Below are 115343 nucleotides of genomic sequence, written 5' to 3'. Positions count from 1 at the left end.
TATAGCAACATCTCTAATTCCTGAAGCAAAATCTGCATGTATATGTGTTTCAGCTGCATGAGTAATGGTTAAACCTTCTTCATCAGCAACTCGAATATATGAAGATAAGTCACGAATAGGATCAATAATCATGGCTTCTCCAGTTTTTTGACAACCGATTAAATAAGATGCTTGAGATAAATGTTTATCATAAAATTGTTTAAAAAACATAATATCATTCCTTTCTAATTATATAAATAAATTGTGATTAGCTTGTTCTGTATATCCAATATATGCACCTACGCCACCGTATTCTACATCATCGCGTAGTTCTTCTTTTGTAATGCTCATCACATCCATACTCATTGTACAAGCGATAAGTTTAACACCTTGCTCAACTGCTTGATCAATAAGAGAAGGTAAATCATCGACATTTTTCTTTTTCATGACATAACGCATCATTAGATTGCCTAAACCAAACATATTCATTTTAGAAATAGGCATGTTAATTGGTGAATTTGGAAGCATGAAGTCAAAAAGTTTTGCAATACCTTTTTTCTTAATGCGTTGACTTTGAATCTTTTTAAGTGCATTTAAGCCCCAAAATGTGCAAAAAATGGTTACATCTCTACCTGCGGCTTTAGCACCATTAGCAATAATCATTGCTGCAACTGCTTTATCTAGCTCGCCGCTAAATAAAACAATCGTTGTTCCACTTTTCGTGTGATTCACTTCTATATTTTTATTTTCTTCTTTTTGAATAATAGCGCGAATTTCATTACCAGAATCATTGAGTCTAACAAGTGTATGTCCAGTTTGTTTGATCCAACTTTTAATATCATTTAAAAATCCGTGATCAGTCACAACAACTTCTATTTGATCACCAATAGCGATGTTTTTGATTTCTTTACTAATATTAACAATAGGTCCTGGACATTGTAGATTACTATAATTGAACATCTTACGATTATCTTTAATTTCTCTATCTTCTTTTACTTTAGATAAATTATCATTATGATGTTGTTGTTCGTATGCGGTATAACCTCCGTCTAAATTCACCACATCGTATCCGCGTTGTGCAAGAAATTGACTGGCTTTTCTACTTCGATTACCACTTTTACAATAGATATAGTAAGTTTTATTTTTGCTTTGTTTAAAAGTCTCTATATTTTCAACTGAATGTAATAAAGCATTTTTAATGTGTCCTAATTCAAATTCTTCAGGCTGTCGAACGTCAATTAATTGACCCTTAGAACCCAATTCTTCTAATTCCTTTTTAGTGAAATCATTAATGTGTTTTGTTTCATATTGTGACATAATTACCTCCTTTTAAATACCTATGGGGGTATATTATAACGAATTAGATAGTTTGTCAAATACCCATGGGGGTATTTGACAAAATAAAATTTAATCAATATGATGTAATTATTAAAAATGAATGTGGAGTGAAATATATTGGAATATAATAAAAAGATGATTAATCGTATTCATCGCATACAAGGACAGCTTAATGGAGTCATTAAAATGATGGAGGAAGAAAAAAATTGTAAAAACGTCATTAGTCAATTAAGTGCCTCTAAAAGTTCTATTCAACGGTTAATGGGTATTATCATTAGTGAAAACTTAGTAGAATGCGTCAAAATGTCTGAAGAAAATAGTGAAGATTCTCAGGCACTAATTAATGAAGCAGTTGAATTATTGATAAAAAGTAAATGATAAGTATAACCACCATTATAGTAATGTTAGTTATTGGTATCTTAGGAGGATTTATTTCTGGATTAGTCGGTATAGGGGAAGCCATTGTTATTTACCCGGCTCTCTTATTATTACCACCATTATTTGGTTTACCTACTTATAGTGCTTATATTGCTTCAGGATTAACTTCAAGTCAGGTGTTTTTTAGTACATTGAGTGGATCTTTAAACGCATATAAAAATAAAAATTTTTCTAGAACGCTTATACTTAATATGGGAAGTGGAATGGTAATAGGTAGTATGCTAGGTGCAATCTTAGCGAATTTAATAAATGTTCAGTTTGTTAATACGGTTTATATTATTATTGCATTACTAGCTCTTATTCTAATGTTTATAAAAGTTACACCATCTACTAGTCATATTAAGTTTAATCGTCTACTTTTAATTACAATAGGTGGTATCATCGGTTTGGTATCTGGTATTGTAGGAGCTGGTGGCGCATTTATTATTATTCCAGTACTACTTGTTATATTTAAATTACCAATGAACATGGTTGTTACAAATAGTATTGTAATTGCATTCATTTCTTCTATTGGAGCATTTATGATTAAATTATTACAGGGGTATATTCCTATCAATAGTGCAATACCGTTAATTTTAGGTAGTATACTATTTACACCTCTAGGTATGAAAATGGGCCAGAAAATACCTGACTATATTCAAAAAACGATAATATGTATTTTAATCGTCGTTGCAATTATTAAGTTGATATTTTAAAAACATGGGAGTGGGACAACATTCATTTTGAATTTGTAGTCTCGCTCCCTAAATTAATTCATACTATATTTAATTTAAAAGTTATTTTACATGTTTAAGATTTATGATAAAACAATATTAAAAAAACCGTATCATTAACTGATGTGCAGACTCATACTATGAATAAAACTAAAAATGAGGTTATATATAACTCACTCTGAAATTGATTGAATATATAATATCTTTAATAAAATGCAGCTATTGTGGCGTAGAATTTGAGAATCAAAAAATGATTAATATAGTTTGAAAAGACTGAATATAAATACTAGAAAAATAGCCAGTAAATGAGTTTATTATGAATTCATTTACTGGCTTCTTTAAATCATGATCTAGACAATTTGCTTTTCTAGACCTACTTTGAAATGCGTTATTTTCTTTAAGAATAGTAATATATGATTTGTGTTGATAATACTAACCTTGGTCAGAGTGTATTGTCATGCGATAGTTCAGATGAGATTTTTTAATTAAAACCTTGTTTTAAACATCGATGACAAGGTCTAATGTAGGACGTGTAGACATCATTTTCAGAATGATATAAATAAATCCATAAATGGAGATAAATCGAAACTATTTATACCCCGTGGGGGTATATGTTATAGTATAAGTAATCTTACTATAACATTTTTATTAGGAGGGGTTAATTTGAATAATAATAGTGAAGCGCATAATCATCAAAATCACATGAATCATTCTAATCACATGCATCATGATAACCATGAATCACATAATCATCATAGTGGCCATGCACATCATCATGGAAATTTTAAAGTTAAGTTTTTTGTTTCATTAATTTTTGGAATACCTATCATTCTTTTATCGCCACTGATGGGTGTTAACTTACCTTTTCAATTCACATTTCCAGGTTCTGAATGGGTAGTGTTAATATTAAGTACAATTTTATTCTTTTATGGTGGTAAACCGTTCTTGTCTGGTGGTAAAGATGAAATTGCTGAAAAAAAACCAGGCATGATGACCTTAGTTGCCCTAGGTATCTCAGTAGCTTATATTTATAGCTTGTATGCTTTTTATATGAATAACTTTAGTAGTGCAACTGGTCATACAATGGACTTTTTTTGGGAATTAGCAACCTTAATTTTAATTATGCTATTAGGACATTGGATAGAAATGAATGCTGTCGGAAATGCTGGAGATGCTTTAAAGAAAATGGCAGAACTGTTACCTAATAGTGCTATTAAAGTTATGGATAATGGCCAACGCGAAGAAGTTAAAATATCAGACATCATGACTGATGATATCGTCGAAGTAAAAGCCGGAGAAAGCATTCCAACAGATGGTATTATCGTTCAAGGACAAACATCTATAGATGAATCCCTAGTCACTGGAGAATCTAAAAAAGTCCAAAAAAATCAAAATGACAACGTCATCGGGGGTTCTATTAATGGGTCTGGAACAATACAAGTCAAGGTTACAGCTGTGGGAGAAGATGGATATCTTTCTCAAGTTATGGGACTTGTTAATCAAGCACAAAATGATAAATCTAGTGCTGAATTGTTATCTGATAAAGTAGCGGGTTATTTATTCTACTTTGCTGTAATTGTTGGCGTGATTTCTTTTATTGTCTGGATGCTCATTCAAAATGATGTTGATTTTGCATTAGAACGTCTTGTAACTGTGTTAGTCATTGCTTGTCCACATGCTTTAGGCTTGGCAATACCTTTAGTCACTGCACGTTCTACTTCAATTGGTGCACATAATGGTTTAATTATTAAAAATAGAGAGTCTGTAGAAATAGCTCAACATATCGATTATGTAATGATGGACAAAACTGGTACTTTAACTGAGGGTAACTTTTCTGTGAATCATTATGAGAGCTTTAAAAATGATTTGAGTAATGATACAATATTAAGCCTTTTCGCCTCATTAGAAAGTCAATCTAATCACCCATTAGCTATAAGTATTGTTGATTTTGCGAAAAGTAAAAATGTTTCATTTACTAATCCACAAGACGTTAATAACATTCCAGGTGTCGGATTAGAAGGTCTAATTGATAATAAAACATATAAAATAACAAATGTCTCTTATCTTGATAAACATAAACTTAATTATGACGATGACTTATTTACTAAATTAGCTCAACAAGGTAATTCAATCAGCTATTTAATTGAGGATCAACAAGTCATTGGCATGATTGCTCAAGGAGATCAAATTAAAGAAAGCTCAAAACAAATGGTAGCTGATTTACTATCAAGAAATATTACACCAGTCATGCTTACAGGTGACAATAATGAAGTGGCACACGCTGTCGCAAAAGAATTAGGTATTAGTGATGTCCACGCACAACTCATGCCAGAAGATAAGGAAAGCATTATAAAAGATTATCAAAGTGACGGTAATAAAGTCATGATGGTCGGAGACGGTATCAATGATGCGCCGAGTCTTATAAGAGCAGATATTGGTATAGCAATTGGTGCAGGCACAGATGTTGCAGTAGATTCAGGTGATATCATACTTGTTAAAAGTAATCCATCAGATATTATTCATTTCTTGACCCTTTCAAATAATACTATGAGAAAAATGGTGCAAAACTTATGGTGGGGTGCAGGTTATAATATTGTTGCTGTACCTTTAGCAGCCGGTGTTTTAGCATTTATTGGCTTGATTTTATCACCAGCTGTAGGAGCAATATTAATGTCTTTAAGTACAGTTATAGTAGCGATTAATGCTTTTACATTAAAATTAAAATAAAAGAGGTAAACCTTATGTATAATAAAGTTTTTGCAATTTTAATTATAATTTTTTCCATAATAATTATTGCGTCTAATGATACTTTCGCAGAAAGTAAGAATGATATGATGAATATGAAAGAAGATAAGAAAAATACAATGGATATGACAAATATGAAACATCATGACGAAAGAAAGAAATTAAATTCTTCACAAGGAAAAAATGAAATAATATTTCCTAAAGTTGCAGAGTCAAAAAAAGATAACAATGGTTATAAAAATTATACATTAAAAGCTCAGGAAGGAAAGACAGAGTTTTACAAAAATAATTTTTCTAATACTCTAGGCTACAATGGAAATTTACTTGGACCAACTTTAAAATTAAAAAAAGGAGATAAAGTTAAAATTAAGTTAATAAATAACTTAGATGAAAATACAACATTTCATTGGCATGGATTAGAAGTAAATGGAAAAGTGGATGGAGGGCCTTCTCAGGTTATAAAACCAGGAAAAGAAAAAACTATAAAATTTGAGGTTAATCAAGATTCTGCTACGTTATGGTATCACCCCCACCCCTCTCCAAATACAGCTAAACAAGTTTATAATGGCTTATCAGGATTATTATATATAGAAGATAGTAAAAAGAATAATTATCCTAGTGATTATGGAAAAAATGATTTGCCTATAATAATCCAAGATAAAACATTTGTATCTAAAAAATTAAATTATTCAAAAACGAAAGACGAAGATGGCACTCAAGGTGATACTGTTCTTGTGAACGGAATAGTAAACCCCAAACTGACAACAAAAGAAGAGAAAATACGTTTGAGACTTTTAAATGGTTCTAATGCTCGAGATTTAAATCTTAAGCTAAGTAATAATCAAAGTTTTGAGTATATTGCTTCAGATGGCGGTCAATTAAAAAACGCTAAAAAATTAAAAGAAATTAATTTAGCTCCTTCAGAAAGAAAAAAAATAGTAATAGATTTATCTAAAATGAAAGGCGAGAAAATCAGTCTGGTTGATAATGATAAAACTGTAATTTTACCGATTAGTAACAAAGAGAAAAGTTCTAACAAAGGTAATACACCAAAAGTAAGTAAAAAAATAAAATTAGAAGGTATGAATGATAATGTTACCATTAATGGTAATAAATTCGATCCTAACAGAATAGATTTTACACAAAAGTTAAACCAGAAAGAAGTATGGGAAATTGAAAACGTCAAAGATAAAATGGGTGGTATGAAACATCCTTTCCACATCCATGGAACGCAATTTAAAGTTTTATCTGTGGATGGGGAGAAACCTCCAAAAGATATGAGGGGTAAAAAAGATGTTATATCTTTGGAACCTGGACAAAAAGCTAAAATAGAGGTTGTATTTAAAAATACTGGAACATACATGTTTCACTGTCATATACTTGAGCATGAAGATAATGGAATGATGGGTCAAATAAAAGTAACAAACTAATCAATAGGGAGATTTTAATATGATGAAAAAAGATAAAGACACTAATGACCAAAAAAGTGAGAGCCATATGAAGCATAATGATGAAAGTAAAGTTCCTGAAGATATGACATCGACTAATGAGGGTGAATTTAAAATAGGAGATAAAGTAACGATTACAGCAGGACATATGCCAGGTATGAAAGGTGCAGAAGCTACTGTAAAAGGTGCGTATAAAACATATGCCTATGTTGTAAGTTATAAACCCACAAATGGAAATGAAAAAGTAAACAATCATAAATGGGTCGTAAACGAAGAGATCAAAGATGCACCTAAAGATGGATTTAGTAAAGGCGATACTGTTAAATTAGAAGCAAGTCATATGTCTGGTATGAAAGGTGCTACAGCCAATATAGATAACGTGAAAAAGACGACTGTTTACGTAGTTGATTACAAATCCAAAGATAATGGTAAAATCATTAAAAATCATAAATGGATGACAGGAAATGAGCTGAAAGCACGATAAAAATCTAGTTCTAGATTGAGAAATAAATAGATATAAAAATATCCCCCTTAATCAATAATTTAAATAACTTATTATTGTTAAGGAGGATATTTTTTAGTGTGTAAATTAAATAGATAAGAAAAATGACTAATCCTGAAGATAAATCAAAAAGTATAAAATAATTAATAATAAAAAAGCGTCCCAATTATATTGAGACGCTTAAAGTTTATCTATCTTTAAATGATTCAATGGCGGTTTTGATTTCATCTCTAACACGTTGGAATTCTGACCAAGGTTTGCCTGCTGGATCATCAAATCCCCAATGTTCCTTCTTTACATTAGGCGGCAATATAGGACAGTTTTGATCAGCATCACTACATAGAGTTACTACTAAATCGGATTGGTTTAGTATATTGTTGTCAATTAAATTAGAAGTATGGTTTGATATATCAATTCCAACTTCTTTCATAGCTTCGATTGCTTTCGGATTGACACCGTGTGCCTCAATACCGCCAGAATATACTTGCCATTCATCACCTAAGATTTTTTTACCCCAGCCTTCAGCCATTTGGCTACGGCATGAATTACCTGTACATATAAAATAAATTATTTTCTTTGTCATCATTGACACCTCTTTTTTAAAATATAATAAGTGTAACGTACAAACCAACTAATGTAATAAACAGAACAGGAATCGTAATAACAATACCCGTTTTAAAATATGTGCCCCACGAAATTTTTACTCCTTTTTGTGTTAAAACATGTAGCCATAGTAATGTTGCTAAGGAGCCGATAGGTGTGATTTTAGGTCCTAAATCTGCGCCAATGATATTAGCATAAATCATGCCTTCTTTGATTAGGCCAGTTGTTGTAGATTGTCCAATAGCAATTGCATCGATTAGTACAGTCGGCATATTATTCATAATCGCTGAAAGAAATGCAGATATGAAGCCCATCCCTATAATACTACTGAACAGTCCATAGTCTGATATAGTTGATAACATATTAGCTAATAATGCAGTAATACCCACATTTTTCAGACCAAATACAACTAAATACATTCCTATAGAAAAGAGCACAATATTCCATGGTGCACCTTTGATAACTTGTTTTGTATTTACTACTCTCGATTTATAGGCCAATACAGTAAATATAAACGCAATCAAACAAGCAATTAACGATACTGGAATTTGAATAAATTCACTAACTATATAACCAATGAGTAAGATTGATAAAACAATCCATGAAAACTTGAATAATTTTGGATCTTTAATGGCTTGATTAGGTGTTTTAAGATTGTTAATTTCAAAATGGTTAGGAATAACTTTTCTGAAATATAGCCATAATACAATAATACTTGCAAGTAAAGAGAATAGATTGGGAATGATCATGCGGCTTACATATTCAATAAATCCAATATGGAAGTAGTCAGCAGAAACGATATTAACCAAATTACTTACAATTAGTGGAAGAGACGTAGTATCTGCAATGAATCCACTTGCAATGATAAAAGGAAAAATGACTTTTTGATTAAACCCTAAATTTCTTACCATAGCTAGCACGATTGGAGTGAGAATTAATGCAGCTCCATCGTTCGCAAAGAAAGCTGCTACAATAGCGCCTAACAACATAATGTAAACAAACATTTTAAACCCATGACCATTTGAAGCTCTGACCATATGTATAGCTGCCCATTCGAAAAATCCAATTTCATCTAAAATTAATGAAATGAGTATAACAGCGACAAAGGTTAACGTCGCATTCCAAACAATCCCCGTAACTTCTAGTACGTCTGAAAAGCTAACAACACCTGTAATGATAGCAATAACAGCACCGATTAAAGCTGTAACTCCAATATCCAAACCTTTAGGTTGCCATATGATAAAAATTAACGTTAATATAAAAATAGTGATTGCTAATATCGTCATTGTTAACACTCACCTTTCTCTACTGTTTCACATATACATGGGACAGTACAGGAACTCAATAGAGTGAGTCGTGATGTAACGTTATCCAATACGTCATGATTCAATTTGTAGAAAATTTTATTACCATCTTTTCTGGATGTAATTAAATTATTGTCTTTTAATACTTTCATATGATGACTTAATGTGGGTTGAGAAAAAGAAAAATGCTCTAATAAATCACAAGCGCATAATTCACCACAAGATAACAAATCTAATATTTCAAGACGGCTACTATCAGCCATCACTTTCAAGTATTGCGATATTTCACTATAATTCAATTTTTTCTCCCTTTCTACTTGAAATCTTTTATTTCGTTAATAATTTTTATTGTCACTTGATAAATTATATACTTGCTTAACTCCTAAATTATTAACTGGTTTAAAGTAGACTCTAGGTCTTATTATAATCAATAACATTAATATTCTGATATTCGATAAGGTATGACAAAGTAATTATCAAAACTTTCATTTTTAATTTTGTTTATCCAAAATGATTCATCTTCTTTTTTGTTACTAAAAAGGTCATCACGTTGATTTAGCGTAACTAACGATTGATTAACGACCCACCAATTATGGCCTATATTAGCTCTATTTAAATCTTCTACTAAACGTTTAGATTCTAAATAAGGTGTTTTTTCTGCTAGTGTTACGATTATCATCTGTGTTAAATTTTTATTTTGAATCTTAGGTAATAATGTTTCAACATTACTGGTAGTTTGAGTTGATTTTTTCTTTAATTCTCTATGATGATTTTCACTAGAATCAAGTAACAGCAAGGTATGGCCTGTAGGAGCTGTATCTACAATGACGTAATCCATGTCGTCTTGATTCTCCATAATGTCACTAAAGGCTTTGAAAAATGCTATTTCTTCTGTACAAGGTGATTTTAAATCTTCCATAATATAATCAATATCGTCTTGTGGTGTATCATCATTCACTGTGGCTAGTACTTCTTTTTTATACTTTTCTAATGCTTGTTCTTCATCAATATAAGCAGTATTTAAATTACTTGTAGTTTCAACATTAATTTCTTTAGTAGGGTCAGTAGTTGCTAAAAGAACACGATATCCTTTATTAGATAACGTTGTAGCTAATTGCGTTGCTACTGTCGTTTTACCAACGCCACCTTTTCCCATTGTAAATAAATATTGAACTTTACTATTTTCAATTTCATCGATTAATTTATTGAATTGCGGATGATCTTCAACAATAAAGTCATCATTTTCAATTAAGTTATCATCATTTAATAGATTAGTTAAACTTTCTATACCTTCTTCTTTCTGATTTTTATATGGAACGTAATAAGCAAGATTGTTATTTAACCATTCAGTAAAATGATTAATGTTTTTATCTTGTTCTGATTTCATCTGACTCGAAATTAAACCGTGACTTTCTTCTATATAGTTGTTAATGATTACTTTGAATTTAGAAATTGACAGTTGTTGTAATTCTTGTTGCGCTCTTTGAATTTCATATATAGAAGAGTGAGTAGGTCTCGCAACTAACATCATGGTCGTATCATCTTGGTTACGTAGTTTTTCAAGTGCTGAATTATATTTAACTCTATTATCATTTAAACCTGATAATTGACCTAAGCAAGAAGCGTCATTACTCGTTGTATTTAAATAATCTGTCCATGCAGAAGGTAATTCAAGCATTCTCAAGGTGTGACCTGTGGGAGCTGTATCAAATATAATGAAATCAAATTCTTGTTCTAAAGTTTTATCGGATAAAAAATTTGTAAATTCATTAAATGCTGCTACTTCAACTGTACATGAACCACTTAACTGTTCTTTCATTTCAGAAAGCACATCTTCTGGTAGAATACCCTCATAAGGTTCTATAGATTGTGCTTTATAATCGTCTGCAGCAGCAATCGGGTCAAAATTGGCTATAGAGAGATTAGGTATAGGTTGATATTTAGTTAATTTATTAGATAATTCCATTTGAAATACATCTTGTAAATTACTAGCTGGATCAGTACTTACTAAAGCTACTTTCTTTCCATTCTCTGCTAAGTTTAAAGCAATAAAACTTGATATCGTTGTTTTGCCTACGCCACCTTTACCAGTAAAAAACAAATATTTTGTTAACTCAATGTTATCTAGATTCAATTTATTTAAGTATTTAACAGCATCCATCTCCACCACAGCATCCTCCATTTCTCATTTGATTAACTGTAATAATTTCATCGGCTTCTTCTTGGGTAATATAAGCGCCCGTTTTAGCTATACCGCCTTCTATAAAAGTGATTGGTAAAACTTCATCACCTTTTTCTTGAATTAAACGAATAACTTCTTGATTTTTAATGAATTCATTCGGATTATTATTCATATTATAACGTTGAACTTCTATTTGATTTTGCTTTAAATATTCATTGATTTGGTTCGCTTTTATTAGTGTTTCATCCGGTTCTGGACCACATACTCCAGTAGAACAGCACATAGCTTCTTCGTATATTTCAATATTTAACATTATACTCACCTCATTAATTAATTTGCGATTATAGATTAACATCTATATAGATTGGTGTCTATGTTATTGTTTGAGTTTTAAAAATTTTACTAAATTTAATTCTTAATAATACAATTTATAAAAAAATTATTTTAATATTTCTGTGAGAAATACCTAAGTTTATGTAAAATCATAGTTTTTTTCTTGCGATAATATAGATATTGATTTATATTTAATACATCAAAAAAAATTGATGTATTAAATGATATAAAACTACGTTGACAATAAGGAGGCGTGCTTGATTGCGAGTAAACCATGCAAGTACTTTAACTGTGGGTTATTTTGTAAGTTATTTAAATCTTGTTATGCTATCAAGAGAAATCAATTTAAAAGAAGCTACAATATATATGGAAAAGGAGTTCTTTAAAGGGAACATTAATCAGTATGGCGAATCAACAAAAAATAACTATAAACAAGCAATTCAAGAATTGAAGTAAAGATAATATAAACTCAATGAAATATTATAAAAAGGATGGTCTTTTATGGAAGTTATCAAAGCAAAGACTGATATGAGTGAAGATCAACAATTTGACTTTTATGAAAATATGTTTAATGCACTTGCCGATAAAATCAGATTAAAAATACTAAATCAAATTAGCCAAAGCTTCAATAAATCATTATGTGTATGTGATTTAGAAGAGTTATTAGATATAAAACAATCTAAACTTTCTTATCATTTAAAAAAATTAGTAGATGCAAATGTTCTTATTGCTGAAAAGCATGGGACATGGAATTATTATAAAATTAATGAGCAGCAAATACAGGTTGTTTTAAATGAAGATACTTGTTGTAAGATACTTTAAGTATCTTTTTTAATATAGTATTAATCAATTTTTTTTGATTAATACATCAAGAAATATTGATTAATTAAATTTGGAGGCATTATACTAATGTTAGATTCAATTATGGAATTTATAAAAACATTTGTGATGTTGTTTTTTGAATTATTAATACTATTCATCATCGTGAGCTTTATTGTAAGTATAATCCAGCAGATAGTTTCAGAAGAAAAAATAAAACACTTTTTAAGTAAACCTAATCAAGCTATTAATTATATTTTGGGAATGGCTTTTGGTGCGATGACACCATTTTGTTCTTGTTCTACAATTCCTATACTTGCAGGTTTATTAAATTCTAAAGTTCCATTTGGCCCTGCAATGAGTTTTTTAATTGCGTCACCTTTAATGAATCCATTAATGATATTTATGTTATGGGCCTTATTAGGTTGGAAAGTTGCAATAGTTTATTTTATTGTACTAGCAATCTTTAGTATCTTAACAGGTTTTGTATTTTCAAAAATGAATTTAGCTGAAACTTATAAAGGTGTAAATGTTAAAGGCGATGGGTTTTTCGCTAATAAAAATGGATCTCGTTTTAAACAAGCATTAAATGATGCGTGGGCATTTTTATATCCAATGCTTCCTTACCTATTTATTGGTGTATTTATTGGAGCGTTCATATATGGATTTGTACCCGAAACATTTATTACTAAATATGCGAGTGGAGGTGGCATTATATCCGTATTTATTGCTTCTATTATAGGTATTCCTATGTATATTAGACCTGAAACAATGTTACCTATAGCTGAAGCATTAGCTTCAAAAAGAATGTCGCTTGGGACAGTTGTTGCTTTGATCATTGGTGGTGCTGGTGCAAGTATTCCAGAAGTTGTATTATTATCGAAACTATTCAAGAAAAAATTTGTAATCTCATTCGTTATCGCCATTTTAGTTGTAGCTATTTCTACAGGTTTGATAGTGAACATCGTTATTTAAAGGAGGTGAGATAATGGGAGTCAAAGACGTATTAAAAAAATTAAAACCTCAGGAACAATCTTGTTGTTCTGTAGAAATTGAAGAAAAAAAAGAGAAAAATGAAAAAGAGCAACAGGATAATAATTGTTGTTGTAACAATTAATTTAGAAGTCTGTAAAATATATGCTTCTAATAAATGAACGACAAATTCCAATGTAATAGTATGGAATTTGTCGTTCTTTCGTTTCAATTAAGGAAAATGATGTTGTTTATTTAATATTCTTTAAGACTTATAACAAAAAGACGTTAATTAAAAACCGCATCATTAACCGATACGCAGAAGCATACCATAAGTGAAGAGAGGTTTTTCAATCACTTTGAAAAAATTTTTTCGTGATTTAGGATTCTGATAAGAATAACAATCATTTTTCGGGAACTATACCATAAATAAAACAAAAATTAAGTTATTAACTATTTGATAATGGATTCTTAACAAATTGAAAAGGGAGTATAAAAATGATAAAAAAAATTGCACTTCAAAATATAGCTACATATCACAATCACGTAGAAATTTGTCCTAAAAAATAAATTTTATATATGGAAACAATGGTAGTGGTAAAACTACTATCTCAAATTTAATTGGAAATTATAATAGTTCTGAAGAATGTGTTGTTGAGACGGAGGATTCTAATAATGCAAATATATTAGTCTATAATAAAAAGTTTGTTGAACAAAACTTTAGCCAATCTGAAGAAGGGCTAAAGGGAATTTTCACTTTAGGAGAAGACTCAATACACTCACTAAGTGAATTAAAAGATTTGAGAGAGAAATTGCAAAAAAGTAGAGAATCGATACTTACTAAGCAAAATACTATTGAGAGTTTTGAAAATGAAATTTTAAAGGAAACAGGCAAAATAAAAAATAGGGTTTGGAATGTTAAAAAAAGGAGTGGTAAGGATTTTTCAAAAGCTTTAGTTGGCTATAAGAATAGTAAAATAAAATTCTTAGATCGATGTATTCAAACTTATAACAAATATAGTTTTGAAAACTTGGAAGCAAAATCAGAAGATAGTTTAGAAAAATTGAAAAAAAAGTATGATATAAGTTTTTCTGAGGATATTCAACTATATGCAAATTTTAATCTCAATGATATGTCAAATATTACTGAAATAGAAAAAACAAATTTATTTGAAAAAGTGATTACTGGAAGTCATGAAAGTCCAATAAGTCAGGTTATTCAAGCACTAAAAAACAGTGATTGGATTAAACAAGGATTACATTACCTAGAGAAATCAAATCAAAAATGTCCATTTTGTAATCAAAGTATTTCTAAAGAAATTGAACAAGAAATTAAAGATTATTTTGATGAAGAATATGAAAAAGATATAGAAAAATTAAATAAAATTTATCAAAGATATAACGCTTCTTTTAAAGATATTGAAAGCAATATATTGTTTATATTAGAAACACCAATTCCCTATCTTAATATAACGAATCTTAGTAGAGAGTTCGAAGTATTTAAGAAACAATATGAAGTTAATAAAAAGCAAATTGAAGAAAAATTAAGGAATCCCTCACAGAAAAAATATATAAAAAGCCTCACTCCTATTATTCAAAATATGAATAAAATGATTAACTCTTTTAATGAATCAATTGAAAAAAATAATATTGTTATTAGAAATAAAAAAAGAGAACAAAACAAATTTGTAGAAATGCTATGGATTTATTTTGTTAATGAAACTAAGGAAGAATTAAAAGAGTATATTAAATTTAAAGATGGTAGAAGTAAAGCTATTGATAATATTAATAAAAAAATTACAAGTTTAAATAATGAAATAAAACAAATTAATAATAAAATAGACGAAATAGAAATAAATATTACTAGTGTGACGCCTACCGTTAAAAATATTAATGAAATTTTAAAAAAGTTTGATTTTAAAGGGTTTAAACTTGAAGAGAATACTAAACAAAAAGGGACATATCTCATTTTAAGAGAAGATGGAACAATTGCTAATGAAACAATGAGTGAAGGTGAGTACAACTTTATTACATTTTTATATTTTTACTATTTAGTTTATGGTAGTCATGAAAGTACAGGTGTTACTTCAAATAAAATTATTGTTATAGATGATCCGATCTCCAGTTTGGATAGCAATGTATTATTTATTGTTAGTACTTTAGTAAAAAATTTAATAAGTGATTGTAGAGATAATAAAAACGGAATTCAGCAAATAATTAATCTTACACACAATATCTACTTTCACAAAGAAATCACTTTTTTAGGAAGTAGAGATAAATTTTCACCAAGTGAAGTGATGTTTGGAATTATTCGAAAAAAAGATAATATTAGTTATTTTGATGTTTATGAGAATAATCCTATAGAATCTTCCTACCAACTAATGTGGAAAGAATTAAGCTCTGATAATATATCAACGGTAACGTCGTTTAATACTATGAGAAGAATATTAGAGTATTACTTTAATATTATTGGAGACATGGATTACGAAAAATGTATTAATAAATTTGATGGAATAGATAAAATTTTATGTAAATCTCTTATATCAGGAATAAATGATGGATCTCATTTTATAAGTGATGATTTTGTTCTAGTACATGATGAAGATAATATAAAAAATTATAAAAGAGTTTTTAAGTCAGTATTTGAGAAGCTTGGACATATCCAACATTTTAATATGATGACGAGGAATATATAATAAGTGAAAGAAATTAATATATGATTGATAGAGATTAAAAAACATAATTAATCCTGAAAAATTAGGATAGGAACTATGAAATTTGCAGCAATATTTTAACAAACAATAAGAGATTAACATATTTTATAATTATTAAATTTAAAAATTAATATATATTATGGAATAATTTTTTTAGATGCTTGTATTTATTTTTAATTTGATAATCGTTTGTTAACGTTAATTTAATATACTTTTCTAAAACTGACACTCACCAATTAAACGAGCTATATCTATAGGTACTGTTAAGAATCTTATTACGTATTAATTAGATATTCATTATTAAAGCATCATTATATGTTTTTGAAATTGTTTTCAATGTTATAATAATACTAATAATATTAAAGTTTGGAGTAAGATATGAAGCCAATAATTAAATATCGTGGTGGTAAATCGAAAGAGATACCTAATTTTAAAAATTATATTCCCGTTAAATTTAATACTTATTATGAACCTTTCTTTGGAGGTGGAGCTACATTTTTTGATTTAGAACCTGATAGAGCTTATATTTCTGATATTAATAAAAATTTAATAAAATTTTATGAAGATTTAACTAATAATTACTACATAGTTAAAGAAGAATTAAAAGAATTAGAAATAAAATATATAGAAAATAGAGAAATTTTTTTAAAGAATAAAAGAAAAAACCCTGAATTGAAAGTTAACGACCCTAATGAAGAACTTTATTATTGGATTAGAGATCAATATAACCAAAAATTGCTCCCTGTTTATAGTTATGCTACATTATATTATTTTATTAACAAAACATCTTATTCTGGAATGATTCGATATAATTCTAGAGGGGAGTTTAATGTGCCATATGGAAGATATGCTAATTTTAATACAGATTTGTTGAATGAAAATCATCTCAAGTTGTTAAGAAAATCCAAGATAAAAAATGAATCTTATGAAAAAAGTTTTGATTTAGCAAATGAAAAAGATTTCATCTTCCTAGACCCTCCTTATGATACGGTATTTTCTGAGTATGGGAATGAAGTGTTTAGTGGAGATTTTAAAGAAAAAGATCATCATCAATTAGCACAAAATTTTAAAAATTTAAGTTCACCTGCACTCATGATTATTTCTGAAACTAAGCTAATTAAGAATATATATAAAGGTTATATAAAAGCTAGTTATCCAAAAAACTATTCAGTGAATATTAGAAACAGATTTAAATCTGAAGCTAATCATTTAATAATTACTAATTTTAATTAGAAGGAGAGTAAATGTGAAATATGGGTAGATTTGAAAGTAGAACTATATTTTTTTCCACATCTCCAAGAAATCCAGAATTAATTCCTAAATATCTAAGACTAATAAGAGAAAAAGATTTAGAAAATAAATTATACAATGAAACTTTACAAATAAAATTTTACGATATGTTGTCTCAAGCTAATTTAGCAGGAGTTAGTAATGGTGGTAAATCAAAAGATAAAGCATTTGCCGGGCGAGATAAATTGACTAGAGCTCCTCAAGCATTAGGCTTTTTAATTCCTAAAAGAAATAAACCTTTAAAGATAACTGAAGCTGGAAATTTATTAATGAAAGAGGCTCTATTTGAAGATGTTATGATTCATCAACTTTTAAAATTTCAACTACCGAGTGCACTTCATAAAGAAACTAAAAATAAAAATGAAGGTAGATTTAATATTAAGCCGTTTTTAGAAATAATCAGGCTAGTTTATGAACTTGAATATTTGACTTATCAAGAGCTTTCAATATTTGGTATAACGATGACAGACTACCGTAAATTTAATGAAACTAAACAAGATGTTTTAGAATACCGAGCTAAACGAAAAAATAGTAGAGGAAATAAAAGCTTAAAAAAATTTTATGAAGAAAAAAGAAATGAAATATTTAAAGAGCTATATATAGATATATTAGATAATAAAAATTACAAAGTTAGAGAGAATACTGAAAATTCTCAAGAAAAATTTTTGAAAACTAAACTATCGAATTCTTTAGATTACACTGATTCAATATTTAGATTTTTAAGAGCCACTGGTTTATTTGTTTTAACTAAGGGCAAGTCAATTTCTATTTCAAACGAAAGAATAAAAGAAGTACAATATATCTTAAAAAATGTTGAGAGAGATATTGTAAGTCCAGATATCTCTATAGATAAATATTTTAAATATTTATCTAACCCTAATATACCTAAATTAAAAAATGATGACTTACGAGAAATACAATTTGAAATTGAATCTAAAGGGATAAAGGTTGATTCTGATGATTTATATAGTCTTAAGGAAGAATTAAATAGACAGAGAGTACTAAAAAGGGAACAAAAGTTACTTGAAATAACAAAAAAATTAAAAAGAAAAGACAAAGAAGACGTTGAAGATATTATTGAAACATATTCACAAATTATAAAAAATGAAATTCCTGACCGGTCAGCAGTTATGGAATGGAATACTTGGAGAGCAGCAGTTATGATAAATAATGGAGATATAACTGGTAACTTTATACCTGATGATAATGGATATCCTATTTCTACAGCTGGCGGATCTAAAGGAGATATAGTAGGAGATTATGGTTCTTTTAATATCCTATATGAAGTTACTTTATCTCAAGGAAAAAAACAATATGATATGGAAGGTGAGCCTGTCCCACGACATGTAGGAGAATTAAAGAAGAAATCTGGTAAGGATACTTTTGGCTTTTTTATAGCTGAAAAGATAAATCCAGAATCAGTATATCATTTTTATTTAACCACCGGAACGAATTCAAAAATATATAATGGAAATATTAGCGTCATACCTATTAATTTATCTGATTTTATTCATATCTTTAAGTTAAGTATTGAAAAAAATATACAACCATCGGACTTCCTAGATTTACATAATTATTCAATTAATATGTCGCGAGAGAGTATTATTAATGGTGAAAATGAAGAATATTGGTATGATAAAGTCATGAAATATATTCTAAATAAAGTTTCGTAGCATTTAGTATTTTTTTAATTCAAATTATGTAGAATCTTGAAAAGTTTTAATTTAAGATACATCAAGTTATGTATAAAACGAAAGTTTTATAGTGTGAAAAAGGTACGTGTATCTAACTGTATCAATAAAAGGTTTTATATTAAATAAAGGTTCTTAAATGAAGTTAAAGGCTAAGAAGATAATGACTATTACGACTTTTATAATAGTAGGGATATTGTTGGTAGTGGAAGGACGTACTTTTAAATAGTGATTTTGCTAGTATTTCACGTCAGTTAAATGAAATTGTTGATGATGTATTCTACTAGTAAAAAGCATTGATTTCACTCTATAGAACTAATAATTTATGCGAGGTAGTTTAATTAAATTGAGACTTCTCAAATGAGACTACATCTAAAATTTTAAATAAACTAGAAGAATTAATGAATTTTAAAAGACTAAGACATACGCTTAGGTACTGATAAACTGTATCTAAGCGTATTTCTATTGCGTGAAACTTATTCTAAGCTCCCCGTTATGGTGTGAATATTCTAAAGTTTGAGTGGGCACATCATAAACATAAAACCTTCCTCTTTTTCACTAAGAGAGATTAAGGGTAATATTCTGCTTTTTAGTAAAAATGAGTTTTAAAATTAATATCTTATATAATATAAGATTTTGAACAAATATTTTATTTCCCGAAAATGAAACAAGAAGAGGTTTTATTTTAAAAATACTAACATTTCAGAATAGTGTTAAAAAAAGAAGAAAGTATATTTTCACCAAACTAAAAATGTTGTATAATTCATTTTAATATTAGTTTTAAATATTAGAATTATAATTAGGTGGATTTATGGAAAATATAAGAATTAGTGATTTAAACTTATCAAAGAGCGCCCGTAACATTCTATTTAAACAAAATATAAAACATGTAAAAGCACTTATTACTCTAACTAACGATGATATTAATAATTTAGAAACCTTTAGCGAAAATATGCGAGAAGAAATATTTAATTATAGAAACAAATTAATTAATATTAATAATTCTAATTATAGTAATCTTGAAGAATTATTTGGGAGCAATTTTTTAGCGCTTTTAAGAGCAGAGAACATAAAAAATATAAAAGAGCTAAATAAAATAGATGTTAATGAAGTGATTTATAAAAAAGCAGATAATCAATTCATAATGTACTCGCCTTTGTCTAATCGTTCAAAAAATCAATTAATTAAACATGGCTATGTTTATAATTACCAGATTGAAGATTTAACAGATGATCGCTTGGAAAAAATTAGAAATTTAGGAACAAAATCAATCAAAGAAATTCAAGAATTTAGAAATCACCTTATTTCTAAAATTGAAGAAGAACATTCAATTATTCAAACGTTGTCAATTGAAGAAGTACGGTTGCTTAAAATTGAGGAAGTACTTAAAGATAGAGAAATTTTAAAAATATTAAAAATGAATAATATCCATTTAATAGGAACTTTAATTGAATTGAATTATGAAGATATTCATAAGTTAAGAGATATAAATAATAAAACTAGCTTAATTATTAAAAAAATAATTAACCAATTAAGAGAAGAATTAAAATTATCTAAGAAGGATTTATATACTTTAGTTATTCAAAATCCAGAGTTATCTATTGAAGACATCATTAAAATTAATACACCTAAATCAAAGTTTAATATAGCTATAAGATATCTGAGCGGAAGCAAATATCTAAATGAAATTTCAACCAATCATCAAGGATTTAGTAATAAGGAGAAAGCTATAATTACTAGGTATAATTTAAATAATCTAAATAATTTGTTATCAAGCTCTTATTCAAGGCTATTATCTTATTCTTATGTTGGCAAGAAAAATTTAATCTCTATTCTTAAGAAATTGCTTCAACAAGTTGTGGTTTATAATAAGCATGAAATTTTTATGGGGGATACTTCTAGACTTTATTTTAAATTTTCAAGACAAAAATTTTTATTAAATTTGAAAGAAGTTTTGCTAAATGACTTAATTGAAAAATTTAATGTAATTAAGGAGAAAGAATTATTAGATGAGAAGATGTCATTAACTCAAGAATTAGATTTATTAGTAAATAATAATATTGTTACGGAAAAATTAATGAATTTAGATGTATCAAAACTAGCAGAAGATATAGCTTATATATTTATAAAACAAAGTGAATTTTTATACGATATAGATGAATTAACTAATAAACTAAGTAATGAATTTAAACGGATTGATTGGGACATTACTATAAAACAACTACTAGAACAAGATTTAATAGGTAAGAATAAATTCGGAAAAATATTTTCAAAAAAGCCTTCGATTTTGCTTTATGCAGCTGAAAACTTCGATGCTACTAAATTTGAAATGATAAGACTTAGATTAAAAGGAAAGACTTTAGAAGAAATTGGAAAAACTTTAGGTGTAACTAGGGAACGTGTTAGACAAATAGTAAAAAAGATTTTAGATAGTACTGATGAGGTGTTTAGAGAAGATGATAATTCATATTGGTTCAAAACATATAATTTAGACGCAAAACAATATGCGTTATTTTTTAGAGATGATTTTTATAATTATTTATCCATCCGTTACAAAAAAGGGAACCATTCATGGGAAGATATCATTTATGATGATAAAGCCTCTGTTGAATTAAAAAAGAGCGTTAGAAATGAGTTGCTTAAAGGTAAAATCGAATTAGGTAATAAAGTAATAAATAGAAATCGAACAGGGATTATCGATTATATATTAGAAGAATTCTGTCAAGATGCAGTGCATATTTCCGATGTTTTACAACTTTATAATTTATTTATTGAAGAACAAGGTCTAAATAATCAAGAATTCAATATAGATATTAGATACTTAGAAAATAGATTAAGTGATACTTCAAGTTCTGTAAGTCAAGGTAAGAAGATATATAGATATTATAACTATAATCAATATGACTGGGATAGTTTTTATAAAAATATAAATTTTGAAGAATGGAAAGATTTAGAAATTTCTTCATTGATAATTTTTAAACAATATCCAATACTCATGAAAAGTTATGATATTAGACATGCTAATGAATTACACAATATTATTAAGTGAACTTTGAGCGTAGTAGAAGATTTACGCATAGACTTGTCACGTATGCCAAATATTAAAGTTGGAAATGTAAATAGAGAACAATAGGTAAAAGACTTGATGTTCGAGTATGCACCAATTCATATTAATAATTTTGTAGATTTATACTATGAAAATTATGGAATAAAAAAACAAACAATTAAAGCTAATTATTTACAATTCATAGATAACTATATATCTGGTGAAATTATTAATGTAAGTTATGATTCATTAAGTAAGAAAGATATTGATTATGTTCAGAGAATTATTAAAGATCAAGATTTCATATTTATTGAAGACATCAAAGCTGAGTTAAAATATGAAATTAAAGAAATACAACTTATATTAAAATATTTAGGCTATAAAATATTTAGTTCTTACATATTAAAAAATCATTATGAAACTAGTGTAAGTTATTTTAATAAGAATTTTTACGATCAAAAAAATATACTAGATTTTACTAATATAGATAAAAGACTATGGAGATTAAGCACATTTACCTCTTGGTTATTTTATAAATTTAAGGAAATGAAAATATTTGAGTTTTTTCCAAAAAAATTTATAACCATCAAAAAACTTGATGAGATTGGTTTAACTTATAAAGTTTTGAATGATTTTAGAGAGGAAGCAATTATAAAACTAAGTGACCATAGAGTGTGGTCTATTAACACACTAATTGATTTAATTGACAGTGAGGATATAGATCAATATGGTTTTGAACCATTATTTTATCGTTCAATTTTACGAGGCGTAGACAATATATATAGTAATAAGATGGGAGGTAATTATCTTTTGAAATTAGATGAAGACTTTAGCTTAACAAGTTTAATTGAAGAAGAAATAATTGGAGAAAAAGTAATTGACATCTTTGATTTAACTCAAATAATTAATGATAAATATGATGTTCAATTTAATTATTCTAAATTGATTGAATCAATCAAACATACAAACATGTATTATGATGAAATAATGGAAAAAGTTTATTTGGATTTAGATTACTATTATGAGGAGTTTGAAGCTTGATGAATGAAATAAATGAAGATAATTTAATTAAAACAGGATTAACAAACAAATTAACAGTTGATGGCATTACTAAAGCATATGATGTTTATAAAATTAAACTAAATGAATTATATTATAATGATCAAAACGACAGAATAGCGACATGGATTAGTAAATACAAAGCGGAAAATGAATTAGAAAATTTTGATTTAAATGATATTGAGTATTATAACGATATAATTCACGAATTTATCAAGAAAAGCGATGAAAAAGCTTTTAAAAAAACTAAAAATAATATAAAAGCATTAGAACAAACTGAACCTGCCATCATATTAAAAGATGGTCGAATTATTGATGGAAATAGAAGGTTTACATGTTTACGCGAATTATCGAAAGAGAATCCTAAGTTCAATTATATAGAAGCTATGATAATTGGCAAGGACATTCATGAAAGTAAAAAGGAAATAAAATTATTAGAATTATATTTACAGCATGGGCGGGAAGAGAGAGTTGGATATAATCCGATAGATAAGTTAGTGGGCGTTTATAATGATATTGTGAAACATCAACTAATTACTAAAGAAGAATATGCCAAAAATACTGAACAAAGTTTAACAGAAGTTAATAAAATGGTTAATCGAGCAGAATTAATGGTTGAGTTTTTAGAATTTATTGAGATGCCAGAACACTATTACTTGGCACGTGAGTGGGATTTAGACGGTCCTTTGGGCGAAATAACTGCAGTACTTAATAAAATAAAAACTGAAGAAGACCGTATAGATATGAAAAATATTATTTTTACTAGTTTGTTAAATAAACCTGACACTGATATGACAAGATATGTTCGTAAAATGAAAGATTTAGTTAATACACCTCAGTTCAAACCATTTGTCGAAGAAAACCGTGAATTGAGTGAAGAAGTTCTTGAAAAGTTTGAGGATGAGGAAGATGTAACGCTTGATTTTATTAATAAAGAGATACGTGGGAATGATGACTTAAAAGAAAGTTTTAAATCAATTTATACTAAATATCAAGAAAAAATTAAAAAAAGAGTGACACTTGATGCACCTAAAAAACAGATTGAAAAAGCTATAGATGTATTACAAAATATTGATTTTAATATTGTTCTTAGATTAGATGATGAATCGGATTACCCTCAATTTTTAAATTCTTTGGAAGAATTAGAACAAGAAGTAAATAGAATAAAAAAAGAGGTTTATGGTAATGATACAAGTTCTTATCAATAAAGATAATCAATTGATTATTCGTTCAACATCTGATGTTTTAAATCAATTTAAGAAAAAAACAGGATTTAAACTTTATTTAAGAAGCTATGTTGAAATAAATTCAGAAGAATTGATTATTTTTAGGGCGGATATCTACTATAAAAACCTAAAAGAAATAATTAAGAGAATTAAAAAAATTGGAAGTAAAATCAATGAAAAAGTGTTAGTTGATTCAAATGTTACTAATTATTTAGCTAATATTGATTCATACATTAACTATAAGTATACAGTAGGTAATGATATTAAAAATGATGATATAAGATTTGATGACCGATATGAAGAATTTCAAAGTGTAGTAAATAATCAGTTAGAAAGAAAGTTAAGAAGCAAGCAAATGAAAGATGCGTTTTATTTGTCTATGATGCAAAAAGCTGGCAATTTTTCTGTACCAGGATCAGGTAAAACATCTACAGTATATGGTATGTATGCATATTTAAATGTGAAGAAAAATGTAAACAGAATCGTAATGATAGGGCCATTAAACTCATTCGGGTCATGGATAAGTGAGTATCAATCTTGTTTTGGAAAAAAAAGAAAATTAAACTACCTAAATATTAAGGATCTTAATACATCTAATGAAAAGAAAATGGTACTTAAATATGAGAGTGGCAACAAAGAATTGATTCTTCTTAATTATGAAATTTTAACTAGATTAGAAGATGAAATTAAAAATTTAATTAATAATGAAACTTTAGTAGTGTTTGATGAGGTACATCGCATTAAGAATCCCAAAGGGGAAAACGCGGGAGCAGCATTAAGAATAACTGAAAATGCCAAATACATGGTTACTTTAACTGGAACACCTATACCAAATGGATATAAAGATATTTATAATTTATTAAATTTGATGTATCCAGCTGATTATAATCACTTTTTCAATTTTGAAATATCCTTATTAGCAAACCCAACAAATTCAGAAGTAAAAGTAATTAATGATAAAATTCAACCATTTTTTACTAGAACCACTAAAAATGAATTAGGAGTTCCTCCTACTAATAACGATAAAATTATAAAAGTATCATCAAGTTCAGAAGAGTTGCAACTTTTTAATATATTATTTTCTAGATATAAGACTAATCAGTTAGCCTTGTTTGCTAAGATTATGCAATTGGAAAGTTCGCCTTCAATGTTATTAGAGAAATTAGATTTAAAAGAGTTTGAAGAACTATTAGATTTGAGTGGAAACCATGAAGATTTAGTTGAATATATAGATTACTCTCAAGATATCGAAGATTTAGTAAATCAAATAGAAATCACTTCAAAGATGCAAGCGCTTTTATCTCTTATAAAAGATATTGTCAGTCAATCTAAAACAGCAATCACATGGTGTATTTTTGTAAAAACAATGTATGATTTAAAACATTATTTAAATTCTATGGGTATTAGAGCTGAAGTTATTTCAGGATCTGTTCATCAAGAAGAACGTAACGAGATAATTAGTAGATTTAAAAATAAAGAAATCGATATTTTGATTACAAATCCCCACACTCTGGCAGAATCGGTTGCTTTACATCAGACTTGTCACGATGCTATTTACTTTGAATATAGTTACAATTTAGTTCATTTATTGCAATCGAAAGATAGAATTCATAGATTAGGATTAAAAGATGATGATTATACACAATATTATTATTTCCAACAAAATTACTCGTTAGAAAATGGCAATTATTCGTTAGGTGAAAGAATTTATAATAGACTATCTGAAAAAGAGCAATTGATGTTGGATGCTATTGATAAGCATGAATTAGAAATATTACCTACGGAGGATGAAGATCTAGTATTCTTCTTTAAAAACGTTATAGATTAATCGATTAATATATGGTGTAAACAACTAAGAAATTAATGAATAAATTCAAGTTTAATTACTATAGATATAAGTACTAAAAAATAAAATTATATTACTATCTATACATAGTAGTGCTTTATAAGATATGTGTTTATCAAAAAGTTATCCTGTATTCAATTTTAATCACTACATTCCTATGTTATTGAAATTATACTCAACTTTACAACAGACCTTTATTTTTTTAATTATTTATTAAAATTTTATTTAATTATAGTAATTTTTAAAAATAACAAAATTTCTTTTGTTATACTCATTTCATCAAACGAAATGAGGTGTATGAATGAGGTATTTGAACTGGCCACGCAAATGTTTAACCACTACATTCCTAATTGTAAGCAGTTTATTATTAGCATTTTCCACAATTACACATGCTAATGAAAGTAAGTCTGAAGACAGTCTTAAAATTACAACACATAACGTTTATTTCTTGCCTACAGCATTGTATCCCAATTGGGGACAATCGCAGCGCGCTGATTTAATTTCAAAAGCTGATTATATACAAGGTCAAGACGTCGTTATTTTTAATGAATTATTCGATAAAAAAGCATCCAATCGTCTTTTAACAAATTTACAATCTCAATATCCTTATCAAACGCCTATTGTTGGTAAAGGTACAGACGGTTGGCAACAGACTTCAGGTACTTATAGAGAAGTAAAACCAGTGAGCGGTGGCGTTGGTATTGTAAGTAAATGGCCAATCGTCGAACAAGAACAACATATTTACAAAAAGGGGTGCGGCGCTGATAAAGCTGGCAATAAAGGTTTCGCATACATTAAAATTAATAAAAATGGTAAATACCAACATATAATTGGAACACACCTTCAAGCTGAAGATCCAATTTGTATTAAAGGAAAAGACCAAAAAATCAGACAGAGTCAAATGGATGAAATTAAACAATTTATCAAAGATAAACATATTCCTAAAAATGAACCCGTATATATCGGCGGTGATTTAAATGTCATTAAAGGTTCAGAGGAATATCAACAAATGCCTGAGAACTTGAACGTTTCATTACCTACACAATTTGATGGCAACGCCTATAGTTGGGATACACAAAGCAATGGCATTGCGAAATATAACTATCCTAAATTAGAACCACAGCATTTAGACTATATTTTACTAGATCGCGACCATGCTCAACCAAGCTCATGGCATAATAATGTACACAAAGTGAAGTCACCAGAATGGTCTGTGAAATCTTGGGGCAAGACATATAAATATAATGACTATTCAGACCATTATCCACTTTCTGCATATGCATCAAATTAGTATTGCTATGTATTTGAATATTAATACTTAAAATAGGAGCTATATGGAAATCACAATTCAAAATTGATTTCTCATATAGCTTTTTTTTAAATTACCAATTCATCAGTATGGGCCCTCTTTGAGTAACTTTACAAAGGAATTATAAACCAAACATGCTAATATGTATGAAGTAAATAATAAATGTAATTGTATGATGTGAGGACGCTCAAATTTAGACTGAGCTACTTATATATATAAGGGGGAATTTTATATGGCAAAAGAGGTATGTGCTTATCTAGCTGTTTCAGTAGATGGTTTTATAGCAGATAAAGATGAATCAGTTCAGTTTCTAGAGGAGGTTAAAGGCGAAGGAGATAATGGCTATTCTGACTTTTATAATAGCGTAGATATTGTTGTAATGGGAGGCCGTACCTTTAGATGGTTAATTGATAATGGTGTAGAAGAGAATCCATATCAAGGTAAGAAGGTAGTAGTAATCTCATCAAAAGTCACAGATATTGATTGGGATATTGAATTCTATAGTGGTGACTTAGACGAACTTTTTAATAGATTTAATGATAATGAAAAAATATGGATTGTTGGTGGAGGTAAGTTGATTTCAACTTTAATTAATTTGAAGATCATAACATCGTTAAAGTTGACCATAGCACCAACAATACTTACCCAAGGTGTTGAGTTATTCAATTCAATAGATGAGAAAGTAAAACTCCACTTACGTGAGGTTACACAATATAATCAGTTTGTCGAATTAGATTATGAAATCATTTAATCAAATAAGGTGGTAGATTATTATACCTGCTCAATTATAATAGTTATGATTTACAAAAGGGGAAGTGTGACGGTTGTCTGAAGTAAGACAAACAGTAATGTTAAATTATCTTTTTGATATCAATTGGTTACTTTTACTTCGATTAAACAACTTAGTAAAATTCTTCCTTCACATATCTACTAAACATGTTAAAAGCCTATAATTACGGATGAGTACGTTACATTTAAACGCGTTATTCATTTCCGTGATTACAAGCTTTTCATTTTACATATTCATTAATTTTTCTTCTTGTTTAATACGCACAAATAGGAAATATGCATAAGGTATTAGTAATACCGTTGTATAAGTTGCGTGAGTTAATAATAACACCCCAATTAACTCTGGAATGATATTTAAGAAGTAATTTGGGTGCTTCGTCACTTTATATAATCCTGATTTAATAATAGGATGATTTGGTAAAATGAATAATTTCAAAGTCCAAATACCACCTAAAGTTTTGATTACTATAAATAACATGATATAAGCAAAAACTAATATCATTAAACCGATGCTATTCACTAAACTAAAAGTATCTTTGTTTATAAGTGCTTCTACACCTGCACAAACGTAGATTAAAACATGAGTGATTGCTAGAAATTTTGAATTTTTAACGCCATACTCGATAGCGCCATTTGTTATTAATTGTTGTGAATGATTAATAGATATCTTTAAACTAATTAATCTGATGCAGAAAAAGATAAGTAAAATAGTTAAAATCATGGTGTCCTCCGTCTTTTTATTATATGTATAAACCTCAAATTGATAACATACAGTATTTTATAAAGGAAACGCATGAAATACTATTAACTATTTATTAATTTTAGAACAATGACATTATTTATTTTTTAGTTTAATCATTAGGAGTCAATCATTCCAAAAGCGAACATTATCAAAATATCCCCTGATAATCACATGGTTAACAGGGGGGATTAGTATATTTTAAACTTCTGTATTATTTCTTTTAGCTTCAAATTCATCAAGCAGTTCACGTGCTTCGTCTATCGTTTCTGTACTCATCAACTTATGGCGCAATTGACTCGCGCCTTTAATGCCACGAATGTAGATTTTAAAGAATCTGCGTAAAGCTTTAAATTGTTGTGTCTCCTCATTTGAATACTTTTCATACAATGATAAATGTAATCTAAACAAGTCTAATAGTTCTTCACTTGTATGTTCACGTGGCTCTTTCTCAAATGCAAAGGGATTATGGAAGATGCCGCGACCGATCATTACACCATCAACACCATATTTATTAGCAAGTTCAAGACCTTTCTGTCTATCTGGAATATCACCATTAATCGTTAATAAAGTATGTGGTGCAATCTCGTCACGCATTGTTTTAATAGCTTCAATCAATTCCCAATGTGCATCTACCTTACTCATTTCTCTACGTGTACGGAGGTGGATGGATAAGTTTGCGATGTCTTGTTCAAAGACGTGTTTGAGCCAATCTTTCCACTCATCTATTTCATAATAACCAAGGCGTGTTTTAACACTTACGGGTAGTCCACCTTCTTTAGTGGCTTGAATAATTTCAGCCGCTCTTTCAGGACGTAAAATTAGGCCAGATCCTTTACCTTTTTTAGCAACATTTGCAACAGGGCAGCCCATATTTAAATCAATCCCTTTGAAGCCCATCTCCTTTAAACCAATACTCATTTTACGGAATTGCTCAGGCTTATCTCCCCATATATGAGCGACCATAGGTTGTTCATCTTCACTAAACGTTAGACGACCACGAACACTGTGTATACCTTCGGGATGACAATAACTCTCAGTATTTGTAAATTCAGTGAAAAACACATCCGGTCTAGCAGCTTCACTCACAACATGACGAAAGACAATATCCGTCACGTCTTCCATTGGCGCCAAAATAAAAAATGGACGTGGTAATTCACTCCAAAAATTTTCTTTCATAATATATTTAAACCTTCTTAATTATTAGTATCTCGCACATTTATGCATGATGATATTACCATAAAATGTGAACATACACAAAATGAATTTTAATAGCTATCATTTTTGGAAAGGGAGTCTACGAGTAGTCTAAAAAAGAATGAAAGGATAATGATTTTTTTCTAAAATAGTTACAAACGTTATGGCGCTTAACTTTCTAGATTTAGTTGTATGATTTCTGACCATAAATTTTCAGAAGTACATTTATTATCTTCCATAGTTTAATAACTGCTATACTAGATTAATAATACAGACAAAGGAGGTATTATATGTTTCTTGCATGGAATGAAATTAAACGCAATAAGCTAAAGTTTGGCCTGATTATCGGTATTTTAGTTCTTATAAGTTATTTACTCTTCTTACTTTCAGGTTTAGCTAATGGTTTAATTAACATGAATACAGAAGGAATTAAAAAGTGGAAAGCGGATGCTATCGTTTTAAATAAAGATGCGAATCAAACCGTGCAACAATCCATTTTCGAAACATCTAAATCGAACGATAAATTTAAAGAGACCTCCTCATTAAAACAAATGGGCGTTATCGCCTCTAATGGTGATAGTGAAGAGAATGCACTACTCTTTGGGATTAAAGCAGATTCATTTTTAATGCCGAAAATAGTTAAAGGTAAAAAATTTGCTAAAGACAATGAAGTCGTTATTGATCAGACACTCAAAGATAAAGGGTTTAAAGTAGGAGATAAGATTAAATTATCTCAATCCGATGAAAAATTACGCATCGTAGGTGTCTCAGAAAGTGCAAAATATAATGCTTCACCTGTTATTTTCACTAATAATAAAACGATGCAAAAAATCAATCCAACATTAACTACAGATAAAACCAATGCAATAGTTGTGCGAGATAAACACTGGAAAGATAAAAAAGTAGACAAAGATCTTGAAGTGGTAGGTATTAATAAATTTATTGAAGATTTACCTGGATATAAACCACAAAATCTAACAATGAACTTTATGATTACATTCTTATTTATCATTTCAGCAACAGTGATTGGCGTATTCTTGTATGTTATAACATTGCAGAAGAAAAACTTATTCGGTGTTTTGAAAGCACAGGGCTTTACTAATGGCTACTTAATGAAGATGGTTTTATCACAAACATTTATCCTAGCATTGATTGGTACATTGATAGGTCTTGTACTTACTATCCTCACAGGATTTGTCCTACCAGAAGCGGTACCGGTTGAATTTAATATTGTGACGCTCATAGTGTTTGGGGTTGTTTTAATATTAACGTCCTTGATTGGCAGCTTATTCTCGGTATTATCTATTAGAAAAATTGACCCACTCAAAGCAATCGAATAAGGAGGTGCTACAATGTTGAAGTTTGATCAAGTATCGAAAGAATTTAAAGATGGTAACCAAATGATTGAAGCTGTTAAATCCACATCTTTGACCTTTGATAAAGGCGAATTAATAGCTATTGTAGGGCCTTCTGGTTCCGGGAAAAGTACATTCCTAACAATGGCTGGCGCACTACAAACGCCTACACACGGGGAAATATACATTAATGATAATAAAATTTCACAATTGAGTCAGAAACAACTTGCTAAGATGAGAATGAAAGAAATTGGTTTTATTTTACAATCTACAAATCTAGTGCCATTTCTAACTATCAGACAGCAATTTCGTTTATTGAAAAATTATAAAAAAGAAGTTTTAAGCACTGGCGAATTTGAAAAATTATTAAATGATTTAGGTTTGAAAGAAATTGAAAATAAATTACCATCTGAAGTCTCAGGGGGACAAAAGCAGCGTGTGGCAATCGCTAAAGCAATCTATACCCAACCGTCTATTATTTTAGCGGATGAACCAACAGCTTCGTTGGATACAGAAAATGCGATGGCAGTAATGAGAATTCTTAAAGAACAATCTAAACAACGTCATAAAACATGTATCATTGTGACGCACGATGAACGTTTAACAAAATTCTGTGATAAAATGTATCATATGGAAGATGGCTATTTAAAAGAAAAGTAGTAGAATAGCGAAATATAAAAATTATAATGATAACGAGTAAAAATTATCGGTTTATTACACACCTCATCATTTAGAACAAACTCTAGATGATGAGGTTTTCTGTTTTAGTTCTCTGGATCAGTGGTGATTATAAATATCATTGCTGATATAACACTATTTTATAATTATTTTCAATTCCATTTTAAACTGTAAAAAACTTTATTGATAATCAATTGTTTATATTGTGCAAAACTCACTCATGCATTATAGTTAAAATACATATAAAAAATATACTTATTTCGATAAGAAAGTGGGGACATGCACAGTGTATAGAGGGGAATTATTGGGAAAATTCATTTACACTTCAATTGTGATGCTAGTTATTTTTAGTCTCTCTGCGTTATTACATTTCAACAAGGCAGATGCTGCTACTAAAGGTAATACTGTGATCGTAAAAGAGACACCTAAACACCAAGTAGCTAAACAGTATACAAATCAAACACCTAAAACTAAAAATGGCATTCAACCAACACAAATAACTCATAAAAGTAATCAGCCTACTAGAACGAAAAAATATACAAAGCCAACAAGACAAACAACAACACAGTATGTTAAACGTACGAAACCATCTTCGACTCATGTAGTAACAAACAATCTTCACAAACAAAGTACTACTAAACATGTGGGAAAGTCTTATTCAAAGCAAACGACTCAACCAAAACAACGTAAAACACTTAAACACACAATTATTCATCACAAAGTTTCACCAACTAAAGTTAAACCTCAAAAGACAACGAAAGCTATCAAACCGGGTAACAAGAAACCTCATTGGTTATCAACAGCAACTAAAACGAAAAAGACACCATCAACTTCAAAAGTTACTAAAACGACACCGAAGCGCACTTCCTCAACTGTAACAAAAAAGAAATCCACAAAACCGAGTGTCAAAACTTCAATCAAAACAACGACTAAGTCAAAAGCAAAACCAACCTCAACAGTAAAAGTAAAATCAAAATCAACATATTCGCAACCTAAAAAGAATTACTACAATAAACCACCTAAACGTTGGCCATCCAATGTACCAGGTGGGGATAACGTGCGTGATTTCGGTCAAACGACAAAAGAATCAGGTATTGATGATGCTTTAAAAATTATGAAGAAATCGGGTAATAAGGGCGTTACAATCGAGCATACTAAAGCGAAAGATGCTAATATCGCAACTGTATTTAATTGGAATCCGACAGCTAAACAATTAACTTACGGCACGGGTACAGCAATTGGCAGACATACGATTTTAACTGCGAATCATGTAGTGAATGATCAACGTGCACATAAACCACTAACACCTGCACAACCTGAGAACATGAGAATCAACTTATTACAAGAAGGTTCCAAAGTAGTTCGTTCGCTCCAAGTATTTGGCGTTCAAATGTTGCAATACGGAGATGTCGCATTGGTTTATACATATGAAGACATTTCTAAATATATGAAAATACGTAAGATTGCATCAGAAAGTACCATTAAATCAATGAAAGCTAATACGCCAATTCATATGTATCACTATGGTACGCCATATGGAAAATATAAAAATGATCCAGCTGATACGATGTATCATTCTAAAGGTAAATATTCTATGACTGCACGAAATGTAAATCCTATCGGCTACTATCAAATGATGGCTGAACCCGGTTCATCTGGTGGAGCTGTTTTAAATAGTAAAAATGAAATTATCGGCGTACACGCGTTTAGAGTGGATGCTGGAGATTATAAGAAATATCATTTAAACACAATGGCAGAAATTAGAGGTAAATTACGTAAGGAAATTATAGATAATATCGTGTAATATTAAGAGGTTAGGGAAATTTTTCACAACTCACACTAATCAATAAGTCTTTAGTAGATAATTAATCACTTAAAACAAACTAGATAAATATAAAGAGCGTTCTCAGAAATTTTTTGAGAACGCTCTATTATTTATAAAAATGTATTTTAGTCTCTACTTACTGATTGAGGTTTTTCAACACTATTTTGTTGGTCGTTATTTTGGTTGTTATCAGCATCTTGAGAAGCGTTGTCAGTTTGTTGTTGCTCCGCTTGTGTATCATTATCCTGATTTTCTTCTACCGATTGATTTTGTTCTTGTTCACTATTTTGAGCAGCTTCGGTTTCTGATGTGCCTTCCTTACTTTGACTACTATCATCATTATTCGATTCTTGTTGTGATTGATCTTCGTTATTTTGTTTCTGTTGGTTATTTTCATTTTGCGATTGTTGCGCATTTTGATCATTGTAATTTGGATGGCTTAAATCTTTACCGAATAATTTTCTATTTTGACTATTCGGCCCTTTATATAACGAACTTTCATTAGCATGTTGAACATGTCTTTCTTTCTCTGCTTTAGTTCTTCTATCTATATAACCATTAACATGACCTGTCTGCTTATTAACAGTAGTAGCCGCACTCATTGGAAAGCCTGTGGCATCACGTGCTGTAAAGGTAATGTAGTATTCTTTACTATTAGATTGGTTTGAATCAACTTTGTAATCATCATTTGTGGCTGAATTTTTAAAGTGCTCTTTAGCATTTTGAATCGCTTCATCTTCTGAAATCGTCCCATTATTTGATTGGTTTTCAGAATTTGTCTCGTTATTGTTTCCTTCATTGCCTGGATTTGAAGCATCATTATTTTCGGAACCATTTGCTTGTCTTTGATTAGCTTGATTTGTTTGGTTATCTACCTTGGTATCTTTATTACTCTGCTTGTCTTTAGACTGATTTGAACTATGTTCACTACTTTCTTCATTATTCTTTTTACCTTCACCTTGATTATCGTCTGTACCGATATTGAGTGAACATGCCCCTAGTAAGAACGTACTTAATAATACAGTCCCTAATAATTGCTTTTTCATAATCATCCTTCCATTTATACATCGTACAATATTTTTAAATTATTGTTAATATTACGCTGTTTTATATATTTATTATCTTTTTTATATTTTGAATGATTTGAGGTCCTTCTAACGTAGCAGTCTTGAATTTTTGAAAATTGTTTCACGATAAACTTACTTAATTTTTATTAAACATTAATATTATCTTTATACTAGTGACAATTTTATTATTTTATTTATTAAGATATTAATAATTTTAATGTAAATTTACATATAAAAATTGAATTTACTCTTTTTCGGAATTATAATGAAAGCGGTTGCTACCCTATAACATCAGGAGGAATCGATATGGAAAATATTTTAATCAACGGATATAGTCACTATACATCATCAAATAATATTCAACGAAGTGCAATTGAAGAAAGAGATTTAGGTGATGGTCGTACATCATCAATTTCTGCATCCGTTTCTTATACAGTTACTTGGAGTGCAGCTTAACGCAGTTAATCATCAATAATGTTAAATTAAATGACTAAGATTATAGGGTAGTAACTTTTTAATATAAATAAAGAAATGGCTATGTGAGATATTAATATCTAATTCATAACGCCAAACATTACATAAATCATACCTTACACATTTTAAAAATAAAAAATGTAATTTACATGAAAGGAGCTTAGAACATTTAATGCAAAAAGTTAAAGAAGGTCGTAATATCATCAGTCTTGAAGAAGATGGAACAACTCAATATTTACATAAAGTAATTAAAGGACCTAAAGTTGACGCGCTCAGAAGATACAATAATTGCTTGAAATGGGAAGACATACGCACAGATACTATTCGATTGAAGTCTCCAAAGTTGATTGACCATGATGAAGACAGTTTATCGCTTAAATATCAATGGATTGAACATGCTACATCGTTAGAAGAAGAATTAGAACAACCATCCCCAAATTTTAAACACAAAATCGCAAAAGCTGCAGATATGTTAGTGACATTACATTTATCTGATATCAATGATGTGGATATAGATTCAGAAGACCAGTTACCGCAGCGTGAATCGTTGTTATATACATTAAATAAATATGAATATGCCGGCTGTACGGGCGCAGAACTAGAGTTGTTTAGTTTATTGCAACAAGACTCAGAACTCGTAGAAACGATAATGCAGCAATCTCATGATAATGACGTCTGTATTTGTCATGGTGATATTCGTTTGGATCAGTTTATATTTACAGATGATGATATTTGGATTATAGATTTTGAAGAATTACGTAAAGGGGATCCAAGTAGAGATTTAGCGGGACTAATTGGTTCTATTTATTTTGATTGCTTATTAAAAACTTTTACCGAAACGACTCAAGAAACTTCAGATGCTAAGGAGATAGAAGATCAGTTTATGGAACGAGGTCTTAATTACATTGAACAAATGAGACCTTTAATTCAATTAGCTTATCAAACATATGTATCTAAGAAAATGATTAATAACATACATCTTGCTCGAAATATTGGATGGTTTCTCGTGGAAAGAATCATGAGCAGAGCTAAATTTTCATTTCGTTTAACTGCCATAGATAGAGCGATTCTTGGGATAGGTAGAGAAGTAATAGTGTTTCCAAAAAATCTAATAGAACTATTTGAATAAATTGGAGGACGTACTATGACAGAAAAAGTGAATACGTTAGAAGATTTAGCACAAAAAATAGAATTAGAAACGGATTTAAACAAAGTTAAAATCGATAATGAAACATATGATGACGTCCTTGAAAATCAAAAAAGTAAGTTAAAACAGTGGTTATATTCGATGTTACATACTGGAAATTTGAACAATCAAGTCAAACAATCATCAAAAACATTTAATGATTTAAACGAACAAATTGCCAGTAGCATTAAAGATCCTGGGATTCGAGTAGAGACGAGTACACAAAACTTTAACGGTCAAATCTACCATGTTATTCAAGGGATTCGAATCAAAGAAGAAGTAAATGAAGATAATAGTATTGTTGTGCCTTGTTCTAGACCTAATTTGACGCCTGGATTTTTCATGTTCGTACATACAAATAATGGTTTACATATTAATAAGGTTACACGTCATTATATTTATGCAGACACGCCTCAATATGCTATAGAGTTATGGAGTAAATGTGTAAATGAGTTAGTTGAAAAGAACGTGAGTTTTTCTGCTAAAATTTTATCCTCCTCTGATAGTTATCCAAGAAATGACGCACTCGTGTTTTACAGTAGTGAAGATAAAGACAAAGTTGAAAAAGTATTAATTGAACATGTTAAAAAGGCTCCTATAAAGATTAAAAAAGCCTCTCAACTAGCGAGTCAATTAACATACAACCTCTTTACAGCTGAAGAGCCTATTCAAACTAATGGTATTCAACAGAGCTTTGGTGAACATCGTTGTAGTGCTATAGCCGACGCCATTCAAGACTACTTTATTACAGGTGCTTCCTTCAAATTATTACTAAAGCAAAGATTCATTGCGAATCAGATAGATATTAATGATTTGTCTAAAAATAAAGTGAAGTGAACAGAGATTTATGGTGTGTGCGCTACATTATGAAAATGCTCTATCCAAAAGTTTTAAAAGTGTGTGACTTATACTGATAGGAGTGACTCAGCTTATGAAAGTTTTAGCTTTAATTAATACAAATTTAGTATTAGAAGAAGATGTAACGATGTTACCTGATGTAAGTATTGCAGGAACACCCATTCATTGTGGTTTGATTGAATTAGAACGACCAAGTTTTAACGAAGATGCATCAGAGAACGAACATTTCGTGTTAGTAAAAGTTGATGCGTTTTCTTGCAATTATAGAGATAAAGCCATTATTCTAAAAGCCGCTTTAAAAATGCAAGAAGATGTAAATTCTCAAGCTCCACCATTCGATTATTTTGGTTCTGACTTTGTAGGGAGAATTGTAGCTAAAGGATATTCAGTTGATGAATTTGAAATTGGACAACGTGTGATACCCAACTGTGCGTATCCCGACCCTCCTTTTCCAGGGGTGGCACCTGGAGCAGTCACAAACGAAGCTTCAAAAGGATGGCTCAGATTGCATAAATCAAAGCTTATCAAAATACCAGAACATATGAATAACGCAGTTGCAGCAGGCTTCTCAATAGGTAGCCAAACTTCAACAAGCATGGTAAGGCGTGTAAATCTTAAGCAGAATGAACGTGCACTAGTACTGAGCGGTCGCTCTAATACGTCTATGTTTATTATTAATAACTTAATCAGTAAAGGAATCGATACGACAATATTAACTACATCGGAATGGACGCCTGAAGAACAAGCACTCATTCGGCCAGCTAAATTACATAAAGTAGATAGGAACATGCAGAAGTGGGAAGAAGACTTAGGTGAATTTGACGTCGTATTTGATCCTTATTTTGATTTGCATTTAGAAAAAGCAGTGAATCAAATGAAAGTAGGCGGACGCTATATTACATGCGGTTATAAAAACCAACATCCCGCCTTTTCTGAAAATGAAGATGAAAAAACACCTAACCATCTGAAAAATATTATGTTAAAAGTTATGCTCAATAATCTATCATTAATAGGTAATTGTATCGGAACTTGGGGAGACTTAGAAAAAGGTATTTCAGATTATAATGAAAATGAGTTTATTGTTCCAATCGATAGAAGCTACTCTATAGAGGAAGGTAGTGCATTTGTTGACCGTACCTATAACACACGAGGACGTCTAGGCAAAGCAATCATGTTATATGATTAAAAGTTAAAAAGATGTTAGAAGGTTATTCATACTACTACTTAATTAAAACTTCATAAATATAAAAGCTATATATAAAACGCCACAATCCTCTTCAACAAAGAATGTGGCGTTTACATTATTATTAATATATACAAAGCTTTAATATCACTCCAAATGTTGCATTTGATAACCAATTCTTGGATGGGTGATAATGAGTTTTTTCATACTACTTTCATACGTTGTATCACTGTTATTAAGCTTCTTCCGCAGTGAGGCCATATGTACTCGTAATGATGACATGTCACACTTATTGACGTATCCAAATAGTGCTTTTAATAAAACCTGATATGTTAATACCTTACCAACGTGCTGACTTAAAATTTCTAATAATTGGAATTCATAAGGTGTTAGGTGAATAGCCTGTCCCATCATATAAACAGAATTACCGCTGAAATCAATGATTAACGGGCCGTTCTCAAAGTTATTTTGCATCGTGTCAGGCCGTTTCGAAACGCGAAGTGCAACCCTGATACGTGCTTGTAATTCATCAATATTAAAGGGTTTAGTCATATAATCATTCGCCCCGTAGTCTAACGCTTTTACAATAGTTTCCTCTTCTGTTCGCGCACTGATAACGATAATAGGGGTGTCCACACATTCTCTTAATCGTTTAATTAAAGAAAGCCCATCAATATCTGGCAAACCTAGATCAAGTAATATAATATCTGGATGTTCTGTTCTAATGCGGAAGTCCGCTTCTCTACCTGTTTTCGCTTTAATAACTTTATAGTAACTCATAGTTAATGCTACATCGATTAAATGTAAAATTGCTTCATCATCTTCAACAACTAAAAGTGTAGATTTCATCATCTCACCCTTCCATTTTGATTTGTTCTTTATCTAAATAAAAATAAAATATACTGCCACTTGGTTCATTGGATTGATATTCTAATTTACTGTGATGCTGTTTTAATATAAGTTGGACTAAATACAAACCGAGTCCTAGGCTATCCTTTTTATTATCTTTAAAGTAATCCCCCGAATAATATGGATTGAAAATTAAATCTCGCTCTTCTTTAGGTATACCTTTACCATTATCAATGATTTCAAATAATATCTTTGAGTCTTGTTCATGCACGCGTAAGGTGATAACAGAATGCGATTCAGAGTGCTTTAATGCATTTTCTACCAAATTAAATAAAACTTGTAGCATTAATTTGCTGTCGATATATACCAGTGCGAATGTTCCATTATCTTCAATAGTGACTTTATGATTTTGATGACGACGCACGAGTCCATCTTCAAATTCTTCGAGTAGCTCCTCTACAAGGTATGAGGTGCGCTTAATTTGAATATCTGAACGCTCTAATTTCGTTAGAGAAAGTATATTTGTGACTAACGTATATAAATATTGTGCCTCTTCGTATGAAGCGGTTAACAGTTGCGCGCGTTCATTTTTATCCAAGCCATCATTATGATATTTCACTACATCTAAATTACCGATAATAGATGTTAATGGCGTTCTAATATCATGTGAAATAGATTGTAAGAAATTTGATCTTGTAGCTTCTCTTTCAGCTATTACCATCGACTGTCTCGTTTGCTTGAGTAGGGCGACATTTTCAACGGCAAGGGTCAAATCGTTTAACATTGAATCTAAGATAGAATTGTCGTATGTATCGATGTAATCCTCATCTGTAAACTGAATCGAAATAATACCCTTAACTGGTCTTGTACCAATTGGAATACATAGAAATTTACTACCTGGGAAGGTGTTGGTTAGTCTACCCGCACGTCTTTCATTCTCTATTACCCAACTTAACGTTTCAGCATCCTCAGTCCCATGGTTATGCTCACTCGAGCTAACTCCAAACGACGCGGACTGCATCACTTTCTTAGCTTCGATTTGAAATACAGTAACATCCTGCTTTAATAATTGGTGAATTTGATCACCAGCCACACTCAACAACTTCATAGTCGCATATGATTCCTTAATCGACTGATTAAATTGCAACATAATATCTGTACGATATAACTGACGTTCGGTGAGGGAGTGTTGATATTTTAAATTTTTCAATATGCCACTCGTGAAAATGCTAGCAAATATGCTCGTCACAAAAGTGATGGGATATTCAAAGCGATACATTTCTAGCGTAAACCTCGGCACAGTAAAGAAATAGTTAAAGACGAAGACATTTAATATCGATGCGAAGAAACCAATTAAATATGACTGTGTCCAAATGGAAAGTACGATAATGCCAATAAAAAACATTAAAAGAATAATAGCACTAGACTCATTCTTATCCATCTTATAAATCCACATTCCTAATAGTACGCATACAATTTGGATGGTTAACATTTTAACGATATCGATTGATAACGTGAGTTGGTATGGTTTTTTATCTTTTTTACGGCTACTCCGATCACGATTTTGCTTATCCGAATAAATCTGATGTATCGGGACAATCTCTAATTTAAAGTGATGCGTAGTATGATTAATCTGTTCAATTAATGACTTCTTAAAGTACTCTTTCCAAGGTGGTTGTTCAGACTGACCGAGCACCAATTTAGTCACAAATGATTTATCGCACGAATCAATCAATGTCTTCGCAATATCTTGTGCATATAACACCTTAATCTCAGCACCTAGTGATTTGGCAAGCATCAGATTTTTATGAACATAATGATCTTGCGCACGACTTTCAGAACGTGTTTCAAAGGTGTCGATATAAATAGCAGTAAACTTTGCATGCTCTTTATAAGCTGCGCGTCTTGCTTCACGAATCACACGTTCATTATAAATACTTCCACTTACAGCTACTGCAATATGAGGCGTAACATCAGTATGCTTCGTTTTATACTGTTGCTCTTTTTGACTCATAATATCCGCAACAGTTCTTAGCGTAAGTTCACGTAACTCTGTCAGGTTCTCATATGTGAAAAAATTGGAAAAAGCAGTATCCAAGCGTTCCCTTTTGTATACCTTTCCAGCCTTAAGGCGTTGAATCAACATATTTGGCGAAATATCAACGACTTCATAAGCATCAGCAGACATTATAAATTGATCTGGAACACGTTCTGATACTTGGATACCTGTCATCAGTGCTATTTGTCCACTCAAACTTTCAATATGTTGAATATTAAGTGTCGTCCAAACATCAATGCCATGAGAAAGAATTTCTTCAATATCCATGTAACGCTTTAAATGTCGTGTTTTTGAGATATTCGTATGGGCCAACTCGTCGATAAGCACAACATCTGGATGCGCCTCAACAATTTGATTCACATCGATAAAGTGAAAGAGATGACTCCCAAATTTTCGGCTAGAGGTCTTAATTTCTGGTAGTTGTTTAGCAAGCGCACTTGTCTCAGGACGTTGATGTGGCTCTATATAGCCAATTTTAATATCGACACCTTCTTTATAAAGGTCGATACCGTTCGATAGCATTTCATATGTCTTTCCAACACCAGGGCTATAACCTAAATAAATGGTGAGTTTACCTCTGTGTCTATGTGAACTTTCCATATGCCACCACCTCTTAATTACATATTAATTAAGATTAATCTATTTATCCATTTTTATTTTTATTTAATTTCTTATCTTTATATTTCCTTTATAACTTTGTTCAAATATTAATACTTTAATTACAGTGCTCTTGCTAAGATGTCCATGAAAGTGAGGAGGAAGCACAATGATTACATTTTTAGCCTTCATGATCATCGGAATAATTTTATTTCTATTTTATGCATTACTTTGGAGTGAAAAATTCTAGTAGCGAAAGAAGGAAATATCATGAGTATGATTCTATTTTTAATCACATTTATCGTGCTCTTATACGTAATGAGTCGATACTTATATACAGTGGCTTTAATTGTACCGTCTAAGATGGATGTCTTATTTTCACCTATAGAAAAGGGACTCTACAAATTGATTGGTACGTCACTAGAGCACATGTCAGGTAAAACATATTTAAAGCACTTTTTATGTTTTAACAGTTTAACTGGCGCATTAGCATTTATCTTACTACTGACACAACAATGGCTATGGTTAAATCCCAATCACAATTTAAGTCAATCAGTGTCTCTCGCATTTAATACGGCAGCCTCGTTTTTAACGAATACAAATTTACAACATTATGCGGGCGAAACGGGATTAACGTATTTCACGCAAATGGGTGTCATTACGTGTCTGATGTTCACTTCAGCCGCTTCAGGTTACTCAGTATGCATCGCAATGTTGCGTAGACTAACGGGTATGACAGACGTCATAGGTAACTTCTATCAAGACGTCGTGCGATTTATCATACGTGTCTTAATTCCATTCGCATTCGTGTTAAGCATATTTCTTATTAGTCAAGGTACACCTCAAACGTTACATGGCAATCTAGTTGTTGAAACCATGTCAGGTGTGAAACAAACCATTGCATATGGACCTATGGCTTCATTAGAGTCAATTAAACATCTTGGAACGAATGGTGGAGGGTTCCTAGGTGCCAACTCATCCACGCCATTTGAGAACCCAACCTATTGGTCTAATTTCGCAGAGGCATTAAGTATGATGTTAATTCCTGGATCGCTTGTTTTTTTATTTGGCAGAATGCTGAACGCTAAACAGCACATCCATCCCCATGCGGTAATGGTCTTTATTGCAATGTTTACGATGTTTGTCTTGCTTTTACTTATTTGTCTACATTATGAAACTGCAGGAAGTCCGATTTTACACCACTTAGGAATCGATGGAGGCAATATGGAGGGCAAAGAAACACGTTTCGGTATTGCTCAATCAGCTTTATTTACAACTATTACGACAGCTTTTACGACTGGTACTGTTAACAACATGCATGACAGTCTCACACCTATGGGTGGCATGGCTCCAATGATTCTTATGATGTTAAATGCCGTTTTTGGTGGTGAAGGTGTCGGTCTGATGAATATGTTGATCTATGTCATGTTAACTGTCTTTATTTGCAGTTTAATGATTGGAAAGACGCCTAGTTATTTAGGTATGAAAATCGAATCCAAAGAGATGAAATGGATAGCACTCACATTTTTAGTCCATCCATTATTGATATTAATATTTTCAGCATTGGCATTTATCATTCCTGGCGCGAAAGATGCGATAACAAACCCACAATTCCATGGCGTTTCTCAAGTCATTTATGAATTTACATCTTCATCTGCTAATAATGGTTCAGGTTTTGAAGGTTTAAAAGACAACACTGTATTTTGGAATATTTCGACAGCAATTGTGATGCTCGTCGCACGTTATATCCCCATCGTCTTACAACTGTTGATTGTGTCTAGCTTGGTCAACAAGAAAACATATCAACATACCGATGACTCACAAGATGTACCGATTAATAACCTGTTCTTTAGCACCGTGTTGATTATCTTCATCATTTTACTCAGTGGTTTGACCTTCCTACCAGATTTAATGCTTGGACCAATAGGAGAACAACTACTGTTGCATTCGTGATGAAAGGAGATGATAGAAAATGATGAAAACATCAAAAATATTTGAATCAAGTTTGGTTAGACAAGCACTGAAGGAAAGTGTTGTTAAATTAAACCCTAAATATATGGTGAAGAACCCTATCATGCTTGTTGTAGAAGTGGGCATGCTACTATCATTTTTATTAATTTTTGTACCTCATTTATTTATACAAGAACATGTATCGCGTATGTATGTGTTAAGTATCTTCATCATCTTATTGCTGACACTTATTTTTGCTAACTTTTCAGAAGCGCTAGCAGAAGGGCGAGGGAAAGCGCAAGCGAATGCCTTACGCCAGACACAAATAGAAATGACGGCGCGATTAATTAAAGAAGACGGCAGCTACGAAGTGATAAATGCTAGCAATTTGAAAAAAGGAGACATCGTTCGTGTAGAAACTGGAGAACAAATACCTAATGATGGCCAAGTTATTAAAGGTTTAGCAACTGTCGACGAATCTGCGATTACCGGTGAATCAGCGCCAGTGATTAAAGAGAGTGGCGGAGATTTCAATAATGTTATTGGAGGCACCTCTGTCACTTCTGACTGGTTAGAAATAGAAATCACTTCGGAACCAGGTCAATCATTCTTAGATAAAATGATTCATTTAGTTGAAGGGGCGACAAGAAAGAAAACACCGAATGAAATTGCATTGTTCACGCTCTTAATGACGCTAACTATTATCTTTCTCGTCGTAATTATGACGATGTACCCCTTAGCACAATTTCTTCATTTCAATTTATCAATTGTGATGTTGATTGCCTTAACAGTCTGCTTAATTCCAACAACAATTGGAGGGTTGTTATCTGCTATTGGTATCGCTGGAATGGATCGTGTGACTCAGTTTAATATTTTAGCGAAAAGTGGGCGTTCCGTAGAGACATGTGGTGATGTAAATGTGTTGATTCTAGATAAAACTGGAACGATTACTTATGGTAATCGTATGGCAGATGCATTTATTCCTGTGGCATCAACGAGTTATGAAAGATTAGTGCGAGCAGCATATGAAAGTTCCGTAGAAGATGATACACCTGAAGGAAGTAGTATTGTTAAACTTGCACAAAGCCAAGGCATCACATTACCTCAAGAAAGAGGCGAATATTTCCCATTTACTGCGGAGACTCGTATGAGTGGTGCGAAGTTTGAAGATCATGAAGTGTATAAAGGTGCACCTAATAGCATGATTAAGCGTGTTAAAGAAGCGGGTGGATCTATTCCTAATGATTTAGATGAACGCGTCACTGAAGTCTCTAAAAAAGGCGGCACGCCACTCATTGTTATTGAAAATAATGAAATTTTAGGTGTCATCTACTTAAAAGACGTAATTAAAGACGGTCTTGTTGAACGATTTCAAGAATTACGCGAGATGGGTATCGAAACCGTCATGTGTACAGGTGATAATGCACTTACTGCAGCAACGATTGCGAAAGAAGCGGGTGTAGATCGTTTTATCGCAGAATGTAAACCAGAAGATAAAATTAATGTTATTAGAGAAGAACAAGCTAAAGGTCATATTGTGGCGATGACAGGTGATGGTACAAATGATGCACCTGCTCTAGCAGAAGCTAATGTTGGTTTAGCTATGAACTCTGGTACAACAAGTGCGAAAGAAGAGGCAAATTTAATTGATTTAGATTCTAATCCTACAAAGTTAATGGAAGTCGTATTAATTGGTAAGCAATTATTGATGACACGCGGATCTTTAACAACGTTTAGTATTGCGAATGACATCGCGAAATATTTCGCAATTCTACCAGCTATGTTTATGTCTGCAATGCCAGCAATGAATCGCTTAAATATTATGCATTTACATTCACCTGAATCAGCAGTGTTATCGGCACTCATTTTCAATGCATTAATTATTGTGTTACTCATACCAATTGCGATGAAAGGCGTGCAATTTAAAGGCGCTTCAATGCAAACGATATTAATGAAAAATATGTTGGTCTATGGATTAGGCGGTATGATTGTGCCATTTATAGGTATTAAATTCATCGATGTAATTATTCAATACGTTGTCTAAAGGAGGAGATGTAGAATGGCAACGATACGAAAAAGTGTTGGACTTGTAGTAGTACTATTTGTCCTTTGTGGGTTTATATTTCCGCTAACAGTGACTGCAATAGGTCAAGTCGCATTTCCCTATCAAGCTAATGGAAGTTTAATTAAACAAGATGGTAAAGTAATTGGTTCAGAATTAATTGGTCAACAATGGAACGATTCTAAATACTTCCATGGTCGAATAAGTGCCGTGAATTATAATATGGACAAGAAACTTTTGAAAGCGAACGGTGGACCTTCATCAGGTGGTTCAAATCTAGCAAATTCTAATCCTCAATTTAAACAGCGTGTTGAAGATTCGATTCATAAAGAAGGACATCATCTTACTGCAGATGCTGTGACTGCTTCAGGGTCAGGATTAGATCCAGATATCACCGTTTCAAATGCCAATGCTCAAGCGAAAAGGATTGCGAATGAACGTGGTATCGAGGAAGCAACAATTCAACGCATGATTCAACAATATAAACAATCCTCACCCATGACTGAAGATTACGTGAATGTACTTAAAATGAACATTGCACTTGATAAAATGAAATAACGTTAAAAACTAAAGAAAAAACACTATTCCATCTATTGTTAAACTATATGTTTCTCTAGACATAGATATATTCAAAGTAGATTTAGAAGAACTTTCACTTGAAGATATATTTCTTAAAAGTAGCGAGCATGAAAGTCATCATTAAAACAACTTATCATAAGTGTAAGTGAGAAGAAATTGCTTTAAATCCTCTTTATAAGATCTTCTTAAAATTTATGGGTAAGACTTCGGTTTGTCTGATGTAACACATCGGGAAGTCTAATTATATACCCCTTTTAAGCTAGCATTGGCTTGTTTTTAGCCAATTTGCTAGCTTTTTTTATCTTCAATCGCTCTTCACAATGCACAAATTGTCCTTTCCACCGAACTCATCTAAATGAAATTTATTATCAATTATATTGACAATATTATCCGACTCGTATACTATAATCTTCAAATCGTAACTATTACGATTTATTTTGTACAACTAATTTAAGGTTTTTGATAACTCTACATACAATTATTTTTTTATCAATAACCTTAATAGAGAATTTACAACATAAAGGAGCATCATATGCATCGACAGATAGTTGAATTTTCTAAGTATAATCCATCAGGAAATATGACTATACTTGTTCACTCTAAACATCATCCTGAAGAATATGCATCAATCGCTAATCAATTAATGGAGACGACACATGTGTGTTGTGAACAAGTTGGTTTTATTGAATCTTGTGATTATACCAATGGGGATCAATTTCATTTAGTAATGAGTGGGAATGAATTTTGTGGGAATGCAACGATGTCATACATACATTATTTACAAGAACATCAATTGCTTGAAAGTGAGCAGTTTCAATTAAAAATATCAGGTTGTTCTCAAACCGTGTCATGTACCGTTCATAACCAGCAATATTATGAGGTCGGGATGCCTCAAGTGCAAAGTATTGTACCAAGACAATTAATTATCGCTGGTCAACCATACGATGCGCTCGAATTAATTTATGAAACTTACATACACTATGTTATTCAAACGCAAGAGACTACAATGAACTTCAAATACCAAGTCGAACAATTTGTCAGAGAACAACAATGGCATACTACATTTAAAACTATTGGAATCATGCTATTTGATTCACGACAACACTTTTTAATGCCACTTATTTATATACCTGAAGTGTAAAGCTTAATTTGGGAAAATAGCTGTGGCTCAGGTGCTGCTTCAATTGGTGTTTTCCAACAATATCAAACGAATCAACCATGTAAAGATTTCAAAGTGAAGCAACCAGGGGGAAGTATAGTGGTTTCTTCGACATACAGTAATAAAAAGGGATACATCACATCAATCAAAGGTCAAGTTTCAACTGTCGCAACAGGACTAGCATATATAGAACAGGAGACAAAGACACAATTATGAACCCAAAACACGGTATAAACAAACAGTTACAAGAATATCTAAGGCAATTTGAAACACTATATTACCAAGTATTAGAAGATGAGCATTATATCCAGGCATTGGAAACGCTAGTTGACCATTATAGTCAATTTATTTTAAATCCCATTGCTAAACATCAATTTGAAGACTGGAGCAACAATGAAGCAAAAGCAAGTTTAACTCACCAGCTTCAAGATATAACGTCACAGTGTGTAAAACGTGTTGAAGAAATACGTGCTAAAAGATTACTAGATGGACGATCCTCTACATCTGGTTACTTTGACAATGTAGAACAGTGTATTCATGAAGAATTCGGCCAATTTCATTTTGGTAAAGAAGATAAATTATTACTAATTGGGTCAGGTGCTTATCCTATGACGCTTGTTCAAGTAGCTAAAGAAACAGGTGCTTCTGTAATAGGCATTGATATCGATTCACAAGCAGTTGATTTAGGACAACGAATTGTTCAGGTGCTTGCTCCAAACGAAGATATAGTTATCACCAATCAAACTGTTGAAGAAATAGACGATATGCAGACGATTACGCACATCATTTTCAGCTCTACCATCCCTGTTAAATACGATATTCTAAATCAATTACACGCTATAACAAAAGATAACGTGGTTGTAGCGATGCGTTATGGAGATGGTATTAAATCGCTATTCAATTATCCATCTCAGCAAACAGAGGAAACAAAATGGCGTTGTGTCGAACGGCTCTCACGACCTGAACACATCTTTGATATTGCATTGTACCGCAAAGCTTCTAATAAAGGAGGTGCGATGCATGTCTAATACTTTAATAGTTGGAAGTGGACCTGTGGCCATTCAACTTGCTCAAATATATAGCCAAATGGCGCATCAAACTATTGATATGGTAAGTCGTGTTAAGACTTCAGCCAGCTCCCAACGTGTTTATAATGCGTATCAACGTGACGGTTATTTTAAGGTCACCACTCAAAATGCTGCACATCAACAACTTTCAGGTGAATTTAAAGTGCGACAATTTTATAAAGATATACAGGAAGTGAGTAGTACTTACAATACTCTAATCATGGCGTGCACGGCTGATGCGTATCGCTCAATATTAAATCGACTTGCAAAGGCCACAGTTGAGTGTCTACAACACATTGTTCTAGTATCTCCGACTTTAGGTTCTCATATGGTAATAGAACAACTGTTGTCAGAGTTAAATCTAGATGTAGAAGTAGTGTCCTTTTCAACATATTTAGGAGACACACGAGTAGTTGATACTACTCAACCACATCAGGTGCTCACATCAGGTGTGAAGTCAAAGTTATATGTTGGATCGACTCATACCGATTCAAGATTTATAGATCGTATATGTGTACTATTTCATCATTTGAATATCCAAATCGCTGTAATGGATACACCGTTACATGCTGAAGTACATAACAGCTCGCTCTATGTTCATCCTGCATTATTTATGAATGACTTTTCATTACAAGCAGTTTTCAAAGGGACAACAGTTCCTGTTTACGTCTATAAGTTATTTCCTGAAGGACCTATCACGATGAAACTGATACGAGAAATGCGTCAAATGTGGGTAGAGATGATGAAAATTTTAAACGAATTAAGAGTGCCGTCCGTCAATCTTTTAAAATTTATGGTCAAAGAGAATTATCCGGTCAGACCAGAAACGCTAAGTGAACGAGAAATTAATCAATTTGAAGACTTACCAGCGATACATCAAGAATATTTACTCTATGTTCGTTACACTGCTATTTTAATCGATCCATTTTCTGAACCAGATTCGAATGGACATTACTTTGACTTCTCGGCAGTACCATATAAACGTCTTTATATTGATGAAGAAGGCGTTACACACATTCCGCGAATGCCAAGTGAGGATAGCTATCGAACAGCTATGATTCAAGCTGTAGGGAGGGCGCTTAACGTTAAAACACCAATGATTGATCAATTTTTAGCACGTTATCGTAGCTATTGTGATGGCTACCGTGCAGAACACCCTAAACAATCTCTATCAGCTCAATTTGACTCACATCAGTACGATGAGGACATTGCTTTGGTAAAACAATTTTTAAAAAATAAAACTGAACATAATGCGACACATTAATACTTAAAGAACACACAACAATTATTATCAACATAGAAAGAGGAAACAAAATGAATAGATTAACAAAGATGAGTACGATTTTACTTGCATCAGGGATGTTATTAGCAGGTTGCGGTGGTAGTGAGGGATTAGAAAAGAAAAAAGAACAAAAGACATTATCTTATACAACTGTTAAGGACATCGGAGATATGAATCCTCATGTCTACGGTGGTTCAATGTCAGCAGAAAGTATGATTTATGAACCTCTGGTACGTCATACGAAAGAGGGGATTAAACCATTATTAGCAAAGAAATGGGATATTTCTGAGGATGGTAAAACATACACTTTTCATCTTAGAGAAGATGTAACTTTTCATGATGGTACAAAATTTGATGCTGAGGCAGTAAAGAAAAATATCGATGCTGTACAACAAAATAAAAAGTTACATTCTTGGTTAAAAATTTCCACACTTATCGACAATGTGAAAGTTAAAGATAAATACACAGTGCAGCTTCACTTAAAAGAAGCATATCAACCAGCCTTAGCAGAGCTTGCTATGCCTCGTCCATATGTATTTGTGTCTCCTAAAGACTTTAAAAACGGCACAACAAAAGATGGCGTGAAATCATTTGATGGTACAGGTCCGTTTAAAATGGGTCAACATCACAAAGATGAGTCAGCAGAATTTAATAAAAATAATCAATATTGGGGCGAAAAAGCTAAATTAGATAAAGTCGAAGCGAAAGTTAAACCCGCTGGAGAAACAGCATTCTTATCTATGAAAAAAGGTGAAACTAACTTTGCGTTTACCGATGATAGAGGAACTGACAGCTTAGATAAAGATAGTTTGAATCAACTCAAGGACACAGGACAATACCAAATAAAACGAAGTCAGCCAATGAATACGAAAATGCTTGTGGTGAACTCAGGTAATAAAAATAGCGCCGTTAGTGATAAGACAGTAAGGGAAGCACTAGGATATATGGTAAATCGAGATAAAATATCTAAAGACATTCTAGATGGTCAAGAAAAACCGGCAACTCAGTTATTTGCGAAAAATGTGACGGACATTAACTTCAACATGCCAACACGTCAATTTAATACTAAAAAAGCAGAAGCGCTATTAGATGAAGCTGGTTGGAAATTGTTCAAAAACAAAAACCTTCGTCAAAAGAATGGTAAAGTTTTAACCTTATCAATGTATTACGATAAAGGATCCTCTAATCAAAAGGAGCAAGCGGAATACTTACAAGCAGAATTTAAAAAATTAGGAGTTAAATTAGATATTAACGGAGAAACGTCAGATAAAGTTGCTGAAAGACGTACATCTGGAGATTATGATTTAATGTTCAATCAAACTTGGGGATTATTATATGATCCACAAAGTACGCTTGCAGCACTTAAAACCAAAACAGGATATGAAAGTGCAACCTCTGGCATTAAGAATAAATCAAAATTATATAAAGATATCGATGAGGCATTCAAAATACAGAATTCAAAGGATCGTTCTAAAGCATATCAACACATTTTAAAACAAGTAGATGAAGAAGGTATCTTCATTCCGATATCTTACGGCAGGATGACTGTGGTAGCACCTAAGGACTTAGACAAAGTGTCGTTTACACAATCACAATATGAATTACCATTTAACGAAATGCAATATAAGTAAAGGAGCATCTCGATGGTCAAATTTATAATAAAACGTATTGCACTCATGTTCCCTTTATTGATTGTAGTGAGTTTTATGACATTCATGATGACATACCTGACTAAAGGTGATCCAGCTGTTACGATTTTACATGCTCAAGGCACACCAAACATTACACCTCAGTTAATTGCAGAGACGAGAGAGAAGTATGGATTCAATGAACCCATATTGATTCAATATATGAATTGGCTTATTGAAGCTATACAGTTTAAGTTTGGTTCGAGTTACATTACTAGAGAATCAGTTTCAGAGCGCATTGGGCCTGCCTTCTTCAATACTTTCAAATTAACGTTGATTTCAAGTATTTCAGTTATTATCACATCTATTTTACTAGGGGTTATAAGTGCTCTAACTAAAGGGAAACTGACAGATCGCATTATTCGCTCAATCGCATTTTTCTTAACAGCACTACCATCATATTGGATTGCGTCGATGTTAATTATTTATATATCTGTAAAATTAAATGTATTACCAACTTCAGGTTTAACAGGTCCAGAAAGCTATATTTTACCTGTTCTTGTCGTCACTATTACTTACGCAGGTATTTATTTCAGAAATGTGAGACGTGCAATGATTGAGCAACTGAACGAAGATTACGTGTTGTATTTAAGAGCAAGCGGCGTGCATACGTTGACGTTATTGTCACATGTTTTACGTAATGCTTTACAAGTTGCAGTGTCCATCTTCTGTATGTCAGTGCCAATGATTATGGGCGGTCTTGTTGTTATTGAAAATGTCTTTGCCTGGCCAGGTCTTGGACAATTAAGTATTAAAGCGATTGTCGAACATGACTTCCCAGTTATACAAGCGTATGTATTAATTGTCGCTGTTTTATTTATCATATTTAACACATTGGCAGACATTATCAATGCATACTTAAATCCCAAATTAAGGGAGGCAATATGATGATACTTAAAAGATTATTGCAAGATAAAGGTGCAGTAATAGCAATGACCATTATCTGTGTATATGTGGCATTAGGTTTACTAGCACCTATCGTCACATTTTATGAACCTAATCAAATTGATACGGTGAATAAATTCGCAAGTATAAGTTGGTCACATTGGTTAGGGACTGATCATTTAGGACGAGATGTACTTACACGAATAATTTATGCTATTAGACCGAGTTTATTATATGTTTTCATTGCCTTAATTATTTCCGTTGCGATAGGAGCAATATTAGGATTTATTTCTGGTTATTTCCCAGGTTATATAGATGGCATCATCATGCGGTTATGTGATGTCATGTTAGCTTTTCCAAGTTATGTGGTGACATTAGCATTAATTACATTGTGTGGTATGGGTGTAGAAAATATTATTTTAGCATTCATACTTACGCGGTGGGCATGGTTCTGTCGAGTCATTCGCACAAGCGTCATGCAATATACTGAATCAGATCATGTAAAGTTTGCTAAAACAATTGGTATGAATCATATGACGATCATTTGGAAACATATTTTGCCACTCACGCTAGCGGATATCGCTATTATTTCAAGTAGTTCAATGTGTTCAATGATATTGCAGATGTCGGGGTTTTCATTTTTAGGGTTAGGTGTCAAAGCGCCCACTGCTGAGTGGGGAATGATGTTAAATGAGGCACGTAAAGTGATGTTCACGCACCCTGAAATGATGATCACTACAGGAATCGTGATCGTTATTATCGTAATGGCATTTAACTTCTTATCGGATGCGTTACAAGTTGCAATCGACCCGCGCATTACTTCTAAAGAGAAACAACGTGCTTTAAAGAAAGGTGTGATGTCGTCATGACACTTTTATCGGTTGAACATCTTCAAATCATAGATAGTTGGACGAACATTAAATTGGTAGAAGATGTGCACTTTAGTGTAGCTCATGGTGAAACATTAGGGATGATTGGGGAAAGCGGTAGTGGCAAATCCATTTCATGTAAAGCTTTGACAGGTTTAAACCCTGAACGTCTTCATGTGACAGGTGATATTTATTTTGAAAATCAAAACCTCATGCACTTATCCAAAAGGGATTTACGTCATAAACGAGGAAAGGATATTGCGATGGTGATGCAACAGGGTACACGTGCATTTGACCCTTCCACTCCAGTTGGTAAACAAATGTTTGAAACGATGCGTATACATACAATGTTATCTCAATTGCAGATTAAACAAACACTAGTAGAATATATGACATTTATGAAGCTGAAAGAGCCAGAAAAGATTTTAACGTCATATCCGCATATGTTGTCAGGTGGTATGTTGCAGCGTTTGATGATCATTTTAGCATTAGCGTTAAAACCTAAATTGATTATTGCAGATGAACCAACTACAGCTTTAGACACGATTACGCAATACGATGTGCTCAAAGCATTTCAAGATATTAAACATCACTTTAATTGTGCAATGATTTTTATTTCACATGACTTATCAGTGATTCATCATATTGCAGATCGAGTCATAGTGATGAAAGATGGGCGCGTGATTGAATCAGGAGCTACAGACGCTATACTGAACCAACCTAAGGATGCATATACACAATATTTGATATCCGCTAAAAAGAAAATAAATGAGCATTTTGAACGTGTGATGAGAGGTGAAATACATGCTAAAAGTAACCAATGTTGAGAAGTCATATGGTAAGAAACCTTTATTTCGTTCTGATTCCCAATTAATTATTAAAGGTATCTCATTTGAATGCTCAGTGGGTGAGAGTATTGGTATTATTGGAGAAAGTGGAAGCGGTAAGTCTACCCTCAGTCGGATGATTTTAGGTATTGAAAAACCGGACAAAGTACTAGTTACGCTAAATGAGCAGCCTATATTCCGAAAGAAAGTAAGACGACATCAAATAAGTGCAGTATTTCAAAATTATACGTCTTCGTTGCATCCTTTCCAAAATGTACAAGAAATCATGTTTGAAGTGATGTGTCGTTGTCACCATAAGCGAAAAGATGAGTTAGAAGTAGAAGTGATTCGACTATTAGAAGAAGTAGGGCTATCAGCAGAATACTTAGATAAATATCCGCATATGTTATCTGGTGGAGAAGCTCAACGTGTGGCGATTGCACGTGCTATTAGTATAAATCCTCAATATATTTTATTTGATGAGGCCATTAGTTCATTAGACATGTCTATTCAAACTCAGATTTTAGACTTATTGAGACGATTAAGACGTACACGTCATTTGAGTTATATCTTTATCACACATGATATTCAAGCAGCAACTTATGTGTGTGATCGGTTAATCATTTTTAAGGGCGGTCAAATCGAAGAATGTATAGCGACGCACGATTTACATTTAAGTCGTCATCCTTATACGACAGCATTGATTCATAAACAATTGATATTCTAAGGAGTGAGACAATGAAAGGAGCCATGGCTTGGCCATTTCTAAGATTATACATACTGACATTAATGTTTTTCAGTGCAAATGCAATATTAAATGTATTTATTCCATTACGCGGGCATCATTGGGGTGCTTCTAATTCAGTTATCGGTATTGTGATGGGGGCTTATATGTTAACAGCAATGGTATTCCGTCCATGGGCAGGACAGATTATTGCGCGTGTAGGTCCCATTAAAGTATTGCGGATGATCTTATTAATTAATGCGTGTGCATTAATATTATACGGTTTCACAGAGATAGAAGGATACTTTATAGCAAGAGTGATGCAAGGTGTATGTACAGCATTCTTCTCTATGTCCTTACAACTTGGTATTATCGATGCACTACCGGAAGAGCATCGTTCAGAAGGAGTATCCTTATATTCGTTATTCTCAACAATTCCTAATTTAATAGGACCGTTAATTGCTGTTGGTATATGGAATTATGGACATATGTCTATTTTTGCAATAGTGATGATAGGGATTGGAGCGATGACGACATTCTTCGGTTACCGAGTGACCTTTGTTGAATCAGAGCCCGACACAAGTGATAAGATTGAACCATTACAATTTAACGCTTTTACAGTATTTGCCCATTTCTTTAAAAATAAAGAACTTTTTAATAGTGGGTTAATTATGATGATTGTATCTATTGTCTTTGGGGCAGTAAGTACATTTGTGCCACTGTATACAATACAATACGAATTTGCAAATGCAGGAATATTTTTAACGATTCAAGCCATAGCAGTGGTACTAGCGCGGATGTATTTACGTAAATATATACCATCAGATGGACGCTGGCACCCATTATATATGGTGAGTGTACTGTTGTTACTCGCCATTGCGTCATTGATTGTGGCAATAGGACCTCATGTACATGTAGTTATCTTTTACCTAAGCGCTATATTCATTGGTGTTACACAAGCACTTGTTTATCCAACACTTACATCGTATTTAAGCTTTGTGTTGCCTAAATCTGGACGAAATATGTTACTTGGATTGTTTATTGCCTGTGCAGATTTAGGAGTTTCACTAGGTGGAAGTATAATGGGACCCATATCGGACTTAGTTGGATTAAGTTGGATGTATGTGATTTGTGGAATATTAGTCATGTGCATGATGTTGATGAGTATCATGAAAAGAGGTAATGTCATTTAACTAAGATGAAGTGAAATAATTTGAAATAATATATGAAAAGAACAACAATATATTAAATTTGATACATTCTTTTCTCTAAAGTAATGAGAAGATAAATTAAATCACAATTTACCGAAGAATAATTATCAAGCGCAAATTTGAAATGGGTGGATTTCAGGTTTGCGCTTTTTTAGGTCTATAAATAAAGTCATTATATTAAGTCTACCTATTAAAAAACATCTACCTTGGTTGCGTTAAAATCTCACAACGGGTAGATGTTTCTTATATATTACGATTGACTTTTACCTTTATTTCCATGGCATTGGAATATGTAAGTGTAATAAGTCGAATTTTTAATTAATGAGCCAATAATAGATGCTAAGATCAATCCAGTTACTGCAACTGCAGCAATCGTGATAATTGATTTAATAGGAGTATTGAATCCGAATAATACAATCGTACCAATTGCCATTAACAAACTTATTAGTCCTAGAATATTTGTAATTACCGTGCGTGGAGTGCTAGCCATATGCATAATGTTAATGAGTATGATGAAACACCGAAGTGTGAGTTGAAAATTCATAAATTCTAAATATTAATTTTTATCGTACTAAAGCATGCAGACCTCTGAATTTTGGTAATTAAATTTTCAAAGTTGGACTTTTATGAGTAAAAGTATTTATAATGAAACATACTATCTTAGTCATATTAATTGTTAAACGTGTATGAAAACATTGATTATAACAATTTTCAAAATAAAGGAATGAGGCGTAATGGCTAGAGTATCGAAAAAACAATACATTCTTGAATCCGCGGCCAGTATTATTAATGAGCAAGGTGCAGACTATTTAACTTTAGATGCTGTAGCAAAAAAAGCTGGTGTTAGTAAAGGTGGTTTACTTTATCATTTCAAAAGTAAAGAGGGACTCATTCAAGAGCTTGTGAATTATGCAAATAATCTTTACCAAGAAAAAGTTAATAAATATGTCAATTCTGATTCTGATGAGTCTGGACAATGGTTAAATGCATTTATAGAAGCGACACGTGAACATAGAACGGAAAATGCGCCTATTACATCAGGAATGCTTGCTGCCCAAGGTTCTAATAAACTATTATTATCACCTTTACGTGAGTCTTATCAAGATTGGCAAAATCATATTGAGAGTGATGGTTTAGACGAAGTGGATGCGACAATCATTAGGCTAGCTGTAGATGGTTTATGGTTGTCAGAAATATTTGGTATTAGTGCAATAGATGAAAAAATGAGAGAACAAGTCATTCAAAGATTAAAAGAACAAGTTCAAAAAAATAAAAAAATTTAAAATTTCTATAAGCATAGAGCTGAGTGGTGTTAGACGCATTACTCGGCTCTATTTTTTTATAGAGCTGTTGAAACTAAACCGACTGGTTGGTATAGTAACTACTGTCTTAAAACTAAAAATATAGAGGTGTTAAAGATGAATAAAGTTCTATTAACAGCAGCCATCACAGGTGCTGGCGATACAATTCAAAAAAATGAAAATGTTCCAGTTACACCACAAGAACTCGCTGATTCAGCAATTAAATGTGCCAGAGCAGGAGCTACAGTTGCTCATATTCATGTTAGAGATCCAGAAACTGGAGGCGTAAGCCATAATCCAGAACTTTACGCAGAAACAGTAAGACTTATAAGAGAAGCAGAAGAAGATATTATTATCAATATTACTTCTGGAGGTGGGGGTGACTTTATTCCAAGTCTAGAACATCCAGAAACAGGTGGAGAAGGCACTTGGATTCAAACCCCAGAAGAACGTCATAAACCCGTTGGAGATTTATTACCAGAGATGTGTACATTAGATTGTGGCAGTGTCAATATGGGTGATTCTGTTTATTTAAGCCCCGCATCTTGGTTACGTAAACAAGCTGAAATGGTTAAAAATGCTGGGGTTAAACCTGAACTAGAATGTTTTGATACAGGCCATGTCAGTTTCGCTAAACAAATGATTGAGGAAGGCCTTATCGATGGCGATCCAATGTTTCAATTCTGCTTAGGCATACCTTGGGGCGCTGAAAATGATCCAGAAACAATTGATTATTTAAAATCACGTATCCCTGATAATGCACATTGGTCAGCATTTGGTATTGGGAAAATGCAATTACCGACAGTGAGAGAAGTTGCTCAACGTGGCGGAAACATACGTGTGGGCTTAGAGGATAATATTTACATTTCTAAAGGTGTTAAAGCAACAAACGAAGCACTTGTCGAAGAAGCTAAAAAGATCTTAAAAGAACTAGATATCGAACCATTAACACCAGCAGAAGCTAGAGAAAAATTCAATCTCAGAACTCCTAAAGGAGGCCAATCATGAAAGTAGCAGTTGTAGGAACAGGTGTTATAGGAGGTGGTTGGATTACTCGAATGCTTGCCCACGGACATGAGGTCATCGCTACAGATCCAAGTGAAGGCGCATATGAGAGAATGTTGGCGCAAGTGAAACAGAATTGGCCATATGCTGAACAAATGGGGCTTGCCGACAACGCATCTCTAGAGAATTTGACATTTACCACAGATTTAAAAGAAGCTGTTAAAGAAGTTGAACACATACAAGAAAATGTACCTGAAGTTGAGGAAATTAAAGATACAGTTTTAAGAGAGATTGATTTTTATGCATCACCTTATGCAACAATTGGCTCAAGTACTTCAGGAATTATGCCTTCAGAATTACAGAAAAATTTATCACACCCAGAGCGCTTAGTCGTTGCACATCCATTCCATCCTGTGTATATCTTGCCACTTGTAGAAATTGTACCTGGTAAACAAACTTCAGAGGAAAATACTATAAAAGCTAAACAATTCTATGAAGGTATTGGAATGGACGTGTTACATGTACGCCATGAAATTGAAGGTCACATTGCCGACCGTCTAATGGAAGCATTATGGAGAGAAGCATTACACATTGTTAACGACGGTATAGCAACAACTGAAGAGGTAGATAAAGCTTTCACTCACGCAGCCGGTTTACGTTATGCACAATATGGCCCATTTATGACTTTCCACTTAGCTGGAGGCGAAGGTGGTATGCGTCATATGCTTAAACAGTTTGGTCCGGCGCTCAAAAAGCCATGGACGAAACTTGTTGCACCTGAGTTAACAGAAGATTTATACGACAAGGTAGTTACAGGAAGTGAAGCATCTTCACAAGGTTATACAATGTCAGAATTAGACCAAAAACGTAATGAATTCCTAATAAAAGTCAAAGCGTTGGCAGAACAATATTGGCCTGAAGGTTCAGATATACTTAAAAATTCGAGTCAGGAGGTACGTTAAACGTAATGAAGCAGTATCAATATGACACGAAAGTGATTCAAGAATGGGTGGATCATAATGGACATATGAATGATGCAGAATACAATCGCGTATTAAGTGATGCAACAGATGATTGGTTAGCACATCTAGGTTTAACTCTAGAGACCATTAAAACGTTGCATTATACTGTCTTCACTTTAGAGAATCATTTGACCTTTTTAAAAGAAATGAAACTTGATGAAGATATTAGTGTTAAAGTCCACCTTTACGATTATGACAGTAAACGACTCCATGTATTTATGGAAATGTTGAATTCTGAACAAGCGCTTACATCGACTTATGAAGTGATGTTAATGGGGATAGATACTGAAAACGGAAGACCTTCGCCATTCCCTGATTCAATAGCTCATAATATTGAGGCATATTACAAGAAAGATGAGATGACAACTCGACCTAAACAATTAGGTCATCAAATTGGTATTACAAGAAAATAGCATGCTTAGTGTTAAGCACGACGCACTTGATTAGTGCGGTGAGATTACAAGTTGAACTTGATACATTTAAGGACTTACTGTGCCTTGTTTTTACTTAGTTACCTTTGTATAACATCCACATTAAGTCCTTAATTTTTAAGCAAAATCATTAAAATAAACAGAAAGGAATGGACGTATGTTAAGTATTAAAAACTTATCAAAAGTCTATGCAGGTAAAAAAAGAGCTGTAGACAACATGAATATCGATATTGAAGAAGGAGATTTCGTTGCGTTTATAGGTACAAGCGGTAGTGGTAAGACAACGGCATTAAGAATGATTAACCGCATGATTGAATCAACAGAAGGTGAAATTACTATCAATGGCAAGAACATTCGTCAGATGAACGCAGTGGAATTACGTCGCAGTATTGGTTATGTCATTCAACAAATTGGACTCATGCCACATATGACTGTCAAAGACAATATTGTATTGGTACCCAAATTATTAAAATGGTCGCAAGAGAAAAAAGATCAAAAAGCGAAAGAACTAATTCGTTTAGTAGACTTACCTGAAGATTACTTAAATCGCTATCCTTCAGAATTATCAGGCGGACAACAACAACGTATCGGTGTAGTTAGAGCACTTGCTGCCGAACAGGATATCATTTTGATGGATGAGCCTTTCGGAGCACTTGATCCTATTACAAGAGATACATTACAAGATTTAGTAAAGAAACTTCAGAAACAGTTAGGTAAAACCTTTATAATTGTCACACATGATATGGATGAAGCGATTAAGCTTGCTGACAAAATTTGTATTATGTCTGAAGGTAAAGTCATTCAATATGATACACCTGATAACATCTTACGTCAGCCAGCGAATGATTTCGTCCGTGATTTCATAGGACAGAACCGTCTTATTCAAGATAGACCCAATATTCGTACAGTCGAAGATGCCATGATTAAACCAATTACTGTTCATGTGGATCGTTCTTTAGATGAGGCAGTTAATATCATGAGACAACGTCGTGTTGATACGATATTTGTTGTAGGTAATGATGAGCATCTATTGGGTTACTTAGATATTGAAGATATTAATCAAGGTCTACGTAAGAAAAATGAATTAATAGACACAATGCAAAGAGATATTTATAGCGTTCGAATTGATAGTAAGTTGCAAGATTCTGTTCGTACAATTTTAAAACGAAATGTAAGAAATGTTCCTGTAGTTAGTGATGACAATAAGACACTTGTAGGTTTAGTAACAAGAGCGAATCTTGTTGATATTGTCTATGACAGCATTTGGGGAGAAGACGGTAACGTGAGTTCCCAGGAGAATGATGGAATCATTGAACCTCATACATCAGGGGTTGATGAACGATGATTAAATACTTAACCGACAATGCAAGTGCACTATTTGAGAAAACGCTAGAGCATCTTTATATTTCAGTATTTGCTTTGTTAATAGCAATTATTATAGCTATTCCTTTAGGTATTTTACTGTCTAAAACTGATAAACTCTCGAAAATTTCGTTAACAATTGCTGGTATATTACAAACGATTCCAACTTTAGCAATCTTGGCACTTATGATTCCTTTATTTGGTGTCGGTAAAACACCAGCAATTATAGCTTTATTTCTATATGTTTTACTACCGATATTAAATAATACGATTATTGGCGTTCAAAATATCGATAGTAATGTTAAAGAAGCGGGACGTAGTATGGGGATGACAGGTATTCAACTAATGAAAGATGTTCAATTACCACTTGCATTACCAATGATATTGAGTGGTATTCGTTTATCTTCAGTATATGTAATTAGTTGGGCAACACTTGCAAGTTATGTTGGTGCTGGAGGACTAGGTGACTTTATTTTTAATGGTTTAAACTTATTTGAACCAGCGATGATTATAACTGCAACAATTCTCGTTACATTATTGGCACTTATCGTAGACTTCTGTTTATCAATGATTGAGAAATGGTTGGTCCCTAAAGGTTTAAGAATTACCGGATAATTAGAGAAGGAGGACACTATGAACAAGTATAAAAAGTATATAGTAGTTTTAGTATTATGTTTAACCGTGTTATCTGGATGTAATTTACCCGGTTTGAAAAATAGTAATTCAGATGACGACGTTAAAATTACAAGTTTAGGTACTAGTGAATCACAAATTATTTCACATATGATGAGATTACTTATTGAACATGACACACATGGTAAAATCAAACCTACTTTAATTAATAATTTAGGATCTAGCGTCATACAACATAATGCAGTGGCAAGTGGTCAATCAAATATGTCAGGTACTCGTTATACCGGTACAGATTTAACAGGTGCACTTAATGAAAAGCCAATTAAAGATCCTAAAAAAGCAATGAAAGCTACACAAAAAGGCTTTGAAGAGAAATATCATCAAAAGTTCTTTAATTCATATGGGTTTGCTAATTCGTATTCTCTTATAGTGACAAAAGAGACAGCTAAAAAATACCATTTAAACACGGTCTCAGATTTGAAAAAACATGCCAAAGATCTACGTGTAGGTATGGACAGCTCTTGGAAAGATAGAAAAGGAGATGGCTACCCTGCATTCAAGAAGGAGTATGGCTTCGACTTTGGTACAGTAAGACCAATGCAAATTGGTTTAGTTTATGATGCATTGAATTCAGGAAAATTGGACGTTGCGGTGGGGTACTCAACAGATGGACGTATCGCAGCTTATGACTTAAAGGTATTAAAAGACGACAAAAAATTCTTCCCTCCATACGATGCAAGTCCACTCGCAACTGATCAACTATTGAAAGAACACCCAGAACTAAAACCGATATTAAAGAAAATGGAAGGCAAAATTTCAACTAAACAAATGCAAAAATTAAACTATCAAGCTGATGGTAAAGGTGAAGAGCCCGCTACAGTAGCTGAAAAATTCTTAAAGAAACATAATTATTTTGAAGATGATAATTCTAAGAAGAAAGGTGGTCAAAATAATGAAAGGTAATTTACTTCAACAGTTGGGACATTATTATCAAACGAACTTTGGCTACCTTTGGGAATTATTTGTTAATCACTTACTTATGTCAGTTTATGGTGTGATATTTGCTTCAATTGTTGGTATACCACTTGGAATACTTATTGCGCGTTTCGGTAAATTATCAACGCCAATAATGACACTTGCTAATATTATTCAAACGGTACCAGTAATCGCGATGTTAGCCATCTTAATGTTAAGTATGGGACTCGGTATGAATACAGTTATATTTACTGTGTTTTTATACGCACTTTTACCTATTATCAAGAATACTTATACCGGCATAAATGGTGTAGACGCGAACATTAAAGATGCTGGTAAAGGAATGGGAATGACACGTAATCAGGTACTTCGAATGATAGAATTGCCATTATCATTGTCTGTAATCATAGGTGGTATACGCATTGCACTTGTGGTTGCTATTGGTGTAGTGGCTATTGGTTCATTTATTGGTGCGCCTACATTAGGTGATATAGTTATTCGTGGTACAAACGCAACTGATGGTACATTATATATTCTTGCTGGTGCAATTCCGATTGTAATTATTGTCGTACTTATTGATGTAATTTTACGTTTGCTTGAGAAGAAGTTGGACCCTGCAAATTAATATTTCGGGAGGAACAAGATTATGGCACTTTTACAACTTAATTATTTATCTAAAACGATTGGAGCACACCATTCTCTAAATGTGATACTTCCAGAAGATGAGAGCTTTTTTGATACAAATCGAGAAGCCAAACCTTTAAAATCTATGCTAGTGCTACATGGACTATCAAGCGACGCCAACTCTTATATTAGATATACAAGTATTGAGCGATATGCAAATGATCATCAACTTGCAATTATCATGCCTAATGCAGATCATAGTTTCTATACTAATATGGTTTATGGCCATAGTTATTACGACTATATTTTGGAAGTGCATGACTATGTCCATCAAATTCTACCATTATCTAAGAAGAGAGAAGATAATTTTATAGCTGGTCATTCAATGGGAGGCTACGGTACGTCTAAATATGCTTTAACACAAAGCCAACGATTCTCTAAAGCAGCAATGTTATCTGCTGCATTCAATGTTTCATTACTTAGAGAGTATGAGTATTATGACTTTTGTCCAGAAGCCATTGTTGGTGAAAATGAGGACATCAAAGGTACACCTTTCGATCCTTATTACTTAGTTGATAAAGCTGTTACTAATAATGTAGACTTACCTGAATTATTAATCATGTGTGGCACTGAAGATGCATTATATCAAGATAACTTAGACTTTATTAGATATTTAAATGAAAAGGGTGTGAACTACCACTTTGAGAAAAGTTCAGGTGATCATGATTATGCCTATTGGGATAAGGCAATTAAACAAGTCATCGAGACCTTTACACGTGGATAGTACGTTTAGTGTGAAAAGTTAGATTGTAATCTTTAATGAAGAAAGTTCTAAGACATTTCAAAGTGAAGTGATCTTAGAGCTTTTATTATGAGAGTAATTATTCAATATTGAAGTGACCTGAAATGTTTAGTTTAGTATTTTAAATAGTTTACTTATATATCTATGTAATTTGCATAATAAAATAAAAAACATCTACCTTGGTTGCGTTAAAATCTCACAACGGGTAGATGTTTCTTATATATTACGATTGACTTTTACCTTTATTTCCATGGCATTGGAATATGTAAGTGTAATAAGTCGAATTTTTAATTAATGAGCCAATAATAGATGCTAAGATCAATCCAGTTACTGCAACTGCAGCAATCGTGATAATTGATTTAATTGGACTATTGAATCCGAATAGTACAATTGCACCTGCCATAGGTGTTGCCATACCAGTGACACCTATTTTTAATCCGCTGAATGCGATGATACAAGCGTTCACCATACCGATAATTGCATTCGTTCCGTATAAGACGGGAGCGTATTTTACGACTAAATCAATTTGTGTCAATGGTTCGATAAATACTGCAAATCGATTTGGTTTGTCGCCAATTTTTAGGATATTAAATAACGTAAAGTTAACAAATGATGCGCCAGTACATACAATTGCGCCAATTGCCATTGGTAAACCTGTTAGTCCTAAAATACTTGCAAGTACCATTGAACTTAATGGTGTCATACTTGTAACTGGGATGATGAGTCCTAAGATAATAGCTAAGGCATATGGACTGCTATCACCAACTGAGTTTACAGCTTTCGCAATTTGATTTAATACTGCAGTTACGCTAGGATTAATCAATGATGCTAAACCGTATACGAGCGCTGGAGCTATAAATATAACGACGATTAAGTCTAAGCCTTCTGGAACTTTCTTTTCAATAAATTTAATCACAAATGCTGTGAGGTATGCTGCGATAAATGCAGGTAGTAAGCTAAAGTCCTTTAATACTAACCCTACGATAACTGAGAATACAGGTGAAACACCTAAATTAATACATGCAAGGATACCCACTGCAATCCCGCCAAGACTTCCTGCAAGGTCACCAATCTCCTGTAGGAATTTAATATGGAAAATGCCTCCAATAGCGTAACTTAAGAAAGCCTGTGGTAGAAATGTTGCACAAGCAGCCCCTGACAGTGCTTGTAGACCTTCCTTACCATAAGGTGCAAACTTTAAGAACAATGTCATAATGATTAAAACTACGACTAATGTTCCTACTCCTAATAATATATTCATTTTTCTGACCCCTTTAGTATAAATCTAAATATGTTTCCCAAAACATTTCATAATTGTAACACAGTTAATAGAATTAAAATTAAATTACATTTAAGTATTAATACGAATTTAATATTTTTGAAAATTCGAAAGTGCAACAATAATGTAAAATTAGTTGTGCAGCATTTTAGAAAAATAAAAATTAACAGTATCTCAGGGAGAAAGATGTCATACTTTTTTCTGAAAATTGGCATTAATTTATAGAGAATTTCATGTATAATGGCTAATAACATAGACATAGGAGATATACATATTATGATGAAAAACAAACTCACGATTAAAGAAAATATTTTTATTGGATCGATGTTATTTGGCTTATTCTTTGGTGCCGGTAACTTAATCTTCCCAATTCATTTAGGGCAGACTGCCGGCGCTCATGTGTTTACTGCTAATTTAGGATTTTTAATCACAGCGATAGGATTACCATTTCTAGGTATTATTGCCATTGGTGTGTCTAAAACGAACGGGATTTTCGAAATTTCCTCAAGAGTAAGTAAAATATATGCGTATTTATTTACGATTGGTTTATATCTTGTGATTGGGCCATTTTTCGCATTACCAAGGTTAGCGACAACGTCATATGAAATTGCATTCTCGCCTTTTATTTCTCCAGTCCAAGCTAAATTTGTGCTACCAATATTTAGTATTTTATTCTTCTTGGTTGCATGGTTCTTTGCTAGAAAGCCTTCAAAAATTTTAGATTATATAGGTAAATTCTTAAATCCTGTATTTTTAGTTTTACTTGGTATTGTAGTGTTACTTGCGTTTATTCATCCTATGGGAGGCGTGAGTCATGCGCCAGTGAGTGCGCAGTATAAAGAAGGTGCTCTACTTAAAGGATTTATTGATGGTTACAATACTTTAGACGCTTTAGCATCTCTAGCATTCGGTATTATTATCGTTACAACAATTAAGAAACTAGGAGTCACTCATCCTAACACAATAGCTAAAGAGACATTTAAGTCAGGTACGATTAGTATCGTAGGTATGGGACTTATTTATAGCTTGCTAGCCATTATGGGTACGATGAGTTTAGGTAATTTTAAAGTTAGTGAAAATGGAGGCATCGCACTCGCACAAATCGCTCAACATTATCTAGGTGACTACGGTATCATAGTGCTTTCACTTATTATTGTTGTGGCATGTTTGAAAACAGCTATTGGTTTAATTACAGCATTTTCAGAAACATTTACTGAGCTCTTTCCTAAACAGAAATACATTATGTTCGCGACAGTAGTCAGTGTATTAGCATGTATATTTGCGAATGTTGGTTTAACCAAGATTATTATGTATTCAACACCAGTACTGATGTTTATCTATCCACTCGCAATTACATTAATTCTGCTGACTTTAGCAAGTCCATTATTCAATCATTCTAAAATTGTGTATCGATTTACAACATTCTTTACAATGATTGCTGCATTTATCGATGGCGTAAAAGCGAGTCCTGAATTCTTCGTGAAGACAAGTTTCGCTCGTTTTATTATTTCTTTAGGTGAAAAGTATTTACCATTCTTTACGATAGGAATGGGTTGGATTATTCCAGCATTGATTGGGTTCATTATCGGATTGATAGTGTTTAAAGTTCGAGGAAGTAAGCAACCACAATCATAATAAAGTTAATTAAATTGAAAAGCTATGTTCATCACACGAATGAAAGATGAACATAGCATTTTTTCTACCATAATACAATATGGTGCTATTATGGAACTTCATTTTCCGAAATGAAATCTTTCTAAGAATAAATTAATACTTGTGCGATGAGTAGACCTCCACCGAAGACAAGCACGAAAGCGACCACAGGCCAGACGAACTTCAACCAATGGGAGTAGCGCATGTTAAGCATCTGCAAGGTTGCCATGACGAGCCCTGTTGGTGCAAGGAATAACATCGCATATTGTCCAAATTGATAAGTGGTAACAATAACGAATCTAGGTATGCCAACTGTATCGGCAAGTGGTGCGAATATTGGCATAGATAGTACGGCTAAACCAGATGATGACGGTACGATAAAACCTAGGAAGAAGAAAATGACTAATAGTACGATAATAAATAATGGGCCACTCATATGTTGCACGATGGAAGATGAGAAGTGCAAAATCGTGTCTGAGATTAACCCTTTATTTAACACTAAGTTGATACCGCGTGCTAGACCGATGATGAGTGACACTCCGACAAGACTTGATGCGCCATTAACAAATGCATCTACAGTACCTTTCTCTCCTAGACCATATCTGCCCATGCCTGCAATAAACATAATAATAATAGTAAATATTAGGAATGCAGATGCCATAACTGGGAACCACCAGCCTTGAGTCATAACGCCCCATACCATGATAGGGAAGGGTATAACGAACAAGGTGAGGATGATTTTCTTACGTAATGTAAATTCTGATGAACTGTTTTGATCCATCACTGACCATTGTTTCTCAAATTCAGCTTTGTCTTCATATGCGTATGACGCTTTAGGTTCTTGCTTAATTTTTTTGCAATACCAATAGAGATAACAAACAACGAATATCGTTCCGACGACACATGCACCTATTCTCCAGTACAACCCGTCTGTAAATGTGGTTCCTGCTGCGTTAGACGCGATGACTACTGAGAAAGGATTAATCGTTGAAAATGTACTACCAATAGAACTTGCTAAAAAGATGGCTCCCACAGACACGATGGAGTCATATCCTAGTGCGATGAAAATGGGAACGAGTACAGGATAAAAGGCGACAGCTTCTTCCTCGATGCCACAAAGCGTACCTCCAAGAACCATTAAAATAGCGACGAAAGCAATTAACATGAATTCATGACCTTTGGTCTTTTGAGTTAAAGCAAGTAAACCGGATTCGAACGAACCACTTGCCTGGACTACGCCGATAAGTCCACCTAATACAAGTATGAATACCATAATATCTACAGCTTCTATGGTACCTTTAACCATACTACTCGTTATTTGATCGAGCCCTGCAGGATGTTGTTTTAAACGCTCGTACGTATTTGGAATTGAAACAGGTTTATTAATCGCGCCAGATTTAAATTGTTCAATTTTAATTTTTACGCCCATCTTATCAAGCTCTTTTTGAGTTCCTGGGACTTTTTTAACATGATGATGTGGATTGACGATTTTTAATTCCTGTGAAGCGGGTTCGTACGATAATTTTGAATAGGCTCCTGCAGGAATAAGCCATGTTGCTATTACAGCAACAACAGTTAATAAGAATAGAATCATAAATGCCCCGGGCATCCGCAACTTGAATCGCTTTTTCTTTTTATCTGGTTTGATAGCATCTTCCAATTGAGTCATCTCCTTTATAATCTAATAACCGAGAATCATGAAGATTATGTTTATTTATCAAGAATAATTGATTAAACTTTCATTAAATAAGTGCACCCTGTTTCATTTGGGGAGTGGAGGGATGCAGGGTGCACCATTTTGTCAGTATTCATCATGAAAATTGCATATATAATAGTTAAATGATGTTAGTTTCTAGTACAACTTAAGATATTATTTTTTGATAAGTGTACCAATTTTACCTTCAAGTGCGTTGTCTAATTGATCTAGTGAAGTAATTAAAACGCTACCTTTAGGATTATTCTTAATAAATGAAATGGCCGATTCTATTTTGGGAAGCATGCTACCTTTAGCAAATTGATCCTCTTTAATATAAGCTTCCAATTCTTCAGGTGTTACCGTTTTGAGGGCTTTTTGATTGTCAGTGTTATAGTTAACGTAAACATAGTCAATAGCTGTCAAAATAATTAATTGATCACAGTTAATATCTGCGCCAAGGAGAGCACTTGTTTTGTCCTTGTCTATGACCGCATCAACGCCTTTAAAGCTATCGTGTTGTTCACGAATGACTGGTACGCCACCGCCTCCTGCTGCAATAACAAGTGTGCCATTCTCGATTAAAGTTTTGATACTTTCTAATTCAACAATGGACTTAGGTTGAGGTGAAGGGACCACACGTCTGTAGCCACGACCGGCGTCTTCAATGAAGCTATAATGTTTTTCTTTTTCAATACGTTCAGCAGTCTCTTTATCATAAAAGAGACCAATGGGTTTTGTAGGATGACTAAAGGCTTTATCATCTGGATCAACTTCAACTTGCGTCACTAGTGTAACCACTTGTTTGTCTATGCCCAACACATGTAATTCATTTTGCAAACTTTCTTGGAGTTGATAGCCTATATACGCTTGACTCATTGCACCACATTCTGCGAAAGGGAAGGCAGGACCTTGATCATGTTCAGCCGCGTAGTTTAATCCTAAATTGATGCTACCGACTTGAGGACCATTACCATGACTAATAACAATTTCATGCCCTTTAGTTATGAGTCCGACGAGTGATTTAGCAGTGTTTTTTACTAATTCGAGTTGTTCTTTTGGCGATTGACCTAACGCATTACCGCCTAATGCTACAACAATTTTTGCCACTTGAATAACCTCCTGTCTGTCTTAGAATTCACCTAAAGTAGCAACCATAACTGCTTTTATTGTGTGCATTCTATTTTCAGCTTCTTGGAATACTACAGACGCTTTACTTTCAAATACCTCATCTGTAACTTCCATTTCACTTATGCCGTATTGTTCATAAATCTGTTTGCCGATTTTAGTGTCAGTATTGTGGAATGAAGGTAGACAATGTTCAAAAATCACATTTGGATTGCCTGTTTTATCCATTAATTCTTTGTTTACACGGTATGGTTCTAATAATTTAAGACGCTCTTGCCATACCTCGTCCGGTTCACCCATAGATACCCATACATCTGTATAGATAACGTCAGAGTCTTTAACCCCTTTATCGATATCATCTGTAATAAGGATGTTGCCTCCATTCTCATCGGCGATACGTTTGCAACGGTTAAGTAATTCATCAGTAGGATTTAATTCTTGCGGACAAACAAGGTGGGAATTCATGCCCATGATAGCAGCGCCTTGCATTAATGCGTTTGCAACATTATTACGGCCATCACCGACATAAGTGAAGTTGATTTCGGAGTAGTCTTTCTTCAATACTTCTTTAGCAGTTAAGAAATCTGCAAGGACTTGCGTTGGGTGGTCTTCATCAGTTAAGCCATTCCATACTGGCACTCCTGAAAATTCAGCCAACGTTTCAACTGTACGTTGTGAGAAGCCTCGGTACTCAATACCATCGTACATGCCTCCTAGAACTCTTGCGGTATCTTTAGCAGTTTCTTTTTTACCCATTTGAGAGCCTGTAGGGCCTAAATACGTAACATTAGCTCCTTGATCATGAGCTGCGACTTCAAATGAACAACGTGTTCTTGTAGAGTCTTTTTCAAAAAGAAGAGCAATATTTTTATTTTTAAGCATAGGTTTTTCATTACCTATGTATTTGGCATGTTTCAAATCTTCAGCAAGATTTAATAGAAACTCCACCTCTTTCTGTGAAAAATCTAATAAAGTAAGAAAACTTCTGTTGCGTAAATTTTGCATTCTTTACAACTCCTTAAATTTGATTTCAAGGTCATTGTAAGCGTTAACTAATTAATATCAATAAAATTAAAAAGTTGTCATTTTTTATTAATAAATAATTGAAAAGTTTTTTAAAATTTTATGTAATTTATGAAAAATTTGAATAAAAGGAGTATGTTTGTGGTATATCTGTTTTTAGATTGACGAATTTTTAAAGAATATCATAATTATTTAAATATGATTTTCTTAATTTTAAAAAGTAAAAAAATCGTAGATAATAACATGAATTGTTAGCTTTTAAGTCATTAAAATTTAAGATAGACGTCAGTCTATTTAATAAGATTGTGACGCAAAATATTAATAAACTTTTAAAAACGTTTGGCACGTTTGGTTTTCTAGAAAAAGGGCATATGACACTATTGATAGAAAAAATACTTTAGAAAGATTCGGGCATATTAAATTTGAGGGGGAATTTCTCATGAAGATTTATAGGTTAGATTATCAACATCATAAAGATATTGTAGATGACAATGTGTTAACTGTATTTGTAGCGGCTAAAAATAAGAGTGAAGTAGAGGCATTTGCTAAAAAGTTAAGTTATTCTATTGAAACAATTACTAAATTAACGCATAAAGAATTTGAGGAACAAAAAGCTGAAATCGAGCATTATAAACTTGAACATGCTGATCAATATTTAGATTAAATTGTTTATGGGGGAGAAACGTTATGGCTAATAAGCAATTCGAAACATTAACGGAAATCGCAAATGGTTTATATGTAACACCTACATCAGAATTGCCATTTGATAAACGTTTCCGTTTTAAATCATTTTTACTTCAACGTTCAGAAGGTAATGTAATGATTTATCATTCTGGTAGAATTGATGAGGCTGCAAAGGATATACAAGAATTAGGTGGCGTTGATAAAGTATTAATGAATCATCAACATGAATCGTTAGGTGGAGAGACAAATTTTGATGCACCTTACTATATTCACGAAGATGATAAACAGGACGTTACCGATACCCTTCAAGTTACTGGTACATTTAAAGAACGGCAACATTTACATGAAGATTTAGAGGTGATACCTGTCCCTGGACACACACCTGGAACGACATTATATTTGTGGGATAATGGCGAGCATCGCTATTTATTCACTGGTGACTTCTTATGCTACGAAGGTGATGAATGGCGAACTGTAATACTTCCTTCAAGTGACAGAGAGGCTTCGATTAAGAGTCTTGAATTGATTCGGGATCTGGACTTTGACGCACTTGTACCATGGGTGTCAATTGAAGGTGATTCACCTGTGTTCTTTGTTGAAGATGACGAGGATAAAAAACAACGTGTACAAAAAATTATCGACCGTGTAAGTGACGGGGAAAATACTTAAAACATGATAGTAAATTGAAAGGTATATCTGGCTGAATGTTGGATGTACCTTTTTAAAATTAAAAATTTATAATGTTTCATTTCACTGCGATAGAGATATACAAATGTTGAGGTGAAGCAACTTGCAAAATTCTAAACATCAAAATCATAAAGTAAACTGGGGATTAATCAGTGCAGCCTATGCATTTCTTATTGTGATGATGGGGACGACATTACCTACACCACTCTATCCAATTTATAGTAAAGTATATGATTTATCACCATTAATGATTACAATCATTTACGCTGTCTATGCTGCTGGTGTGATTGGAGGATTACTCGTATTTGGTCAATTGTCAGACCGCATAGGACGCCGTTATGTACTTATTCCAGGAGTGATTTTATCTGCAATCAGTGCGCTAGTGTTCTTATTTGCTACCAATGTAGGTTTATTACTTGCTGGACGAGTGATTTCCGGACTGTCAGCGGGACTTTTTACAAGTACAGCAACGACAACGATTGTTAATTTAGCTGCTGATGATAAAAAGGGCAGAGCCTCTACAATTGCAAGTAGCGTGAATATGCTTGGTTTAGGCTTTGGTCCATTGCTATGTGGCATACTCGCACAATATCTTCCATATGCGATGCGTTTAATCTTTATCGTTGATTTTATTCTTATCATTCCGGCATTTATTGGAATATGGTTTATGCCAGAGCCTGTTAAGAATAAACAAAAATTTAAAATTGAAGTTCAAAAGTTGAGTGTACCGTCAGACATTCGCTCTACATTTATTTATGCTGTTATTCCTGTATTCGTAGGATTTTCAATGCTTGGTTTATTTACTGCGATTTCACCAAACTTTTTAGGAGACATATTGAACATTACAAATAAAGCAGTCATAGGTGTCATGGTATTCTTGATATTCTGTGCATCTACGCTAGGCCAATTATTGTTTAAAAGTAAATCTGATTATCACATATTGATGTTAGGTAGTGGCACATTAATTGTAGGCGTAATATTAGTAGGTTTATCTATTCAATTTGAATCATTCTTAATTTTATTTATTGGAGCTATCATTTCTGGATTTGGACAAGCATTCAGTTTCCGAGCTGGATTGTCCACAGTGAATGCCGTAGCACCTGAAGACAAACAAGCCGAAATTACATCCACTTTCTTTACCATTGCCTATATAGCTATTTCAATACCAGTTGTAGGTGTAGGGTTATTAGAACTAGGATTAGGCATCAAACTTGCAGGTATTGTGTTTAGTATCATAATCGTGATACTTGCGATACTTTCTTTAATTCTTCTACTAGCTAATAAGAAAAAATCAAATTCTTAAAGTAATTAGAATGGAAATCTCTATTTATTTAAGTAGAGATTTCCATTTTTATTTTTGACATTAAAGTATGGTTTAATGATAAGTTTCAAGTATCAAATTGGTAGGGGGGACTAAAAATGAAAATTAGTGAAGTTTCATCTATGTTGAAAATACCAAAGTCCATGATTAGATACTATGAAGAAAAAGAAATAATTAATATTCCTAGAGATGAAAATAATTATAGATATTTTGATGAGGAAACTATATCGTACTTGAAACTAATTATTGATTTAAAGCGATTGAATTTACAATTAAAAGATATAGCATATGTAATAAATCTTTTTAAAAAACCTGTTTCTAAGGACTGTAATAACAAAACGCTGAATTACCTAGATGATCTTATAAAACAAATCAAAATAGATATTAATCGTCAAAACACAATTTTAAATCGATTGGAATCAGTTAAAGATTTATCAAAAGATATGAATTATGAAAAAAATAAGAGTTTGATTTTAAATAAACTTTCAGGGGTGGAAGAAATTGATTAGTCTAATATATGGTGGAAATCAAAAAGGTGTTGGCTTTGATATCTATAATAAGTTAAAAGAGGAGCTTTGTAATAAAAAATTAGAAATTTTCAATTTACAGGAGATGGTTGGCGACATTCCTATTTTATCCGAAGGCTATAATTCAGAAATAAGCGAAGCTCAGTTTCGAAATACTGAAATAATAGATAATAGTAATATGTTGATTTTTATTTACCCTATCTATTGGTTGAATGTGCCTATGCTATTGAAAGGTTTTATTGATAGTACCTTTTGGCCTAATAAAGCATTTAGTTTTAATAATAAACAATACTTTAAAAGAGGATTATGGAAAGATAAAGATGCAATAGTTATATATACTATTGGAGGTTCAGAGTGGTTTCATAAGTTTAAAGGACATCTAGGTTATAAAGTTATTAAATATCCATTAAATCTCGTTGGAATTTACAATATTAAAAGATTTTATATAGATAATTTAAATAAATCGAATGCTCAAAGTATAAGTAATAAAGTTGAAAAAATCGTAAATCAAGTAACGAAGTTAGTTGATTAAAATTATTTTTCTTAGTAATAAATTGGGTGGTGTAGTTATGAATATTCAAGGTATTAATCATATATGTTTTTCAGTTAGTAATTTAGTTGAATCAATTAAATTTTATAGAGATGTTTTAAAAGGGGAATTATTAGTTAGTGGCAAAACTACTGCGTATTTTGATATTGGTGGTCTATGGGTTGCTTTAAATGAAGAGGTTAATGTACCTAGAACAGAAATTAAATATTCTTATACACATATTGCATTTTCAATTAATGAAAATGAGTTTGAAGAATGGTACAAATGGCTTCAAAAACATAATGTAAATATATTAGAAGGACGAAAGAGAAGTCATCAAGATAAAAAGTCAATTTACTTTACTGATCCAGATGGTCACAAATTAGAATTACACACTGGTACTTTAAACGATAGATTAGATTATTATAAAAAAGAAAAAACACATATGACTTTTTATTACTAGTCTCTAAAATACTATTTAACTTCATAATAAAAGGTTGAAAACATCGAGAGTTAAATAAAATTTAAATCGAATAAACAAATTGATTTTTAATATATGGGAAATTAGACGGTTCATAAAATGTAAATATATGCTAGATAGCTATGCCTATACACGTACGTATTGGCATGGCTTTTTTTATTTTAGTAAGCAAGGTTTCATTCATCAAAGTATTAATGTAAACTTATAAATATATAAAGTTTACATTAATAAGGGCATCACTTGCTGAACTTTAATTTTCAAAAATGAGGGGTTAATTATCATGAATTTAAACTTAGCTGAACGTGTTCTTTATCACGAAGGATTATCACAAGATGAATGTTTGAAGATATATGAAGATCCAAATATCGATACGTTTGAACTCTTGAATGAAGCGTACATCGTAAGAAAACATTACTATGGTAAAAAAGTGAAATTAAATATGATTCTTAATGCGAAAAGTGGAATTTGTTCTGAAGATTGTGGTTACTGCGGTCAATCGGTAAAGATGAAGGAAAAACAACGCTATGCATTGGTAGATCAAGATCAAATTAAAGCGGGAGCACAGGTTGCTACAGACAATCAAATTGGCACATATTGTATTGTCATGAGTGGACGAGGACCCACGAATCGAGAAGTAGATCATATTTGTGAAACGGTTGAAGATATTAAGAAAGTGCACCCACAATTAAAAATTTGTGCATGTCTAGGACTTACAAAAGAAGAACAAGCTGAAAAACTTAAAGGAGCGGGCGTAGATAGATATAACCATAATTTAAATACAAGTGAGCGATATCACGATGAAGTGGTGACTACGCATACATATGAAGATCGAGTGAATACAGTTGAAATGATGAAAGCTAATAACATTTCTCCATGTTCTGGTGTTATTTGTGGCATGGGTGAAACGAATGAGGATGTAATCAATATGGCATTTGCATTGAAAGAAATTGATGCAGACAGCATTCCGATTAATTTCTTACATCCGATTAAGGGAACAAAATTTGGAGGTCTAGACTTATTGTCGCCAATGAAATGTTTAAGAATCATAGCAATGTTCCGTTTAATCAATCCCACGAAAGAAATTAGAATTGCTGGTGGACGAGAAGTTAATCTGCGCTCACTACAAGCAATAGCCTTAAAAGCAGCTAATTCTATTTTTGTTGGAGACTACCTTATTACGGGTGGTCAACCTAACGAAGAGGATTACCACATGATTAAAGATTTAGGGTTTGAAATAGATAGTTAAAGCAGATATTTAGAATTGTATTATAGCTATAGACGGAGTGCATAAACGCTGTCTATGGCTTTTTTAAACAGTGGTTAGTAAATTTATTGAGGTGTAATATACGTTATTAGGGATATTGAACATGTGGGAGGGAGAACGATGGAGGATTATATACTATCTTTAAATCTATTAGATAATCGTTTAAATAAATTAGTTCATATTCATAATGATTTACATGATGAAGTAGACCAAACTTTAGATGAAAAAGAACCAAATAATATAACATACATTAAAAACGCGACTTTGATTTTAATAAAGCTTTATTTATATAAACTCTCTAAAAACAAAGCACGTTATGGTAAAGCAACATCTAAAAACAGCTTAATACATATGTTAAAGGATGAAGAAGCTTATTATGCATTTTATGAGTTTAATAGTGATTTAGAAATTGAAGAGCTTGCACTTACACCAAATTTAGAAAAAAAGTATGAAGAAGATGCATTGAGTTTGTTAAATATTAGAGGCAAACTAACACCTTTTATGAATGTAAGTGAAGATGTTTGGGAATTTGAGAAATTTAACGAAGATATAACTCTAGTTATAAGAAACATTATAAAAAATAATGATGGCATCCTGACAGAAATTCTAGAAGATAACTATAGAAAAGAAAAATTAGACGAGGTTATTAAACTTACATTTATAGACACATACCAAACAAGAAATATGAATAATAAAGCTAGCAATGTAGCTGAAAAATTAATATCTGATTCATAAAAATTTTGAAGAAGGCGAGTTTTTATATTTATAAAGACACGTTTCTAGATAAATTTTTAAGATGTTGGGACAAAGCTGTTAATAACTGCACTTCGAATTAATGTATTTTACATACAAATGTTTTACGTGAAACATGTTTAACTTTTATGAGGCGTAATGAGCGTTAATTATAAGTGATAGTTTTGGCAACTTTAGACCATTTAAATTTGTATTTGTAGCTATACTTGATAAAGCTAAATATAAAGAGGAGGCGACAAGAGAATTCAAAAATTATCTAAAAAAGCAATGAATAAATATCTAAATTACGTTATTATGAAAAATGATAATACATAAAATATAATAGTTTTAAATATTGGAGGATACTTAAGTTTATGGAATATTTACATAAATTTTTACCGATAATCATTTATGTTCTTATTATGGCAATTCATTATGCTTTATCTAGAACAGGTATAAAACTTTTAGGATTTGTAGTACCTGTGATTGTTACGGCTGGATTAATCTATACTTATAAGACCGGAGATTTACAATTAAATTTAGTTGGAACGATTATAATGATAGTTATTTCACTACTAATTTTATCTGTAGAATGGGAAGATGCTCAAAAACGTAATTAAGAGAAATAAATTTTGTGGTTTTTGATAAAAATAAGTTAGCTTTACATAAATAATTTTATTATAATAAAAAATAATTATACAAAATAAAAGTAACCCACCACACCATGACTAAACACCGAGAGGATTTACATTTTATGAAGAAAATAATAATACTCATCACAGTATTTTCACTATTTTTAGGCGCATGTAACACCGACAATTCTACAGAACATAAAAATGATAAAGCAGAAAATCCGACTAAAAAAGATAAAGACAACAAAACATCCCACAAAGAAGCTTCATCAAAAAATACTAATACTGATATCAAAGCTAAAGATAAAGTGGAGAATTTATCAGAAAAGATGAAATTAGCACTTATCTTTTGCGCTGATGATAAAGGGAAATACACATTAACTAAAAATAATATTTTGATAGGTTCTTTTAGAAATGATAAAGATGAATATCGAAAGATAGGACAATTTGTATTAGTTAACTATCCAAAATTCACCAACGCGCCTAAAGGTATGAAGTTTTATTCAATATACCCTAGTAATCATGAAGCCCAAGCAATAGTTGGTATTAGTGACAAAAAGATTATCCTAAGTGGATCTCAAATTCGTATCAAAGATTATCAACAGTTATTAGAGCATGGCAAAGAGTATAGTACCCAAAAGGTCTATGACAAAGTTAAAAATAATAGGGCGCTTCCAGAACTTGCGAATAAGATGCACGTGAGCAATCAATTACCTATCTCAAACGATGAATGGAAATACAATGGATTATCACCAAGAGAATTGTATGAACGTGGTGGAGTCATGGCTCATGGAAGTAGCCAAGTATATAAATTTATTTCTGAACTTGAAGGCGGTTCATTAGATAATGATAAATATCTATGGGATGTTGTTCATTGGCTAAAAGATGGAAACTGGAAAGTTAATTGTCGTAATAAAGATGGTGAAATTGTAGCTACTTATACAACTGTTAATGGCAAAGTAGCTAAGTTTGATGAAAATGGTAAAAGAATTAAATAATACAAGCTAAACTGGTTCTCAATATTAATAGAGAACCATTTTTTATATGTTGACCAAATAACAGTTAGGTATTTTAACTCAACTTTTAAGAATAATGATTCACTGTCGTATTTATTTTTGTTACATTATTCAATGGATATTTTTAGCATTCAACATTAAAAAGTTTGTTCACTTCATACACCATGCTCACTTCATAAGCTTCTTAGCAACGATGTTAACTCAATTTACAAATCTAAAAGCTATCAAGAAAATACTTTTTTTAAAATCAAATTAAACTGAAAATCAAATTATAAACTTAAATAGTTTGCTAGGCTAACCAAAAGTGATACAGTTTTTAATGGACTTATTTTTGAAAGGGGTAAGATGTCATGGCGAGTAATGAAATGACAACCGCCAAACGTAACACCATTGTGTTAGTGATGCTTATTAGCGCATTTGTGGCAATGTTAAACCAAACGATCTTAAATACTGCATTGCCCGCAATTATAAAAGGATTGAACATTACAGAAACAACTGCACAATGGTTGATCACAGGCTTTATGCTAGTGAACGGAATCATGATACCACTCACAGCATTTTTAATGGATAAATATACGACACGTAAACTTTATATCTTTTCTATGGCAGCGTTCCTCATTGGTTCAATTATAGCTGCTTTATCTCCAGGATTTGAAATCCTAATGGTTGCTCGTATTATACAAGCAATCGGTGCTGGAATATTACTTCCACTAATGCAATTTACAGTGTTTACACTATTCCCTGTAGAAAAACGCGGATTCGCAATGGGTCTCACAGGTATAGTGGCGCAAACAGCACCAGCGATTGGGCCAACACTTACAGGATTACTTATCGATTTCTTTAGTTGGAGAATGCCATTCTACATCGTTGCAGCAATCGCACTTATCGCATTCGCAATTGGGTTCTTCTTTGTTGAGAATAACGGTCAAACTAAAGAAACAGTACTCGATAAAATATCAGTCGTTTATTCAACATTTGGTTTCGGCTTAATTCTATTCGCATTTAGTAGTGTAAGTACATTTGGAATCGCATCGATCCCAGTCATCACTACATTTATTCTAGGTTTAATCGTGATTGCAATTTTTACATTCCGTCAATTAAAAATCGACCATCCATTATTAAACTTAAGCGTATTTAAAAGCAAAGTATTTACATTATCTGCTATAGCTTCAATGCTTGTCTTTATAGGTATTGTTGGACCTGCTCTACTTATTCCTATGTACGTTCAAACAGGATTAGGTCTCTCAGCATTACTTTCAGGTTTAGTGATACTACCAGGTGCAGTGTTCAATGCATTTATTTCAGTTTATACTGGTAAGATTTTTGATAAATATGGCATCAAGGTACTTGTTATTCCTGGATTTACAGTATTAATCATAATGACGATATTACATGCATTCTTAACTACAGAAACGCCATTCTGGTATGTTGTAGTGATTTACGCAATACGTATGATTTCTGTAGGTTTACTTATTATGCCACTTAATACAGTAGGTCTTAATGCGCTTAAACCAGAAGAAATTTCACACGGCACAGCAATTATGAACTCTCTACGTATCATTGCAGGTGCGATGGGAACTGCTATCAGTATTACAATATTATCAATTGTAGCTAAGAATTATACGGCTACGCATCATACGATGTCTAAAGTGAAATTAGCACGAGAATCAACAGTTCAAGGTGTCGATGCAGCATTTATCTTCACCACAGTATTAATTGTGATTGGCTTTATACTTGCGTTATTTATTAAAGAGAATCGCAACGCCAAAGATACAGATTCTTCCTCTGAAAAATAAAACTCACAATTAAATAGCACAAAGAAAGATGGTCATTTCCTAGGTAATAGGAAATGACCATCTTTCTTTTTATATATGTAATTAAGCATCTTTTTGTCGTGCGCGTTCTTCTCTATGTCTTTGACGTCTTTGTTCTTCTTTCGAAAGGTGATTTGGGTATTTCTCAGGGTGTTTATAACCATCGATTGCACCTAAAAACATGCCTTTAACAAAACTTGTAATCCCTTTACCAATACCGAAAACAAATCGAATCATACCATAAATCGCAAAAATCCATAGCAATATATAGCCCATATTGAAACTCCTTTTTTATTTTACAATAACATAAAAAGACAATTTCGATGAAATTTATAAAAAACTTTGCTGGTAAATTTTTTAATACATAAAATATCGTAGCTACTAGTCTAAAAAAATTTAGGGGTAAGACTGCGCACCGTATGCATTAATTCCATTCTTATCGTGCTTTTTTAAAAATATCCTCAAGTGATATTCACGTTTTTTATAAAAAGTTAAAATGCAGTTGCCTATTGTATAAAATGTTACATCACACTATGATGTTGTTAATAGTTTTAAATAAAAAAAGAGATAGAAAAAAATTACATGTCGATATTTAATTAATTTAATGTAATATAAATATAACTAATACATTATTTGATATTTTAATAAAGTGAAGGGAGTTATACATATGATTAAAGATCAAGTAGCTATTATTACTGGCTCAGCGAGTGGTATTGGTTTAGAAATTGCTAAATCCTTTATTGAACAAGGCGCCAAAGTTGTCTTCTCAGACATTAATGAAGAAGGCCTTAATAACGTCTTCCACCAATTTCAGCGACAAGGCTATGACTGTCGGGCTATCAAAGCGGACGTCTCTAATGAGGAAGATGTGAAGCATCTTATCGCTGAGACGAGACATCAATATGGTCGTATAGATATTGTTATTAATAATGCTGGTTTACAGAATGTAGCTAATATAGAAGACTTTCCAACTGAAAAGTTTAAACAGATGATAGATATCATGCTTGTTGGTGCCTTTTTAATGACAAAGCATGTTCTTCCTATTATGAAGGCGCAACACTATGGCAGAATCTTAAATATGTCATCTATTAATGGTGTCATCGGTTTCGCAGGAAAATCAGCTTATAATAGCGCTAAACATGGAATTATTGGTTTAACAAAAGTAACAGCTTTAGAAACAGCTGAGGACGGTATCACAGTGAATGCGATTTGTCCTGGATATATCGACACACCACTTGTTAGAGGACAGATGGAAGACTTAGCACAAATGCGAAATGTAGACGTAGCGCAAGTGATGGATGAAGTGTTGTTCCCATTAATTCCTCAAAAACGATTAATCGATATTCAAGAAATTGCCGATTATGCCATATTTTTAGCAAGTAAATCGACGAAAAGTGTGACAGGACAAGCTATTATTATAGATGGTGGTTATACAGTCCAGTAATAGTGTGACCTCTTAATTAAAAATAAAATACTGTTAAGCTAAGAAAAGTATCTACAATTTAATACTTATCAAGCTTAAGGGGGAGAAAAGATAGAATGAGAAAAATGAGCATCACCTTAAAAGTAAGATTAATATGTAGTTTCTTTGAAAATTTAATTGTTATGGCATTTTTGCCTTTTATAGCTTTATACCTAACGGATATGGTCAATCAGGCCTTTTCAGGTATATTTCTTTTTATTTTAGTTTTAATCAATTTTCCAATTTCGATGATTTCGGGGCATATTATTGAGCGTTATCCTAAAAAACGCACAATGCTTATATATCAAATTATTGAGTGTATAAGTTTGCTTGCAATGGCATTTTCAGTCTCTAATCAGACATTGCTTATCATCATATTTTGCATAGCTTATACGGTTTTTAGTATTTCGTCTGGTATGATTGCACCGCTTATAGAAACGATGATCATGGACGCGATTACGCCAGAAGTTGAACATTACATATATAAAGTAAGTTATTGGCTTACTAACGTAGCCGTTGCTTGTGGTGCATTTTTAGGAGGAGCCATGTATCACGCGAATAAATCGGCGTTGTTTTTGATCGCTTTTGTGATTTTCGTACTTGTATTCGTGGCTTTATATATTTGGATTCCTAATGATAACGCCAAACCGTTGAATAAAGAGGGACAAACTTTTAATAATGTATTAAGTTTGAAAGGCTTTTTACGTAATTATCAGCTTGTGCTAAAAGATAAATTATTTATGTATTTAATTATCGGCTCAAGTATTCTTTTAATGGGTGAATTATCCACGTCATCTTATGTTTCAATTAGACTTAAAAAGGAATTCGAAACTTTATCAATGTTTCATGTCTCAATTGATGGAGTTAAAATGTATTCAATTTTAATTATGACTAATACGCTAGTTGTAATAGCTTTAACGTATTTTGTATCTAAATATATCTTGAAAATGAATAATCAAAAAGCGTTATTTGTAGGTCTCATCATGTATGTAGTAGGTTATTCAGGCATTACCTATTTAAATGATTTTACTTTACTTATGATAGTTATGGTTATAGCCACGTTAGGTGAGATGATTTACTCTCCGATTACTGAAGAACATAGATATAAGATGATTCCTGCACAGAAGAGAGGCACATATTCTGCAATACGTGCATTAAGTTTTAACTTTGCGCAATTAATTGCAAGACTGGGTATTATTTTAGGCGTATTGATGAACGCCCTAGGTATGACGATTTATATGGCACTGATTCTTACTTTAGGAAGTATATTGCTCTATCGTGCGGTGTACCAATTTAATTTAAAGGCTAATAATGAAAATCATTAATTGTGAATTTTATAACCTACTAAATTGCTCGTGATTAAAAATAAAATATATTTATTAAGATTTTGTAAAAAATTCACTTTAGTAATTGTTTTCAAACCTTTGAATGTACTAATATATAGCTTATCTAGAGAATATATGTAAGTTATTTGTTAGTGAGTATTATAAAGTATGAGTACGAAAGAAGGACTTGAATGACTATTGAAACATTGCATTTTCAACACTATTTTTATCAAAAATATTTACAATCAACTTCAACTACAAAGAGGGTGACGTACTGGGTTCGATTAGATCAAGATATCGAGCGTCATCGATTGATGTATGCACTGCTAGATGTAGTACAACATCAGCCACAGTTGAGGGCGACATTCAAGCATTGTAACGACCAATTGCGCATCAATGTGCGAGAATTTTTCCCATTTATACAGATTAAAGAAGTGAATCAATGTTCTAAAAAAGTTGATATCACGACTTACCTCAACCAAGAGTTGAATTCCTACTATTTCAATCAATTACCTCTATTTAATTTTACAATTTATCAATTTTTAGATGAAACGTTCTTACTTTTAGATTTCCATTCCATGATTTTCAATGATAGCCAGTTAGATGATTTCTTTAAACAACTAAATATCGCGTATAGCTATGGTCTATTTCATGAACATACTGTATCGGATTTTTATCACATGATTAAAGAAATGAATGTAGCGACTGATGCTTCAAATGAGGACAATCAACAACATTTAAATCACTTTGAAATGGCTCATGCCGATCAAGATTGTGAATCATACATGCCTATAAAACGAAATTCAGAACAACCACAAGTTGAACATACAAGTGTAGATCTTGAATCATTTGATATGACTCGTCTAGTTACAAGCACTTATTTAGCGAATTACTTTTTGAGTCAGTCCAATCAAGTGACGTTGGGAATTCATTTTCCAATGGAATATGACAAAACTGACGATATGATGTTACTTAACATACTTGTAGCACCACTGAGTTTAAATATAGACACTACGCTTTCTGCAGACGTAATTATGAATGAATGGGAATTAGCGATAGATGATATGAAAGCCAACGGGACAGGTTTCTTAAGTGAACCTAATGCAAGTGATATGGAATTCGAAACAATCATACATGCAACGCAATTTAACGAGTACTTTGAGTTAAATCACACCGAACATAAAGTTCATCGATTGCATAGTGATAGTTCTTTATTAGCTGACATAGAAATATATCCACGTCCTCACCAAGGCTTTGATATTGTATACAATACAAATGCCTATGATGAGCTAACGATTCAAACATTAGTTAGTTTAATTAGAAGTATTAATATGCAATTAACACATAATCCTTCAAAGATAATTAAAGATATAGAATTATGTAATGAAAATGATTTTGAAATCTATCAAAACATCAACCATTCAACAAGTTCATCACTTTATCAAACGGTAATGGAACGTTTTGAATATCAAGTAGAACAGTATCCAAATCAAATAGCATTGCAATATGAACAACAATCCATGACATATGCGGAATTGAACTACCATGTGAATCGTTTGGCACAATATTTGCGACACACTTATCATGTACAACCCAATGATATTATCGCGCTCTTGGCAGAACGAAGTATCGAAATGGTTATAGGTATGTTAGGTATTTTAAAGGCAGGCGCTGGATACTTACCGATTGATCCAGATTATCCTGAAGATAGAACAACCTTTATTATTGAAGATGCACAGCCTAAAGCAATCGTGACATATCAAGCGACAATACAGTCTGACGTTCCTCAAATTGAACTAGACACATTTGATTGGAATGGCGACGAAGCGGAAACTGACAACCCAAGTCATATCAATACTGATGAGGATACTGCATACATCATTTATACTTCAGGTACAACAGGTAAGCCTAAAGGGACAGTGGTTCCTCATAGAGGGATTGATCGTTTAGTTCATGAACCTAATTATGTTGAATTAAATGATCAAACGGTTATTTTATTATCGGGAACTGTAGCGTTTGATGCTGCCACATTTGAAATTTATGGTGCGCTATTAAACGGTGGATGTTTAGTATTAACGTCGAAAGATACTTTACTTAACCCTGTTCAATTAGGTCAAACAATTGTGAATCAACAAGTCAACACGATGTGGTAAACGTCATCCCTTTTCAATCAAATTGCAAGTGAACGTATCGAGGCGCTAGAACCCTTAACGTATCTATTAATTGGTGGTGAGGTGCTAAATGCGAAATGGGTGAATCTATTAAACTCACGTCAACGCCATCCTCAAATCATTAACGGTTATGGTCCAACAGAGAATACGACATTCACGACGACTTATGCGATACCTGATGAGATGCCAAATCGAATTCCTATTGGTCAACCAATCAATGGAACAACGGTTTACGTGATGCAAGGTGAGCACTTATGTGGTGTAGGTGTGCCTGGGGAATTATGCATAGGAGGCGCTGGTCTGGCGAAGGGATATTTAAATCAACCAGAGCTCACTGCTGAAAGGTTTATCACCTCTCCCTTTGAAAATGAGCGCCTATACCGCAGTGGGGATTTAGTACGTCTTCAAGAAGACGGTCATATTGATTATCTCAGTCGTATCGATAAGCAAGTTAAAATTCGTGGCTTTAGAATTGAACTATCAGAAATTGAAAAAGCAATTGAAGCGATTAGAGATATTAATAAAGCAGTCGTTATTGTGCGTGAAGAGGAGCAAGACAAGCAAATTGTGGCATATTATGAAGCGCAACAATCTCAATCGACGAGTCACTTGAAAGAAGTGTTAAGTGAAACATTGCCACAATATATGATTCCAGTTCATTTCATGAAAATAGATAAAATACCTATCACTATCAATGGTAAATTAGACAAGCGAGCTTTACCGGATATTGATAGAGTTGATTTATCAAACTATGTGGCGCCACGTAACGAAGGTGAACGTATTATATGTCAAATCTTTGAAGATATCTTACATGTCGACCAAGTAGGTATTAAAGATAATTTCTTTGAACTTGGTGGGCACTCATTGCGTGCAACGTTAGTTGTGAATCGTATCGAATCCCAACTTAAGAAACGTTTAAAAGTCGGAGATATTATGAAATTACCGACTGTTGAACAATTAAGTCAACACATTATGGAAATGCAAAATGAAGACTATGAAGTCATACCTAAAGCGCAAAGAGCTGAGCAATACGAATTAAGTGCTGTTCAAAAAAGTATGTACTTATTGTGGAGTGTCAATCCTGAAGACACTGTTTATAATATTCCGTTCTTATGGCGATTGTCTTCTGAATTAAACGTAGAGCAATTGAAGCGAGCGTTGAACCAACTTATTGCTCGTCACGAAATTTTAAGGACTCAATATATAGTGGATGGCAATGAAGTGAAACAAAGAGTAGCAGACAATGTTGCTGCTGATTTTAAAGAAGTGACGACACGACTTACAGATGAACAACAAATTATTCAGGCCTTTATGCAACCGTTTAATTTAGAGCAACCTAGTCAAATGCGTGTAAGATATATCCATGGTCCACATGAGGATTATCTGTTTATGGATACGCATCACAGTATCAATGACGGTATGAGTAATACGATTTTATTAGCAGATTTAAATGCTTTATATCAAGAAAAATCACTTCCTAATCTATCACTGCAATATAAAGATTATAGTGAATGGATGGCTCATCGAGATTTATCTATTCAACGTCGCTATTGGTTACAACAATTTGAAGATGGTGTTCCTGTATTAAATATGCCGACAGATTATCCAAGACCTAGTATTAAGACGACACATGGTCAAATGTTGACGTTCCATTTTGATAAGAACTTAAAATCACAGTTGCAAAATTATGTGGAGAAACATCAAATGACTGATTTCATGTTCTTTGCAAGTGCAATAATGGTATTGCTTCATAAATATACACGCCAAGATGACATTGTCATAGGGAGCGTTATAAGTGCCCGCACTCATCGTGACACTGAAAATATGCTTGGTATGTTTGCGAATACACTACTTTACCGTGGCCATCCAACGAACGATAAAACATGGGAACAATTGATGTCTGAAGTGAAAGAAACAAGTCTCGGTGCGTATGAACATCAAGAGTATCCATTTGAAAGTCTTGTTAACGATTTGATGGATGAACGAGATGCTTCGCGTAATCCATTATTCGACGTAATGCTTGTATTACAAAACAACGAAACAAACCATGCTAACTTTGGACATAGTCAACTGACGCACATTCCACCTCAAACGACAACAGCTAAATTTGACTTGTCGTTTATCATTGAGGAAGATCGAGACGACTATGTGGTTAATATTGAATATAATACAGATTTATATGCGGAAGAGACGATTCATAATCTTGCTTACCAGCTTGAAAATATCATCCAACATGTGACATCTACTCAAGCTTTAAAAATTCAAGATATTCAAGAACCTCCGGATATGCTGGAATGGGTTGAAACAAATGTTAATCATCATACCCTATATTTCCCGGAAAATAATTCCCTACAGCAATTATTCAATCATGTAGTTAATGAGAAGAAAGATGAGATTGCACTGAAAATGAACGGGCAATCAATGACGTATGATGAATTAAATCATTATGCAAATCGTATAGCCAATGAGCTTATGAAAAATGGAGTGACATATGGAGAGCGAGTTGCATTATTAATAGATAGAAGCTTTGAAATGATTGCGAGTATGATTGCATCATGGAAGATAGGTGCGTCGTATGTTCCAATTGATATCACGCATCCTGATAAACGTATTGAGTTAATGATTGAAGATGCTCAAGTGTCAGCCATTTTAACTTATGGTAAGGAGTTTGATTCTAACCTATTAACGATTGCATTAGAGTCTATTGATAAAGAATCGCCCGTTGAAAAGTCATTTTCAGAATATGAGGGTAGTCTAGAAGATGAACTTTATAGCATTTACACATCTGGAACAACTGGCATGCCAAAAGGTGTGGCGGTAAGACAACGTAATGTTTTAAACTTGGTAAATGCTTGGACAGAGAGACTTGAATTATCGGAAGATGAAACGTTTATTCAATATGCGAATTACGTCTTCGATGCATCTGCGATGGATATCTATTGCAGTCTGTTAAATGGTTATACACTTGTGATTGCAAACAATGAAGAACGTACTGATACAGAGCAGCTACAACGACTGATTGAAAGAGAACGTATTACGGTTGCATCTATACCACTTCAAGTTTGTAACGTCATGGAAGATTTCTATATACCTAAGTTAATTACTGGTGGTGCAACAAGTACTCCAACGTTTGTGCGTCATATTTCAGAGCATTGCGATACGTACTTTAATGCGTATGGACCTTCTGAATCCACAGTGATTGCTTCAAACTGGTCATACACTAAAGGTGAGCCTATTCCATCAACAATACCTATAGGACAACCTTTAGCTAACATTCAAGTATACATTTTATCGGGTATGCAATTGTGTGGTGTAGGTGTTTCAGGAGAATTGTGTATCGCAGGTGAAAGTTTAACGGCTGGTTATTTAAATAGACCTGAACTTACTGCTGAATCTTTCATAGATAATCCATTTGGTGAAGGCAAATTATATCGCAGTGGTGACCTTGCAAGATATACACATGATGGTCAAATTGAATTTATGGGGCGAATAGATAATCAAGTTAAAGTCAATGGTTACCGTATCGAACTTGGAGAAATCGAAAACATTATCAATTTAGTAGAGGGCGTTTCTGATAGCGTAGTTATCGTTGATCAACAAGGAGAACATGAAGTTCTACATGCCTATTATGTAGGCGATAAAGACATTAAGTCAGACATCGTAAGACAGTTAAATCAATACTTACCTAAGTACATGATTCCAAAAACTGTCACAGCAATTGATGTTATTCCGTTAACACGTAATGATAAAGTAGATGAATCAAAATTACCTCGTCCACAAATTCAAAGAAATGGATATGTAGAACCTAGAAATGATATGGAACGCCAATTCGCTTCAATATTTGCTGACGTGTTAGAGCTTCCGACGATAGGCATAGACGATGACTTCTTCGAAATAGGTGGTACGTCACTAGATGCGATGGTTGCGGTATCTAAGCTTAAATCTCATGATATAAATCTCACTATGCAAGATATATATCAATATAAATCAATAAGACATTTGGCAGAAGTCTTTGAAGGCGGAAAAGAGCTAGTGGAAGTTGAACTTCCAGATCACTTGTCTCAACTTCAAGCATTAGTCAAACGTCGTTACCAATTGAATGTAAGTAATGAGACTCAAAACTCACTTGGAAGAGTTCTCCTTACTGGAGGTACTGGTTTCTTAGGTGCATATCTAATTAATGAGTTACAAGACCAAGCTACTAAAGTGACATGCTTAGTAAGAGGTCAAGTTATCAAAGATGCACGTGCTAAAGTTGAAGCGAATTTACTTAGCTACTTCGAGGCAGATAAAGTTGAAGAACTCATGGATAAGGTAGAGGTAGTTCTAGGAGACTTAGCAAACTTAGATGCATTTAACGTTGAAGATACAATTGATACAATCATTCATGCTGGGGCGCGTACAGATCATTTCGGAGATGATGAAAACTTTATTCACGTAAACGTACAGAGTACCGAAGCTTTATTAGCTCTAGCACAGCAACATCAAGCGAAATTTATATACATTTCGACAATTAGTGTTGGAGCAGTCTTTGATGTCCACACCGAGGATAAGGCTTTTTCTGAAAAAGATGTTTATAAACAACAATTATTTACATCACCTTATACAAAAAGTAAATTCTATAGTGAAATCAAAGTTTTAGAAGCGGTTAATGATGGTTTAGATGCTCAAATTATGAGACTAGGGAATTTAACAAGTGCTTATTCTGGCGCGTTAAACATGACAAATCTTACGACAAACCGTTTTTCAATTATGATGCATGAATTATTAAAAATATCATCTATTGGAGAATATTTCGGTAAAACATCTGTAGACTTATCATTTATTGATATTACCGCACGTCATGTTGTGAAGATTGCTGCATCCCAAGCGCAATCAATTATTTATCATATTTATTCTCCTCATACGAGAACTATGCAAAGCGTATTAGAGAATGCAAAACAAACTCAGATGAATATCATTAGTGACGAGGAATTTGAACAAATGTTGCTTAATAATGGTATGCATGAGGTTATCGGTTTAAGTAGCGGAGATACAACCCAAGTTCCCGCACAAATCGAATCTGAGATGACCCAACATGTTATAGCACAGTTAGGTGACGGATGGCCTCATGTCACTTCTCAATGGTTACGTGCTTGGAGAGATTTACTCATTGAAAAATTTAAAGAATCTGAGGAACATGAATGACACTATTTTTAACGAAAATAAATGATGACATAACAAATATTGAACATCGTTTATTTCAATCATATCGACAATTAAAGAAACCTGAACGTTCAAAATATCGTTTTAAAAAAGATCGTGTCATGCATCAAATAGGAGATATGTTGATTCAGTACTGTATCGAGCAATGTTATGGTCTGAACATAAATCAGTGGAAGTATCATGTTACAAAGAATGGTAAGATTGAGATTCAAAGTAGGAAACATATTAATGTGAATCTTTCATACAGTTTTCCGTATATTGTATGCGCTATTGATCAACATCCAGTAGGCGTCGATATTGAAGAAATTAAAGATTTGAATTATTTAAACTTGGCTACACAATTTTCCGTAAATGAATTTAACCAAGTACGACAATTAAAAGATTTTTATACAATTTGGACGAAAAAAGAAAGTTATACGAAATTGATAGGAGAAGGGTTACTCAAAGGCTTAGATGTTTATGACGTAACACAGCCCTTATACTATCAAGATGACAAGGTGTTCTTTCAAGAATATATATGCCAAGATAGAATGATTCATTTGTGTTCAAATCATAGTCGTAAACATGAGATAGTTAAAAAATCACTAGATTGTTTCCTTTAATCACTAGTAATTGAAAAGAAAAGTCATCCATACTTCTTTATTCCACTTAATACTTATACATTAACGTGCAACTGTACGTCTAAATTATAAATCATAGAATTTTATCAAAGACACTTTCTATTTGAGGTAATAGGAAGTGTCTTTTTGTATGTCTTTAACAAGATGTAAAAGTAACTTCATGCTAGCTTAATGTTCGTATTTTATGATAAGGGTGCCTTTAGGTGTTTGTAAGGTATTTTTAATAGAAAGGAGTATGAAGATGATAAAAGCATGGTTGAGTAAAATATTTGAGTTAATTCCACGCGCTATCGTAAATATTTTCGTTTAAAGCAAGCTTCTAAACTAAAAAATTAAAACTGAGGTGCTAAAAAATGAAAAACAGAAAGAACTCTTACAGTATTCGCAAATTAAGTGTTGGTGCGTCTTCAATCATTGTCGCATCGATGTTATTTATTGGGGGCGGCGCTGCACACGCGGCAGAACAGGATGTACAAGGGAATTCTGAAAGTCATACAGCACAATCACACGGGGCAGATAATGAAAATTTAAGTGAGCCACAAACGAATGATCAAAAAGATAGCCAAACAGTAGAAACTAAGAATGATACTTCATCAGCTATACATAAAGATGAAACACAAAACCAAGCGCAAACAAACACTGCGAATCATCCATCAAACAATGATAATCAATCTAATGAAGACCTAACGACAGATCAATCTACTTCGGAACAGACAGATAAAGATCAATCAAAAGAACAACCAGTTGATAATCAAACTACAGAAGATAAACAATCAAAACAAGATATTAATCAATCAAACTTACAAAAGCAATCACCTGAAAATAATGATGGACAAGAAAGTAAAACTCAACAAGATACAGTCAATAAGCAGGAAAGTGCAGCTGTAACGACACCTGCAAAAGAAAATCAAGATAATAAGCAGCAAAATTTAGATGAAACTGCTAATAAAACAACACAAGAGTCAAGTTCAGAAGTAGCAAAGGTTCGTAATAATGAGGAAACTGCAAAATCTGAAGATACTCAATCAGATAATGAAAAAGAGCAAACAACCTCTGAGGACGTGAAAGATCAAGCATCTTCATATGAAAATACATTAGAGTCTTCTCAAAATAATAAAGCTGATGCAACAACACCTAATAACGACAAAGATAAAACAAATAAAACTCAACCAGAGCAACGTAATCATAAAGTATCAACTTCAACTCAAAATAAAGAATTAAATCGTGAAACAACACAGCAATCTAAAGATAATGAACAACAAAGCGATGTTGCAGAAAAAGAAGCTCCAGTAGAAGCTTTAAATAATGATCAACAGTCAAATTCATCTCAAAAAGATGCAAAAGATAAACAACTTAAAGTAAATGATTTAAAGAATGATAAAGCGACAGACCATTCTTCACCTAGTGACAAAGATGATCAATCTAAAAAAGGATTAAATACGTTAACACGCAATGCGATTGCTACACCTAAAAAGAAATCAGCACAACAATCTGAAACAAAAGTTAAAAAGCAAGGCGATAAATCCTTCCCACAAATTCAATATAAAAACCATGATCCAATCATACTTGTTCATGGCTTCAACGGATATACTGCAGATAATGGTCCAGTACTAGGTCATAACTACTGGGGCGGTAAACGAATTAAACTTACACAAGAGTTAAGAGCTAAAGGTTACAACGTTAGTGAAGCGAGCGTGAGTGCATTCGGCAGTAACTATGATAGAGCCGTGGAATTATATTACTATATTAAAGGCGGTACAGTTGATTACGGTGCTGCACATGCTGCTAAATACGGTCATGATCGTTATGGTAAAACATATGCTGGGGCGTATCGCGATTGGAAGCCTGGTCAAAAAATTCATTTAATTGGTCATAGTATGGGTGGACAAACTGTTCGTTTACTAGAAGAAATGCTTCGAAAAGGTAATCCTGAAGAAGTTAAATATCAAAAGAAACACGGTGGCGACATTTCTCCTTTATATAAAGGTGGCCAAGATAACATGGTTTCTTCAATCACGACATTAGCAGCACCACACAATGGTACTCATGCAGCTGATATCGGCAACGAACCATTTATTCGCCAACTTGCATATGATTACGCTAAATTCCAAGGTAGTAAACATTCAAAAGTTGACGTAGGTTTAAAACAATGGGGTCTTGCTCAAAGAGACGATGAAACGAATGCTGAATATCTAAAACGTGTTAAGAATACTAGTAAGATATGGAAAACGAAAGATAATGCATTCTATGATTTAAGTCGTGAAGGTACAAGTAAGTTAAATCACCATACGTCACTCAATCCAAATATTGTATATAAAACATACAGTGGGGAATCAACAAGACCAGCATTGAATGGTAGACAAAAAGCTGATATTAATATGGGTATGTCCTATATCGTTACAGGCAATGTGATTGGTAAAGTTCCTGAGAAAGAATGGAGAGTGAATGATGGCTTAGTTTCAGTTGTTTCAGCACAACATCCATTTAACCAAGCATACACACCTGCAACGAAAGATATTAAAAAAGGTGTATGGCAAGTAATGCCTGTAAAACATGAATGGGATCACGGTGATTTCGTTGGATCAGATGGTACAGAAGCACGTATTTCAGTAGATGATTTAAGAGCATTCTGGGACAGCATTGCTGAAGAAATTGTTCAAAATGAAAAAGTAACAGATAAATAACGTTTCAATATATGCACGTCGTTGATATAGAGGACCTTTATCTTCGGAGTGTTTTTTTATGTAAGAAGCTATATGAAGATCGCAATCAAACAACACGATATATTGTGTCTAATTATATTTAATATCTAAAAGACTAAATAAACTAGTCGTAATTAAATTTTAATAAATTATAAATTGAAACGCTTTCATTTTAGGCGTATAATTGCTTTAGTTTTTAAAAAAGGGATGATTTACATGAAAGTGAATAAGTATTTAATATTCATATTGGGAGCATTGGGAGGTTTATTATACGGTTATGACAACGGTGTAATCTCTGGTGCATTACTTTTTATACATAAAGATATACCTCTAAACAGTACGACAGAAGGGATTGTCGTATCATCCATGTTAATTGGTGCTATTATCGGGGCAGGAAGTAGTGGTCCATTAGCCGATAAACTAGGACGTCGTCGTCTTGTAATGTTAATTGCTGTCGTCTTCATTATTGGTGCATTAACACTTGCATTCTCTACAAATCTTGCACTTCTAATTGTGGGACGATTGATTATTGGTTTAGCAGTCGGTGGTTCTATGTCTACAGTACCAGTGTATCTAACTGAAATGGCCCCTACAGAATATCGTGGCTCACTCGGTTCATTAAACCAATTAATGATTACTATTGGTATTTTAGCAGCATATCTTGTGAACTATGCATTCGCTAATATTGAAGGTTGGCGTTGGATGCTTGGTTTAGCAGTTGTACCATCAGTGATTCTACTTATTGGAATTTACTTTATGCCTGAAAGTCCAAGATGGTTACTTGAAAATAGAAGCGAAGAAGCGGCTCGTAAAGTTATGAAGATTACTTATGACGATAGCGAAATTGAAAAAGAGCTTAAAGAAATGAAAGAAATCTCAGCTATTGCTGAATCATCATGGTCAGTAATAAAATCGCCTTGGTTAGGTAGAACACTTATTGTAGGTTGTATCTTTGCGATATTCCAACAATTTATCGGTATTAATGCGGTTATCTTCTATTCTTCATCTATCTTCGCTAAGGCTGGTTTAGGTGAAGCGGCATCTATTTTAGGTTCAGTTGGTATAGGTATAATTAATGTTCTTGTTACAATTGCAGCATTATTTGTAGTTGATAAAATTGACCGTAAGAAATTATTAGTCATTGGTAATATTGGGATGATTGCATCACTTATCATCATGGCAGTATTGATTTGGACAATAGGTATAGCATCGTCAGCGTGGATTATTATCTTATGTTTATCTCTATTTATCGTTTTCTTCGGTATTTCATGGGGACCTGTGTTATGGGTCATGTTACCAGAGCTTTTCCCTATGCGCGCTCGTGGTGCAGCAACTGGTATCTCAGCATTAGTGCTTAATATTGGTACATTAATTGTGTCATTACTATTCCCAATTTTAAGTGATGCGTTAAGTACCGAATGGGTCTTCTTAATCTTCGCTGTAATTGGTATACTTGCAATGCTATTTGTTATTAAATTCTTACCTGAAACACGTGGACGTAGTCTTGAAGAAATTGAACATGATTTACGCGAACGTACAGGCGCTAAAACACATTAAAACATCTAAATTACACTCCGTTTTCAATTTATGATTGAGAACTTGGAGTGTTTTTTTAATTTTAAGTATGCGCGCATAGTTTAATTATTATTAATGAAAAGAACGTTTAATAGTTTTCATGTTCAGGGTAAAAAATGAAAGTTGGAAATATATTGAATGGAGGTGTCTATCTTGAAAAGTGCTCAAGCGCTAGAACGCACTTTAAAGTCATTAGATGGGCAAAAATATGGTGCCTATAAACGTACGAAAGGTGTGTATGAATTCGATCAATTTAGACTTGCTATAGACCATGTACAAGTCGATCCGTTTGCACCACCTTCTAAAATGAGATGTATCGTAGCTAGGGATGAGGCAGGCATACCTGATCAATTATTAGATGACAAATATAAACGTATTGCTGTGAGTGATTTCTTAACGCGAGCAGTGCACAATAAGGTGAGAGAGCTAACAAAAAAGGATAAAAAATCTGGGAAGATACAAATCGATCGCTGTGGACAAGAGATGTTAGAGCGCACCTCTGTGGTGATTAATGATACTGACATTGAAGCGCGTATCGAAGTGGGATTACCTGCAGCAGGTCGTAAAATTCTTGGTAAAGCAGCTGCACATACAATTATCGATACCTTACCAGAAATTGTTGATCAAGCATTACACTATCAACATCTTGACCATTCTAAACTTCAAGATCAAGTCAATCTCATTAAAGATCAGATGTATATTCGAGAAGAATTAGACAAACGCAACCTTGTTTCGTTTGTTGCTAACGGCGCAATCTTACCTCGACAAAGTGGAGTATCTGACCGTCCTATGCACCACGCTATTCAGTTTCAAAGTCCAGAAAAATTTGAGATTCAATTAGACTTGCCTAGTGGAAAATCTATTAAAGGTATGGGCATACCTAAAGGAATTACTTTAATCGTAGGTGGCGGTTATCATGGTAAATCCACATTACTCGAAGCACTTGAGCGTGGTGTATATAATCACATTGACGGAGATGGTAGAGAGTATGTCATCACACAACATGATGCGATGAAGATTCGTGCTGAAGATGGCAGAAGTATTGAGAAAGTCAATATTCAACCATTTATCGATCACTTGCCAGGTAAGAAAGATACTACGGAATTCTCAACAGAAAATGCAAGTGGCAGTACGTCTCAAGCAGCAAATGTGATGGAGGCTTTAGAAGCTCAGACATCGCTTTTACTTATCGATGAAGATACATCTGCGACGAATTTTATGATTCGAGACGGACGTATGCAAAAGTTGATTGCTCCTGAGAAAGAACCGATTACACCATTTTCAAATAAAGTTAAACCATTATACGAGGATTACGATGTCTCAACAATTCTTATTGTTGGTGGCTCAGGAGATTACTTTGATGTGGCTGACCAAGTATTAATGATGGATGAATATCATTTGAAAGATGTGACAGTTGAGGCAAAAGACATCGCACAATCTACAGGATATGAAAGACTTGATATGTCCAACAGTGAATTTGGTAGCATTCCGTCTAGAGTCCCTCTTAAATCTAGCTTCAATAAGAAAGGCAAAGATGGTCGTTTTAAAGCTAAAGGGCTTCATGCAGTTACTTATGGTAAAGAACCTATCCAAATCTCTGGTTTAGAGCAACTTGTCGATGATAGCCAGACTAATAGTTTAGCAGTGATGTTAGATTATCTTAACAACGAATTACTCAATGATAATGATACATTGATTGAAGCAACAGATCGTTTATATCAACGTATTGAAGCAGAAGGTTTAGAAGTTATTTCACATCATCAAGGTCACCCAGGTAATTTAGCCTTACCACGTAAACAAGAGTTGATAGGTACAATTAATAGATATAGAGGATTACACATTCGTAGCGATAAAACTGAATAGAGATAATGATTAAGCGTATTGTTAAATCTCACTTTGTTGAGTAAATTAACAATACGCTTTTTATGGTCCATTATGTATGCTATTTATCGCTCGGTTTTTCGCATCGTTGATTTCACTATTATCTTAAATTAGAAATAAAATTGCGAGTAAAAATTCGAGGAGTATAAAACCTAAAAAAAGGTTACCCATATCCTAAATGAGTAACCTTGATTTCAAAATATTATAAGTTATGTTTATCGATACCTTCAGCAGCTCTAATACCACTAAAGATACAACCACCTAAGAAGGTACCTTCAAGTGCACGATAACCGTGAAGACCACCGCCACCAAAGCCAGATGCTTCACCAGCAGCATATAATCCTTGTATAGGTTCACGTTGTTGGTTGATAGCACGTCCATCTAAATCGGTTTGAATACCACCTAGTGTTTTACGACTAATAATGTTAAGTTTTACTGCAATTAATTTACCACTTTGATTACTTAGGAAAGGTTTAGGTTTTGCAGTTCGTACAATTTTATCTCCTAAAAACTGTCGTGCATTATGAATAAATGCTACTTGAGGGTCTTTACTAAATGAATTGGTAATTTGCAAATCACGTGATTTAATTTCAGCTTTAATATCTTCGTATTTTAAAAGATCATCATCTACGAGTTCATTCATTTTCTTAACGAGCGTGCCTAAATCATCGGCAACCACAAAGTCTTCACCTTTTTCCATAAATGCATTCACTGGTGAAGTCGCTTGTTTGCTTAATCGCTCTTTAATTAACAACTGAATGTCTTTGTTAGTTAAATCTGGATTTTGTTCTGAACCTGATAACACAAACTCTTTTTTAATGATATCTTCAGTCAAAATAAACCATGAATAGTCATATCCTGTTTTCATAATAGTTTCCAACGTGTGTAAAGTATCAAAACCAGGATAATCTGGTGCAGACATACGATGTCCTTCAGCATCAAACCACATTGATGAAGGACCAGGAATGATACGAATCCCATGTTGAGTCCAAATTGGACTATGGTTTTTAACGCCTTCTGTATAATGCCACATACGATCTTTATTAACGATGTTGACGCCTGCATTTTCAGAAATACCAATCAAACGTCCATCAGTAGAGTCTGGCACACCTTGAATCATATGTTCAGGGGCTTGGCCTAGACGTTTAGGCCAATACTTCTTAATTAATTCGATATTTGCCCCAATACCGCCTGATGTAATAACAAGATGTTCGACATCATATGAAAATGTATCAATCACTTGTCGAGAGGAAGGGGTGCCACGTTCAACATCACTATCTTCGAGAATATTCCCAGAGATATGGCGTACTTGATTATCTTCAATGTCGATAGATGTGACTTGATGTCTAGGTAAGAAAGTGACGCGACCTTCTTGCTCTTGTTGAAGGACATAATTACTAAATGGTTCTACAAGTCCAGGGCCTGTTCCCCATGTAATATGGAAACGAGGAACTGAATTACCGTGACCCGATGCTGAAGCGCCACCACGTTCAGCCCAACCTAGAATTGGAGTTAATTTAACGCCCATACGATTTAAGTAGTCTTCCTTTTCATATGTTGCGAATTTAACATAAGCTTTTGCCCATTGTTCAGCCCAATAGTCCTCTCCATCAAGACGGTCAAACTGTGCTGAGCCTAACCAGTCATTGAGTGCTAATTCATAAGAATCTTTGACACCATAACGACGTTGCACTTTTGAATTGACTAAGAATAAGCCTCCGAATGACCAGTATGCTTGGCCACCAATAGCTTGTCTAGGTTCTTGGTCGATTAAAGTCACATGGTATCCCTTCTTAAGAAGTTCCGTTGCAGCTACGAGACCACTTAAACCGGCACCGATGATATGTACAGTTTTAGTCATGAATATACTCCTTTATAAATTTTCAATTTTTATATGTAATATGCACAAGTTAACACATATTTTATCATTAAGTTCCCTTGACGTATAACCTTTATATGAAAATGAACACCACTATTGTGAACTTCATTTTCAAATGAATAAAATAATCCATGTTTATTTCTACAAAAGAAGCAACAATGTATAATAAGAATTAACCAACTAAAGACATCAATGGAGGTGCAAGAATGACACAAATCAACGGAATAGACGAGTGGGTTGAAGTTACAGAATATTTTCGATACATCGAGGACATGATTGAGCGTAATTTCAAACAAAACTATGGTGTTAGTTTAAGAGAGTTCTATGTACTTCATGAATTATATAAAGCGAAAGACAAAAAGTATAAAATTAATGATTTAATAAAAGAAGTGAAATTGAGTCAGAGTGCGATGTCGCGTCTCATAGATCGACTGCGATCTCCGAAGAAAGCATTAATATGTAAGGATATAAGTGATGAAGATCAACGTGCGACGTATATTTATCTTACAGGCAAAGGCAATTCTATTGTTCAACAACTCATGAAAGATTATAGAAAGTTAATTAGCAAAGTCGATATCGAAAGTATTGAACGACAAATACAAAGAGCTAAACGTGCTAATTTATCTTAAGTCATAATAGCGTTAATTATTAAACAAAAGGTGCGACTGTAAATGACATTTAAGTCTGTTCAATTGATGGAAGATTTAGTGAGAAATTTAAATATAAACTTTGAAATATATGCTAATGAAAAATGGAATAAAGAATATGAAGCACTTGATTTGAGTATTAATCATATAAAATGTAAAAGCAGATTAGCTAAGAAAACGAATAAAAAACAGGGATATTTCGTAACATTATGGACTAAAGATTCGATGTCAGTTAATCAACCATTTGAGTATGCTAATTTTCCTGAGAAATTAATAGTAAATGTGATTGATAAGGACAAACTTGGCCAATTTATCTTTCCAAAAGATGAATTATTAAAACGAGAGATATTAAGTAATCATTTTAAGAAAGGTAAAATGGCCTTTAGAGTTTATCCTAGTTGGGTTACACACTTAAATTCTACTGCCCTAAAAACGCAAGCATGGCAGAGTAAATATTTTATAGACTTAACGGAAAACATTGATAAACAGACTATATTAAGGTTATATGGGGAGATATGAATTTAAAATGACTGCTTTTTATCTATTAATATATTTGTTAGTTGGACTAATAAACCAATACCACAAATAAAAATAGATAGATAAACTAGCATGTTTATATTGTGAGTGATAAATAATAATGAACCACATAAAGCTGATCCAATACTACTTCCCAAGTAATTAACTGAGCTATTTAATGCTACTGCAGTCTCACCATAACTTTTATAATTTTTAATAAGTATATGTTGTTGAGGAGCCTGTGTAGCCCAACCCATAGCGCCCCAAAGTAAAAAAGGGAGGCAGCTCGCGATAGGTGTGTGGATTGAGATAGGTAGAAGTATGAAGCTAAATAAAAGAAGTATCATTATACTTAGCACAATTAGGTTAGTAAACTTAAACATATCTATAATAAACCCGATACTAAAGCTTCCTATCAAGCCTCCAATACCCCACAACATCAAATAAGTAGTAAGAGAATAGATACTTTGATAATGTTCAACAATTTTACTTAAATAGGTATATAAACCTAAACTAGCGATTGCTGCACACACTGTAACTGTCATTATTCGAATAATATGAGGATGTATAAATAGCTTAAATCTTTCTTTGATACTTGGTGGAGTTGGGGCAAATATTGCTCTAAAGTGAATAGCTATAAGTACACACGTTAGGGTACTTATTAAGACAATAAATAATAAAGTGACTCTCCAAGAGCTTAAATTTGATATTTGGATACCTAAAGGTACCCCGATGACAGTACCTATACTCATGCCTCCAACCACAGTCGCAAGAGCTTTCCCTCTATTTTTATTCTCTACTAATTGACTGCCTGTACTAACTGCCATTGGAGAAAAGATGCCTGCACCTAATCCAGCAATTGCTCTTGCCAAGAGATAAATAGGTAAATTAACTGCCAAAGATGTCATGATGTTCGCAAAAATAAAGATGATTAGAGCGAATATAAGTGTTTGCTTAACATTAATTTTAGCTAAAAAGATAGAAAATAATGGCGCAGAAATTGCAAATACAAGTGTAAATATTGTTACACCTTGTCCGATTGCAGTACTTGATTGATTTAAACTTCTACTCATTTCAGGGATTAAGCCTGCGACGATATAAGTATCCATACCTAATGAAAACATTCCCAAGGCTAATATTAGTATTTTCTTCATAATAACCTCCTGTGCAAAACTAAATAGTTTTTAATAATGTAAATTAAGGTTAGTATTTAAATATAAAACTTGGAATAATAAAAGAGTTTCATGGTGTATTAACTAAAAGTTTCAAGGGGATTAATATGGAGACAGATTATATTAGAGATATATTGGAAGTGGCTAAATATAATAGCTTTAACAAAGCATCAGAGGTAATGAATATCAGCACGCCTGCAATACGAAAAAGAGTTACTTCAGTCGAAAATGAATTAAATCAACAAATATTCATAAGAAACAGAAAAGGTGTGTTCTTAACTAAAGAAGGTCAATCAATACTAGAGAAACTAAATAAAATTTATGAAGAAGTTGAAAAAGTAAAAATTAGTAACTTACAGATAAACAAAAGAGACATAAAAGTAGGATTACTTCCGAGTATTAACCCACATAATATTAAAAAAATTGAAGAAACTGAGGATTTGAATTTTCAATATATAATTAATGATAATACAGCTAGCTTGATAGAATCATTAAAAATTAAAGAAATAGATGTAGCTATTGGCGATATCGGTAACATGTCGATAAAGAACTTTTATGCTCAAAAGTTTTATGAAGAAGATTACTTCATAGTCTATTCTGAAAGACGAGAAAAGTTGAATAATTCTTTGTTAAATCTTGGTAATGAAAGAATTTACATTCAAACACTACCATGTGACACACTGCATTTTTTAAACAAAGTTTTAAAAATTAAAGAAGATCTATTAGTTTACAACGATTATTTTGAGACAATTTTAGCCAATGTCTCTGCAAATAAAGGTATAACTCTTTTACCAGAATCATACTTGGATAAGGTAAGTGATAACCTTAATTATATAAAGCTTGAAGAATACGTACGTGAAATAGGTCTCATATCATCTAGTGAATCGTTAAACGCGTATGTAAATGAGATATTAAGCAATTAGTTTATACAAAGATTTCAGCGTAAAAGCAAACATTATACAAAAGTTTTAATGAAAATTATATCTATGATAAATGCCTTATTCGGTAAAGTGTAATCTTTCTTTCGCTCAAATTATTCCTTATACTAGATGTGTAATTATGAAAAGGGGTGGAGGATATGGATGTTAGATTTCCTATAGGAGAATTAGAGTTACCGAACAAAGTAACTTTAGTTGATGTGAAACAATGGATGAGTGAAGTAGAAACATATATTGATCAACTAAAAAATGTTGTTGATGACCTATCAGATGAGCAACTAACTAAAAAATATCGAGAAGGTAGTTGGACAGTCAGACAACTTGTACATCATATTGCAGACTCTCAAATGCAATTATTTAGCCGCTTAAAGTTAGCTTTAACTGAGGAACACCCATCAGCACCTGAGTTTGACCAAAATCAGTGGGTGGATTTAGCAGACTCAAGTTTACCTATCGAAATTTCTATACAATTACTAGATGCCCTAAATCAACGTGTTGTTGCTATTGGTGAAAACGTATCAAACTCGGACCTTGAAAGGAAAGTTAATTTAGAGGGAACAGATGACTTAACCGTAGCATTCTTATTGGCTAAATTATCATGGCATGAGCGTCATCATCTAGAACACATTAAAATTGCACTTTCAAATTAAGACAGAGGGTTGTCTAATAATATAACGAGAGTCAAAAGGATGGGACAATATTGTCTTATCCTTATTACAATGATGTATTAATATTACTCTTGTTTAGACGCACTTTGAACAAACCTTTCATCTATGAAAGAAACTAACTGCAAAATGTAAGATTAGGTAAATGCACGAAATTTTTCAGCCTCCTATCATAAAGATAAGGAGGTTATGTTATGGATAAGAAGCGTATAGTTGAGTTAGATATTATTCGAGGCATAGCGATTTCAGTCGTTCTTTTTGCAAATGTTTCAGAAGTATTGCCCATTTTCGAAGATGAAAAGAAACCTCATTTTACAAGTCTAGATTATATGATTAAACAATTTTTCTCACTATTTATAGATGGACGTTTTATTATGTTGTTTACTTTATTATTTGGTATCGGAATGGGCATATTTATGAATAATGCGCGTAAAAAATCACTTTCACCGTTAAAGCTGATGTTTAGACGTTTACTCTTTCTATTTGTTGTAGGTATCTTTGGTATGATTTTATCATTACCATACGCAGAATATGCAATATGTGGCGCTGTCATCATGTGGTTATTCTTGTTACCTCAAGCACGCTATAATTTATGGATTTCAATTCTTACACTATTAAGCATCAATATCATGACATTTGTAGATACGAATTCCAACTTATATTTAATTGATGCAATGGCAGTGATGCTATTTGGGATGTACATGTCACAAAGTGGTATGATTTATAGATTTAAGCACCATCGTAAGTTTTTCTTAAATACATTCCTTATTTGCTTAGCAGCTATTATTGTTTTAATCGGAATAAAGTATATTGGTTCTAATTTATCATGGATGAATATAGAAGACTTAGTCACACCATTCCAAACGCTCATTTACTTCATAATACTATTATTCATTACTGATAAAGAGAGTGTTCAACGTCTTTTAGTACCTTTTGAAAAGTTAGGTAAAACAGCGTTTACGAATTTTATGGCTCAAATGTTATTACTATATTTCTTTATAAGATTTGTGTTCCCATATAATCATCCAACACCAATTCAATCAATCTGTATTGCGCTACCTATCCTCATAATAAGTATGTTAGTGACACATTGGTGGCTTAAACGTTATCGTCAAGGCCCTCTTGAAGCGTTGTGGCGTAAATGGACCTATAAAAATGTACCTAAGAAAGTAAAAAGTCGCTAAAAAAACTAATTCATACAGTCCCTATGAAGAATAGTGTTTCATAAACCTTTCAATGTGTAATAGGTTAATTAATAAGAGAATTAAGGGGGAATAAAAATGACTGAAGAAAAAGGTTGCGTGAAGTGTGGTCATACGGAAATAGAAGAAGGAACACTATCTGCTACAGGATCAGGTTTATCGAAAATGTTTGATGTTCAGCACAATAACTTTAAAACAATCACATGTACGAATTGTGGTTATACCGAGTTTTACAAAGAAAGTGCTAACCGTGCAAGTGACTTCATAGACTTATTCTTTGGGGGATAATCATTTTTTTGAATCCAAATCTCATGCGTTATTAATTAAAATTCATTTTTTACCAAATATCTTTAAACAGATTTGTATCATTCATAGTAAAGAATTAGTAAACTAAATAAGCATACTATAAAATGAGCTGAAATAACGCTCATTTTTTATTTTACATAAAGTGAGGGGGCTTCTAATGACATCTGAGTATAAAAAGGGAATATTTTTTGCGTTAGGTGCTTACGTTTTATGGGGGATACTCCCTATTTATTGGGAACTTATAGATCATATTGGTGCATTTGAAATTCTTGCTTTTAGAATTATTTTCTCAATGATATTTATGATTCTTCTGCTTGTAGTAGGGCGCAAACAACGAGAGGCGTTCCTTAGAGATGTGAATCAATTATTTACACATCCTGTACAACTTGTAGCAATTATTGTAGCGGGATATGTAATCACGATAAATTGGGGAACTTTTATTTGGGCAGTAACAAATGGGCATGTACTTCAATCAAGTTTAGGTTATTATATTAATCCACTTGTCAGTATCGTGCTAGCGCTCATTTTCTTAAAAGAGAGATTTAACAAATTTGAATGGTTAGCCATCATCTTTGCATTAATCGGTGTACTCTATATGACTATTAAAATAGGGGAATTTCCATTCGTATCTATCATGCTCGCCTTATCATTTGGTTTGTATGGACTCCTTAAAAAGATTGTACATATCGATGCGATTAGCAGTATAGCGATAGAATGTATTGTCACTGCGCCAGCGGGAATAATTTATGTTATCTACTTATGGCAACAACATCACATGACGTTTGGATTTAATATGTCGTCATTTTGGCTTGTCTTCTCAGGGGCAGTAACAGCAATCCCACTAATATTGTTCTCAGCAGGAGCGAAACGTATACCATTATCACTTACAGGTTTTATTCAGTATGTAGGACCAACAATTATGTTTATTCTCGGCATTTTCGTCTTTAAAGAAAAGTTTGATGTCCATCAATTAATTACATTTATATTTATATGGATTGGAATTATTCTATATAGTATTTCGCAATATATGAATATTAAGAGAAATCCAATTGCGAAATAAACGCTTCGTTAAAAAGTATATTAAATAAGAAAAGAATCGCTCATTTGAGCGATTCTTTTTTATCATGTTCAAAAATTACATCATTCCAATTAATTTCATCCATAATGAACCTAATCCAATCCAAATAATAAAGTAAACGATACCGAGTACAAGGTTCATAAGCCACCAACGTTTCTGTGATACATAGCCAGAAGCATAAAGAATTGGTGCTGGACCACTACTATAGTGCGTAGTTGAGGCTAGTAAATTACCGAAGAAACCTAACATCAATGCACTGAATAACGGTGGCGCACCAGCTGCTACTGCAACGCCAAGTAACGCGGCATACATGGCACTGACATGTGCAGTTGCACTCGCAAATAAATAGTGTGAGTAGAAGAAAAATAGAATGAGTAAAACTAACACGATTGGCCAACTAAAGCCACCTAAACTATGTGCGATGAGTTTACTTAACCAAGGAATAAATCCTAATTTATTTAATTGATCTGCCATTAATACGAGTACCGAGAACCAAACAAGTGTATTCCAGGCACCTGTTTCATTTAATATATCTTTCCAATTTAATACGCCTGTAAGTAAGAGAAGAGATAACGCGATAAAGGCTGTTAACGTCGCATCAATATTGATAAAGCTACCAGTTATCCAAAGTATTAACGCTACGATAAAAATCCCAATCATAAATTTCTCAGCTAATGAAATTTTGCCCATTTCTTCTAATTGATCAGTAGCCCACTTTTTAGCGTTAGGTGTTTCTTTAACAGTTGGAGGGTACATTTTATAAATAATGAATGGGACAACTATTAGTGAAATAAGACCAGGAACGATAGCTGCAACAAACCAATTCATCCAGGTAATATGAACATGAGCGGTCTTCTCAGCTAAACTTTGAGCGATAGGGTTACCTGCCATTGCAGTTAAGAACATAGCTGCCGTAATAAGGTTACCTTGGAACTCTGTAAATATTAAAAATGCACCCATCTTTCTCTCAGTGCCGTCTTTAGGTGTTGAACCAAATGATTCTGAGAGAGATTTAATGATAGGGAACATTATTCCACCTGCACGAGCAGTGTTACTAGGTGTTGCTGGTGCTAAAATTAAATCTACACCTACAAGGGAATAAGCAAGACCTAGCGTCTTCTTACCAAATAATTTTACGAATTGAAGCGCAATACGTCGGCCGAGTCCTGTTTTAACAAACCCTCTTGAAATGAAAAAGGCCATAGCGATAAGCCAGATACTACTATTACCAAAACCTTCAACAGCTGATTTTGTATCCATGATGCCAACGAGTACCATAATCGTAAAGCCAATGATAGATACAGCACCGATTGTCATAGGTTGCGTGATACATGCGATAATTGTAGCCACAAAAATTGCAAACATATACCAAGCTTGGTCATTTAAAGCATCAGGTTTAAAAGGGGTGAGTGCCCAAATAATCAATCCTACAACAATTGGAAGTATGAATTTACGATATTTAACCGTATTCTCCATCGTCACTTTCCTTCTTTCTATCTCAAATTAAACTTTTTACATTTCAATCATAGTCTTCTGTAAATGAGATGTACAGACCTAAAAGAATATTAATGAGAAAGATTATCAATAAAATCACTATACTTGTGAAAATCAAAAAATCCGATAGCTTAATTATTTAGCTATCGGATGAATACCATTATTGTTCAGCTTTTAAAACACGAGTCATTTCTTCAATTTTACCTGCATGTAATGGGATGTGTAATGCATTAAGCACTAAAAGTTCTTCTAACTGTTTTACAACCTGCGATAGGCTGGTCAATTTCTTTTTTGAGCTCTTTATCAGTTAAATGTGTAGCTCTTTCAGGTAACGTTTTAATGTCATTTAAAATGCTTTCGATTGAAGGAACTTCATCATATCCCCAATCTGATGGCTTAGTTCCAGTTCCGAACAATTTACTATATTTATCAACATCAATAACTTCTTGATTACCCATTGCGAGTGCTTCTTCAAACACAGTTAGTACGTGACCATATTGCCAATGTAGTGTATTTGGGAAGACACTGTCATCTTTATCTAATACTTTCATAACATCCCATTTATCATAAACATCTCTAATATAACTTACACCAAAGTCTATAACGTCATAAACAGTTTTAGTCATTTTATACACCCTTTCAAGTGATTTCTAAAAAAATTGCTTGCAACATGTGTCTACCCGCTTTTAAAAATGACTACGCATATAATAACGAAGCTATTTGAATTCATATGTAGACTTTGTTTATTATAAAAGTAAACAAAAGGAATATAGGTGAAATGATGTATAAATACTTTAAGAGAAATCGTTTCTCAACGAAAAGTTCTGATATTAAAGATGATTCTGGAAAAATAGTCGGTACCATTCAGAAAAAATTTAATAATATTTTTCAACGGTTGGTTAGTTTTTTTACATTAGGTTTTAAATTTAATCGATTCGTAATTTATGATCATAATGGTGATGTAAAAGCGAGTGTCAAAGTAAAAACGATAATGGCGCAAAAGTGTTTTGATGTTACATATGTTTCAAATAACGGGGAATCACAAGTTTTATTTGATAAGCAAAGTAATGGTCGTGGAGAAACTTATGGAATATTGAAATTTGATGGTAGAATCCTCAATATTCATTCAGACGTGAATAAATATACAGTGATAAAAGATTCTAAACAAGATAAAGAAATCGCAAGTTGGAAACAAAATGGTGACTATGCATATGTTGAGGGGAAAAGTGAGTTATATGAAAAGAATCATTTATTATTTATATTAATTTTGCATTCTTTCGCGAATGTTCATGTATCGCACAGTATTCTGAATCCATTTAATCCAGATACTACTGGCTCCCCAATTATATAGGATGGGTGAAAATTAGTACCATGAGTAGTTTGATTTTGGTGGGGGCTTAGCCTATTCAGGCTTGGTTGTAGAGTGGAACGTACCTACCGCTTAAAGATAATCTAAAATGTAAATAGCGATGAAGGCCATCATAAAAATAGGCATTCATCGCTTATTTTAATATCATAAATACAATTAGTGCGTCTCACCCATAGCAACTTTAATATCTTCTTCTCGTGATATCGCCTTGATAGCAGAGGTTAATCCTTTCGTGATTGTATCGATAGACATTGATGGTTTCTCAGGTTTATCAGTAACTTGTTCTGGAATGTAAGGTACATGAATAAAACCAAACAGTAAGTCTGGATAAGACATATCTGCTAAATAACCTAGTTGATATAATATATGATTACATACAAACGTACCCGCAGTATTTGATAATCTGGCAGGTACTCCTGCTCTTTTAATAGCTTCTACCATTTTTTTAACAGGTAAATTTGAGAAATAAGCCGGCGCGCCGTCTTCTTTTATTACTTTATCAATAGGTTGGTTGCCTTTATTATCTGGAATACGAGCATCATCAATGTTTATCCCTACGCGCTCAGGTGTAATTTCGAAACGACCTCCAGCTTGACCAATTGCTAGAACAACGTCATAAGTGTCTTCTTTTAACGCTTTACAGATTACGTTTTTAGATTCATGAAAGACGGTGGGAATTTCTAATTTAGTGATGACATGTTCGCCGATGTGCGTATCAAGACGATGTACGGCTTCTAAAGCAGGATTTGTGGATTCGTCATCAAATGCATCAAACGCAGTTACTAATATTTTCAAACTCAACGCCTCACTCTCAAATTCAATCATTTAGTTCCATTTTAAAATGATTTTTCACATAAAAACAACTCCGCTACACCTATGTAAGGATAGCGAAGTTGGCATATAAACACTTCAATGATGACTTAAGCGTGGGCATGCTCAGGAACGTCTTTAAAGTTCTCTAGGCGACGATTCCATTCTTCATTACTGATATCATGTTTTGCAACATAACGATTACGTTCATGTTTCGCACAGTCGTATGAGCATGCGCCTAAGTATTTTTCTTCATTTTCTTCAGATACAAGGATTTGTTTATTACATTCTGGGTTAGCACAGTTGATGTAACGTTCACATGGTGTACCATCGAAATGCTCTTTACCAATAACTGTTTTCTCAACTTGGTTAACATCTACACTTATACGTTCATCGAAAACGTACATTTTACCATCCCAGTATTCACCCTTAGTTTCAGGGTCTTTACCGTAAGTCGCAATGCCGCCATGTAGTTGGCCTACATTTTCGAAGCCTTCTTTAACTAACCAGCCAGAGAATTTCTCACAACGGATACCACCAGTACAATATGTCACGATATTTTTACCATCTAATTGATCTTTATTGTTGCGAATCCAATCTGGTAAATCACGGAAACGTGTAATATCAGGACGAATTGCACCACGGAAGTGTCCTAAGTCGAATTCGTAGTCGTTACGTGCATCTAAAATAACAGTATCTTTATCTTCTAAAGCTTCTTTAAATTCTTTAGGTGAATAATATTTACCTGTAGTTACGCGTGGATCTACATCATCTTCTAAACCTAAAGCAACGATTTCTGTTCTAGGTCGAACGTGCATTTTCTTGAATGCATGACCTTCAGCTTCATCAATTTTGAATGTTAAATCAGCGAAACGTTCATCCGCATGCATATGTTCGATATATTTATCTGTGTCTTCTTTTGTACCAGATAAAGTACCATTAATGCCTTCTGTAGAAACTAAGATTCTACCTTTTAAATTATTTTCTTTACAGAATTCTAAGTGCTCTGACGCAAATGTTTCTGGGTCATCAATTGTTACGTATTTATAGTATAAAAGTACTCTATAATCCATTCTTACATTCTCCTCTTTTATTTCTTCTCTATATATGGGGCGATGATTTATAAATATTATTTTGTAGACAAACTAACATGACATAAACAAACTGTTAGAAAATCCTTCTCAATCGAGAAGTCGAAATGCATAAAACGTTGATGAGTGGTAAAAGGGCTTGTCTAAAGTCTGATATTAATACTGTTTACATTTTTTCCATTATAATATTGTACCAAAATGATAAATAGTTTCAATATGCTAGCTTATAAATCATTGTTAAAGTTGATATTTTTTGAAAATGCAATCAAATATCGCGACATTTTTTAAGAAAATAAAATATAAAAATAACCGTTATAATACCGCTCTAATGACAATTAAGTTGAGTTCTTATAAAATGGTATCAAAGTTTAAATGAGAGAAAGAGGGGATTAGACGATGGCTATTCAAGATTTACCAACTTTAAAATATACAGGGAAATCGGCAAGTGTTGCACCAATAGTGTCTGAAAATGAGTTGCAAACAGTGACTGCAGAACCTTGGGTTAAAATTTCGGATAGAGGATTACAATTAGAAGGCTTAAATTTCAATCGCGAAGGCAATTTATTCTTATTAGATGTCTTTGAAGGTAATATTTTTAAAGTGAATACATCTACCAAAGAAGTGACTCGACCATTCGTGTCTGAAAAAGCGAATCCAGCAGCTATTAAAGTTCATAAAGATGGACGTTTATTTATATGTTATTTAGGCGACTTTAAGACGACAGGTGGTATTTTCTCAACTACTGAAGAAGGCGAACAATTTGAAGAAATTGTTTCTGAATTAAGCACAGAATACTGTATTGACGATATGGTATTTGATAGTAAGGGTGGTTTCTACTTCACTGATTTCAGAGGATACTCAACAAATCCTCTAGGCGGTGTTTATTATGTATCACCAGACTTCAAGACAATTACACCAGTGATACAGAATATCTCAGTTGCAAACGGTGTCGCATTAAGTACTGATGAACGCGTATTGTGGGTGACTGAAACAACTACAAATCGTCTTCATCGTATTGAATTAGAAGAAGATGGTGTGACTATTGCACCATTTGGCGCAACGATTCCATATTACTTCACAGGTCATGAAGGGCCAGATTCATGTTGTATCGATAGTGATGATAACCTTTATGTGGCAATGTATGGTCAAGGTCGTGTCTTAGTCTTTAATAAAAAGGGTTACCCAATTGGTCAGATCCTAATGCCAGGCCGTGATGAAGGTAAAATGCTACGTTCAACGCATCCACAATTTATTCCAGGTACAAATCAATTGTTAATTTGTACAAATGATATTGAGAATAACTCTGAAGGCGGTTCAATGATTTATACGGTCAATGGATTTGCAAAAGGTCATCAAAGTTATCAGTTTCAATAGATGCAAATTTTTAAGAACAAGTTAATGATTAAAGATATAAATAAGAAGTCGGGTGATAGCCTTTCAATAAACAACCCCTCACTATAAGCGATGATAGTGAGGGGTTTAACTCATTTATAATTGTGTTTTACTATTTAAGAGATAAAATGATGGATATGTTCATTTTGTTAATCTTCTAAACTGAATTCAGCTGATGCTTCAAATTTTACTTCTTTACCTAACATTACGCCACCAGTTTCTAATGCTTGGTTGAAGCTCATGCCATATTTTTCACGGTCAATTGTACCTGTAACAATAAATCCTGTTACTTGTGAACCGTTCATTGGATTTTTACTAATACCATTAAATTCAACATCGAAAGTTTCTTCGTGTGTTTCACCTTTAATAGTTAAATCGCCCGTTACTTTGTTCTCTGAAATTTCTTTTGTTTCAAATGTCCATTTGTCGTTTTCATCTGTTGCGAAGAAGTCACCAGATTTCAAGTGATTATCTCTATCTTCATTTTGCGTGTCGACTGAGCTTGGAATGATAGTTGCAGTTGCTTTAAGTGAACTTAAGTCGTTAATATCTCCATCTAATTGAATATCATATTGGGAGAAAGTACCTTTCACTTTAGATACCATTAAATGTTTGATTTGGAATTGAATATCACTATGTGCTTGATCAAATGTGAATTGAGTCATGATTACATTACCCCTTTTTCATAAGTTTTTAAGTATAATAATTATACCTGATATAATTATTATAACATCGTTTGCTCAAGTTGCAATCAATAAGTTCTCAATATACTCATTTTTGAAAAATAACTTCTATTAAACATTTACCCATTTTGAGTCATTGTTAGCTGTTATTTTTATAAAAAGAGATGTGTAAAACTTTATTATCTAGGGAATATTCGTTGTGATAAACAATTTCTAAAGAGGTGAAGAAATATGAAAGATATCTCAAGAGGTATCAATCATATTGGTTTAACTGTACCGGATATAGAGGAAGCCACTGAATTCTTCAAAAAGGGTTTAGACGGAAAGATTGCCTATGATAGTCAAAGAAAAGATGAGAAACCACGTGGTGGTAAAGATGTAGAAAAAATATTGGGCATGAGTAAAGGTGCTCAAATCGTACATAAACGGATGATGGTATTTGGGAATGGTCCAAATATTGAGATGTTTGAATTCCAAAATGCAAAGCAACGAAAACCTGAAGCACTTCAAGATATTGGTTATACACATTTATCGTTTTATGTAGATGACTTTGAAGTGGCTGTAGCCAAAGTAAGATCAGCCGGTGGAGAACTTATTTCTGAGCCTCATAGTAATACGAGATATGAAGACACCGAAGGGAATCAAACAGTATATGTTAAAACACCATGGGGAAGTCTCATTGAATTACAAACCGTTCCAAATGGATTTTATTATCCTCCAGATAATGAAGCGGAACTCTTTACGCCAAGTGAATAATATGTATTAATTTTAACTTTTTATTATGTGAAACTGAGATAGTTCATCTGTCTCAGTTTATTTTTATAAAAAATAATTTTATAGATAGTAAAAGAATGAGTGTGTATAACTAGTGATTATCAAACTATACATAAAAACCCCCTTCAAAGTGGCTCTCTTTGAAGGGGGTAGGGGAAATAAGGTTAATTTAGTTTCAACTTTTTGTTACTTCTAACTTTTACAATATTTATTAAGGGTTTTGGGGTCAGGGGAGAGCCCCAAGTAAGGACTTTAATATTTTATATTTTACAGGGAAAGGGTTAATTATTTAGATTCATAATAATTTAATTCTAAATCTTTTGATGTTTGTTTACGAGTTTCTCTCATTAATTGAACATCATTTATAAGTGATTGACCATATGAAGGAATCATATTTTGTAATTTAGGTTTCCATTCATTTTCGTAGTCAGCGAAGTTTCGTTCTAGAACTTCTAACGCTACAGAAACTGAAGTTGATGCTCCTGGTGATTCTCCTAATAATGCAATAACTGAGTGATCTTCAGAGTTCACAACTTCTGTACCGAATTGAATGAATCCTTTACCGTGCTCAGGCGTATCTTTGATAACTTGAACACGTTTACCTGCAGTGTATAATTGCCAATCTTCGTCACGAGCTTCAGGGTAGAACGTGCGTAAGTGGTTCATACAACCTTCTTTTGTCATCAATACTTGGTCGATTGAATACTTGATTAAAGGTAAATTTTTAACTGCAGATGCAAGTAGTGTTGTAATGTTGTATGGTTTTACAGATTTAAATAAATCTAAGTTAGAACCATTTTTTAAGAATTTAGGACCGATATTCGCAAACGGACCAAATAATAATGTTCTTTCACCATCAATATAACGCGTATCAAGATGAGGTACAGTCATTGGTGGTGTGCCTGGTGGTTCTTTACCATATACTTTAACGTCGTGTTCATTAATGACTTCAGGGTTAGTACAAATTAAGAACTGACCGCTAATAGGGAATCCACCAAGGTGTTTGCTTTCAGGGATACCAGTTTTTTGTAATAGTGGAATAGCGCCACCAC

97 protein-coding genes and 4 pseudogenes (1 of these 101 running past the window's edge) are annotated in these 115343 nt (G+C 32.8%); 75 read left to right on the top strand and 26 right to left on the bottom strand.

What is annotated here, in order from left to right; translation table 11 throughout:
- Nucleotides 1–210: the start of a persulfide dioxygenase-sulfurtransferase CstB gene (gene cstB / locus HMPREF2706_RS02590; RefSeq protein ID WP_049427112.1), read on the bottom strand. Its footprint begins 1119 nt before the window's first position; only the first 210 of its 1329 coding nucleotides appear in the window; its start codon is at nt 208–210; the stop codon falls past the left edge of the window.
- Between the two features lie 18 nt (nt 211–228).
- Nucleotides 229–1296, bottom strand: coding sequence for a DsrE/DsrF/DrsH-like family protein (locus HMPREF2706_RS02585; RefSeq protein ID WP_049427114.1), 1068 nt, complete (start codon nt 1294–1296; stop codon nt 229–231).
- A gap of 138 nt (nt 1297–1434) precedes the next feature.
- On the opposite strand from HMPREF2706_RS02585, the gene cstR reads away from it, so the two are divergent.
- The 5 genes from cstR to HMPREF2706_RS02560 all read left to right on the top strand — a co-directional run bounded on the left by cstR (nt 1435) and on the right by HMPREF2706_RS02560 (nt 7145).
- Nucleotides 1435–1695 carry a persulfide-sensing transcriptional repressor CstR gene (cstR, locus tag HMPREF2706_RS02580; protein ID WP_000456195.1) on the top strand — a complete coding sequence of 87 codons (261 nt, stop codon included), beginning with the start codon at nt 1435–1437 and terminating at the stop codon, nt 1693–1695.
- On the top strand, nt 1692–2450 hold the full coding sequence (locus tag HMPREF2706_RS02575) for a sulfite exporter TauE/SafE family protein (RefSeq protein ID WP_064212308.1): 759 nt from the start codon (nt 1692–1694) through the stop codon (nt 2448–2450). The genes cstR and HMPREF2706_RS02575 overlap by 4 nt, the downstream gene beginning before the upstream one ends.
- 681 nt (nt 2451–3131) lie before the next feature.
- Nucleotides 3132–5195, top strand: a complete 2064-nt coding sequence (locus HMPREF2706_RS02570) for a heavy metal translocating P-type ATPase (protein WP_049427117.1) — start codon at nt 3132–3134, stop codon at nt 5193–5195.
- Between the two features lie 14 nt (nt 5196–5209).
- On the top strand, nt 5210–6643 hold the full coding sequence (locus HMPREF2706_RS02565) for a multicopper oxidase family protein (protein ID WP_070862172.1): 1434 nt from the start codon (nt 5210–5212) through the stop codon (nt 6641–6643).
- Between the two features lie 19 nt (nt 6644–6662).
- Nucleotides 6663–7145, top strand: a complete 483-nt coding sequence (locus HMPREF2706_RS02560; protein ID WP_049427122.1) for a YdhK family protein — start codon at nt 6663–6665, stop codon at nt 7143–7145.
- 205 nt (nt 7146–7350) lie between these two features.
- Here HMPREF2706_RS02560 and arsC read toward each other — a convergent pair whose 3' ends face one another.
- The 5 genes from arsC to arsD form a co-directional block, all read right to left on the bottom strand.
- Nucleotides 7351–7746, bottom strand: a complete 396-nt coding sequence (arsC, locus tag HMPREF2706_RS02555) for an arsenate reductase (thioredoxin) (RefSeq protein WP_002491676.1) — start codon at nt 7744–7746, stop codon at nt 7351–7353.
- Between the two features lie 16 nt (nt 7747–7762).
- Nucleotides 7763–9052, bottom strand: a complete 1290-nt coding sequence (arsB, locus tag HMPREF2706_RS02550) for an arsenite efflux transporter membrane subunit ArsB (protein ID WP_002491720.1) — start codon at nt 9050–9052, stop codon at nt 7763–7765.
- Nucleotides 9053–9054: 2 nt separating this feature from the next.
- Nucleotides 9055–9369 (bottom strand): ArsR/SmtB family transcription factor, encoded by a 315-nt coding sequence (locus HMPREF2706_RS02545; protein WP_002499582.1) that lies wholly within the window; start codon nt 9367–9369, stop codon nt 9055–9057.
- A 137-nt stretch (nt 9370–9506) separates the two neighbouring features.
- Entirely contained in the window at nt 9507–11231 is a 1725-nt protein-coding gene (arsA, locus tag HMPREF2706_RS02540; protein ID WP_029051846.1) for an arsenical pump-driving ATPase, read from the bottom strand.
- A complete protein-coding gene (arsD, locus tag HMPREF2706_RS02535) occupies nt 11218–11565 on the bottom strand; it encodes an arsenite efflux transporter metallochaperone ArsD (RefSeq protein WP_002449502.1) in 348 nt (115 codons plus the stop codon). The genes arsA and arsD overlap by 14 nt, the downstream gene beginning before the upstream one ends.
- 281 nt (nt 11566–11846) lie before the next feature.
- Between arsD and HMPREF2706_RS02530 the strand changes: the two genes are divergently transcribed.
- From HMPREF2706_RS02530 to HMPREF2706_RS02475, 13 genes are all read left to right on the top strand, one after another.
- Nucleotides 11847–12041, top strand: a complete 195-nt coding sequence (locus tag HMPREF2706_RS02530) for a hypothetical protein (protein ID WP_002441924.1) — start codon at nt 11847–11849, stop codon at nt 12039–12041.
- A 45-nt stretch (nt 12042–12086) separates the two neighbouring features.
- On the top strand, nt 12087–12407 hold the full coding sequence (locus HMPREF2706_RS02525; RefSeq protein ID WP_002449352.1) for an ArsR/SmtB family transcription factor: 321 nt from the start codon (nt 12087–12089) through the stop codon (nt 12405–12407).
- 87 nt (nt 12408–12494) lie between these two features.
- Nucleotides 12495–13379 (top strand): permease, encoded by an 885-nt coding sequence (locus HMPREF2706_RS02520; protein WP_070862171.1) that lies wholly within the window; start codon nt 12495–12497, stop codon nt 13377–13379.
- A gap of 13 nt (nt 13380–13392) precedes the next feature.
- Complete coding sequence (locus HMPREF2706_RS12310) at nt 13393–13521, top strand: hypothetical protein (RefSeq protein WP_002449516.1); 129 nt, start codon at nt 13393–13395, stop codon at nt 13519–13521.
- A gap of 421 nt (nt 13522–13942) precedes the next feature.
- On the top strand, nt 13943–16072 hold the full coding sequence (locus HMPREF2706_RS02515) for an AAA family ATPase (protein ID WP_306460818.1): 2130 nt from the start codon (nt 13943–13945) through the stop codon (nt 16070–16072).
- Nucleotides 16073–16468: 396 nt separating this feature from the next.
- Complete coding sequence (locus tag HMPREF2706_RS02510) at nt 16469–17323, top strand: DNA adenine methylase (protein WP_049427127.1); 855 nt, start codon at nt 16469–16471, stop codon at nt 17321–17323.
- Between the two features lie 20 nt (nt 17324–17343).
- Nucleotides 17344–19053, top strand: coding sequence for an AlwI family type II restriction endonuclease (locus tag HMPREF2706_RS02505; RefSeq protein WP_049427129.1), 1710 nt, complete (start codon nt 17344–17346; stop codon nt 19051–19053).
- A gap of 829 nt (nt 19054–19882) precedes the next feature.
- Nucleotides 19883–22120 (top strand): DNA-directed RNA polymerase subunit alpha C-terminal domain-containing protein, encoded by a 2238-nt coding sequence (locus tag HMPREF2706_RS02500; protein WP_070862170.1) that lies wholly within the window; start codon nt 19883–19885, stop codon nt 22118–22120.
- Nucleotides 22121–22216: 96 nt separating this feature from the next.
- Complete coding sequence (locus HMPREF2706_RS02495) at nt 22217–23158, top strand: hypothetical protein (protein WP_070862169.1); 942 nt, start codon at nt 22217–22219, stop codon at nt 23156–23158.
- Nucleotides 23158–24384, top strand: a complete 1227-nt coding sequence (locus tag HMPREF2706_RS02490) for a ParB N-terminal domain-containing protein (RefSeq protein ID WP_049427138.1) — start codon at nt 23158–23160, stop codon at nt 24382–24384. The genes HMPREF2706_RS02495 and HMPREF2706_RS02490 overlap by 1 nt, the downstream gene beginning before the upstream one ends.
- Nucleotides 24362–26230, top strand: a complete 1869-nt coding sequence (locus tag HMPREF2706_RS02485) for a DEAD/DEAH box helicase (protein WP_070862168.1) — start codon at nt 24362–24364, stop codon at nt 26228–26230. The genes HMPREF2706_RS02490 and HMPREF2706_RS02485 overlap by 23 nt, the downstream gene beginning before the upstream one ends.
- A 328-nt stretch (nt 26231–26558) precedes the next feature.
- A complete protein-coding gene (gene sph / locus HMPREF2706_RS02480) occupies nt 26559–27539 on the top strand; it encodes a sphingomyelin phosphodiesterase (RefSeq protein WP_172969468.1) in 981 nt (326 codons plus the stop codon).
- A gap of 250 nt (nt 27540–27789) precedes the next feature.
- Complete coding sequence (locus tag HMPREF2706_RS02475; protein ID WP_030062707.1) at nt 27790–28308, top strand: dihydrofolate reductase family protein; 519 nt, start codon at nt 27790–27792, stop codon at nt 28306–28308.
- Between the two features lie 264 nt (nt 28309–28572).
- On the opposite strand, the gene HMPREF2706_RS02470 is transcribed toward HMPREF2706_RS02475, so the two are convergent.
- Together HMPREF2706_RS02470 and HMPREF2706_RS02465 are read right to left on the bottom strand one after the other, a co-directional pair.
- Complete coding sequence (locus HMPREF2706_RS02470; protein WP_030062708.1) at nt 28573–29067, bottom strand: isoprenylcysteine carboxyl methyltransferase family protein; 495 nt, start codon at nt 29065–29067, stop codon at nt 28573–28575.
- Between the two features lie 219 nt (nt 29068–29286).
- Nucleotides 29287–30264 (bottom strand): tRNA dihydrouridine synthase, encoded by a 978-nt coding sequence (locus HMPREF2706_RS02465; protein WP_002434900.1) that lies wholly within the window; start codon nt 30262–30264, stop codon nt 29287–29289.
- A 308-nt stretch (nt 30265–30572) separates the two neighbouring features.
- Here HMPREF2706_RS02465 and HMPREF2706_RS02460 point away from each other — a divergent pair, with 308 nt between their 5' ends.
- From HMPREF2706_RS02460 to HMPREF2706_RS02450, 3 genes are all read left to right on the top strand, one after another.
- Entirely contained in the window at nt 30573–31622 is a 1050-nt protein-coding gene (locus HMPREF2706_RS02460; RefSeq protein WP_030062709.1) for an ABC transporter permease, read from the top strand.
- Between the two features lie 12 nt (nt 31623–31634).
- Complete coding sequence (locus HMPREF2706_RS02455) at nt 31635–32297, top strand: ABC transporter ATP-binding protein (RefSeq protein ID WP_049427145.1); 663 nt, start codon at nt 31635–31637, stop codon at nt 32295–32297.
- Between the two features lie 352 nt (nt 32298–32649).
- The gene (locus tag HMPREF2706_RS02450; protein WP_049427163.1) at nt 32650–34119 is read left to right on the top strand and encodes a trypsin-like peptidase domain-containing protein; all 1470 of its coding nucleotides are present in this window, start codon (nt 32650–32652) and stop codon (nt 34117–34119) included.
- Between the two features lie 146 nt (nt 34120–34265).
- On the opposite strand, the gene HMPREF2706_RS02445 is transcribed toward HMPREF2706_RS02450, so the two are convergent.
- Nucleotides 34266–35186 carry a hypothetical protein gene (locus HMPREF2706_RS02445; protein WP_030062712.1) on the bottom strand — a complete coding sequence of 307 codons (921 nt, stop codon included), beginning with the start codon at nt 35184–35186 and terminating at the stop codon, nt 34266–34268.
- 327 nt (nt 35187–35513) lie between these two features.
- On the opposite strand from HMPREF2706_RS02445, the gene HMPREF2706_RS12185 reads away from it, so the two are divergent.
- The 4 genes from HMPREF2706_RS12185 (at nt 35514) to HMPREF2706_RS02430 (ending at nt 38911) form a co-directional block, all read left to right on the top strand.
- Complete coding sequence (locus HMPREF2706_RS12185; RefSeq protein WP_002454314.1) at nt 35514–35663, top strand: hypothetical protein; 150 nt, start codon at nt 35514–35516, stop codon at nt 35661–35663.
- A 190-nt stretch (nt 35664–35853) separates the two neighbouring features.
- Complete coding sequence (locus HMPREF2706_RS02440) at nt 35854–36810, top strand: phosphotransferase (RefSeq protein WP_070862167.1); 957 nt, start codon at nt 35854–35856, stop codon at nt 36808–36810.
- Between the two features lie 15 nt (nt 36811–36825).
- Entirely contained in the window at nt 36826–37704 is an 879-nt protein-coding gene (locus HMPREF2706_RS02435) for a T3SS effector HopA1 family protein (protein ID WP_030061393.1), read from the top strand.
- Nucleotides 37705–37798: 94 nt separating this feature from the next.
- The gene (locus HMPREF2706_RS02430) at nt 37799–38911 is read left to right on the top strand and encodes a quinone oxidoreductase family protein (protein ID WP_030061395.1); all 1113 of its coding nucleotides are present in this window, start codon (nt 37799–37801) and stop codon (nt 38909–38911) included.
- 144 nt (nt 38912–39055) lie between these two features.
- Here HMPREF2706_RS02430 and HMPREF2706_RS02425 read toward each other — a convergent pair whose 3' ends face one another.
- Nucleotides 39056–39757 carry a response regulator transcription factor gene (locus HMPREF2706_RS02425; protein ID WP_049427166.1) on the bottom strand — a complete coding sequence of 234 codons (702 nt, stop codon included), beginning with the start codon at nt 39755–39757 and terminating at the stop codon, nt 39056–39058.
- A 4-nt stretch (nt 39758–39761) separates the two neighbouring features.
- Nucleotides 39762–42416: a sensor histidine kinase gene (locus HMPREF2706_RS02420; RefSeq protein WP_064212302.1), complete on the bottom strand. Its 2655-nt coding sequence runs from the start codon at nt 42414–42416 to the stop codon at nt 39762–39764.
- A gap of 267 nt (nt 42417–42683) precedes the next feature.
- Here HMPREF2706_RS02420 and kdpA point away from each other — a divergent pair, with 267 nt between their 5' ends.
- The 12 genes and pseudogenes from kdpA (at nt 42684) to HMPREF2706_RS02355 (ending at nt 56698) form a co-directional block, all read left to right on the top strand.
- Nucleotides 42684–44366 carry a potassium-transporting ATPase subunit KdpA gene (kdpA, locus tag HMPREF2706_RS02410; RefSeq protein ID WP_064212301.1) on the top strand — a complete coding sequence of 561 codons (1683 nt, stop codon included), beginning with the start codon at nt 42684–42686 and terminating at the stop codon, nt 44364–44366.
- Between the two features lie 19 nt (nt 44367–44385).
- Nucleotides 44386–46407, top strand: coding sequence for a K(+)-transporting ATPase subunit B (locus tag HMPREF2706_RS02405; RefSeq protein WP_070862166.1), 2022 nt, complete (start codon nt 44386–44388; stop codon nt 46405–46407).
- 15 nt (nt 46408–46422) lie between these two features.
- Nucleotides 46423–46983, top strand: coding sequence for a potassium-transporting ATPase subunit KdpC (gene kdpC, locus HMPREF2706_RS02400; protein WP_030061405.1), 561 nt, complete (start codon nt 46423–46425; stop codon nt 46981–46983).
- 553 nt (nt 46984–47536) lie between these two features.
- A pseudogene (gene cntK, locus HMPREF2706_RS02395) lies at nt 47537–48379 on the top strand (histidine racemase CntK).
- Entirely contained in the window at nt 48376–49191 is an 816-nt protein-coding gene (gene cntL / locus HMPREF2706_RS02390; protein ID WP_030061407.1) for a staphylopine biosynthesis enzyme CntL, read from the top strand. The pseudogene cntK and the gene cntL overlap by 4 nt, the downstream one beginning before the upstream one ends.
- Nucleotides 49184–50494, top strand: a complete 1311-nt coding sequence (gene cntM / locus HMPREF2706_RS02385) for a staphylopine biosynthesis dehydrogenase (RefSeq protein WP_030061409.1) — start codon at nt 49184–49186, stop codon at nt 50492–50494. Before cntL ends, cntM begins: the two co-directional genes overlap by 8 nt.
- Nucleotides 50495–50544: 50 nt before the next feature.
- The gene (gene nikA / locus HMPREF2706_RS02380) at nt 50545–52143 is read left to right on the top strand and encodes a staphylopine-dependent metal ABC transporter substrate-binding lipoprotein (RefSeq protein WP_064212299.1); all 1599 of its coding nucleotides are present in this window, start codon (nt 50545–50547) and stop codon (nt 52141–52143) included.
- A gap of 12 nt (nt 52144–52155) precedes the next feature.
- Nucleotides 52156–53088, top strand: a complete 933-nt coding sequence (opp1B, locus tag HMPREF2706_RS02375) for a nickel/cobalt ABC transporter permease (RefSeq protein ID WP_049326492.1) — start codon at nt 52156–52158, stop codon at nt 53086–53088.
- Nucleotides 53085–53954, top strand: coding sequence for a staphylopine uptake ABC transporter permease subunit CntC (opp1C, locus tag HMPREF2706_RS02370; protein WP_037550738.1), 870 nt, complete (start codon nt 53085–53087; stop codon nt 53952–53954). The genes opp1B and opp1C overlap by 4 nt, the downstream gene beginning before the upstream one ends.
- Complete coding sequence (locus HMPREF2706_RS02365; RefSeq protein WP_030061418.1) at nt 53951–54781, top strand: staphylopine uptake ABC transporter ATP-binding protein CntD; 831 nt, start codon at nt 53951–53953, stop codon at nt 54779–54781. Before opp1C ends, HMPREF2706_RS02365 begins: the two co-directional genes overlap by 4 nt.
- Nucleotides 54759–55508, top strand: a complete 750-nt coding sequence (locus HMPREF2706_RS02360) for an ABC transporter ATP-binding protein (RefSeq protein ID WP_064212298.1) — start codon at nt 54759–54761, stop codon at nt 55506–55508. The genes HMPREF2706_RS02365 and HMPREF2706_RS02360 overlap by 23 nt, the downstream gene beginning before the upstream one ends.
- A gap of 11 nt (nt 55509–55519) precedes the next feature.
- On the top strand, nt 55520–56698 hold the full coding sequence (locus tag HMPREF2706_RS02355; protein WP_064212297.1) for a staphylopine family metallophore export MFS transporter CntE: 1179 nt from the start codon (nt 55520–55522) through the stop codon (nt 56696–56698).
- 268 nt (nt 56699–56966) lie between these two features.
- Here HMPREF2706_RS02355 and HMPREF2706_RS02350 read toward each other — a convergent pair whose 3' ends face one another.
- Nucleotides 56967–57206 (bottom strand): hypothetical protein, encoded by a 240-nt coding sequence (locus HMPREF2706_RS02350; protein ID WP_227959558.1) that lies wholly within the window; start codon nt 57204–57206, stop codon nt 56967–56969.
- Nucleotides 57207–57450: 244 nt separating this feature from the next.
- Here HMPREF2706_RS02350 and HMPREF2706_RS02345 point away from each other — a divergent pair, with 244 nt between their 5' ends.
- The 9 genes from HMPREF2706_RS02345 to HMPREF2706_RS02305 all read left to right on the top strand — a co-directional run bounded on the left by HMPREF2706_RS02345 (nt 57451) and on the right by HMPREF2706_RS02305 (nt 64853).
- On the top strand, nt 57451–57999 hold the full coding sequence (locus HMPREF2706_RS02345; RefSeq protein WP_002454293.1) for a TetR/AcrR family transcriptional regulator: 549 nt from the start codon (nt 57451–57453) through the stop codon (nt 57997–57999).
- A 135-nt stretch (nt 58000–58134) separates the two neighbouring features.
- The gene (locus tag HMPREF2706_RS02340) at nt 58135–59025 is read left to right on the top strand and encodes a beta-keto acid cleavage family enzyme (RefSeq protein WP_030056870.1); all 891 of its coding nucleotides are present in this window, start codon (nt 58135–58137) and stop codon (nt 59023–59025) included.
- Nucleotides 59022–59984: a 3-hydroxyacyl-CoA dehydrogenase NAD-binding domain-containing protein gene (locus HMPREF2706_RS02335; protein WP_030056867.1), complete on the top strand. Its 963-nt coding sequence runs from the start codon at nt 59022–59024 to the stop codon at nt 59982–59984. Before HMPREF2706_RS02340 ends, HMPREF2706_RS02335 begins: the two co-directional genes overlap by 4 nt.
- A gap of 5 nt (nt 59985–59989) precedes the next feature.
- Nucleotides 59990–60457 (top strand): thioesterase family protein, encoded by a 468-nt coding sequence (locus HMPREF2706_RS02330; protein WP_030056865.1) that lies wholly within the window; start codon nt 59990–59992, stop codon nt 60455–60457.
- Nucleotides 60458–60632: 175 nt separating this feature from the next.
- Complete coding sequence (locus HMPREF2706_RS02325; protein WP_030056863.1) at nt 60633–61820, top strand: betaine/proline/choline family ABC transporter ATP-binding protein; 1188 nt, start codon at nt 60633–60635, stop codon at nt 61818–61820.
- Entirely contained in the window at nt 61817–62452 is a 636-nt protein-coding gene (locus tag HMPREF2706_RS02320) for an ABC transporter permease (protein ID WP_023350900.1), read from the top strand. The genes HMPREF2706_RS02325 and HMPREF2706_RS02320 overlap by 4 nt, the downstream gene beginning before the upstream one ends.
- Before the next feature lie 18 nt (nt 62453–62470).
- Complete coding sequence (locus HMPREF2706_RS02315; protein WP_064212295.1) at nt 62471–63433, top strand: osmoprotectant ABC transporter substrate-binding protein; 963 nt, start codon at nt 62471–62473, stop codon at nt 63431–63433.
- Nucleotides 63423–64070: an ABC transporter permease gene (locus HMPREF2706_RS02310; RefSeq protein ID WP_002454286.1), complete on the top strand. Its 648-nt coding sequence runs from the start codon at nt 63423–63425 to the stop codon at nt 64068–64070. Before HMPREF2706_RS02315 ends, HMPREF2706_RS02310 begins: the two co-directional genes overlap by 11 nt.
- A 21-nt stretch (nt 64071–64091) precedes the next feature.
- Entirely contained in the window at nt 64092–64853 is a 762-nt protein-coding gene (locus tag HMPREF2706_RS02305; RefSeq protein ID WP_023350903.1) for an alpha/beta hydrolase, read from the top strand.
- A gap of 260 nt (nt 64854–65113) precedes the next feature.
- Here HMPREF2706_RS02305 and HMPREF2706_RS02300 read toward each other — a convergent pair.
- Nucleotides 65114–66132: pseudogene (locus HMPREF2706_RS02300) on the bottom strand (PTS sugar transporter subunit IIC).
- Between the two features lie 294 nt (nt 66133–66426).
- Here HMPREF2706_RS02300 and brnQ point away from each other — a divergent pair.
- On the top strand, nt 66427–67785 hold the full coding sequence (brnQ, locus tag HMPREF2706_RS02295; protein WP_049326426.1) for a branched-chain amino acid transport system II carrier protein: 1359 nt from the start codon (nt 66427–66429) through the stop codon (nt 67783–67785).
- A gap of 121 nt (nt 67786–67906) precedes the next feature.
- On the opposite strand, the gene HMPREF2706_RS02290 is transcribed toward brnQ, so the two are convergent.
- The 3 genes from HMPREF2706_RS02290 to argF form a co-directional block, all read right to left on the bottom strand.
- Nucleotides 67907–69472: a YfcC family protein gene (locus HMPREF2706_RS02290; RefSeq protein WP_002454282.1), complete on the bottom strand. Its 1566-nt coding sequence runs from the start codon at nt 69470–69472 to the stop codon at nt 67907–67909.
- Between the two features lie 201 nt (nt 69473–69673).
- Nucleotides 69674–70606, bottom strand: a complete 933-nt coding sequence (arcC, locus tag HMPREF2706_RS02285; RefSeq protein ID WP_030063354.1) for a carbamate kinase — start codon at nt 70604–70606, stop codon at nt 69674–69676.
- Nucleotides 70607–70627: 21 nt separating this feature from the next.
- Nucleotides 70628–71629: an ornithine carbamoyltransferase gene (gene argF / locus HMPREF2706_RS02280; protein ID WP_064212293.1), complete on the bottom strand. Its 1002-nt coding sequence runs from the start codon at nt 71627–71629 to the stop codon at nt 70628–70630.
- 457 nt (nt 71630–72086) lie between these two features.
- On the opposite strand from argF, the gene HMPREF2706_RS02275 reads away from it, so the two are divergent.
- The 11 genes from HMPREF2706_RS02275 to HMPREF2706_RS02225 all read left to right on the top strand — a co-directional run bounded on the left by HMPREF2706_RS02275 (nt 72087) and on the right by HMPREF2706_RS02225 (nt 81316).
- A complete protein-coding gene (locus tag HMPREF2706_RS02275; RefSeq protein WP_002435040.1) occupies nt 72087–72311 on the top strand; it encodes a hypothetical protein in 225 nt (74 codons plus the stop codon).
- Between the two features lie 23 nt (nt 72312–72334).
- A complete protein-coding gene (locus tag HMPREF2706_RS02270; protein ID WP_030063359.1) occupies nt 72335–73000 on the top strand; it encodes an MBL fold metallo-hydrolase in 666 nt (221 codons plus the stop codon).
- Between the two features lie 121 nt (nt 73001–73121).
- Nucleotides 73122–74321: an MFS transporter gene (locus HMPREF2706_RS02265; RefSeq protein WP_064212292.1), complete on the top strand. Its 1200-nt coding sequence runs from the start codon at nt 73122–73124 to the stop codon at nt 74319–74321.
- A 116-nt stretch (nt 74322–74437) separates the two neighbouring features.
- Nucleotides 74438–74848 (top strand): MerR family transcriptional regulator, encoded by a 411-nt coding sequence (locus HMPREF2706_RS02260; RefSeq protein WP_002434957.1) that lies wholly within the window; start codon nt 74438–74440, stop codon nt 74846–74848.
- Complete coding sequence (locus tag HMPREF2706_RS02255) at nt 74841–75398, top strand: NAD(P)H-dependent oxidoreductase (protein WP_030063535.1); 558 nt, start codon at nt 74841–74843, stop codon at nt 75396–75398. The genes HMPREF2706_RS02260 and HMPREF2706_RS02255 overlap by 8 nt, the downstream gene beginning before the upstream one ends.
- Nucleotides 75399–75435: 37 nt before the next feature.
- On the top strand, nt 75436–75858 hold the full coding sequence (fosB, locus tag HMPREF2706_RS02250; RefSeq protein WP_002454275.1) for a FosB/FosD family fosfomycin resistance bacillithiol transferase: 423 nt from the start codon (nt 75436–75438) through the stop codon (nt 75856–75858).
- Between the two features lie 298 nt (nt 75859–76156).
- Nucleotides 76157–77122, top strand: a complete 966-nt coding sequence (gene bioB, locus HMPREF2706_RS02245) for a biotin synthase BioB (protein WP_030063538.1) — start codon at nt 76157–76159, stop codon at nt 77120–77122.
- Between the two features lie 138 nt (nt 77123–77260).
- The gene (locus HMPREF2706_RS02240; protein ID WP_030063540.1) at nt 77261–77875 is read left to right on the top strand and encodes a hypothetical protein; all 615 of its coding nucleotides are present in this window, start codon (nt 77261–77263) and stop codon (nt 77873–77875) included.
- A 371-nt stretch (nt 77876–78246) separates the two neighbouring features.
- Entirely contained in the window at nt 78247–78492 is a 246-nt protein-coding gene (locus HMPREF2706_RS02235) for a hypothetical protein (RefSeq protein WP_002434939.1), read from the top strand.
- Nucleotides 78493–78626: 134 nt separating this feature from the next.
- Nucleotides 78627–79502: a hypothetical protein gene (locus HMPREF2706_RS02230; RefSeq protein WP_049326425.1), complete on the top strand. Its 876-nt coding sequence runs from the start codon at nt 78627–78629 to the stop codon at nt 79500–79502.
- A 368-nt stretch (nt 79503–79870) separates the two neighbouring features.
- Nucleotides 79871–81316 (top strand): MDR family MFS transporter, encoded by a 1446-nt coding sequence (locus HMPREF2706_RS02225; RefSeq protein WP_030058818.1) that lies wholly within the window; start codon nt 79871–79873, stop codon nt 81314–81316.
- An 81-nt stretch (nt 81317–81397) separates the two neighbouring features.
- Here the strand turns inward: HMPREF2706_RS02225 and HMPREF2706_RS02220 are convergent, their stop codons facing one another.
- A complete protein-coding gene (locus HMPREF2706_RS02220) occupies nt 81398–81610 on the bottom strand; it encodes a hypothetical protein (protein WP_002454270.1) in 213 nt (70 codons plus the stop codon).
- Between the two features lie 391 nt (nt 81611–82001).
- Between HMPREF2706_RS02220 and HMPREF2706_RS02215 the strand changes: the two genes are divergently transcribed.
- The 7 genes and pseudogenes from HMPREF2706_RS02215 to HMPREF2706_RS02185 all read left to right on the top strand — a co-directional run bounded on the left by HMPREF2706_RS02215 (nt 82002) and on the right by HMPREF2706_RS02185 (nt 98257).
- Nucleotides 82002–82778 carry a 3-hydroxybutyrate dehydrogenase gene (locus tag HMPREF2706_RS02215; protein ID WP_030058821.1) on the top strand — a complete coding sequence of 259 codons (777 nt, stop codon included), beginning with the start codon at nt 82002–82004 and terminating at the stop codon, nt 82776–82778.
- A 95-nt stretch (nt 82779–82873) separates the two neighbouring features.
- Nucleotides 82874–84121 carry an MDR family MFS transporter gene (locus tag HMPREF2706_RS02210; protein WP_030058823.1) on the top strand — a complete coding sequence of 416 codons (1248 nt, stop codon included), beginning with the start codon at nt 82874–82876 and terminating at the stop codon, nt 84119–84121.
- Nucleotides 84122–84312: 191 nt separating this feature from the next.
- Nucleotides 84313–91479 (top strand): annotated as a pseudogene (gene ausA, locus HMPREF2706_RS02205) (aureusimine non-ribosomal peptide synthetase AusA).
- Nucleotides 91476–92099 carry an aureusimine biosynthesis 4'-phosphopantetheinyl transferase AusB gene (gene ausB, locus HMPREF2706_RS02200; RefSeq protein WP_070862165.1) on the top strand — a complete coding sequence of 208 codons (624 nt, stop codon included), beginning with the start codon at nt 91476–91478 and terminating at the stop codon, nt 92097–92099. Before ausA ends, ausB begins: the two are co-directional and overlap by 4 nt.
- Nucleotides 92100–92470: 371 nt before the next feature.
- Nucleotides 92471–94801, top strand: a complete 2331-nt coding sequence (gene lip, locus HMPREF2706_RS02195) for a YSIRK-targeted triacylglycerol lipase (RefSeq protein WP_030058830.1) — start codon at nt 92471–92473, stop codon at nt 94799–94801.
- A 234-nt stretch (nt 94802–95035) separates the two neighbouring features.
- Nucleotides 95036–96376, top strand: coding sequence for a glucose transporter GlcP (locus HMPREF2706_RS02190; RefSeq protein ID WP_002434924.1), 1341 nt, complete (start codon nt 95036–95038; stop codon nt 96374–96376).
- 171 nt (nt 96377–96547) lie between these two features.
- On the top strand, nt 96548–98257 hold the full coding sequence (locus HMPREF2706_RS02185; protein ID WP_030058832.1) for an ABC-ATPase domain-containing protein: 1710 nt from the start codon (nt 96548–96550) through the stop codon (nt 98255–98257).
- Between the two features lie 220 nt (nt 98258–98477).
- Here the strand turns inward: HMPREF2706_RS02185 and HMPREF2706_RS02180 are convergent, their stop codons facing one another.
- Nucleotides 98478–100136, bottom strand: coding sequence for an FAD-binding dehydrogenase (locus HMPREF2706_RS02180; protein ID WP_049326423.1), 1659 nt, complete (start codon nt 100134–100136; stop codon nt 98478–98480).
- 224 nt (nt 100137–100360) lie between these two features.
- Between HMPREF2706_RS02180 and HMPREF2706_RS02175 the strand changes: the two genes are divergently transcribed.
- Both HMPREF2706_RS02175 and HMPREF2706_RS02170 read left to right on the top strand, forming a co-directional pair.
- Complete coding sequence (locus HMPREF2706_RS02175; RefSeq protein ID WP_030058836.1) at nt 100361–100783, top strand: MarR family winged helix-turn-helix transcriptional regulator; 423 nt, start codon at nt 100361–100363, stop codon at nt 100781–100783.
- A gap of 42 nt (nt 100784–100825) precedes the next feature.
- Complete coding sequence (locus HMPREF2706_RS02170; protein WP_030058838.1) at nt 100826–101320, top strand: MepB family protein; 495 nt, start codon at nt 100826–100828, stop codon at nt 101318–101320.
- A 2-nt stretch (nt 101321–101322) separates the two neighbouring features.
- Here HMPREF2706_RS02170 and HMPREF2706_RS02165 read toward each other — a convergent pair whose 3' ends face one another.
- A complete protein-coding gene (locus tag HMPREF2706_RS02165) occupies nt 101323–102471 on the bottom strand; it encodes an MFS transporter (protein WP_030058840.1) in 1149 nt (382 codons plus the stop codon).
- A 125-nt stretch (nt 102472–102596) separates the two neighbouring features.
- On the opposite strand from HMPREF2706_RS02165, the gene HMPREF2706_RS02160 reads away from it, so the two are divergent.
- The 5 genes from HMPREF2706_RS02160 (at nt 102597) to rarD (ending at nt 106660) form a co-directional block, all read left to right on the top strand.
- A complete protein-coding gene (locus HMPREF2706_RS02160; RefSeq protein WP_070862164.1) occupies nt 102597–103412 on the top strand; it encodes a LysR family transcriptional regulator in 816 nt (271 codons plus the stop codon).
- A gap of 155 nt (nt 103413–103567) precedes the next feature.
- Nucleotides 103568–104077 (top strand): YfiT family bacillithiol transferase, encoded by a 510-nt coding sequence (locus HMPREF2706_RS02155; protein ID WP_030058842.1) that lies wholly within the window; start codon nt 103568–103570, stop codon nt 104075–104077.
- Between the two features lie 209 nt (nt 104078–104286).
- Nucleotides 104287–105276, top strand: coding sequence for a DUF418 domain-containing protein (locus HMPREF2706_RS02150; RefSeq protein ID WP_030058843.1), 990 nt, complete (start codon nt 104287–104289; stop codon nt 105274–105276).
- 96 nt (nt 105277–105372) lie between these two features.
- Nucleotides 105373–105582, top strand: a complete 210-nt coding sequence (locus HMPREF2706_RS02145; RefSeq protein ID WP_002434976.1) for a zinc ribbon domain-containing protein — start codon at nt 105373–105375, stop codon at nt 105580–105582.
- Nucleotides 105583–105757: 175 nt separating this feature from the next.
- Nucleotides 105758–106660 (top strand): EamA family transporter RarD, encoded by a 903-nt coding sequence (gene rarD / locus HMPREF2706_RS02140; protein WP_030058846.1) that lies wholly within the window; start codon nt 105758–105760, stop codon nt 106658–106660.
- 75 nt (nt 106661–106735) lie between these two features.
- On the opposite strand, the gene HMPREF2706_RS02135 is transcribed toward rarD, so the two are convergent.
- Both HMPREF2706_RS02135 and HMPREF2706_RS02130 read right to left on the bottom strand, forming a co-directional pair.
- Nucleotides 106736–108154, bottom strand: coding sequence for an anion permease (locus HMPREF2706_RS02135; protein WP_030058848.1), 1419 nt, complete (start codon nt 108152–108154; stop codon nt 106736–106738).
- Nucleotides 108155–108332: 178 nt separating this feature from the next.
- Nucleotides 108333–108798: pseudogene (locus HMPREF2706_RS02130) on the bottom strand (bacillithiol transferase BstA).
- Between the two features lie 155 nt (nt 108799–108953).
- On the opposite strand from HMPREF2706_RS02130, the gene HMPREF2706_RS02125 reads away from it, so the two are divergent.
- Nucleotides 108954–109523, top strand: a complete 570-nt coding sequence (locus HMPREF2706_RS02125) for a tubby C-terminal domain-like protein (protein ID WP_064212290.1) — start codon at nt 108954–108956, stop codon at nt 109521–109523.
- 174 nt (nt 109524–109697) lie between these two features.
- Here HMPREF2706_RS02125 and pcp read toward each other — a convergent pair whose 3' ends face one another.
- Together pcp and HMPREF2706_RS02115 are read right to left on the bottom strand one after the other, a co-directional pair.
- On the bottom strand, nt 109698–110336 hold the full coding sequence (pcp, locus tag HMPREF2706_RS02120; RefSeq protein WP_070862174.1) for a pyroglutamyl-peptidase I: 639 nt from the start codon (nt 110334–110336) through the stop codon (nt 109698–109700).
- 125 nt (nt 110337–110461) lie between these two features.
- The gene (locus HMPREF2706_RS02115) at nt 110462–111424 is read right to left on the bottom strand and encodes an oxygen-dependent tRNA uridine(34) hydroxylase TrhO (RefSeq protein ID WP_030058856.1); all 963 of its coding nucleotides are present in this window, start codon (nt 111422–111424) and stop codon (nt 110462–110464) included.
- A gap of 414 nt (nt 111425–111838) precedes the next feature.
- On the opposite strand from HMPREF2706_RS02115, the gene HMPREF2706_RS02110 reads away from it, so the two are divergent.
- Nucleotides 111839–112816, top strand: a complete 978-nt coding sequence (locus HMPREF2706_RS02110; RefSeq protein WP_030058858.1) for an SMP-30/gluconolactonase/LRE family protein — start codon at nt 111839–111841, stop codon at nt 112814–112816.
- 167 nt (nt 112817–112983) lie between these two features.
- On the opposite strand, the gene HMPREF2706_RS02105 is transcribed toward HMPREF2706_RS02110, so the two are convergent.
- On the bottom strand, nt 112984–113499 hold the full coding sequence (locus HMPREF2706_RS02105; protein ID WP_030058860.1) for a YceI family protein: 516 nt from the start codon (nt 113497–113499) through the stop codon (nt 112984–112986).
- Nucleotides 113500–113748: 249 nt separating this feature from the next.
- On the opposite strand from HMPREF2706_RS02105, the gene HMPREF2706_RS02100 reads away from it, so the two are divergent.
- Nucleotides 113749–114273: a VOC family protein gene (locus HMPREF2706_RS02100; RefSeq protein ID WP_002434905.1), complete on the top strand. Its 525-nt coding sequence runs from the start codon at nt 113749–113751 to the stop codon at nt 114271–114273.
- Nucleotides 114274–114576: 303 nt separating this feature from the next.
- On the opposite strand, the gene HMPREF2706_RS02095 is transcribed toward HMPREF2706_RS02100, so the two are convergent.
- On the bottom strand, nt 114577–115343 hold a 767-nt coding region (locus HMPREF2706_RS02095), incomplete at its 5' end, for a malate:quinone oxidoreductase (RefSeq protein WP_176746158.1).

This window comes from Staphylococcus sp. HMSC067F07, assembly GCF_001837405.1.
In the GTDB taxonomy this organism is placed as follows: Bacteria; Bacillota; Bacilli; order Staphylococcales; family Staphylococcaceae; genus Staphylococcus; species Staphylococcus capitis.
The sequence above is the reverse complement of the archived record's forward strand: the minus strand, read 5'-3'. Positions and strand labels throughout refer to the sequence as shown.

Coding starts and splice junctions, on each gene's coding strand:
- HMPREF2706_RS02585 (WP_049427114.1), bottom strand. CDS start 1,296: ATGTCACAATATGAAACAAAACACATTAATGATTTCACTAAAAAGGAA.
- HMPREF2706_RS02575 (WP_064212308.1), top strand. CDS start 1,692: ATGATAAGTATAACCACCATTATAGTAATGTTAGTTATTGGTATCTTA.
- HMPREF2706_RS02565 (WP_070862172.1), top strand. CDS start 5,210: ATGTATAATAAAGTTTTTGCAATTTTAATTATAATTTTTTCCATAATA.
- HMPREF2706_RS02560 (WP_049427122.1), top strand. CDS start 6,663: ATGATGAAAAAAGATAAAGACACTAATGACCAAAAAAGTGAGAGCCAT.
- arsC (WP_002491676.1), bottom strand. CDS start 7,746: ATGACAAAGAAAATAATTTATTTTATATGTACAGGTAATTCATGCCGT.
- arsB (WP_002491720.1), bottom strand. CDS start 9,052: ATGACGATATTAGCAATCACTATTTTTATATTAACGTTAATTTTTATC.
- arsA (WP_029051846.1), bottom strand. CDS start 11,231: ATGGATGCTGTTAAATACTTAAATAAATTGAATCTAGATAACATTGAG.
- arsD (WP_002449502.1), bottom strand. CDS start 11,565: ATGTTAAATATTGAAATATACGAAGAAGCTATGTGCTGTTCTACTGGA.
- HMPREF2706_RS02525 (WP_002449352.1), top strand. CDS start 12,087: ATGGAAGTTATCAAAGCAAAGACTGATATGAGTGAAGATCAACAATTT.
- HMPREF2706_RS02520 (WP_070862171.1), top strand. CDS start 12,495: ATGTTAGATTCAATTATGGAATTTATAAAAACATTTGTGATGTTGTTT.
- HMPREF2706_RS12310 (WP_002449516.1), top strand. CDS start 13,393: ATGGGAGTCAAAGACGTATTAAAAAAATTAAAACCTCAGGAACAATCT.
- HMPREF2706_RS02510 (WP_049427127.1), top strand. CDS start 16,469: ATGAAGCCAATAATTAAATATCGTGGTGGTAAATCGAAAGAGATACCT.
- HMPREF2706_RS02505 (WP_049427129.1), top strand. CDS start 17,344: ATGGGTAGATTTGAAAGTAGAACTATATTTTTTTCCACATCTCCAAGA.
- HMPREF2706_RS02500 (WP_070862170.1), top strand. CDS start 19,883: ATGGAAAATATAAGAATTAGTGATTTAAACTTATCAAAGAGCGCCCGT.
- HMPREF2706_RS02495 (WP_070862169.1), top strand. CDS start 22,217: ATGTTCGAGTATGCACCAATTCATATTAATAATTTTGTAGATTTATAC.
- HMPREF2706_RS02490 (WP_049427138.1), top strand. CDS start 23,158: ATGAATGAAATAAATGAAGATAATTTAATTAAAACAGGATTAACAAAC.
- HMPREF2706_RS02485 (WP_070862168.1), top strand. CDS start 24,362: ATGATACAAGTTCTTATCAATAAAGATAATCAATTGATTATTCGTTCA.
- HMPREF2706_RS02475 (WP_030062707.1), top strand. CDS start 27,790: ATGGCAAAAGAGGTATGTGCTTATCTAGCTGTTTCAGTAGATGGTTTT.
- HMPREF2706_RS02470 (WP_030062708.1), bottom strand. CDS start 29,067: ATGATTTTAACTATTTTACTTATCTTTTTCTGCATCAGATTAATTAGT.
- HMPREF2706_RS02465 (WP_002434900.1), bottom strand. CDS start 30,264: ATGAAAGAAAATTTTTGGAGTGAATTACCACGTCCATTTTTTATTTTG.
- HMPREF2706_RS02460 (WP_030062709.1), top strand. CDS start 30,573: ATGTTTCTTGCATGGAATGAAATTAAACGCAATAAGCTAAAGTTTGGC.
- HMPREF2706_RS02455 (WP_049427145.1), top strand. CDS start 31,635: ATGTTGAAGTTTGATCAAGTATCGAAAGAATTTAAAGATGGTAACCAA.
- HMPREF2706_RS02450 (WP_049427163.1), top strand. CDS start 32,650: ATGCTAGTTATTTTTAGTCTCTCTGCGTTATTACATTTCAACAAGGCA.
- HMPREF2706_RS02445 (WP_030062712.1), bottom strand. CDS start 35,186: ATGAAAAAGCAATTATTAGGGACTGTATTATTAAGTACGTTCTTACTA.
- HMPREF2706_RS12185 (WP_002454314.1), top strand. CDS start 35,514: ATGGAAAATATTTTAATCAACGGATATAGTCACTATACATCATCAAAT.
- HMPREF2706_RS02440 (WP_070862167.1), top strand. CDS start 35,854: ATGCAAAAAGTTAAAGAAGGTCGTAATATCATCAGTCTTGAAGAAGAT.
- HMPREF2706_RS02435 (WP_030061393.1), top strand. CDS start 36,826: ATGACAGAAAAAGTGAATACGTTAGAAGATTTAGCACAAAAAATAGAA.
- HMPREF2706_RS02430 (WP_030061395.1), top strand. CDS start 37,799: ATGAAAGTTTTAGCTTTAATTAATACAAATTTAGTATTAGAAGAAGAT.
- HMPREF2706_RS02425 (WP_049427166.1), bottom strand. CDS start 39,757: ATGAAATCTACACTTTTAGTTGTTGAAGATGATGAAGCAATTTTACAT.
- HMPREF2706_RS02420 (WP_064212302.1), bottom strand. CDS start 42,416: ATGGAAAGTTCACATAGACACAGAGGTAAACTCACCATTTATTTAGGT.
- kdpA (WP_064212301.1), top strand. CDS start 42,684: ATGAGTATGATTCTATTTTTAATCACATTTATCGTGCTCTTATACGTA.
- HMPREF2706_RS02405 (WP_070862166.1), top strand. CDS start 44,386: ATGATGAAAACATCAAAAATATTTGAATCAAGTTTGGTTAGACAAGCA.
- kdpC (WP_030061405.1), top strand. CDS start 46,423: ATGGCAACGATACGAAAAAGTGTTGGACTTGTAGTAGTACTATTTGTC.
- cntL (WP_030061407.1), top strand. CDS start 48,376: ATGAACCCAAAACACGGTATAAACAAACAGTTACAAGAATATCTAAGG.
- cntM (WP_030061409.1), top strand. CDS start 49,184: ATGTCTAATACTTTAATAGTTGGAAGTGGACCTGTGGCCATTCAACTT.
- nikA (WP_064212299.1), top strand. CDS start 50,545: ATGAATAGATTAACAAAGATGAGTACGATTTTACTTGCATCAGGGATG.
- opp1B (WP_049326492.1), top strand. CDS start 52,156: ATGGTCAAATTTATAATAAAACGTATTGCACTCATGTTCCCTTTATTG.
- opp1C (WP_037550738.1), top strand. CDS start 53,085: ATGATGATACTTAAAAGATTATTGCAAGATAAAGGTGCAGTAATAGCA.
- HMPREF2706_RS02365 (WP_030061418.1), top strand. CDS start 53,951: ATGACACTTTTATCGGTTGAACATCTTCAAATCATAGATAGTTGGACG.
- HMPREF2706_RS02360 (WP_064212298.1), top strand. CDS start 54,759: ATGCTAAAAGTAACCAATGTTGAGAAGTCATATGGTAAGAAACCTTTA.
- HMPREF2706_RS02355 (WP_064212297.1), top strand. CDS start 55,520: ATGAAAGGAGCCATGGCTTGGCCATTTCTAAGATTATACATACTGACA.
- HMPREF2706_RS02350 (WP_227959558.1), bottom strand. CDS start 57,206: ATGGCTAGCACTCCACGCACGGTAATTACAAATATTCTAGGACTAATA.
- HMPREF2706_RS02345 (WP_002454293.1), top strand. CDS start 57,451: ATGGCTAGAGTATCGAAAAAACAATACATTCTTGAATCCGCGGCCAGT.
- HMPREF2706_RS02340 (WP_030056870.1), top strand. CDS start 58,135: ATGAATAAAGTTCTATTAACAGCAGCCATCACAGGTGCTGGCGATACA.
- HMPREF2706_RS02335 (WP_030056867.1), top strand. CDS start 59,022: ATGAAAGTAGCAGTTGTAGGAACAGGTGTTATAGGAGGTGGTTGGATT.
- HMPREF2706_RS02330 (WP_030056865.1), top strand. CDS start 59,990: ATGAAGCAGTATCAATATGACACGAAAGTGATTCAAGAATGGGTGGAT.
- HMPREF2706_RS02325 (WP_030056863.1), top strand. CDS start 60,633: ATGTTAAGTATTAAAAACTTATCAAAAGTCTATGCAGGTAAAAAAAGA.
- HMPREF2706_RS02320 (WP_023350900.1), top strand. CDS start 61,817: ATGATTAAATACTTAACCGACAATGCAAGTGCACTATTTGAGAAAACG.
- HMPREF2706_RS02315 (WP_064212295.1), top strand. CDS start 62,471: ATGAACAAGTATAAAAAGTATATAGTAGTTTTAGTATTATGTTTAACC.
- HMPREF2706_RS02310 (WP_002454286.1), top strand. CDS start 63,423: ATGAAAGGTAATTTACTTCAACAGTTGGGACATTATTATCAAACGAAC.
- HMPREF2706_RS02305 (WP_023350903.1), top strand. CDS start 64,092: ATGGCACTTTTACAACTTAATTATTTATCTAAAACGATTGGAGCACAC.
- brnQ (WP_049326426.1), top strand. CDS start 66,427: ATGATGAAAAACAAACTCACGATTAAAGAAAATATTTTTATTGGATCG.
- HMPREF2706_RS02290 (WP_002454282.1), bottom strand. CDS start 69,472: ATGACTCAATTGGAAGATGCTATCAAACCAGATAAAAAGAAAAAGCGA.
- argF (WP_064212293.1), bottom strand. CDS start 71,629: ATGCAAAATTTACGCAACAGAAGTTTTCTTACTTTATTAGATTTTTCA.
- HMPREF2706_RS02275 (WP_002435040.1), top strand. CDS start 72,087: ATGAAGATTTATAGGTTAGATTATCAACATCATAAAGATATTGTAGAT.
- HMPREF2706_RS02270 (WP_030063359.1), top strand. CDS start 72,335: ATGGCTAATAAGCAATTCGAAACATTAACGGAAATCGCAAATGGTTTA.
- HMPREF2706_RS02260 (WP_002434957.1), top strand. CDS start 74,438: ATGAAAATTAGTGAAGTTTCATCTATGTTGAAAATACCAAAGTCCATG.
- fosB (WP_002454275.1), top strand. CDS start 75,436: ATGAATATTCAAGGTATTAATCATATATGTTTTTCAGTTAGTAATTTA.
- bioB (WP_030063538.1), top strand. CDS start 76,157: ATGAATTTAAACTTAGCTGAACGTGTTCTTTATCACGAAGGATTATCA.
- HMPREF2706_RS02240 (WP_030063540.1), top strand. CDS start 77,261: ATGGAGGATTATATACTATCTTTAAATCTATTAGATAATCGTTTAAAT.
- HMPREF2706_RS02235 (WP_002434939.1), top strand. CDS start 78,247: ATGGAATATTTACATAAATTTTTACCGATAATCATTTATGTTCTTATT.
- HMPREF2706_RS02230 (WP_049326425.1), top strand. CDS start 78,627: ATGAAGAAAATAATAATACTCATCACAGTATTTTCACTATTTTTAGGC.
- HMPREF2706_RS02225 (WP_030058818.1), top strand. CDS start 79,871: ATGGCGAGTAATGAAATGACAACCGCCAAACGTAACACCATTGTGTTA.
- HMPREF2706_RS02220 (WP_002454270.1), bottom strand. CDS start 81,610: ATGGGCTATATATTGCTATGGATTTTTGCGATTTATGGTATGATTCGA.
- HMPREF2706_RS02215 (WP_030058821.1), top strand. CDS start 82,002: ATGATTAAAGATCAAGTAGCTATTATTACTGGCTCAGCGAGTGGTATT.
- HMPREF2706_RS02210 (WP_030058823.1), top strand. CDS start 82,874: ATGAGAAAAATGAGCATCACCTTAAAAGTAAGATTAATATGTAGTTTC.
- ausB (WP_070862165.1), top strand. CDS start 91,476: ATGACACTATTTTTAACGAAAATAAATGATGACATAACAAATATTGAA.
- lip (WP_030058830.1), top strand. CDS start 92,471: ATGAAAAACAGAAAGAACTCTTACAGTATTCGCAAATTAAGTGTTGGT.
- HMPREF2706_RS02190 (WP_002434924.1), top strand. CDS start 95,036: ATGAAAGTGAATAAGTATTTAATATTCATATTGGGAGCATTGGGAGGT.
- HMPREF2706_RS02180 (WP_049326423.1), bottom strand. CDS start 100,136: ATGACTAAAACTGTACATATCATCGGTGCCGGTTTAAGTGGTCTCGTA.
- HMPREF2706_RS02175 (WP_030058836.1), top strand. CDS start 100,361: ATGACACAAATCAACGGAATAGACGAGTGGGTTGAAGTTACAGAATAT.
- HMPREF2706_RS02170 (WP_030058838.1), top strand. CDS start 100,826: ATGACATTTAAGTCTGTTCAATTGATGGAAGATTTAGTGAGAAATTTA.
- HMPREF2706_RS02165 (WP_030058840.1), bottom strand. CDS start 102,471: ATGAAGAAAATACTAATATTAGCCTTGGGAATGTTTTCATTAGGTATG.
- HMPREF2706_RS02160 (WP_070862164.1), top strand. CDS start 102,597: ATGGAGACAGATTATATTAGAGATATATTGGAAGTGGCTAAATATAAT.
- HMPREF2706_RS02155 (WP_030058842.1), top strand. CDS start 103,568: ATGGATGTTAGATTTCCTATAGGAGAATTAGAGTTACCGAACAAAGTA.
- HMPREF2706_RS02150 (WP_030058843.1), top strand. CDS start 104,287: ATGGATAAGAAGCGTATAGTTGAGTTAGATATTATTCGAGGCATAGCG.
- HMPREF2706_RS02145 (WP_002434976.1), top strand. CDS start 105,373: ATGACTGAAGAAAAAGGTTGCGTGAAGTGTGGTCATACGGAAATAGAA.
- rarD (WP_030058846.1), top strand. CDS start 105,758: ATGACATCTGAGTATAAAAAGGGAATATTTTTTGCGTTAGGTGCTTAC.
- HMPREF2706_RS02135 (WP_030058848.1), bottom strand. CDS start 108,154: ATGGAGAATACGGTTAAATATCGTAAATTCATACTTCCAATTGTTGTA.
- HMPREF2706_RS02125 (WP_064212290.1), top strand. CDS start 108,954: ATGTATAAATACTTTAAGAGAAATCGTTTCTCAACGAAAAGTTCTGAT.
- HMPREF2706_RS02115 (WP_030058856.1), bottom strand. CDS start 111,424: ATGGATTATAGAGTACTTTTATACTATAAATACGTAACAATTGATGAC.
- HMPREF2706_RS02110 (WP_030058858.1), top strand. CDS start 111,839: ATGGCTATTCAAGATTTACCAACTTTAAAATATACAGGGAAATCGGCA.
- HMPREF2706_RS02105 (WP_030058860.1), bottom strand. CDS start 113,499: ATGACTCAATTCACATTTGATCAAGCACATAGTGATATTCAATTCCAA.
- HMPREF2706_RS02100 (WP_002434905.1), top strand. CDS start 113,749: ATGAAAGATATCTCAAGAGGTATCAATCATATTGGTTTAACTGTACCG.